Source organism: Halomonas sp. H33-56, assembly GCF_040147035.1.
Lineage (GTDB): Bacteria > Pseudomonadota > Gammaproteobacteria > Pseudomonadales > Halomonadaceae > Halomonas > Halomonas litopenaei.
Genome location: NZ_JAMSHP010000001.1, coordinates 2,578,861 through 2,687,649 on the forward strand (window position 1 = coordinate 2,578,861; position 108,789 = coordinate 2,687,649).

Genomic DNA, 108,789 nt, shown 5'->3' on the forward strand with positions numbered 1-108,789 from the left:
CGGCTGGACCCCACCGACATCGTCATCCCCAATTCACGCACCGAGCTCGATGACATCGCCATGCTGTCGGAGCTGATGATGGAGTCACACGGCTTCGACGGCCGTGACCGCTTCTGGCTGCAGCGCGCCCAGCAGGTGCTCAATGGTCTGCTGCTCTACCTGATCCGCAGCCAGCCGGAACAGCGCAAGGGGCTGCTCGGCAAGCTACGCAAGATGGTCAGCCAGGATACCGAAGAGCTGGCCAAGCTGGCCGAGCGCATGCGCCAGATGCAGGATCCGGACCTGGAAGCCACCGCCGCCAGTCTGACTCTGCCGGCCGAGACCACCCTGGCCGGCTACATGGCCTTCGCCCAGAACAGTCTCGGCTTCCTGCGCGGTGAAGCGGTACTGGAGGCTACCCAGGACTCCACCTTTTCGCTGGACGACGTCACCCGCGGGGAACTGTTATCGATCTACCTGGTGATTCCCCCCGAGAAGCTCGAATCCCACGGCCGCCTGCTGAGACTGTGGATCGGCGTACTGATCGCGGCGGTGGTGCGCCGACGCCGGGCGCCAGCGCTGCGTACCCTGTTCCTGCTCGACGAGGCACCCCAGCTCGGTCCTCTGCCGCAGCTGCGACAGGCCATCACCCTGCTGCGCGGCTACGGCCTGCAGACCTGGAGCTTCTGGCAGGACATGAGCCAGTTGCGACAGCTGTATCCCCAGGACTGGCAGACCATGCTCAACAACTGTCGGGTGGTGCAGTCCTTTGGCGTACCCAACATGAACGCGGCGATGGACCTGGCGACCCTGACCGGCTTCCCGCGCCCGGAGGAGCTGCTCGACCTGGATTTCGACGAGATGCTTTTGCTGATCGCCGGCGACGAGGCACGCCTGGCCAGGCGACCGGAATACCGCAGCGACCCGCTGTTTCGTGGCCAGTTCGACCGCAACCCCTTGCACGACAGCAGCCGAGAGATCATGCCCCAGGCGCTGCGTCCGCAACGTCGTCTGCGCAGAGTCAGTCCGGCACGGCCCAAGCCTACGCCACCACCGGTGGTCGATCCTGCCTTCCTGGATCGACTGCTGGCGCAGTGGGCCTGACGCCCGGGACAGGACCCAGCCCATGAGCGACGTCTCCCGCGAGCCCCCGAACGCCACAGCGACCGACCTCCCCCCTCCCGGGACAGCCGGTTCATCCGGTTCATCTGGAAACACCTTTCCGTCGCTGGAACACCCCAGCATCTTTCTTGCGTCACCCGGTGACGTGGCCTACCTGCGCCGCGCCTGCAGGGACGAGATCGAGACGCTGCATCACCAGGCCGCCGACGATCACGGCCTTCGGCTCTACGCCTGGGAGGTCGATACCGCCGAAGACGGTTTCGATGATGCGGTGCCGGCCCAGCAGCAGATTCCCCACCCCTCGGATCCCCTCTGCAGAGGGGTGATCTGCCTTTTCGGTGAAAAGGTCGGTAGCCCTCTGGCAAGCCATCACCCCATCGATGACCTGCGGGTCCTCGATCCCATGAAGCCCGACGACGGCGGCGATATCCCAGGCTTGGTGATTCCCTGGGACAACGCCTGGGCCGACCGTGGTGGATTCGCCCTTACCGGTTCCACCTTTGAACTGCTGGCCACCCTGGCCTACCGCGAGCGACAGCGTCAGGAGGCATCGGCCGGATCTCGCCCACTGCCACTGCTGCTGTGTCTGGTCGGGCCGAGGGACCTGCTGGACACCACCGAGCCACTGAAAGCCGCCTGGGGCAACTATCGTCACTTTCATGAATGCCAGGACAAGTGCGGAACGGATTCGGCCTGCATCACCAGGCGACTGGAAGACCGCACCCAGCAGCTCAAGCAACTGATCAATCTGGTGGCCTTCGTGCAACGTCGCGGCCACGTCATTCGTGTCATCGATTCTCAGGACGCCTTTATCGGTGAATTGCGACGTTTCATGGAGCGGGACCTGAACCTGGCCCTGACGGCGTCGGACCGAGACCCCTTCAAGGGTCTGGAGTCCTACGACGTCGGGGACCACGCGCTTTTCTGCGGGCGATCCGACCAGCGAAGCACCTTGAGAGAGGAACTCAAGCAGCGCTGGAACCAGCAGGACCGGGTCCCCGTGGTCTGGGTCGAGGGCGGAAGCGGCTCGGGCAAGTCGTCGTTCCTGCGTGCCGGCATCATCGGAGCCCTGGTAGCGGACAGCGCCGATCATCGCTGCCTTGACGGCATATTGCGCCCTTCCGACCTGGCCCCGGATAGCCGAGCCACGGACGCAGCAAGCGGCGACAGATGCGTGCTGACGATGCTCTTCGACGCCATCGTGAAACGCCTGGAAGGCGCCGGCTGGTGCGATGAACCAACTGCCAGTAGAGCTCGCCGTCTGCTGGGAAGGACGTCAACGGACCTGCGTATCGAAGCCCTGAACGAGGAGTTGTGTCTACTGCTGGACGCCGCCGCCACGCGCCTGGCTCGACCTCCTCGTCTACTGCTGGGCTTCGACCAGTTCGAGGAGATCGTCGACGCTCTGTATGGCGAACAGCAGGAAGCCGAGTTCTGGGATCCGCTGGTGCAGTGGCTCCACGCGGCCCATTCATGCCGCGCCCTGGCCCCGCGTCTGGGCATCTTTGTCACCCTCCAGGGAAACCGTCAGGAGCTGGTGGAGCGCGACAGTCTGCTCAACGAACTCCATGCCACTGGCCAGGTAACGAGGATGTCGTTTCCTCCTGACAACAGTCTCGACGAAATTATTCGCAAGCCCTTTCGGCTGACCGGACGCCTGGCCATCAGCGACGCACTGGTGGCCCGGCTCAAGGACAATATCCAGCGGATTCGCGGCCATCATGGTCGAGGCGACGCCCAGGACAGCCTGCTGCCGCTGTTGTCACTGGCGCTGCGCAATCTCTACGAGCACGGCCTGCGGCTCGCCGAAGAAGCCACCATCGCTGACTCGGCGTCCCTGGGTGACGCTATCACCACGAGCTTTGGCCGCAGTGGGGACCGCCAGGCCGACGACGACACCCAAGAGCTCGGCACCAGCGCCAGAGCAGGTTTCACCGAGAGCGCGTCTGGCTCCGAGGCCTTCCAGACCACCGGTCACCTTCGTACCCCCGACGGGGGCGACCGCCAGCGGGAGCCCCCCCTGTGGGTACTGGACACCGCCAACGCCGAGGGCCACGACAGTATCGAAGGCGCCATCACCCAACTCGCCAATGAGGCCTTCGAGCAGGCCAAGGCGGCGTCCGGCGCACTGTGGTCGGATAGCGTCGTCGGTGACCTGCTGCGTCGCCTGGTGGATTGGCGCCAGGTCGGCGAAAAGCATTTTACGCTACCCGCCACGGTCTTCCCCGCGGCGGATGCCACAGACGCCTTTCAATTGGCCCGGGCGTTGCGCGAGCGGCGCCTGCTGATCGATGAACGCCACGGGCGTGTCCGCCTGGTCCACGAAGCGGTACTCCACCACTGGCCCCAGGCCAGCGAGTGGCTGGAACGGGAGCGCCCGGTACGCGAATGCGTCCGCCAACTGGTGGGGGAAGCCGAGCACTGTCTTGCCAGCCCGCCGGACGCCGCGCGCTGGAACGCCTATCGCCTGCTCTACCTGGATCGCGCGGCCCGGGTGCTGGCGATCTGGCATGATGTGCTCGGCGAAGGCCCGCCAACGACCAAGGAGCTTGCCCGCCTGCGGGAGTTCTGCCTCACCCTGCTGCTGCTGGAAGCCGATCCTGCAGCGGTGGTCACCCAGAGCCCTCGCAAGCCGACACACCTGATCCTGGCCACCTTCTACCAGCGCGCCGATATCATCGCGGCAATGGTGGCCAGAAGGCCCGAGGCGGTCGATCTACCGCGCAAGGATGGCCGCACCGCGACCTTCTGGGCGGTCTGGAAAAACCGCCACGACCTGTTGCAACCGCTGCTGGCGGCCGGTGCCGATCCTGACCACACCGATGAGGACCACTGGCGCCCCGTACACCTGGCGGCACAGGCAGGAGCCGTCGACTGCCTGCAGCGTCTGGTGGAAGCAGGGGCCAGCCTGGACGCACAGCAAGCGCCCCACGGCCAGACACCGATGCACCTGGCCGCGCTCGCCGGCCAGCACAGGGTGCTCGACTACCTGATACAGCAACGCGGCCAGAGCCCCGACCTCACCAACGCCAACCGTCAGACCCCGCTGGAACAGGCGATCGCCAACGATCGAGCCGACACCATCAGCCACCTGATTGCCCTCGGGGCTGACCCGGCAGCCCCCCATCAGACGCACTGGAGCTATCTGCACTTCGCCGCCCGCGGCAATCATGTGAAGGCCGCCGAGGCGCTGGTGGCCCAAGGACTCGAGATCGACGCCAGGTTGGCCAACGACGCCACGCCGTTGCACCTGGCCGCCTACAATGATCATCCGGAAATAGCCCGCTGGCTGATTGAACGCGGCGCCGACCTCGGTGCCCTCGCGCTCGCCGCGGACTGGGGCAAGGAAAGCAGCGCCCGGGAACGGCAGGATGCCTGGCGCAAGGAAGGCGCAAAGGGAGTCCCGTCAGGCAAGCTCGGCGACTTCGAACACACCCCCTTGCACATCGCCGCCGCCCGCGGAGCCACCAGGGTGGCCGAGCTGTTGCTCGAGCACGGGGCCGATCCCGCCGCGGCGATCGGCGACGGCCGCACAGCGCTGCACCTGGCCGCCGAGCACGGCCACCCGGATACCCTGGCCCTGCTCTGCCATACAACTGCCACACTCGACGCCAGAGACCATCGAGAAGACACCAAGGCAGAGCAACCGATCCATCAGACCGCGCTGCAGGCATCGGTGACCGGTGGTCATGTCGCCTGTGCCGAGGTACTGCTACGCGCCGGCAGCGACCCGAACACCCAATTGCACTGGCCTGGTCGCAGCCCCTTTGCCGGCTGGAACCTGGTGCACCTGTGCGCCGATCAGGGACATGCCGAGCCAATCAGGCTGCTGGCTCGCCACGGGGCCGACATGCAGGCCACCACCCCGGATGGCCGCACGGCGCTTCACCTGGCCGCCCTGGCCAATCGAGCCGAGGTCGTCACGGCATTGCTGGATCTCGGCGGCGTATCGGTGGATGTCCTCGACAAGCACGCCATGAGCGCCCTGCAGCTCGCCTGCCTCAAGGGCGCGAGCGAGGCGGCCAAGGTCCTGCTCATCGGGCAGGGGGTCATCGAGCAGGCGGACATCGAGCAGGCAACCGAGCCAGGCGTTGCCACAAGAGAAAGCGCCAAGGCGCCCCTAGCCCCCACTCTGCTCCACCTGGCCTGTGTCGGCGGCGCGCTGGACCTGGTCGAGACGCTTATCATGGCGGGGGCAGACTGTGACGCCAGCGACGCCGAGGGCTGGCACCCTCTGCACCTGGCCGTACAGTTCAATCACCAAACCCTGGTCGAACGGCTTGTAGCCGCCGGCGCAGAGGTCGATGCCTGCGCAGAACAGCCAGGCGTCACCGCCTTGCAACTGGCCGCCGAAGGCGGTTACAAGGACATCGCTATCGTGCTGGCAGACGCCGGAGCCGATATTGACATGGCCACTCGTGACCGCGATGCACCGGTGCTGATCGCGCTGTCACTAGGCCAGTTTCCACTGGCGCTGGCCTTGATTCAGCGAAACGCCGATGCGGCCATGCGAACTCGCGACGGACGCAGCGTCGCCCAGGTATACGCTGAACGTCTGACCCGGACATGCACTCGCGACGACGCTGGACGCGCCCTCGAGGACGGCCCGGTGGCCGACCCCAGGATACTTGCCTGGCTCGAAGGCGCGGGTCAGTCCACCGCGGTTATCGAGAAAGCGGTGGCGGCCTTGCGCGCCCCTGCGGCGGATGGGGACCAGGAACAGTGCGCAGGCACCTCGCCCAACGACATGGACCCCGATCCAGCGATTGCCCGCGGCGCTCTCGCCCCGACCCTGGAAGGCAACCCCTGGCAGTACCCCTGGCGGCGCTGCAGGCCGGCATTTGTCGAGTCCCACTGGCCCTGCGGCAGCCGTATTGATGGAAAGCATCTCGCCGACAACAGACTGGTGGCCGACGCCTGCCGACTGCCCTGGTACCCCGACGCCACCCTGATACGCCTGCAACATCCCGACTGGATGCAGGGCCTGGCGCTGTACTTCGTCGAGGAAGGTGCGGCTGGGGTCCACGCGCCGCGCCCGCTGACCCGGCTGACCGGTACTGCACCGCCGATCCACGAGTTGAACGCTCGCCAGCCGATCCAGCTTTGCGCCGCCAATGCGCTCGGCTACCTGCGCTTCTTCTGCTTCTTCGTCAGGGGGCCGGACGGTCCCTTCTATATTGTCGATTCGCTCGAGGATCCGCTGCTCCCGGTCCATCCCGATATTCAGGCCATCGTCGCCGGAAGCTGTCACGCGCCGCGCCAGGACCCGGCCGATGACGAAGACGTCTATCGCTACCTGGCGACGCTCTACTATGCCGACGCCTTTTTTCTCGCCCGCTTCATGCTGAGCGACAGCGGCAACATCGAGATGCTCGATGACGAACCCATCGCTGCCGGATTGCCCGAGCGCATCCACGCGCCGCTGGACTGACCAAGCTACGGACGTCAGGACGACGGAACCGAAGAGGCGGTGGCATCTGAACCGCCCCCGGCCATCAGCCGCGATTCGCTCATCGCCAGCGCTTCGGCGATTCGCTCGCCCCCTAGCGGGCCCTTCCTCGAGCGCCAGTACGCCAGAATCTGCGGGAACTGATTGAAGCAAAGCCCCTGTTGACTGACGACCCGCCGATCCAGCGGAAAAAGGCGCAAGCCTTGCTGCATCAGGCCGTCCGCTCGCCCCTCTCCCCTCGCTCTCAGCAACTCGACCAGGGTCAGTGGATCGTCGCTACCGAAGCGTTCTCTGGCGGCGGCTCGCGCCTCCATCACACGCTCCAGCAGGACGCGTGCTCGCAGTTGCAGCCGCCTGTCGAGGCGCGCAGCAAAAATGACGGGGGCCAGCCGATTGAGGTCCGCCTGGGTCACGCCGGGCAGCCACACCAGTACACCGGAACGCATGGAAGGCACCAGATCCAGGCGATTCACCTGATCACAGAACAGACAGGCCGTCACGATATCATCGACATTGCGACTGTCAGTCCCCAGGGTCACCGCCTGCTGATACTTGGCGCTGCGAAAGCCACAAAAGCGACAACGGTAGTCGTCCCTGGCCCAGACCGCTTCGCGCGCGCCTGGCGGGGTGCAAGGTATCCCCGTGCAACGATAGCCAAGGACGTCATAGGCGCTGGTGGGACGCGCCAGGCGAAAACGCAACTTGTCGGCGAGCAGGGAGTCTTGTTCAGACAGGGGACAGGACATGGCGCAACCTTGGCCAGACTGGCCATCCAGAGGACTCGATCGGGACACGGGGCCGCACTACGCAGCCAGTGCGCACCAGATCAAGGCGTGTCGTGGACGCAATCGTGCTTTCATTGACGCCGGTCAAGTTCAGCATAGCCTGCCGGCGCGTCCGCATGACGGTTTCGCCCGTCCATCGCCATGGTCTCGCCTTGGCGGCGCCCGGTTCACGCCTACGACACTGCACACCCGCCCTGCGGCTGGTAACATGAAATGACGCGACAGGCGGCATCACATCAAGCCAACCTAGACGTTGGGGCTCATGCAGCAGTCCCGGGCGACAAGCGCCCGATACCGCGGCGCGCCGCTATCAGAGATATAGCACACTATCAATGCAGCTATGCTGAAAACGCCGTCGCCCCCCGGAGACCCAATTCCCCTTAGGATCAATTTGTGACAGTCTACTGCGAATCATCATGAGAAGACCCCGCAATGAGCATTGGCTCGCCTCGGTCAAATCCATGATCCCAGTTTTCACCTTTTCCAGGAGTATCGGCATTGATCAGGGTTCTTGTCGCTGACGATCATCACCTGGTACGCACCAGCATCGTTCATCTGCTCAATGCAGAGAAGGACATCAATGTCGTCGGGGAAGCCGCGGACGGAGAAGAGGCCATTGCTCAGACTCGCCGCCTCAATCCCGACGTGGTGGTGATGGACATTCGCATGCCGGGCATCGGCGGGCTCGAGGCCACTCGCAAGATCCGCCGACTGACCTCGGACATCCGTATTCTTGTGCTGACGGCCTTTATCGAGGAAGCCTTTGCCCAGCGGCTGCTGGAGGCCGGTGCCCACGGCTTCATCAGCAAGGGTTCCCAGCACGACGAGATGGTCAAGGCCATCCGCGCGGTGTTCGCCGGACAGCGCTTCGTCAGCCCGGAGATCGCTCAACGGCTGGTACTGTCGCGCATCGACCACGAGGAAAATCCGTTCGATCAGTTGTCCCAGCGCGAGCTTCAGGTCGCGATGATGATCGTCAACGCCCAACGCGTCGCCGACATCGCCGATCGCATGTTCCTGAGCCCGAAGACGGTCAACACCTACCGCTATCGCATCTTCGAAAAGCTCGGCGTCAATTCCGATGTCGCCCTGACCCACCTGGGGCTGCGGCATGGGCTTGTCGAAGGCTTCAAGGAAGACTAGAAGCCAGCCTGAGGCTCTTACCCAATGTGCCGTCGGGGACGATACGTCCCCCGCCAGGCTCTGGTAGCATGAGCTCCCTGACGTGATGTGACAGGGTGAGCCTTACCAGACCATGACCTTCGATGCCCGACGCTTTCTCGAGACCGTCAGCGAATCACCCGGTATCTACCGGATGTTCGATGACCAGTCCAATACCCTCTATATCGGCAAGGCTCGTCGCCTGAAGGCTCGCCTGGCGAGCTATTTCCGCGGCGCACTCAATACCAAGACTCAGGCGCTGGTCGCTCGCATCCACGACATCCAGGTCACGGTGACCAACAGCGAGACCGAGGCGCTGCTGCTCGAACAGACCCTGATAAAGCAGCTCAGACCGCCCTACAACATCCTGTTGCGTGACGACAAGTCCTACCCCTTCGTGTTTGTCACCGACCGTCATCCCTTCCCGGCTCTGGAACACAAGCGCGCACGGACCCGCCACGATGACGGCCGCTATTTCGGGCCCTATCCCTCCAGCGGCGCCGTGCGCGAAACGCTATCACTGATGCAGAAGGTGTTCCGTATCCGCAACTGCGAGGACGGCGTCTTCGCACACCGCACCCGGCCCTGCCTGCAGTATCAGATTCAGCGCTGCAGCGCCCCCTGCGTGGGCTACATCAGCGAAGAAGACTACCGCCGCGATATCGAACACGCCATCCAGTGCCTGGAAGGACGCAGCGAATCGGTCAGCCAGGAGCTGACCCGCGACATGGAGGCCGCAAGCCAGGCCCTCGACTTCGAGGAAGCGGCACGTCTGCGCGACCAGTTGCAGGATCTGCGCCGTCTGCAGCAGCGCCAGGTGGTGGATACCGGCAGCGGAGACGCCGACGCCTTTGCCCTGGCCTCCCAGCCGGGTGCCCTGTGCATCTCGGTGCTGTCGATTCGTCAGGGGCGTCTGCTGGGGGCGCGGCACTACAGCCCCGCCAACAGCCTCGATCTCGGGGAGCCGGAACTGCTGGGTGACTTCGTCAGCCAGTACTACCTCGGACAGGCCCGGGAGATCCCCACTGAAGTGCTGACCAGCCACGCCGTACCCGACGCCGAACTGATCGCCCGGGCGCTGAGCGAGCATGCCGGACGCCGGGTACGCATGACCGACAAGGTCCGCGGTCACCGCGCCCAGTGGCGTGAACTCGCCCGCACCAACGCCGAGCAGCAACTGGCCGGCCAACTGGCCAACCAGACCCAGCTCGCCAAACGTTTCGAAGATCTTCGCCAGGCACTCGAGCTCGACGAGACGCCGCAACGGCTCGAATGCTTCGATATCAGTCACAGCCACGGCGAGGCCACGGTGGCATCCTGCGTCGTGTTCGACCAGGACGGCCCGCGCAAGAGCGACTATCGGCGTTTCAACATCAAGGGAGTCGCCGCCGGCGATGACTACGCAGCGATGCAGCAGGCGCTGACTCGTCGCTTCAAGCGCTTCAACGAAGGGGAAGGCGTGTTACCCGACATCCTGGTCGTGGACGGCGGCAAGGGCCAGTTGAACATGGCGCGGGAGGTGCTCGCCGAGCTCGCCATCAACGGCGTGATCCTGCTCGGGGTGGCCAAGGGCACCACCCGCAAGGCTGGCCTAGAGACCCTCTTTGTCGAGACCGTGGATCGCTCTCTGGCGCTGCCACCGACCTCGCCGGGTCTTCACCTTATCCAGCACATCCGCGACGAATCGCACCGATTCGCTATCGCTGGCCACCGTGCCAAGCGAGACAAGGCCAGGCGCACCTCGACGCTTCAGGATATCCCCGGCGTCGGCCCCAAACGCCGACGTGAACTGCTGCGCTTCTTCGGCGGACTCCAGGGCATCAAGCAGGCCACCCGCGATGAACTGGCTCGGGTTCCCGGCATCAGCGCCACCATGGCAGACACAATTCATCGTGCCCTGCATGGATGAGTTGAGGTATCACGGATAGAATGAACCACTTTGACGGGCGCCAACGTCGTCCGTCGCTTCTTGTCGCCCCCCTCCAGCAAGGACAGCGGTATCGATGAACATTCCCAACATTCTGACCCTGGCACGCATCGTCTTCATCCCCCTGCTGGTGGTGCTGTTCTACCTGCCCTTCGAATACAGCATGCTGACCGCCGCCGCCCTGTTCGGCCTGGCCTCCATCACCGACTGGCTGGATGGCTATCTGGCGCGCAGGTGGGACCAGTCGACGCCATTTGGCGCCTTCCTCGACCCGGTGGCGGACAAGCTGATGGTGGCAGTGGCGCTGGCACTGCTGATCGAGCGCTACGACGCCGCCTGGCTGACGTTGCCGGCGCTGGTGATCATCGGCCGCGAGATCGTCATCTCGGCACTGCGCGAGTGGATGGCGGAGATGGGCAAGCGCGGTTCGGTCGCGGTGTCCTGGATCGGCAAGGTAAAGACCACCCTGCAGATGGTCGCCCTGCTGCTGCTGCTGGCCTTCCCTCCCGGCCACCTGATCGCCGAACTGGGCGTTGTCACCCTGTACGCCGCCGCCATACTGACGCTGTGGTCGATGATCCAGTACCTGCGGGCCGCCTGGCCGCACCTGAGCCGCTCGCTGTAGGCAGTGCTCTGGCGATCCGGGGCCTATTCGAAAATTCAGGGAAAAGCGTTTGACAGTCACCGACTTATCCGTATAATACGTCCTCGAGTCAGGCGGGAATAGCTCAGTGGTAGAGCACAACCTTGCCAAGGTTGGGGTCGCGAGTTCGAATCTCGTTTCCCGCTCCATCATCAGACGATGGATGACTCATGAGGCTGGATGGCAGAGTGGTTATGCAGCGGACTGCAACTCCGTGTACGCCGGTTCGATTCCGACTCCAGCCTCCATTTTTCCTTTCAGGTGTGCCCCGCTTCCCAGAAGCCGTGTCCGATCCCTTCGGACCCTATCGCCTTACCTCTGGCGACGTTCCTGCCCGGATGGCGAAATTGGTAGACGCAAGGGACTTAAAATCCCTCGGTGGCAACACCGTGCCGGTTCGAGCCCGGCTCCGGGCACCAATAGTTTCAATGCCTTACGCTACCTAGTCCCTCGACGCCCTCCTCTCTGGTCGCAATTTGGTCGCAAAGCTTCGGCAGCCTGCCAGCCACTTGATCCAGACGCGAGTCGAACATATGCGCGTACCGGCTGGTCACCACCAAGCTGCTGTGGCCAAGTAGCGCCTGCACCGTCGTCATCACCTCCCCCGCCTCAGCCAGCAGGCTGGCGTAGGTGTGGCGAAGGTCATGAAAGCGCAGATCATCACGCTTTATAGCCCGCCGGGCAGCTTCAAACGCCTTGCGCAATTGATGAGCGTCAGATGCAAACGGCAGGTTGGCCACCAATGCCGCACCATCCTCCGGCAGCGGCACGACCCTGGCCTTGCCACTCTTGGTCTGCCCTGGTCGCAACACGATGCGACCACCCTGGATGTTGCCATGGTCAAGCGACAGGAGTTCGCCGCGGCGTAGTCCCGTCAAAGCAGCCAGCGTGATGATTCGCCGCTCCTCCGGATACTCTTCCGGCACAGCCTCAACCAAACGCCGAATATCCCCTGCGGTCAGGTAGACGTGGCGCTCGTTTTTCGGGGTGGGCTTGCGCAGCTTGCCGTCCAGCGGCTGATCCAGCCAATCCCACTCCCGATACGCCAGGCTCAGCACTCGCTTGACCACCTGGGTCCGGTTATTGATTGTGCTTTGGCTGAGCCGCTTCCTACGCATATCCTTCTGCATCGACCGGGCTGCATCCAACACCTCTTGACCAAGAAGCACGTCTTGCGCGTTCTCGTCGAACCAGCGGGCAACTGCACGAATGCTCGCGCCCTGGCTGTTCGTGTCGTACTCGTCGACCCAGCGCAGAAGACCCTCCATGAAGGTCCTCCGCTCCTGCCGGCCCATGAGGCCATTGAACTGAGCCTCGTTTAGTTCAGCCTCTCGCTTCGTGGCGAACTGCCTTGCTTCCTTTTCCGTGATAAACGTTCGCTGATATCTGCCGCGCTCACCCGACTCGGTGACGACCCACCTGCTCCGAGATGCGCGGTATCGAACCGTGATACCCATTTTTGTTGCTCCCCTCGTGAGGGGCCGCGCTTGCAGCTCTCAATGTAAGCGTCGACCGCCTCTCGCTCAAACCGTACGTTGCCGCCCAGGGCGACATAGCCAATCAGGTGCTTGATCGCGTAGACCTTGCGCTCACTGATGGCCAAGAGTTCCGCCACCTCGCTCGGCGGCATCAGGGGTGTCATGATCAAGCTCTCCTTCAGGGCAAAAGAAAGCCGCCTCGGTGGGCGGCATGATGATCGGCAGTTCACTGGCGGTATCGTCGCCGCCATTCAAGGAAGTCGCGTAAACAAGGTTCATCTGCAAGGCGGTAGTACACGGTACGGCCTGACCGATCCGCCTTTACAAGACCTGCTTCGCGCATTTTGGTGAGATGCTTGCTGGTCTGATTCTGGGTCAGAGATAGCACCTCAGAAATCCTAGACACACAGATCGGATCGAATTTTTGGACTACATTAAGAATTTCGGCACGAGTAGGGAAAGCGGCTAGATACAGTAGCTCGTCGACATCGAAGGACATGAATGGCTTCCAGTTTTTGCGTTTCACCTACTATACCCCGCAACCCTTGCTCGGGTGGGCACAATGATGCTCACCAGGCTCACTCTGTTTTCCACGGGCGCCGCTGAATCTATACCTGGCATACCAGGAACCGCACCAGCCAAGGTTCATCCCTCACCTCCCGGCTTCGGCGCCGCTGCGAGCATGTCAGGCCAAGCCGCCCAGGCGTCCGCCATGATCTGTACACTTCCTGTCTTCTTGTAAACCGCGTCCCTCATATCTCGCGTCGCCTCTACCGGTACGCACTGCCACGGCTCGTCCGGCGACGGGATGCGGGGGCCGATCTCGAGCACGTCGTCATCAAAATCAACGCCTGCTGCGCACAGCCAAGCGGCCTCGCCTTCATCTTCCGTGCACCAGTAGAGGCAGTCCCATTCCACTCTCGGCTCTCGACCGAGACAGTCCGTCTTCACCCAGTACCACCCGGCCTGCCTACTCATCGCCACCTCCCTCGGCCTGTTGGCGGTATTCGGCGGCCTTTTCTAAAATGCCGTTTTTGCTGATAATATTTCTGTCAAAGCTTAGGTTTAGGCTGTTCGCCAGTGCCTCCAGCGCCTCCGCCTTCACCCTGGCATCGCGGCGGGCGAGGCTGGTGGCGGGAGTGTCCTCCAGGGACTGGGTAAGACATGCCAGGCATTCGTCATGGGCCTCTCTGCCGCACTCGTGCATCTTCTGCCGCGTGGAGATGAAGACCCTTGCGTGATCAAGGCAAAGCCGCGCCTCTTTCGAGTAGCGGGTAAGCCGCTCCACATGCGCCGCCAGCGCGCCCCTCTCGGCTTCCACCTGCTCCAGCCGCTGCTGTAGCGCTTCAATCGAACTGCTCATACCCTTCTCCTCTGCTCTCTGTAAGCCCGCCTCGCCTCTCTCAGGACCAGCGCCCCGCCGGCCATGATCAGCAGGCCGAGAATGATGGCCGCGGTCATCCCGCCTTCCTCCATGCCGGTATCCCGTCGAGCGTGCCGTCGCGCTGAATCCGCCCGTGCTCGTGCCACTGCCGGATCGCCTCTTGGGCTGCCTCGGGCGCTTTCACCAACCGGTACTGGCCCATCACGGCGCCGAGGCCCGCCGCCACGTGCCGGGCGCTGAACCGCACCGGCAGTCCTTCCCGCACCCTGATCTCCTGCTGCACGGACACCAGGCCGCGCAGCCTGTCTACTCGCTGCATACCCACCCCCTCCACATCTGATCGGCCAGCGCCTGCTCGACAGCTCTGGCGCCGACCTCGCCCCAGACCTCGATGTCTTCGACCCACTCGGCTGGTGTCATGCGGCACCCTGCCTCAGCAAGTCATCCTTATGGCCTGCGCCATACTGCTGGGCTTCGCCGCCCATCCACCCCACGACGCGCTCCACGCTTTCGCCCAGGGCCTTCGCCATCAGCAGGAAGTCGGTCTCGAGGCGGGCTACCGCGTCATCGCCGTCATCTGCCTCGCTCGCCTCGTCAATCAGCGTGTCATCGAAGCGAATTGCCTTGATGGCCAGGTCGTCGTGAAGCACGAAGGTCATACGCCCCTCGAGCCCCAGGGCGAGCTTGCTTGCCTGGCGCCCGCTCTCCAGCAGGTGCTGCATGTCATCGCTATCCAAGTCCACCTGGCGGACGCGCACGACTCCGTCATCACCTATTGCCTTGAGCTCGACCTGACCCCCGATCTGCATGTCGGCCGGCCGGCTGCCGGGGTCCGTAAGCCAAGTCGTCATGGCGTGCATCGGAAGGGTCTGCGTAGCAAGCGGCGTGACCTTGAGGCTGCCCAGCGTCTCGCGCATCAGGTCCAGTGCTTCCTCTGCACGCTTGCGGCTCGAGGTGGCCACGCCGATCAGGTTGCGGCTCACGTCCCACCACACGTCGATTCGCTGCGTCCGCACGAATGCCCGCGGCAGCAGCTCCTCGTAAACCTGCTCCTTGATTGCCCGCTTCTCTTGGCGCCGCAGCTTTCTGCACTCCTCCGCCTCAATCGCCTCGACGCGCTCTTCGACCTCCTCTCGCACTACTGAGACGGGAAGGATTCGCTCTTGCCGGCACATGCTCATGAGGTGATGCCCCTGAAGCTCATGCAGGTAGTGGTCACCGCCGCGCCCGGCCGGCGGCACCCAGCCAACGCGACGTGCTTCGCTGCCACTGAGGGGGCGCAACGCCTGCTCGCCCAGCGCTTGCTCGAGCCACTCCAGGCTTGAGATATGGGCGCTGTGAACGCGGTAGAGATGGAGATTTTTGAACCACATGATCGTGCTCCCATGAAAAAGCCCCGGCGCGTGCCGAGGCTGGAAAGAAATTGCCGCTTCACGTGCGGCACCCGGCCCGCCCTGCCGCCTACTGCTGTGCAGTGAACTCGCCCGCGCTCAGCACGGGTGGAGCTGAGGAGACGGCGGCCAGCGGGCTGACTCCGTTTTGAGACACGGTGGCCTGGCCTCGGCTCCGGTCATTGGCGCCACCGGGCACGGCGCGTTTATTCATGCCGCCCTGCGGCGACCTTTGATCCGTGAGCAGACAGCAGCGCGACGCCGGCTGCCATTGCGCTTGGCTCGGTTCTGTACCTCTGTTGGCATGCTGGCGATTCGCCGGTACACGCTTTGAACCGAGACCCTTTTCCCGATGCGGGCCAAGTGCTCAGCGACTTGAGGCACCGTCATCAAGCTGGCCTCGAGACAATCGACGATGATGGTGTCGATCTCTGGCCAGTCGTCTCGCCGGTTCCAGAAGCTGGCAGGCCGGGCTTTGGATAGGCCAATGCGCTGAATGGCGCCGCGCACAGACAACAGTTCCCGCTGCATCTCGTCAGCGATGTCTTCGTCATGCCAGCCTGCCAGCACCAGGCGCTCGAGCATGTCGAGATCCTCGCGAGGCCAGCGGTGGTATTTGCGTGGCATACCGCCTCCCACAAAAAAGGCCCCGGTGTGGAGCCTGTTTACTCAAGCGGCGCGAAGATGCTCCATGGCATCGTCATACCCGCTCCAATGGGCGACGCCGGCATCTTCAAGTGCCTCGAGCTTCTCCCGGGCGGCCAGCAGCGCCTCGTACTCCTTACGGGAGATGGTCACTGTGTCAGGCTGCTCGACTTCGCGGGCTGGCTTGAGTGCGGCACCACGTTCGGCAGCGGCAGCGATCTTGCTGGTGTCGAGGGGGCGGCGCTCCTCGGTAGCGGGCTCGTCCTTGCCGGCGGCGATGGGCTTTTCGGTGGCTTCCTTGTCGGCCGCCTGTACCTTCGCCTTGGCTTCTTCCTCCTGCCGGATCTTCTCCCGCTCCGCCTCGAGCCGCTTCTGCTCCTCCTGCTTGTGGTGCGCGATGCGGTTCTCGACCTGAAGCTTGATGAACTCGGCATCCCGCTGGATCAGGTCGCGCCAGTCGCTAAACAGGAAGCCGTAGTCGCCCTGGTGCTTCTCGATCAGCGCCTTGTTCTCGCTGATCTGGTTGGCGAGCTGCTGGCACTCGACCTTGGCTCGGGCCACCTCGTCATCGGCCGCGGACTGCAGGGTGGCGATGGTCTTCTTGCCCTTCATGGCGCCGGCTACGTTGAGGCTGTGCCGGGGCTCAACCGGGCAATCCAGCTTGGCCAAGAAGTCGTCAAAGGCCTGGTGCGCCTTCTGCTGGATCTCTAGTCGGCGGTTCTCTTTCTCGGCCTTCACCAGCTTGTCGAGATGCAGGCGCTTCTGTCGCATGGTCTCGCGCAACTCGTCGATGGTGCTGAACAGCTCAGAGATGCTTGCCGTCTGTTCCAGAGCGGCCTGCTTGCTGGCCTCAAGCTGCTTCTCGCCCTTCTGCAAAAACTTCACAGTCTCGGCGGCATCGGCGAAGTGCTGATCGGTAGTCAGCTCGGTGCGGATACCTTCGATCATGCCCATGGCACGGGCCTTGAAGTCGGGCAAGTTGCTCGCCTGAACTGCCCCGGTGAGGTTGATCTTGAGCGTCGGCAGTGCTTCGGGCGCCTCGCCCTGGGCGGCGACCTGCTGTGCCTGGGGCTGGTAGTCGGCGAGGTCCTGTCGGAACTGCTCCCAGCCGGCGAGCAGGGAGTCGAAGCGCTTCTGGTCCGCCTCGTACCAGCACCAAGCGGAGTTCTCGCGGGTGCCGTCGCTGCACATGAACAGGCAGCGCTCGGCGCCGCTGACCAGCAGCTGCTGATCCATCTGCACCTTGTAGTGCTCGGGCAGGTCGTCGGCCTGCACTGCAGCCACCAGGCTCTCGTTCCAGAGCTTGTGCTCGAAGATGACGTCCTCAAGCATGGTGCAGCCGTCGAGACTGGCCAGCAGGTGCGGATGCTCCTCGCTGACGCCAGTGACGGGATACAGCTCCTCTCCGACAATTTCCTCGGCGATTGGGCGGGCCGCGGCCTCGGCGGCGTGGCCGCGGTCGAACAGCCGCTGCTGGGCCGGGGTCACTTCCTCGGCAACACCGGTGTACTTCTGCTTGAGCAGTGCGGCGCGGCTGGTGTACTTGCTGACGCCGGCCATCGCCGGCGCCTCGCTTGCGGTGAAATGACGGGCACGGATGTCGTGCCACTCCTGGGTGCCTTGAACAACGTCGAGGATCTTCATGCTGCGGCCTCCGCGGTGATGCTCCGGATCTGTTGCTTTTGCTCGTCAGTCAGCGGCGCCTTGCTGCTGACCATATTGATGACCTGCTCGGGGGTGCGTTTGCCGGCATCAATCCAGTCCTTCCATGCCGGGAAATTCTTCTCGAAGTCGGCGTCCGGGTAGTGTTCGAGCGCTGCCTGTGCCGGCCGCTCCGGCTGCTGCTGGGCAGGGTTAATTTCCCGCTCGGTAGGAATGTCCTGAGCCTCCTCGACGGTGATCAGGCCGCCCAGGGCGTCGGCGAACTTGTCTCGCAACGCATAGCCGCGGGCGCGCCACATGAGCATCCGCTTGGGGTAGGTCTGCCAGGGACCGGCTTTACCCCACAGCTTGGCGCGCTCGGCGTCTGCCTGGCTGAAGGTGACCGTGTGCGGCTTGGCGTCACCCTTGCGCCAAACGGTGCAGGTGGCGGCCATGCTGGCATCGTCGAATGACTCCTCGTGCCCACCGAAAGCTGGATGGCTCTGAACCAGAGCGAGCAGTGCGTCCCCGTAGATCGCCGGCTTGCCGTTGATGACTGCGATGTTCTGCAGCGCCTGAATCGGGTTTAGGCCCAACTCCGACCCCATCATCATGGCCACCAAAGTGTCCTGCGGCTTCTGCTGGTAGGGCTGCGGGACCATCTGGCTGCTAGCCAGCATCTGAGCCATCTCCATGGCCTCGCTCATACTGTTTGGCTGCAGGGCAAAGCCGCCGCCCTTGGGTCGTGTAATTGCATTCATGCTGCTACCCTCTCCTCGATACTGTTGGTATCCGCCCCAGTCCGACCGCCATCGGCTGGGGCTTCTCGTCAGTCAACCCCGTGATGGATCGTTCCGGTGGACTGGATCATCGACCGCATGGCGTCGTAGCCGTGGCGATGTCCGAATTCCCGGTCGATCGGCTGGCTGCTACAGCCGGCCAAGGCCAGGGCGGTGATCAAGATCAGTGCTCGCATGCTTTCCTCCTCATGCCGCCCAGGCGCCCCGCTCTCTGCGGTGCTGCTCGAGCAGCCGGTCGTAGTCGTCGTCGGTCAATTTCCGCTCGAGCCATGCCGCCGGAAAACCGCGGCGGTCGAGGATGTCGAACTCGAACTCCTCCGACTCGTCGGGATCGCAATCGCCGTATCCCCAGCCGGTGGTGCGCATCGGCGCCCCAGGGCTGTAGAACGTCACCCGGCACCGGCACGGAATACCGGCAACTGTGGTCATGAACGTCATGCCGCCGCCCTCCTCCGGTAGTGCTGGTCCAGGGCGATCTCGATCGCTCTATTGACCTCCGAGCCGCCCCGATAACCGTTGCTAAGAAACACCTCGGCAACGGCCATGATCAAACCGTCCATCGATAGCTGGTCAGCCATCAGAGCCTCTTTGATCGCGTCATCGACCGGGTACGCTCCAGGCTCTTTGCCAGCTTCCCGCAAGGCTTCGATGTCGCGGCTGTGCTTGCTCCATCCGCTCGTGCACATACCTACCTCCTGCTGCTTATCACAGCGCCGATGAATGCCAGGGAGTAGAGAAGGGCCGCCACCGCGACCCAGCAGTGATCAGGGCTCATACCGCCCTCCAAATCTCGATCGGCGGCGTCACACTCTGGGCCACCATGGCCTTGCGACGCTGCCAGCGCTCTTTGCGCAACCACCGCTTGCGGTGCTCGCTCGTGATGATCTTGTCGGCCCATTGCTCGCCGATGAGAGGCCGCAGCCCGAGGCGACGGCGTGCTGTGTCTGCGGTCATGCGACCTCCTGGAATTAAAAAGCCCGCACGGTGGCGGGCAAATGCAGGGAACAGATGGTGATGCGGGTGCATCGAGCTGGCGGCTGCCCTTTCAGGGACGGCTGGGCGCTCCCGGCCTTCTCAACCGCCACTTCGATGGCCCCGTACTCTGGCCCGGGGCGGGGCGCTGGGCCTCTCTATCGCGGTGGATCGCGGCATGATGGCCTCATGCGGGGCTGGTTCTCATTCGGTGTAGATCACCCTTACTCCTCTCCTTAGCGCATCTATCTCCTGATCCTTCCTTTCCAGCACTAGGCGCACAAGTTCGGCGGGCGGAGTTCCCAGTGGGCCGTGCTTCTCAATCATGCTGTCAGATAGATAAAGCTCGTTTACGACATCCTCGAGCATGTTTTCCAACTCAGGTTTCGACCAGCAACTCATCACTCCCCCTCGCCCGTAGGCTCCGTTGTCACGCCCTGCGGCGCAGCTCGCTGTAGATGTCCTGCATGAACTCCCGGCCCTGCATTCCAGCCAGCGTCTCGACGCCCGCCTTCTGATCTTCCTTGTGGGCATACAGCGCTTCGAAGGTCTTGCACGCCATGTGCTCGACGACCCGCTGCGCATCTTGAGCCACTTCCCGACCCATCCGGGCCATTTCCGCATCGGTCTCCGGCATGCCGTTCTCGCTGATCCAGCGCTCGGCGGCGAGCAGGTGGTGCGGGGTGATCATGTCTTCGGTGATGTGCATCTCATCTCTCCCGTTGTCATCCATCAGCCCTCTCGGCGAGAAGGCTGGTGGATGACGCCCCGCTGTGCAGGGCGTCGGAATCCTCGGCACTTTCGTAGCCTTCACGCACTCCCCGGCGGCCTCTCGCGCTCTCCACGCTACGGACGGACGGGGCTTCGATTGTTAAAGAGCGTGGCCAGGTGGCCGGTGGTGGGCTGCTGCCCTGTCCACGCCTCCAAATATAGGCATACCTATTTATTACGTCAACAGCTTTTCCTATATTTGATCGCACTCACCTATATCTTATTGTTTTCCCTATGCGGAATGCGCAAAGAAAAACCGCCTCAAGGGCGGCTATCGAGCGGGAGCGCTACAGGCGGGCACAAAAAACCCGCCTCGCGGGCGGGTTGACTGAGAGATGCAGCCCTTTCTATTTGCTTCGAGGCAGATTTATGGATAGCTGTACGATGTCGTGGCCGTAGTGCTGAGCGACCTTCTCTCGTAGCTCTCGGATGTCTGAGCAGCTCTTAGCAAGCCCCACCACTTCCCAGCACCGTGATACCAGAGCCCTAACCCCGACATTTTCAGTGAGCTGACGATGCCAGTGAATACCTTTCTCGGGTCTGTTCTCACGGAGGTATTGGGCCACGTCGGGGTCTAGCGTATCGTAAATAAGTTCTATGACGAGCTTGCCCCACCACTGCGGGCGGCTATGCAAAGGCCCCGTCCACCCCGTCAGCCTACCAAACTCTTGCCACAGCTCATCGGGAAAGGTCTTCTCCCACGCTCTCAACTCATCTGCGATAAATGCTTTTAGCTTAAGCTGAAGCGCGTCATGTTCGCGCTCGTATTGATACCCTGTTGCCTCGTCTACCAGTGCGTCAAGACCAACGCGCGTCAAGCCTGAGCTGATAACGGCACAATTGATGGCAATCGACCTCTGCCGCTCTGTCATCTCGACATTTTGATAAAGCGCCTGAACATATCCTCGAATGATTAGTTCGAAGTTTGAGGTGGACAAGCCGTAACCTTTGAACTGCGTCCCTGGGATGGTAAATTCTAATAGCTCGGCCAGGATTAAGTCTTTGTTTATAAAGGGCTTGAGTGGCGAAACGCCTATGAATTTGGCCAGGTCACCGCTATCTGCATTGGCGATCGCCTTGACCACTGCTCGCAGGTTTATAACACGCTCTCCAGTATCAAGCACATAGCAGTCGACAGAGGACTCTCCTAAAGTCAACTCGCCTCTGAACTTGGCAAATGGTGAAGCAGGTTGCTGGGGCTCAGTTCCTGACATAAATTCCTCTGCGCCTTTTTATTTAGTATCAGTCGAAGTTCTCCCACCAAAAGACCCTGCCGAGGATCTTCGGGGCGTCCGGATCGGCAAGGCTGTAGACCTCCTCCGGGTACTCCTCGCTGTTCTCGCTGACCACGCGCACGCGGTTCAGAGGCATGCGGTAGAGACGCTTCACGCGCAGCATACCGTCATGGTCGAGGGCATAGATCTTTCCATCAACAACGCTCCGGCTTCCCTTGTCGATGCCGATAGTGGCGCCGTCATTGATGGCCGGGCACATTGAGTCACCCTTGACGATAGCGAGAGCGGCGTTCTCGGGCTGCACTCCAGCCCTAGATAGGCGCGGCAGGCTAAAGCGCTCCTCCGCCCCGTGGTTCTCGATGACCTGGGTGGCACAGCCATCGCCAGCGGCAAACTCCACCTCTCTGAACACTGGCAACATCACCTCATCAGGACGCAGCGGCTCGCTACCCTCGATGATCTCGTGATCAATCAGCTCGGCATTGCCTTCTGCTGGGCGGCGCGGGCGCAAGGTCGAGACGTTGCTGGCACCGAGCATTTCCCCTTTACCCGTCGCCAGCCATTCTGCGCTGACAGAGCACACGTCAGCGATCTGGACGAGGTATGCGCTTGAGCGGGATTCACCCTTCTCAAGATCAGAGATAGTGGCCTGCCGAACCCCTACCGCGTCCCCAAGCTGTTTCTGCGTTAAGCCTGCGTTTTTCCGGGCGCGGCGAACCCGATCTCCGATGTTCATACCAGAGAAAGATATAGGCGAACCTATACCGTTGCAAAAAGGAGTTCCTGTATCTACTATATAGGCATTCCTTTTTTCCAGGGCCGGCATGATGGAAACTCCTATTTCTCGACTCATCAAGCACTTCGGTACCCAAGAGCGAACCGCTGAGGCGCTCGGGGTCAGTCAGGCAAGCGTTTCCGGCTGGTCCAGTGGAAAGCACGGCATTTCCGAGCTTCACGCATTGAAGGCTGAGCGACTCACTGGCGGGGCCGTTACGGCTGTCGAGCTTTGCCCCCGCCTGGCGTCCGCCGCCTAACCACACCGAAAGCTTAACCAACCACGCCCGCGAGCGGCACGGTATCGATCAGGAGAATTTCCCCATGGATAAACAACCAGTACGCGACATGGACGCCTTCATCGATCCGGTGCACGACGCGGCGTTCAACAACTGCATCAAGGCCCTTGCCGTAAACGTCGGCATGTCTGCCAAGAGCCTTTATCGCCGCCTGGACGACAACGACGCGATGCCGCTGCGCTTCGTGGACTTCGTGTCGATCTTCTGGAGCGTCGACGACGAGTCGCGCAAGGAAATGATCCAGCCGTTCCTGGATGACATGGGGATGATCGCTGTGAAGCGCACAGAGGAAGGCGTAGGCCGTGGCGACGTGCTGGGTTCGGTTCTGGACAGCCAGACAGAATCCGGCCGCCTGGCCGGCCTGATCCACCAAGTTATCGCCGATGGCGAGGTGGACGAAGACGAAGCTGCAAGCCTGGATGCGCAGTTCCGCGCTATCGAGGCAGCGACAGCCAAGTTGAAAGCCGACCTGGCGTCGATGAAGAGACCTGCCCTGCGTTCAGTCGGGCAGTAAACGCAACGAAGCCCGGCGAGCTGGGGAGCAAAGACCGGGCTTCATCACAACACTAGGTGTAGGTGAATCATGACAGATACCGCTCAGATATTCCAGTTCCCAAGCGCGCCCGAGGCGCCCAGGGAAAAGAGAGGTGCGCAGTTGGAAGACGGATATGTCCGTACTGCCAACGCTATCGTCGAGGCGCTTTGCAAGGCCCCTCTGACGAGCAGAGAGGCCCGTGTCGTCCGTGCGGTAGAGCGAGCCACCTTCGGGTGGGATCGCTCCTCAGCACGCCTCTCGCAAAGCGTACTGGCCAAGATGACGGGCCTGACGACCAAACGTTGCAGCGAAGCCGTGAACGGCCTGTTGGCCAAGAAGGTTCTTCGTCGCGATGGCGGCTCGCAGGCACCGATCGGTATCAATACCCGCATCAGCGAGTGGAATTTCTCGGCTCAAAAGTCCCGGGTGTCCCCAAAACGGAAGCATGATCCAACTTGGGGACTCCGACCCCAAAATGGGGACGAAAAACGTCCCCAAGATGGGGACACAAATACAGACACTACAGACACTCTAGAACCTAAAGGTTCTAGAAAGTCCTCGAAGAAGTCCTCGCCGAAGAAATGGGGTGAGCCCGTTGATCACGAGATGGCCGAGCAAATGTTCGCCGCCATCAGTGCCGACCTGACCAACCCCAAGCGTCCGAACATGAGCTCCTGGGCAAACGAGTTCCGCCTGATGCGAACCCGTGACGAGCGCACCGTCGAACAAATCCGCTTCCTGATCACCTGGACTGCCCAACACCAGTTCTGGTCAAGCGTCATCCTCAGCCCCGCCAAGCTGCGCGCCAAGTGGGATCAGCTCGAAATCCAGGTCAAGAAGCTCAAGGAGTCTCGCCATGAAAACCGTATCTCAGCTGGCAACCGTCGCGCAGAGCAGGATCGTGTCGCAGCGAGCCTCGCAGACCCCTACGACACCTCCTGGGCGGACGGCCTGTTCGACGAAGGAGGAGCGCAAGCAGGAGATCCAGGGGCTGGTGAACCGGGCGTTTACTCGGCTGGAGGCGATTTTTCCGAGGACCTGGCGGATGTCGTTCTCGACGAACGAAATGCTCCAGCTGGCCAAGCGGGAGCTCGCACTTTCGATGGCGAGGTGGTCATCACTGCCGACGATGGAATCGCTCGACATGGCCATTGAAGAAATCAAGCTCGAGGGCGGGAACTGGCCGCCATCCATCGCTGAGCTCTGCCGAATCTTCAAACCGAGCCTGAAAGACTTCGGGCTGCCGGAACCCGAGATCGCCTTCCGCGAGGCTTGCACCTACGCAGGCCGGATTATGGAGCACCACTGGAGTCACCAGGCCGTCATGGACGCCACCACTGCCACCGGCTCCTGGGATCTTCGCCACTGCTCCAGCGAAGGCGAGCGATACCGGCTGCGCAAGGTGTTCTTTGCCGAGTACGAGGCGCTGTGCAATCGACTCCTCGAGGGCGGCGCGCTGGATGACCGGGTAGCCCTTCTCGAAAGCGATGAGATGAAAAGCGATATCCGCAAGGCCCAAGAGGCCAGTGAGCGAAAGGCTCAGCAGGAGGCGGAGGATTTCTGGCGAACCCGTGGCGAAGAGCCGCCGAAGAGCACCGAAGAAACCATCGCTCGAATCAAAGGGATTCTCGCCGAAGGGGGTGATGCATGAGCGGGCGCATCTGGACCGAGGCCGAGTTGACCACCCTTCGCCAGCGCCTGGCCGAAGGCGTTACCCACCGAGCCATCGCCGAGGAGCTTGGCCGGACCAAGAGCTCTGTCAACCACAAGGCGTGGGACTTGGGCCTGACTCGCCAGGCCGGCCCCCGCCAACCCTGGACACGCCAGGAGCTGGACAGGCTCGAGCAGATCATTGCCAGCGGTGCCACCTACCAACAGGCAGCCGACAAGCTGGGGCGCTCCCGCATTTCGGTGCGGGGCAAGGCCGCAGACATGGGGCTGTGCAACCCGGAGCGGGTCGGGGCCTTTCGCCGGAAAGACGTAGCCCTGGTGGCCGAGATCCACGACATCCTGGGCGACTGCATCGACTTCAAGGGCATGAACTGCTCCGAGTGCACTGCCTACCTCAATGCCATCGGCTACAAGGTCAGCAATTCGTGGGTCCACAAGCAGATCGGCGTGCTGGGCCCTAACTACCGCCGTTGGGCCAGGGAGAATGCCAAGCGTCGCCGCTCCCTGATCATGAGCATGCGCAGGAGGGCCGCCGCATGAACGCCGCCATCAAGTGCAACTACCGATCAACCATGACTGACTGCCCAGCGCACGCCGTGCACATGGCTGTGAACCGTGCCGAGATCAGCGGGAGGCGATACGGCGTTTTCTCATGCGGAGAGGGCAAGTTTCGTGTCCGCCGCGTCAAGGGACGCCCTCAAAGCGCCCTGGAGATCATCACGCCCTCCTGGAGCTACGACAAAGCGTACCGCGAGGAGGTGGTATGACCCTATTTCTGATCGGCCTGTTCATTGGGGCCTCCCTGGGCGTTCTCACCCTGGCAGTGATCGCGGGAGGCAAGGGATGAGCAAGGCCAAGGCATACATCAACACCGCTGCCACCCTGCAGGAGTCCATGGCCGCCATCGCCCGGCTGCCCGGCATCGTCACTCGAGCGATTCAAGACTGGGGGCGCGTCGACATCGTTGTCCGCCCTCACGAGGAAAAGCGCTCACTCGACCAGAACCGGCTCCAGCGCCTGTGGTGCCGTGAAGCCGGCGAGCAGGGTGACATGACCGCCGAGGAGTACCGGGGCCAGATGAAGCTCCACCACGGCGTGCCGATCATGCGCCGGGACAGTGAAGAATTCGCCGAGAAGTATGACCGGCTCATTAAGTGGCGCCCCTACGAGGAGAAGCTCGAGTTCATGCAATCGCCATTCGACTTCCCCGTGACGCGCGGGATGAACAAGCAGCAGAAGACCGAATACCTGAACGCTGTCTACGTGGATCTGACGGGGCGCGGGTTCCGCCTGACCGATCCCGGCCTCAAAGGCATCGGTCCAGATCAATACCGGGAGGCCGCATGAGGAGCTACGGATGGCTGGTTTTGATGTGCGCGTCGACCGGCGGGTTCTGTGCTGGCCTGGCACTGTCGCACACTTCGGAGTTTCAGAGAGAGGAGGCATTTCTGCTGGTCGCGGGCCTGCTAAACGTTGCCTGGAGTGCCTACTGCTGCATCTGGAGGGGGCGCCCATGAACCCGACATTCGCCCTATTCGCCTTCGCCATCGTGTCCTGCCTCGGCGCCTGTGCCGCCCTGGCATGGGCGCAGCGCGAGGAGAAGCGCCGGGCCCGCGAGGAGATGCGCAGCTTTCTCGAGCAGATCGACAGGAGGGATTCATGAAGCGCTCAGCCCTCCAGCGGAAGACACCGCTCCGCAACCGGGCGCCGATGGCCCGCAAGCCTATGCAGAAGCGCCGCAAGACAGCACAGAAGGCGTCGAGCGACACACGGTGGCGTAGTGAGCGTTACCTGGCTTTCGTTCGGTCCCTGCCCTGCTGTGCGTGCGGCGGCCCTGCCACGGACGCGCATCACTGTATTGGCCTGCATTGGGGCCTGTCTGGCATGGGCACCACAGCGCCGGACAGCTTCGCCATGCCCGCCTGCCGGGAGTGCCATCAAGCGATCCATGCCAGCCCCGAGATGCAGGCCCGACAGCCAGGGTGGCTGATCGACATCATCAACCGCGGCCTCGACCACTTCACAGACGAGCCCATCGTCGGCGCCCTGGCCGACGCCCTCGAGTTCATCGCCGCCAAGGAGGATGCCAAGTGAGCAAGCAGCGCGAAGTTGAGAGAGGCATGGATTACCTGTCGTGGCTTTACGCTCAGTACGGGCGAAAGGCCATCAAGCCATCAGTCCTTCGGCTCATCAAAGATGCTGCGAAGGCGGCCGCCAAGGAGGATGCCCATGGCTGACCACATCGACAACGCCCTGCTCCGTCATGAGGAGACGCTCGTCAGCGTCAGGGATCTGGCCCGGCCAATCCGCATGGGTGATGAGGAGCCGCGCAACAAGTACCACCGCGAGATCAAGCCTGGCGTGTGGGTTGATGTCTACGACGTCCTCGCCGCCTGGGCCGTCGACAATCCAGCGCTGCAACACCTGATCAAGAAGGCATTGCAGCCCGGCGAGCGGGGCCACAAGACCCGCGAGCAGGATCTGGCCGACATCGTGGCGAGCGCCAAGCGCGCCCAGGAGCTGGAGCAATGAGCGATCTAGCCTTGGGCCGCATGAAGGCCGGAAGGATGAACCAGACAGAGGCGGCCTATGCCGCCCTGCTCGAACAGCAGCGCGTCGCCGGCGAGATTGCCTGGTACCGCTTCGAAGGGCTCAAGCTGCGCCTCGCAGACAACACCTTCTACTCACCAGACTTCGCGGTAATGCGAGCTGATGGGCTGATGGAGTGTCACGAGGTTAAGGGCTTCTGGCGGGACGATGCCCGGGCAAAGATCAAGATCGCCGCCGACCTCTACCCCTTCCGGTTCATCGCGGTCATGAAGCGGCGCAAGAAGGATGGCGGCGGTTGGTCAGAGGAGGTTTTCGAGTGAGCGAAAAGCTAAGAGCAATACTCGCCAATCTTCCGCCGGTTGAACCTCCGACAGAAGAAGAAGAGCGTGAGGCGCGGCTGATGTTCCAGCAGGAGCCAAGCGTGGTGACGCTTTGCCGGACCTGCGAGCAGGTTAGTTTTGGGATGCGGCTCGGGTGCGCGAACAGTGGCTGCCCTGACCAACCGTGGGCTGTAAACGTCAGTTACATGTACGACAACCACCAAGGGCAGTTGCTACGCCCCGGGCGCGACTGGATGCCTCTCGGGGCTAGGCCTCTGACGGAGTGGACATGAGCGACAAGCAATCCGAGAAGCCGCCCGACCGGCGCTACGTGAACAATCCGAGGAGGGCGTGATGGGCAAGCCGAGTTGGAGCGCGGCCCCATATTGGGCTGGATCACTGGTGCAGCGCGACGATGGCCGCTGGGTGTTCTTCGAGGGCGAGGCCTTCATCTACGACGGCATGCCGGGCGGCGAATGGGTCAGCGAGACGAACCGGCATGAGCCGATGGGGCTCTCTGAGCCGCCGCCTGGCGTTGGGTGGCGCGACACCCTGGAGCGCCGGTCGTGAAGTGGTCACGGAAAAGCGCCTACTCGATCCAGAGCGGCGAATTCGTGATCTGCAAGACAACTCACAGCGGCGTCGACCGCTACACCCTCTGGCGAGGATTTCAAGGCGTCAGCGAGCACAGCACGGCGAGCGAAGCCAAGGCACGAGCAAAACGGGAGAGCGCGGCATGATTACGACTGATCCGAAACTGGCATGGGCCATGGCACTCGACACCGGTGTTCGCTCTCAGATGGGCCCCATCCTCGAGGAGCTGGAAAGCGGTGGCGGCGTTCAGTTCACCAAGAAAGGCGGCACCGGCGCTGCCCACGGCATTGAGTACGGGCCGGTCTACGCCCGCATCTGCCGTCTGGAGCGTGAGCAGCCCACCCTGGCCGCCATGGGGCATGTGCTGTGCCATCCCTCGACCGAGCAGGCAAACGCCTATCTGGATGACGCTGTAGAAGCCGTCGAGGCTAAGGTGATCGCCAGCATCCCTAACTGGGGTGATGGTCGAGCCTGGCGCCCCGCGAAGAAAGAGCGCGTGCACTACCTGATCCACGTCGCCCTACTGGAGCGGCAGCGCAATCTGTCGAACGAGCAGCCGGCATGGGGCCCTGAGCGTATCGGCGCCACTATGGCCGAGTGGTACGGCGTGGCGATCACCACCCGGGACTGGGCGCGCGACTGGCTGCCTGTCTGGGCTGCCATTCAGGCGGCAATCAACCACTGGGAGGGTGAAGCCATGGAGCCAATCAGCGAGACAATTGGCGACCTGGTGCGAAATATCAGGAAGGCTGCATAAAGTGCTTGCTTTCTCGCGCCCGCTCAGATAGCTTATCTTTAAGCTGGACGGCGTACGCCCAAACAGCTACCACATATCAAAGCCTCGCCCTCACCGGCGGGGCTTTTTCGTTCCTGCGCCCTGGCCTCTCGCCGGGGCGTAGTTCGTTATGCCGTCCCGCGAGCCCTGTCCCTCGCCATCGAGTGGGCGGCACCCTTTCCCGTGATGACGCCGCCACCTGGTGTCTTTGCCCGTATCTGCGGGCTGTTTTATTCCCCGAGGTGTCGCCATGAAGACCAGCCAGCGCGGACTGAACCTGGTCGCCGAGTTCGAGGGTCTCGAGCTTGAGGCGTACCCCGACCCCGGTACCGGCGGCCATCCCTGGACCATCGGCCTGGGCACGACCCGGTACCCCGATGGCTCCCGCGTACAGCCCGGAGACACGATCACCGAGGATGAGGCGTTCGCCCTACTCCGCCATGACGTTGCCCGGTTCGAGGACGACGTCGAGCGCCTGGTGGCCGTGCCGCTCAACCAGAACCAGTTCGACGCTCTGGTCTCGTTCACCTACAACGTCGGCCCCGGTGCCCTGGGGCGCTCTACCCTGCTGCGCAAGCTGAACACCTGCGACTACCGTGGCGCCGCTGACGAGCTTCCCCGCTGGAACAAAGCCGGCGGCCGCGTACTGGCTGGCCTGACCCGACGCCGAGCGGCAGAGCGCGATCTATTCCTGACGCCTGAGAGCGTCCAGTTCCATTGGCTTGACGAGACCGTCAGAGTCTCGCGGCCCTGATCCCTATTCCCATACGCAGGCCCACCCAGGAGGCGGGATGTCTGAAACGAGTCCCGATACTGCCTTGAAGGCCAAGCCTATCCTCGAGAGGCACGTTCAAACCGTGCTCTTAGCCCTCGTCGTCGGCCTGCTCGCCTGGTCAGGCAACACCACCCTGACCCTGATCGAGACATCAGCTCGCCAGGACGAGCGCATCAGTCAACTGATCGCCCTGACGGAACAGCTTCGTGCTGATCTGCGAGAGGTCGGCAACGACTACATGACGATCAACGACGCGGCCATGTACCGCGATCAGATCAACAGCCGCATCGATGCCCTGGGTGCCCGGGTGTCGCGCCTGGAGAACCGGTGATGAACTGGAGATCAGCCGTTGAAGAAGTCGCCAAGTACGCGCCTGCCGTGGCTACTGCGCTTGGCGGTCCTGCTGTGGGCGGCGCCGCAGCTGGTGCGTCTCTCATGGTTACTTCTGCGCTGGGCATCGAGAACGATCCTGCTGCACTGGTGGCAGCGACTCAGGATCCTGCCAAGCGTGCTGAGCTGGTCCGCCTCAACAACGAGCATCGCCAGGCACTGGAGGCTATGCGCCTCGAGGCTGAGAAGGCCGCTGCCGCCGAGCAGACGGCTCGACTGACCGAGACACAGCGCACCATGCGTGCCGAACTGGAGCACGAGGGCTGGTTTAAGAGCGGGTGGCGCCCTGCCCTGGGCTGGGTGTTCGCCTTCTCCCTGGGCTCACTGTCCGCCGTTATGGCCTACACCATAGTGATCGACCCCACGGTCGTGGGTGATCCCGAGTTCACCGGCATGCTGATCTGGCTGTTCGTGACCATGGGTGCCGCCCTGGGCATCAACGTCCGCCAGCGCACCGTAAACAAGGCGCTCGAGCGTGGGCAGCAGCCCCGCACGTTCATGGATGCAATCAGAACAAAGTGAGCCCGACAGCTATTCAGTCAGCCTCGCTATCGCGGTTGAGTTTTTCGGCTTCTCGTTCAGCTGCTTCGCAGTCGTGGTAAGAAGCAATGACGTCGTCGTTTAAGTGCGTATCGACCACCTGCCAGTAATCGACCTTAGTGCTGTCGGGGTCAGTGAGCACTGAGCGAACCTGAAATCTAGCAGGCATTGTGGAGCTACCTCGCAATCACAAGGGTCACCCCTAGCATAGCCTAGGTGGCAGGCTCCACATTGAACGATAGAGCTGCCGCTTCGGCACGGGCTTCTGCCTCGCGGGAATGTCGCGAGACGATCACCCTGGATTCTTCATTGTAGTGCCGGCTCAACTTGACCACCGCCCACCTGACCTGACGACGTTTGGATGTCAGGTAGCTCTCAACCAAATACTTGTTCACCTCGACCACTCCTAGTGGTTGACAAAAGCGGTCGCAGAATATTCTCAGAACGAGCTGCTGGCAACAGGCTAATCATCGATCTATCAACGCTTTCTAATTTATGCCTGCGACTAGGAGCGAGTCACTACGCTCGAGATCGGTGAGGGGGCCGCAGGTTCACACGTGATCGTGACGAGGTAAGAGATGCAATGTGCCGAATGCCCGAGAGGACGAGACGACTGCATGCCGCTATCCAGCCAGATGGCTGATGATGGCAGTTCGTTTCTCTGCGTTGGCTACAACCGACCGCAGGATCGGGTGGTGCCTGGTGATAGGTTCACCCACTGCTGGAAGAACAGCGCAGTGGATGAGCGAGGCCACTGGGATCGCCGCGACCTGCTCGACACAGTGATGGTCATGACGCATGCCCTTAGCCAGGACGAGAACATCCGTGTAGCCGAAGGCATGACTGACGAGCAGATGAACGAAGTCGTGTTCACGCCTGACTGAACACCCTGCAGCACCCGGAGGTGGTCCCCACCTACCAAGGGCGGACGCTGTGAAGCACTGCACTCCGTAGCCGCCGACGACTCTCAGGCGGCCTCTATGCGATGGTGACGAAATCGGAGCATCGCTCCTCATCTCGTTCGAAACACAAGGTATGGAATTCCTTCTCGCCCGAAGTAAAAAGAGCCCATCAACTCTTCACCGACCATAGATGCTTTGCTATCTGCCCGTCTCACGACGAAGGAATAAAGCTGTTTAGCCGAGTCATCGATGTACCGGTAGTGGATATAGCCAGCTGTAGAACCTACGTCGTACGTAAAGCCGAGTATCTCCGCGACGGGGAGAGAAAAATTTTGCGGAATATCAGGCGCTTGTTCGTTTGGCAATTTTATTTGCTTAAAAGCTAGCTGGGCCATTTTCCCTCCTGCCTAATAAAATGTTGGATATCAATAATGGCCAGACCCACCAAGTACAAAGCGGAGTTCGCCGAGCAGGCCCGCAAGCTGTGCTTGCTGGGCGCCACAGACGCCGAACTCGCTGACTTTTTTGGAGTGGCAGAATCCACTATCAATAAGTGGAAGCTCAATCACAAGGGGTTTTCGGAGTCCATAAAAAGCGGAAAGGTGATGGCAGATGCGGAGGTAGCCACTCGCCTCTATGAGAGAGCTCTCGGCTATAGCCACCCCGAGGAGAAAGTGTTCAACAACCAGGGCGAGATCGTCACCCACCAGACGACTAAGCACTACCCGCCTGACACTACCGCCGCCGCCATATGGCTGAACAACCGCAAGCCAGACAGGTGGCGCAACAAACCCGAACCAGACGGACAGGACGACGCACCTCAACCGGTCAACGTCGTCTTCAAGGTGCAGGATGCCAGCGACCCCGATCGAAACCGAGGCGACGCTTAATCGCCCGCAAGGTCAGTTCCTGGCGATGCAGCAGAAGTTCCGGGCCTATGTTGCCGGCTTTGGCTCTGGAAAGACCTGGGTCGGCTGTAGCGGGATCGGCGCCCATGCTTGGCAGCACCCGCGCATCAACATGGGGTACTTCGCCCCGACCTATCCTCAGATCCGGGACATCTTCTACCCGACCATCGAGGAGGTCGCACACTCGCTTGCCTTGCGCGCGGAGGTGCGAGAGGCAAACCGCGAGGTCCACCTGTATAGCGGCCGGCAGTACCGCGCCACGGTGATATGCCGCTCGATGGATAAGCCGGGCAGCATCGTCGGCTTTAAGATCGGGCATGCCCTGGTTGACGAACTCGACCTGATGGCTACTGCCAAGGCCGAAATGGCCTGGCGTAAGATCATGGCGCGGATGCGCTACAAGGTCGACGGGCTCAAGAACGGAATCGACGTGACGACGACGCCCGAGGGGTTCAAGTTCGTCCACCAGCAGTTCGTCAAAGCGTTGCGTGACAAGCCGTCCATGGCTCAGCGCTACGGTCTGGTTCAGGCATCGACCTATGACAACGAGGCGAACCTGCCAGATGACTACATCGACGCTCTGCTGGAGGCCTATCCGCCACAGCTGATCGATGCCTACCTGCGTGGCCTATTCGTCAACCTGACCACTGGCACGGTCTACCGTCAGTTCGATCGGGCGCTGAATGCTTGCATGGACACCGTGCAGCAGGGCGAACCGCTGTTTATCGGCATGGACTTCAACGTCGGCAAGATGGCGGCAGTGACCCATGTGAAGCGTGACGGCGATCCTCGCGCGGTGGACGAAATCATGGGGGGGCACGACACCCCCGACATGATCCGCCGCATCAAAGAGCGCTATTGGCGCTATGACGGCGACGATTACATCAAGACCTGCGAAATCCACGTATACCCCGACGCCTCGGGCGACTCGCGCCGGTCAGTGAATGCGTCGACAACGGACATTGCTCAATTGCGTGACGCCGGCTTTCGGGTGGTGGTGAACGCCAGTAACCCACCCGTCAAGGACCGCGTCAACTCGATGAATGCGGCGTTTTGCAACGCCAAGGGCGAGCGCCGCTACAAGGTAAACCCCTATGCATGCCCAGCTTATACCGACGCGTTAGAGCAGCAGGCATGGAACAAACAAGGCGAACCTGACAAAGAGAACGACAAGGATCACCCCAACGACGCTGCCGGGTACTTCATTGTGAAGGATTACTTGGTCAACAAGCCGAAGGTCGGCATGAAACGCATTCGAGGACTCGCCTGATATGCCTGTCACCACGACACACCCCCAATACGACGACAAGCTCACCGATTGGGAGCTGATGCGCGACAGCATCGAAGGGGAAGGCGCTATCAAGGGTGCTGGCATCGGCTACCTGCCGAAGACCAGCGGTCAGCTGGCCCTCGAGCACCAGGCGAAAACCGACGAAAGCGCGATGCTGTCGCTCGACGAGGCCCGGGAGATCTACCAGTCCTATAAGCGGCGCGCCCAATACCCGCTGTGGGTGAAGGACTCACTGCGCACGATGATGGGGCTTGTGTCTCGCCAGGAACCCGAGATAAACCTACCGACCTCCCTAGCCTCCCTTCAGGACGAGGCCACGGCCGACGGCTTCCCGCTCAAGACACTGTTCCTGCGCGCCGTGCGGGACTTGCTGGCCTACGGCCGGCAGCCGCTGCTCGCAGACTGGGATGGCGGCGGCCGCCCCTACGTAGCCGCCTACGGCGCTCTCGACGCCATCAACTGGCGCGAGGCTGATGTCGACGGACGCCGCGACCTGGTGCTGAGCGTGCTGCGCGAGGCCGTGCACCAGGGTGACGAGTTCAGTCACGACAGTGAGGCCCGCTACCGAGTGCTCGACCTCAACGAGGGTCGATACCGGGTGCGTCTGCTGGATGAGCATGGCGAAGCAGTCGGCGAGGAAGACATGCCGGGCACTAACCAGGCGCCGCTCGACTTCATCCCCCTGGTCTTCTTGGGCAGCACCGACAACAACGCCGACACCGACGAGATTCCTCTGCTGACCATGGCGAAGGCGGCGCTCAAGAGCTACCAACTCTCGGCAGACTACTACACCAGCCTCCACTACACCTCGCATCCCCAACCGTGGATCGCCGCGGACCTGGGCGAGGACGAGCAATTCAGTGTCAGCGGCCCCATGGCCGCCTGGAATGTGGGCAAGGACGGCAAGGTCGGGTATCTGGAATTCCAGGGTGCTGGCATCGAGGCCAACCGCACAGCGATGCAGGACCAGCGAAACACCGCGTTGGAGGCTGGGGCCAGAGTGATTGATGCAGGGGCCGAAGAGTCCGGCGAGGCCCGCAAGGCCCGCCAGAGCGATCAACACACCAGCCTGTACAGCGTCGTGGTTACCGCGGCCGAGGGCATTGAGCAGCTGCTTCGCTACTTCGGCCGCTGGCTGAACCTGCCGCAGGCCGACATCGATGCCATCGCGTTCAAGGTCGAGCCCGAATTCACCAAGGCCGAGATCGATGCCGCAATGATGGGCATCGTTCGCGATCTGCGCCTGGCCGACGAGGTGCCGCAGGCGGTGCTGTTCGAGTCGTTGCGCAAGGCCGGGGTCACCAATCTCGCCGACCAGGACCTGTTGGCCCTGCTCGATGGTCAGGTAACCGACGATGAGTGATCGTGAGGACGCACAGCGCCGGATCGTCACCGCTCTGGCGCAGCATGTCTCATACCTGCACCGCACCGGCACAGCGCACGTCAATAAGGCGCTGGCGATCATCGACGAAATGAGCGCCGAGCTTCCTCGGGAGATCGGCGAGCGCCTCGACAACCTGACGCCTGCCGAGCTCCAGGCGTTCGCCCGGGGCCGCTACCACACGACTCGGCTCAAGGGGTTGCGCGACGCAATCGACCGCTGGGTCTCGACGCTTGGCGAGCGCATCAAGTCCATGAGTCTCAAGGAGCTGGCGGCCCTAGCCGATCAGGAGGCGGGATACGTCCGCGACCTCATCGCCCAGGCGGTAGAGGGCGAGATCCCGCCGGCTCCTGCTGTGGCATCGGCCGCTCTCTCCCGACCGGTGATGGGGGAGTTCGTCGAGGACATGCTGGCCGACATCGGGCCGGCCACCCGCAACCGGGTCTACAGCACCATCCGCCAAGGCGTCAGCGAGGGCCAGAGCAACAGCCAGATCATCCGGGCCCTGCGCGGGACACCGGCGCTCAAGTACCGCGACGGCGTGCTGCAGACGACGCGCAACAACGTCGACAACGTGGTTCGCACGGCCCGGCAGCACATGAGCAACGAGGCCTACCGGGAGACCTACAACGCCCTGGGCGTCACGCATGTGGTCTGGGTGGCTCAGCTTGAGGGCCGGACCTGTCGCCGCTGTGCCCCGCTGGACGGTCGGCGCTGGAAGATCGACGAGCCGCACCCGGAACCGCCGCTTCATCACCGATGCCGATGCAGCCTGGCGCCCTCCCTCGACGGCGACATCATGGGCCAGCGGCCCTACGTGCGCGCCCTTAAGGTCAAGGGGCGCGACGACCAGGCCAAGTTCCGCAGCATCGGCAACATGACCAAGAAGCAGCGCGAAGCTGCCGGCCTTGAGGTTGGTCAGGTTAGCGCAGGCACCACATACGCCGACTGGTTCGCGAGCCAGAGCGCCCGGTATCAGCGCGAATGGCTGGGAGACCGGCGCTACCGCCTCTACAAAGAGGGCGGCTACAGCCTGGACCGATTCACCGATCCTCGGCAACGCGAGTACACGCTGGACGAGTTGAGAGCACGCGACCGCGAGACATTCGCCGAGGTGTTTGGCGAGGCGGCATGAGGTAGGCTGACAGCATGACCCCAGCCGATCCCGATTTCATCACCTGGTGGCGACTGTGGCGCCTGCTGCAGTCCGGCAGCGGAACGCTCGCCGACCAACTCCAGGCCCGCCTCTGCTGGAACCTCTCTTTCGAGGTTCGACGCCGCCTAGGCGATTTCGAAGACTGACCAACAATTTTATTCAACGCCCCGCCATTGAGCGGGGTTTTTTAATGGCTGCTCGCCAGGCGGGCGGCCTCAACGCGCTCAAGGAGCACAACACCATGCCACTGGAAATCGACTTCTCTGAACTCGGCATCGAGCTGGAAGAAGACAAGGCCAAGGCTCTCAAGGAGGCGCTGGACGCCAAACATGAGGAAGCGCTCAACAGCGAGGTCAGCGGCCTCAAGTCAAAGCGCGACCAACTGCTCGAATCACAGAAAACGCTCAAGTCTCAGCTCAAGCAATTCGAGGGGCTGGACCCCGAGCGGGCCCGCAGGCTCGAGCAGCAGCTGGCCGAGAACGAGGAGGCCCAGCTGATCGCCGACGGCAAGCTCGACGAGGTGCTGAACAAGCGCACAGAGCGGATGCGGGAAGGCTATGACCGCCAGCTGAGCGAGGCTCAGCAGACCGCAGAGAGCGCCAAGGCGTTCGCCGACAAGTTCCGCGGCCGGGTCATGAGCGACGAGATCCGAACTGCGGCCGCCGAAGTCGGCATCGTGGACTCGGCTGTTCAAGACGCAGTCTACCGCGCAAGTTCGCTGTTCGAAGTCGATGACGAGGGCAACGTTGTGCCCCGAGAGGAGGCCGGTCTGGATGCAGACGGCAAGCCTCTCACCCCTTCCGCATGGCTTGAGTCCATGCGAGAGAAAGCTCCGCACTGGTTCCCGCAGCCCAAGGGGTCAGGGGCGCCGGGTGGCGGAGGTGGTTCCTCAGCGCCAAGGGCGTGGAAGGACGCGAAGTCTACCGCCGAAAAGGTGGAAATCCTGAAACGCAAGCAAAACCAATGAGGTAGCGCCCTATGGCACTCTCTGATATGAAAGTCTTCAACGACTTCCTGTACTCGGCAGCCACCGAGACCATCCGACAGCAGATCGAACTGTTCAACGCCGCCACCGGCGGTGCTCTGCAGCTCCAGCAGGCGGGCAACGTGGGCGATTTCGCTCACGAGGCCTCCTACAAGGCCATCGCCAACCTGATGCGTCGTCGCAACGCCTACGGCACCGGCGCCGTCACCCCGACCACTCTGGCCCAGATGGACCATGTGGCGGTGAAGATCGCCGGCGGCACCTCCCCGGTGGAGTTCCAGCCGCAGCAGTTTCAGTGGATCCAGCGTCAGCCCGAAGAGGCCGGTGTGGTGATCGGCGAGCAGGTCGCTCGAGGCGTCATCGCCGATGAGGTGAACACCGCTATTCTGGCCCTGCAGACCGCGATGATCGGCAACTCCGCCGTGGCGCACGACGCCACCGCTGGCACTCTGAATCTGAACGCCCTCAACAAGGGCGCCGGCAAGTTCGGCGATCGCATGATGGACATCATGGTCTGGGTGCTCCACTCCAAGCCGATGACCGACCTGTTCGATGGCGCCCTGACCAACGGCAATCAGCTGTTCGAATTCGGCACCGTGCGCGTCACCCAGGATGGGTTCGGCCGCCGGTTCGTGATGACCGACTCTCCTGCGCTGTACGAGGCCGATGGTGGCGGTGCTGGCACCGACCACTACCACACCCTTGGTCTGGCCGAAGGCGCCGCGGTTGTCGAGGACAACAACGACTACTACGCCACCGTCGAGGAGAAGACCGGCGACGAGAACATCCGCCGGATCTTCCAGGCCGAGTACACCTACAACCTCGGCCTCAAGGGCTACTCCTATGGCGGCACCAAGTCGCCCGACGACGCCACCATCGGCACCGGCGGGAACTGGTCGCAGATCGCCAGCGATGTTAAGGACACCGCCGGCGTCATCGTGACCTCTCTGTGATCCCTGGCGGGCGGCCTACGGGTCGCCCGCTGGCCAGCTGATAGGAGTCAGCCATGCACCTGATCTACACCACGCGCCGCCGCGGCTTCGAGCCCGGGCGGCAGTACCGCAATCCCCGCTTCTTCGCCGGCGCCGACAAGGCCGCCACCAGCGTCACCGTCGAGGGCCATCACCCCGACGTGGTCGCCGCCTACGAGGCCGCCGGCATCGAGGTCGAGGTGATCGGCGCCGAAGAACCGCGTCCGGACGATGCCGAGTCCGACGAGCGGGCCCGCCGCGCCGAACTGATGGACGCAATCGAGCACGCCACCGGCAAGCGCCCCGGCGCCAACACCAAGACCGAGACCCTGGAGCAGCGGGTGGCCGAGATCCAGGCCGACAGCCAGGGCAACGACGGGCAGGAGTAACCCATGGCCACCTACGTCACCGTTGACGATGTCGACACCAAACTGGGCGCGGGCTGGGAAGGCACGGGCGACAAGACGCGCGCCGTGCTGGATGCTAACACCTGGCTGACCGCCAAGCGGGTCCGGCTCTCCGATCCTGTCGACGATGACGTGGTCATGGCCGGCGCCCTGCTGGCCCAGGAGGCAGCGAATGGCCGGCTCTACGCCGACACCGACGGCGCCGTGAAGCACGAGCGGGTAAGGGCCGACACCGTCGAGGTGGAGACCGAGTACCAGGACGGCGCCCAGGCGCAGACCGGCGCGCTGTCGATGATCTCCGACCTGCTGGCCCCGTACCTGCCGAAGACCAACGGGGTCACCATCCTCAAGAGGTTGTAATGGGCTACATCCAGGACAAGATCAACGCCAAGGTGCCCAAGGCGTTCGACGGCAAGCTGAGTGACGCCGTGCGGCCCTTCACTGGCTCCCGCGAGATAGCCGGCGAGTACGATCCAGTGACTGGCAGCAGTACGACAACGGTAGCCTACTCTGGCCGAGGGGTATTCAGCGGATACTCGGTCCAAGAGGTCGACGATCAGCACATCAGGCGTACCGACGTGAAACTCTCCGGCGTACTCCAGAACGAACTGATCTTGGACGCTGACCAGGCCCCGGCCACGCCCAAGGTCGACGACACCATCGACGGCATGCTGGTGGTTAACGTTGGGCAGGATCCGGCCAAAGCCACTTGGACTCTGCAGCTCAGGAGACCGTAAACTGAGTTGGAACAAGCGGCTACAATAGCTACACCTCCCAAACCCGACGGTTACAGAATGGGCAATGACAACGAATTACTGGATCAATTCGCCGTTGAGGCGATGAAGTCTCTGGTCACGGCCGAGGGCGTAGAGCTTCTCAACACCGACACCCGGCATCGGGCAGCGATCGCAAGAACCGCGTACAGCATCGCGGCGGAGATGTTGAAAGAGCGAGAATTGGCTCACAAAGAGCAGGAATGGTCTGCAGTCAATGTTCACGACCTCGTCAAACGCGCAAAGACAAAGTCTTTCCTGCGTCACTTTGGCATATCCACCGTTGCTCAAGCCATGAAGCTATCCCTTCAGGAGCTGCGCAGAACGGAAGGGGTTGGTCCAGCCCTCATTGAAGATTTGCAGCAAGCTTTGAAACCCTACGGTGGCCTACGATCACGATAGGGCCTGCCGCTACTTGCCCAGCCGACGTGCTGGGTTTTTTACGCCTGGAGAAAAAATGACGACGCGCAAGGGGTGGTCCAAATCACTTTCCGGCTTTGCGCGAGAAGTGGAGTACGCCCTGGACAAACAGCAGGGTGAAATGGTGCTGTTCGCTTTGCAGCAGCTCATTCTTCACTCACCTGTCGATACAGGGGCCTACAAGGGGAGTCATCTGGTTACCGTGAATGGCAGTGACAACTCAGCGGTGCCCGAGCCGGACAAGTCAGGCGCCCGAGTCCGGCGAGATGCCGAGGCTGTTTTGTCAGCCGCCCGGGGCAAGCCCTTCAAAGCTGTGATCCTTCAGTCAAACATAATCTACGGCGAGAGCCTGGAACATGGGCATTCACAGCAGGCGCCTCTAGGCGTCTATTCCATTGCCTTCGAATCCTTGCGTGCGAGGTATATCAATTGACCTTCGACGAGATCCGCATCGCTATCGAGTCGCGCATGGTGGCGTGGGATGGCGTGCCCGTGGCCTATGACGGCGCCCCCAGCGGACCGAACGTAGATGCGGCCATCGCCAACCAAGAGCCCTGGGTGAGGCTGACCATCCAGCACGGCGACAGCTTCGTCGCTGGTCTCGGCTCCGAACCCTGCGTTCGCCGCCCCGGGCTGATCATGTGCCAGGTGTTCACCAAGGACAATCAAGGCAGCCGGCAGGCGTACCAGATCGCCGACTCCCTGGCCGCGCATCTACAATTCTGGCGCACCGGGCACCTTGAGACGCTCGCCTCCTCAGTGCAGCGCGCAGGCCCCTCTGACGGCTGGTATCAACTGAACGTATCGACGCCCTTCCGCGTCGGCTAAACCGCCCCACCGCCCACCTCCGAGCCGCCTTGAGCGGCTTTTTTCATGCCTGGAGAAAATCATGAGCTCAGGTTCTCAGATCGCAACCTACCTCGCTCCCGAGTCCACGCCCGGGGAAACGCCCGATCCGGCGACCTGGGACACTCTGCGCCTCACCGGCAATACCCTGACGCCCAACGTCTCCACCGAGGTCTCTGCCGAGAAACGTGAGACGCGCATGCAGGGCGGCGGCATCATCACCAGCCTCGACTACTCCGGCGACCTGGCTGGCGAGATGAGCGCGGGCACGTTCGACAAGCTGCTCGAGGCAGCCTTCTACGGCACCTGGGCGACTGATGTGCTGGAGATTGGTGCTGACCGCCACACCTTCACCATCGTGAAGGCATTCAAGGACATCGGCGTCTACTCAACCTTCAAGGGCGTGCACATCGGTGCCATGCAGCTCGACATCCCCGAAGAAGGCAAGGTGACCTGCAGCTTCACCGGCATGGGCCTCGGCTATGAGGACGGCGAGACCGACCCGACTGCAGCAGGCACCGTGAATCCTCAAACAACCACCGTGGCGATGGGCTCGGCCACCAGTGTTGGCGACATTCTGGTCGACGGCGCCACCTTGGCCGGCGAGGCCTGTATCAGCGCCCTGTCCATGTCGATCGACAGCACGATGAAAACCCAGCGCTGCCTCGGCAAGACCGGTCCCGGCGCCCTGATTGCCACATCGGCCAACGTCTCCGGGTCGCTCACCATGGCCTGGAGTAAGGCGGCCTGGAACCAGTGGAAGAAGATGCTGACCCGCGAAGCTATAGCTGTGTCCTTCCCTCTGACCGATGCCGCTGGCAACAGCTACACCTTCGAGCTGCCCGAGATCGAGATCGATGGCGAGCTGCCGGATGGTGGTAACGAGGACATCGTGCAGGTGTCGCTCAACTACACCGCCAAGAACACCCCAATCAAAGTCACCCGCGTGCTGGTATAAGGAATCTACGATGGCTTTCAATGCAGAGCAGAACGACCCCGCCAAGATCGATGGCGGCGCCTGGGTAGAATTGCGCGGAGCCAAGTGGCTGATTGCCCGCTCAGGCAACGCCGCATACCGCGAGGAGCTTGAGGCCCTGCGCACCAACCTGCCCGAGTCACAAGCGGAGCGCATGGAGGCTGAGGCGCGGGCTCTGGCGAAGGGCATCCTTCGAGGCTGGGAAGATGTCGTCGATCGCAATGGCGACCCTATCCCCTTCACGGTGGCCAATGCTACGCGCGTGCTGCTCGACAACGATGATCTGGCCATTGAGCTGGCCCAAGAATCGCGCCGACGTGAGCACTTCCGCAGGGAGGACATTGCCGAGCAGGGAAAAAAGCCGCGGCAGCGCTCAAGTACCGCCTGACAGCAGCCGGGCGAGAAACCAAGCTCGCCACGATCGCAAAGGCGCTCAATCTCTCTAGACAGGTTGAGCCGCCAGAGATCGACGAGCGCTGCGCCTTCTGGCTGCATCTGTTTGACCTTCTCTCCCCTTCAAGGCCTGCCGGCTTCGGCACCATCCAACCCATACCGTTGTCTGAGATGGCTGCCTTGCGCCAGATGTTGGTGCTACCCTGCTCAGCGGATGAATTCATCTCTGTCATTCGGGAGATGGACTGGGCATACATGGAAAGCAGGAGTTAGCCCCGCCGCAACGGGGCTAATTAACGCGGAAAAGGCTCAGTGGATGGGAAGCAGCCCGTAATTCATTCCGAGACGGCGGCGGGAGACCTCCATCAACTCCCCTTTCGCCCGAGCGAGCCGATTGGTGAAGGTCTGCGCCATATCCAGGTGCTCACACATCCGCGATGCGACGGGCGACTCCAGGATGCGCATGGCTTCTTCAATCCGGCTCCCCTTCCACTTAGCGTGTAGGTGGTAGACGTGGCACAGAAGAATGTAGAGGTCGCTCAAGTCTTCGTCGGTGAACGTGGCTGCTCCTGGCTCGCGATCAGCCTCAAGCCAATCGCCCTCTAGCTCGAAGGACTGCACGGCGCCGAGCGCCTCCGTGTAGCGGCTGTCGTCGATGTCCTTGTAACTGCCGACCTCGAAGCGGTCCTTGAGGTGGCCATAGAGGCGACTGTATGCGGAACGGCGAGCCGGCTCGGGCAGCGCCTGGCAGCGGCGAGCCACAGCCTTCTGAATGCCACGCTGGTGACGAGGGCTGAGCGGGTTGGGTAAGGCCTTCTGCTGCTCGGCGGCTTGCAGCTTGCCCATCCGGTAGTCGAGGAACACCTGGTTCACTTGGAGCTGGAACTTCGGGCTGATCCATCCGGCGTAGCTTATAGCCAGAAGCTCGTGGGCGTAGGTGCCGGGTGTCTTGCCGCCCCGGATGGTCTTAATCGGGCTGACGGGCTCGCCATCTTCAATCCAAGAATTCTTGGATTGGGCCTCGGCCTCAGCGATCAGCTCCTTTGCCTGCTTGGTGACAGTCCAATACGACGGCTCCTTCCCGCGACCTTCACCGCTGGCACGAAAGATGGCGGAGAGGCTGAATCGACCATGCTGATCAACGACGATCTCGTGGCCAGCGATGACGGGGGGCTGCGAATATTGCTGTTGGTTGCTAGTATCCATGGGGTCTGCACCTTTCGTGAGAGTTTGGGCTGACTTCGAAACCTCTGGCGTTGCCGCGCCGGGGGTTTCCTCGTTTCTAGGCTGGCCTTTGTTGTTCACGCTGCATCGCCTCTTTGAACATCTGGACCATTTGGGAGTTGAGCGACCGCCCTTCATCCTTCGCGCGCTCCTTCAGCCAGTCCGCGATTTGCGGCGGCATCCTGACTTGGGTGCGGTACTGGTCTTTCATCTTGACACCTCTATGGGATCACCGTGGTTCCATTTTAGTATAGACCACCGTGGTCCCATTGTGTCAACACCACCGTGGTGTAAAAATCGGCTCATGACTAGAGCAGACCCCCAGTTCAAGCTTCGCGTGCCGTCCGACCTGAAAGAAAGGATCGAGAAGTCGGCAGCCGAGAACCATCGCTCCATGAACGCTGAAATCGTGGCGCGCCTATCCGAGAGCTTTAGAGGCGCCCCTGGAGGAGAGCAGGAAGGCGACCCCACGCTTTTTGGTGCGTGGGAGAGACTTGAGCGCCTAAGACTCGAGCTTGACCAAGCCATGAGCGACTACAAGAAGTTGATGTTGAGCCGGGGGGAGGAAGACGCATAGCCCGCCAAGCCACGACGGCGCCTCGCGCAAGCTGTCCGGGGTGTAAGGACCGCAGCTCAGGGCTGTCCAGTTCTGGCCACATCAGTTACGCTTAACAGGCATAGCCAAGCCCTGCAGGAACGACCATGGAAACCCCAGCAGACAAATACACGCTGAAGATCGAGAGAACGTCGCCAGAAGCTGCGCCTATGCAATGGGTGGCTGACTGTATCTCCGAGTTCGCCAAGATGCTGGGGCACAAGGCCGACGTCCACCTTCAGGGCATCCGTGACAACTGTATCGCGCTCGATGCCCTCGTCGACCCGAAGGGAGCCCGAGGGGTGCGGCACAATATCGCCAGCTACCGCGCCGATCACCGCAGAGCTTACGACAGATTCGACGACCTGCTTCGCAAGCAAGGCACATACGCTGTGCTTTATGATCAGGATGAGCGAGTCAGGCTAGAGATTCCTGGCGCCAAAATCGCTTACCAGAAACCAATGTCGGTTCGCCAAAGCACCACTATCAAAGGCGACCTGGAGTGGATCGGCGGCGGTGGGCTAGATGAGCCGAGCATAGCCCACTTTGTCGCTGGCGACGGCACCTCCTACAAGTGTCGTCTGCCAAGGGATAAGGCTAAAGAGGTAAGCGGGCAGCTTTATGAAACCTTCGTGGTTACAGGGGACGCCCACTGGGCTCGCGATAAAAATGGTCACTGGTCTGTGCAGGACTACATCAGCGTGAAGGAGATCGAGCGGCTTGAGGCTCAAAGCCTAGCTGACACGCTGGTGGCCCTCCGGGGAACGATGGGCGAATGGACAGAAGTTGAAGACATTGAAGATCTGATTGCTCGCATAAGGAAAGATGCTTGATGGTGGCTCTGGATGCTAACTTTCTGATTCGCTTCATTCTTGGTTCAGACGAAGATGAAGCAAGCAGCATGGATGTGAATGTATCCAGAGCGCTCTACAATATAGAGACAAAGCGCTTTCTAATCCCGACCCCGGCTCTATCAGAAGTCATGGTCCAGATGGATCATGAACAGATGGCAAGCTTTATCCGATACCTGCACGGCTCCAAGCACTTTATCGTGCAGCCGTTTGACCAAAGAGCCTCCATCGAAGCCGCGCTGGCTGTACGAAAGGCAAAAGGCGAGGGTAATAAAAGAGCAGGGTCACAAGAACCCTGGCAGAAGGTGAAGGTCGATTACCAAATTGCCGCCATCGCCAAAGCCAACAAGGCAAGCCGGATTTATACCAGCGACTCAGATATTGACAAGGTGGCGGAGAAATTTGGGCTTGATGTCGTCAGTTTGGACGACATAGAGCCTCTTCCATCAGAGCGTCAGATCAGATTGGAGCTGCCGGCCGATGGTAGCTCGCCGGGGCTTCACTGAGAGCGAATCGCACGGAGCCATCATGAAAAAGAAGCATGCGCCCTACTTCGGCGCCCCCGCCTTTGCGCCCTGCTGCCCCAAGCGCTAATCTCATTTCTCTAATGCAGCCGACTTAGAGCGGCGCCAGATACGCAAGGGGGACGGCATGAAGGGATATAGCGCGGCTATGGCTGTGGCAGCACTTACGCTGGCCGGGAATACGCAAGCAGGCGATCACGAAGCTTGCAGTATGCGATCACAGCTTGCTGAGGAGGTCATGTGGCATCGTCAGGCAGGCACCCCGATCCGCGAAGTGGTAGACCTGACCTCTCAGGACGGCCCTAACTCTCCGTACATAACGGCGATGATCAACATGGCTTATGAGCGGCAAGCGGCAAGGTCCGAGGAATACCAAAAGATCCAGAGAACCGAGTTCGGGAACGTGTTTTATCTCCACTGTATGCAGCAGGAGTAAGTCCTCCCGCATTGATTCTCACCGATACCTCCCCTCACTTGTAATCACCCGCCGTTGAGCGGGTTTTTTTATGCCTGGAGATTGTGATGCCCTATTCCAGCCGCCTTGAGTTAGTGATCGACAGCCGAAACGGGGAGCGCTCCTTGTCGCGCATCGAGCGCAAGCTGGAGAGCGTCGATCGCCAAGGGCAAAAGAGCCAGCGCTCCCTCTACAACATCGGCAAGGCTGTCAGGCTGGCCAGTGGCGCAGCTGTAGGCCTTGGCGCAATAGGCGGGGCCATGGGCGCCATGGCGAACTACGCCTCGAATGCCGCCGTCGAGATCGAGCGCATGGCCGGCCTGGCCAACACCAGCGTAGAGAGTTTCCAGCGCATGACCTATGCCGCTGGTCAGCACAACATCGAACAGGAAAAGGTCTCAGACATCCTCAAGGATGTGAATGATCGGGTAGGCGAGTTCCTGCAAAGCGGCTCTGGTGAGATGGCCGACTTCTTCGACAACATTGCCCCCAAGATAGGCGTCACCGCTGAGCAGTTTCGCAACCTGTCTGGCCCTCAGGCGCTCCAGCTCTACTACGACAGCCTGGAGAAAGCGGGGCTGAACCAGCAAGAGATGACGTTCTACATGGAGAGCATGGCCGACGAAGCTACCTCTCTGATCCCTTTGCTGCGCAATGGCGGCGAGGAGTTCCAGCGCCTTGGCGACGAAGCGCAGAAAAGCGGCCGCATCCTCTCGAGACTGGAGATCGACCGGCTCAAGGACATCAAATCGGAGTTCTCCGACCTTGGGGCGCTGCTGACGACCGAAACATCTCGCGCGGTGTCCCAGTTCGACAACCTGATGAAGTCCTCCCTTGAGGGGATTGCCGGCGGCGTCGAGTACCTGGCGCAGCGCTTCAACGTCCTCATGGATACGTTTCGCAATGCTGACGAGATGCGCAGCCTGGTAGCGATCAATGAGCAAATCGCTGAGATTGAAAACCGAGTCAATCGTGGCATCGGCGCTGGCGGCGGCGCCTTGGGCACCGGCACCCTGGGCGCCGAGATCCGAGCAGCGGCAGGGCAAACCGAGGATGACCTCGCCGAACTCATCGCCCTGCGCGCGAGGCGCGAGGAGTTGATGTCGGAGGCGGGGAGCGACAATCGCCCCGACCCCGAGGAGCTTGTTCTTCCCCGCCTCAACAGCAAAGAGCGGGCCGAAGCGGAGCGAGACCTGGCCAAGGCAGAGCGTGAGCGTATCCGTGAAGAGGAGCGACTGGCTCAGTCTCAGCAAACGCTGCTCGACCGACTCTATCCGCTGGAGGCCGCACACCGCCTGTATCGCGAAGAACTCGATCTGCTCGACCTCAAGGCCGCAGCCGACGACACACTGAACCTCGCAGACGCCCAGGAGCGACTACGCACACAGTATTCGGTAGAGCTGACCGGCGGCTTCATGGAGCAGATCGCCACCGGCGGGCTGGCGGAGACGGTCAAGGAGACTGACGACCTCACTCGGGATCTCGGCCTGACCTTCTCCAGCGCGTTTGAGGACGCCATCGTGGGCGGAGAGGGTTTCCGGGACGTCCTGGCTGGCATTGCCGAGGACATTGCTCGCCTTGCGGTTCGCAAGAGCATCACCGAACCAGCGGTGGACTGGCTTGGAACTGCCGTTTCTGCAGGCATGGCGGCCTACGGCGGCGGCTCAGCCGGTACGTACAGCGGTGGCACTGTTGGCGGCTTGTACGCTGACGGCGGCTACACCGGGCCGGGCGGCAAGAACGACCCGGCGGGCATCGTGCATGCCGGCGAGTACGTGGTGAAAAAGTCGGTGGTCGATCAGCCAGGCGTCCTGCCTATGCTTGAGCGCCTCAACAGCATGCCCGGCTACGCCAATGGCGGCCTGGTGGGCGGTAGTGCATCGTCCTCGATGGCCCCGCAGATCACCTACGCCCCGCAGATCACAGTTGAAGCCCAGCCAGGCGCCACACAGCAAGATGCAGAACGCCAGGCTGATGCCTTCAAGCGCGCCAACAAGGCCCAGTTCGCTCAGTTCATCATCGAACAGCAGCGCCCCGGCGGGCTGCTCGCCAAGAGGTAACCCATGGAGATCGACTTCCTCCCCGATATTGGCCGGGAGCCTGACTATGGGCTGACCGGCGGCGGCTCGTTTGCTGTGGATGCGGTGAGCTTTGGTGACGGGTACGAGCAGCGTCGCCCCGCCGGTATCAACTCGTCCAGGCGAGAGTGGACCGTGACGTGGAGCCTCATCACCCAAGAGCAGATGGAGCGCTTGCGGGACTTTCTGCTGGAGCGCCGGGGCGTTTACGCCTTCCTGTGGCAGGTCTCCGGAGAGCCCGAGGCATGGCGCGTGGCCTGCAAAGAGCATCCAAAGGTCACCGAGGACACCTTTAAGCGGCACACCCTGACAGCCACTTTTATCGAGGACTTCGGGCTATGAGCCAGGTCATCGCTTCCGACACCCAGCGCCTGGAGCAGGACGCGATCGTCACCATGTTCGAACTTGATGCTCGCAACTATGGCGACGGCATTCTGCGCTTCGCGCCCTACCCGGTCGACGGCGGCCCAGTTCGGTTCAATGGCTACGAGTACCAGCCGGTGCCGATTAAGGCAGAGGGCTTCGAGTGGAACGGCCAGGGCACCCTTCCCCGGCCGACACTCACGGTCACCGCCATGGAGCTCGCGTTTCTGTCGCTGGTGATCAGTGCCGACGACCTGGTCGGCGCCCCGGTCAAGCGCCTGCGCACCTACCGTCGGCACCTGGATGACGGCACAGCGCCCGACCCCGAGGCATTGTTCCCGATCGACTACTACGTGATCGAGCGCAAGGCCTCACAGAACCGCCGGCAGATCCAGTTTGAGCTGTCGGTACAGATGGATCAGGAAGGCCGGATGATTCCCCACCGGCAGATCCTGCGGGACTCATGCACGCACCGTTACCGCTGGTGGGATGGCACCCAGTACCGCTACGAGGGCGTGACCTGCCCCTATTCTGGATCCGGCGAGTGGGAGGCTGATGGGTCAGATGCCCTGCCCGGTATGGGGCGCGACGTGTGCGGCAAGCGGTTGAGCGACTGCCGCTTAAGGTTCGGACAAGCCGGCGTCCTTCCGACGCGGGCATTCCCGGGCGTAGGCCGGGTGAGATGATTCAAAAGTTGCCAGGCTTGGCCCCTGCATCAGAGAGAAGACGCTCTCGCTCTAACTCCACAAAATCAATCAGTTCGGAAATGCTCATCTCAACGCCATCCTCTGGAAAAGACACGGTGAACGCCCAGTGGACACCAGCATCATTGAGGTAATTAGCCTCGACGATGCCCCCTCTACCAGGCTCAACAATGCAAACCTTCTTTAACTCCCACTTGCTCATGCCGAATCCTTCATTTGGTTGTGAGTGTTCCCTATCTTTAGCATCGGGTGATGACGCAACCAATGCCATTAGTCGACTGTCTGAGTTCGAATCATAATGAGGCGCTAATACGCGCCGAAGCCCTGGCCGCCTATCCAGATGAGGCTGTGTGGTTGATCACCGACCACGGCTGCCGGCAGGTAGCCAATGTGGCAGACGACCCCCGATCCACCTTCGCCATTGCCAAGCGCGATATGGCAGCGGCCACCGCCCAGGGCCTGCGGGCCATTGTTCACTCACACCCGGACTACCCGGACTGCCCCAGCGAGGCCGACATGCGCGGCCAGATTGCCTCGGGCGTTCCGTGGGGGATTGTGGCCACCGATGGCAACACCACGACACCCATTCGCTGGTGGGGCGGCGGCGACCGGCCTGACCTGGTCGGCAGGGGCTTCGTCCACGGCGTGACCGACTGCTACGCCCTGATTCGCGACTACTACGCGATGGAACTGGGCGTCGACCTCCCCGAGTTTCCTCGCTCATGGGAATGGTGGCTCAAGGGGCAAGACCTCTACCGCCAGGGCTTTGAACAGGCGGGGTTCCGCGTCATCGAGGCAGACGAGGCCATGCCCGGAGATATGTGGTTCGCTCAACTTCGCAGCGACGTGCCCAACCATGGCGGCGTCCTGGTGGAGAACGGGCTATGCCTGCACCACCCGTCTGGCCGGCAGCCTGTCGACCCCACCCGGCTCTCGCGCCGAGACCCGGCCGCCCGCTGGCTCCCCTACATCACCCACTGGCTCCGTCACACGTCGAGGGACTGATGAAAACACTCCATCTGCATGGCTTTCTTGGGGCTCGCTTCGGCGAGTCCTTTTCGTTGGACGTCCGTGATCCTGCTGAGGCCATCCGTGCGCTGCTGATCCAGATTCCCGGGCTCGAGGCTGTCATCCGTGATGGCGACTGGCATGTCGTGCGCGGCCCCCTCGATGACGGCGTTTCGCTCGACGAAGAAGGTCTGATGGTCGGTATGGATGATGACGCCGAGATTCACCTGCTCCCAGCGGTCGCCGGAGCTGGGGGCGATGGTATCTGGCAGACCATTGCGGGCGCCGTCCTGATGGTTGCCAGCTTCTGGGCTGGCCCCGTTTTCGGGCCCGGGATGTTCAATGCGGGCCTAGCTCTTGCCTTGGGTGGTGTCGCACAGATGCTGTCGCCCACTCCGCAGACAGGCGACTACGGCGAGCGAGAGCGACCCGACGAGCGCCCTTCTTTCCTGTTCGATGGGCCCACCAACACCAGCACCCAGGGCCTGCCGGTGCCGGTGATCTACGGCCGCGTGAAGGTTGGCAGCGTAGTGGCATCTGCCGGCATGACTGCTGAGGAGCTGGACGAATGACCGATCTGGTTGTCTATGGCGCGAAGGGCGGCAAGGGCGGCGGCGATGAAGCCCGCACTCCCCGCGAGGCGCCCAACACCCTTCGCTCCACCTCCAAGGCCAGGATCATCGACGTGCTGGGCGAGGGGCCGATTGTCGGCCTGACCAATGGCCTCAAGAGCATCTATCTGGATGAGACGCCGTTGCAGGACGAGGGCGGCGACTTCAACTTCCAAGGCGTGACCGTTCACACCCGCACTGGTGAGCCTGATCAGTCGCACATCGCCGGCTTTCCCGCTGTGGAGACGGCCTACGACGTGTCGACCGAGGTGACCAACGCCACGCCAGTCGTTCGCACCGTCTCCAACCCTGAGGCCGATGCCGCTCGCGTTACCGTCCAGGTGCAGGCGCTAAGCTATCGGAGCCTCGAGAACGGCGATTTGCTGCCCACGGAGGTGGCGGTGGCCGTAGATGTTCGCCCCAATGGAGGCAACTGGTCCGAGAAGCGCTACAACATCATCCCGGGCAAGACTACCAGCCCCTACCAGCGGTCTTATCGTGTGCCGCTCACCGGCGATGGCCCATGGGATATCCGCGTGCGCCGCGTGACGCCCGACAATAGTAGCTCCACTCTACAAAACGAGACGTACTGGGCCTCCTACACCGAGATCATCGACGCCAAGTTGCAGTATCCCGATACCGCGCTGGTCGGGCTCGAGGTCGATGCTCAAGATTTTGGCAGCCAGATCCCCTCGCGGAGCTACGACGTCAAGGGCCTGATCGTCCGGGTGCCGACCAACTACAACCCCGAGACTCGCGAATACACCGGCCTGTGGAACGGCTCGTTCAAACTGGCGTGGACCGACAACCCCGCGTGGTGCTTCCTTGACCTGGCCACCAGCGAGCGGTACGGCGCCGGGCTGGAGAACGTCGACAAGTGGGGCCTCTACCAGATCGCCCAATACTGCGATGAGCTGATCCCTGATGGCTTCGGCGGCCAAGAGCCGCGCTTCACCTTCAACACCGTGCTGTCGAGCCGAGAGGAAGCCATCAAGGCGCTCGACACCTTGGCGACTGCGTTCCGCGGCATGACCTACTGGGGCGCCAATACCGTCATGGCGACAGCCGACATGCCGGCCGATCCGGTCAAGCTGGTGTCACCGGCCAATGTCGTCGACGGTGAATTCGAGTACAGCGGCACCGCGCTCAAGGCCCGGCACTCGGTCGCTCTGGTGAGCTGGAACGACCCTGGCGATAACTATCGCCTCCAGGTCGAGGTCGTTGAGGATGCCGATGCCGTCCAGCAATTCGGCTGGAAGCAGATCGACGTCACCGCCGTAGGCTGCACCAGTCGCGGCCAGGCACACCGCCTTGGCAAATGGATGCTCTACAGCGAGCGCGCTGAAACCGAGACGATCACCTACCAGGCAAGCGTCGACCATGCCGACCTGCGCCCGGGCGACATCATCGCAGTCAACGACCCGACCACGGCCGGCGCCCGGCTTTCTGGCCGGATCGTTCGCCCGGGGCTCTCTGCCCTGGTGCTTGACCAGGTGCCCGAGCAGGTCAGCGGCAGCGACTGGTACCTGGACGTGCTGTTGCCCACCGGGGGGATTGAGCGCAGGCAGGTCGACCGGTTCGCCGGTGATCATGTCGAGCTGGTCAGCCCGCTCTCAGCTGAGCCGATCCGTGGCGCCATTTGGATGCTGTCGAGCCAGGACGTAGAGCCGCGCAAATTCCGGGTGCTGTCCGTCGCTGAGCAGGAGACAGCGATCTACCAGATCACCGCCGTTGAGCATGACCCGACGAAGTACGATCGCGTCGAGCAGGGCCTCAACCTGCCGGATGAGGATTACACGCTGATCCCGACCGGCCCGGTGGCGGCGCCCTACTCCATTACCGTCGAGGCGTCCAAGTACCTAGCCGGCGGTACCGAGCACCAGAAGATCACCGTCAGTTGGACGCCCAGCGATGACGCTCGAGTCGTCCGTTACATTGCCGAGGTGCAGGGGCCGAATGACGTGTCATGGGGTGAGGCCTTCACAGGCCCGGGCACGTCGTTCGACATCCTCGATGCAGAGCCGGGTGAATGGCAGATCCGTGTCCGCGGCATCACCGGTACCGGCTCCGCGTCGCCCTGGGCGTACCGGACCACCAACGTGGCCGGCCTGCTGCAGCCGACGCCGCCGGATAGCGTGGACATCGACGTTGGCACCTTCACCATTACCCTGATCCCGAATGGTCTCTACCCAGGACAGATGTGGGAATTCTGGCGATCCAACGTCGCACTCGACACAGGACTGATCGAGTCGAATGCAGTGCGCGTCGGTGTGGCGCCTACCCTGACCGACACCGACCTCGAGCCCGACACCACCTATTACTACTACGTGCGCGGCATCAACGCCTACGGCGTCTCGAGTTGGTACCCGGTGCAGGCCACCACTGATAACGACCCCGACAAGATCATGTCGGTGATCAGCGGCCAGATCAAACAGACGGATCTGTTCACGGACCTGAGCCAGAACATCGACGGGCTCAACTCCAGCTATGTGCTGAACGTGACTGGCGGCGGTCGAGTGGCGGGCTTCGGCACGGCCTACGACGAAGATCAGGACGTCTTCGACTTCGGTGTGCTGGCGGACCGGTTCTACATCGCCCAGCCAGGTGACGGCGCCGCCGAGGTGATCCCGTTCATCTTCACCGACGGCACGCTGTACCTGAAAGAAGCGCTGATCCAATACCTGACATTCACAAAGCTCAAGGCGTCCGATGGCTCGTTCATTGTGGAGAACGGCAAGGTCAAGGCCAGCTACATCCAGGCCGATGAGCTCCATGTGGATTACGGCAAGCTGTTCAACATCGACGTCCAGAACGCCCATATTCGCAACGGCGCCATCACCAACGCCAAGATCGGCAATGCAGCGATCACCAGCGCCAAGATTGGTAATGCACAGGTCGACACGCTGCAGATTGCCGGGCAGGCGGTGACCATCCCAGTCGGCACGTCACGAACCTCTGGCACTGCAAGCAACGGAAACTGGGTCAACTGGCTGTCGGTTTACCTCAATGCCGAGGGAGGCCGAGTTTTCGCCAACTTCGCAGCAACGAATGCGACAGGCGGCGGCGGCCGGCCCTATTTCCGCTGGGTGGTAGACGGTGGCGTTTGGTTCGAAATCCCTACGGGCTCCGGCGAGCTCAACCACGCCTGCACCCTCGATGTCGGCAACCGGAATGGTGTTACTGTCGCCATCCAGTGCCGCGGTGCCAGCACCGTCAACTCCACGCAATCCACTCTGACTGCAGAGGGCAAGAAACGATGATCGTCGCGATCTACTGCGAAATGACCGGCGCCATCCTGCGCGTCACAGACTGCCCCGAAGACCATGTCGAGATGCAGTATGGTGAGCACGAAGGCTATGTCGAGGTCGAGCCAGGCTTTGACGATGCCGCCCACTACGTGGACCTGGCGGACGGCCAAATCAAGTCGAAGCAGCGCCGGGATGCCCAGGTTGCCGTCGAGGGCTTAACGGCCACCATCACTGGGCTGGAGCCTGGCACCCTGCTGGCAATGGACGACCACCAGATGGTCACCACCGGCGACAGCGCCCAGGTCGATGTCGACGTGCCGGGCACCTACCCGATCCAACTGGTCGGCCCCGCCTGGCGCCTCGATGAAACCCTGGAGGTGGCGATCGATGGATAGGTTGAGCATTCGCCGGTTCTCCTCCCGGGATGAGGCCGAGCGGCACTATCTGGCACTGGTGGACAGCGAGGCCGAGGCGGCCCGCTACGTCTCGCCCGCCCAAGAGGCCGTCTACCGGCTCAAGCTGGCCGAGGCGGCCCAAGGCTCGGGGCCCATGGTCGAAGCCGAGGCGGACGTTACGAACGCTGACGTGACCACCGTATGTCAGCGCATCAAGCGCGCTCGCACCCGATGGGAAAAGCGTGCCGGCACCATCGAGGAGGCGCGTATCGCGGCCAAGGTCGACATTCGAAGATCCGACACACCCGCCGACATGCACCGGGCACTGGCCCGCTTTCGCAACGCACTCTAACAGCCCGCCAAGCGCGGGCTTTTTTGTGGGAGACACACCATGGCAGTGACGCTTACCGGCGTACTGAAAGACCCCTACGGCCATCCGCTGCCCGGGGCAACCATTCGCTTTGACGCCGTCAGGACATCCGCCACCGTCCTGAACCACATTCGTGCCGAGGCGATCACCGACGCCCAGGGCGACTACTCCATCTCCGTCGAGGTGGGTCGCTACGACGTGCGTGTGATGCAGGGCCGGTCATTCCTCGAGCTCGCCAAGAATCTGGAGGTGCGAGCCGACTCCACCGCCACCGATCTCAACGAGCTGGTGGTCGAGTGGCAAGGTGAGCAAGACCTGACGCCTGGCATCGTGATCGAGTTCCGGGCATTGGTGGACGAAGCCCGCGGGTACCGGGATGAGGCCGTGGCCTCTGCCGGCGAGGCGGCCGCAAGCGAATCCAACGCTGCCGACAGTGCGTCGGCGGCCAGCGAATCAGCCTCAAACGCGGCCACGAGTGAGCAGAATGCCGCTAGCTCGGCCAGCGCTGCCAGCGCATCGGAATCCAGCGCCACCGACAGTGCCGACGCTGCGTCGACCAGCGAGGCGAATGCCGCCAGTTCAGCCAGTGCAGCAGCAGCGAGCGAGGGCAGTGCGGCCACCTCTGCCTCGAACGCGGCGGACTCTGCGAGCGCCGCTGCGGCCAGCGAGTCAAACGCTGCGGGGTCAGAAAGCGCCGCAGATGACTCCGCCCTAGAAGCCCAACACTGGGCCCAATACCCGAACGATACACCGGTGCCAGAGGGTGACGGCTCGCAGTTCTCCGCCGCTCACTGGGCGGAAGTTTCCCGGCAGCGTGCTGTTAACGCCATGGTCGCCCAAGGCGCTTGGGATGCGAGCACCGGCTCCCTGCCACCCGAGCCGACCGGGGCCAGCTACTGGCTGGTCACTGGCGCGGCGAATGGCGAGACCATCGGCGGTGTCGAGTACCGTAACAAGGACATGCTGCTCTGGACACCCAACGAGAGCGGTGGCGGTGGCACCTGGTCGAAGATCGATAACACAGACAGCGTCGCCAGTGTTGCCGGCAAAACTGGCGCCGTCACGCTCGTACCGGGCGACGTTGGCGCAGACCCCGCTGGAACAGCCTCATCTGCCGTCGCGACACACGAGGCCAAAAGCTCTGCTCATACTCCCGCACAGGTCGGCGCCGACCCTGCGGGCTCAGCCGCAAGTGCCGAGCAAGCCGCCAAAGACCACGCTGACACCAAGGCCAGCGAGGCTCAGGCCTACGCAGTACAGCGCGCCAACCACACCGGCATGCAGCCGCTGAGCACTATCTCAGATGCTGGGACGGCAGCAGCGGCAAGCGCGGAGTGTCTCTCCAACTCGCCATATTGCACCGACACCGGAACGGCAGATGCCTATGCGCTTAGCGTCAACTACTTAAATGCGACCCCTACGGCCTATAACGACGGCGACCAGTACCGCTTCCGCGCAGGTGCGTCGAACGCCGGGGCAAGCACCGTTAATATCAACGGTCTTGGGGCAAAGCCCCTTGTGACGGTGACAGGGGTAGCTCTTCCGGCGGGGTATATCCGCACCGACGTTGACACCAAGATTACCTATGACGCAGCGAATGAACGCTTCATTACTGATCGCGCTCCCGAAAATGGAGAAAATGCGAACGGATGGTTCACTCGATGGGCTAACGGAAGAGCTAGCGCTCATCGGAGAGAGGTGCAGGTGGTAAATACAGACGTATCTTCAGGAGCATTGTATGCCGGAGGGGTCTCCTCGAGGTTATTCCCGTGTGTGTTCACGTCCATCTGGACCATCGATATATTCTGCGATTCAGAAACAAGTGAGGCCAACCTTAGGTGGGTTGCTGGAAACTTCGGCGAGGACTTAACCCTCACGCGATGGCCGTCGGTATTTATATGCGATTCATCGTCTTCCAATGCCTCAACTGAAATTTCATATAATGTCGAGGGGCTTTGGTATGAAAGTTAAGTATTTTTCTCAATCCGGGTTTATCAATTACCAATACTCGGCAGATGGAGAAGAGATAACCGCCACCATTAACGGCCAAACAGATACGTTTGACTTCTCCAAAATGCGCAATGGAACTGCTACTCAATTCGAAACTGTCTTGCCCTATTGCCCAGTTATCAAGGCGGAGCGTGTTGATGGAGAACTTACAGTTCATTTGATTACGTGGTACTGGGGCGCGGCTAACTACGAGAACCGACTTGAGGGGGAGGCTGAGCTCTAATGGGTACCATCACGAAGTTCGTGCCGGCAAAGACTAAAGCTGAGAAGCTAGCGGAGGCTCAGCAGGCTGCAATGCGCCGCGTCAATGCGGGGTACGAGGCCGAGCTGGCCAGCATCCGCAGCGAGTATCCCGAGTCGGAGCAGATGACCTGGGATAAGCAGGAGCGAGAGGCACGGGCATTCCTGGCTGACTCAAGCACTGCCACGCCCCTACTGGATGCCATGGCCACGGGCAGGGGCATGGACAAGGTCGAGCTAGCGACGCGGATCATCGCCAAAGCCGATGCCTGGATGCAGGCGAGCGGCCTGGCAACAGGGAAGCGCCAGGCTCTTGAGGACCAGGTGAAAGCCGCCGAGACGGTGGAAGCGGTTGAGGCGATAGGCTGGGAGTGAGGCAAAGGGGGCCAGGGAAGGCATGCCGCTAAGATAAAGTATCACCTATAAATTATAGCACCTGTAAAAAACCTATTTATTCTATTTTTTAAAATCTTCAAACGGACTACAATTCTACTTTGCAAAGGAATTGTGGAATCTATCATTATAAATATTTTGTCACGACTTGATGTTACAGCAAATGCACCTCGCACGACGTAATCGGGTTCGCCATTAAATCCTGCCTCAAAAAAATCCGAGGGCTGTTCCATCACCGTTGAGCCACTAGATACTATTGTATCGCCTGTCATGTCATCTAGCTCATCTATGACAACCATTGAGTGCAGATAACCATCTACATCAATGAAACCGTAATCAACAACAACTGTTTTGTGTCCTCTCCTGTTTATTATATGAAGAAATTTCTCTGTTCTAACCTCAAATCTTCTAGTCCATAAAGATACTCGTATATTATCTTTATGCATAGAGATTGATTGATAATAATTCATTAAACTAACAATAGCCGCAATGGTCGCTGCTATCCCAGCAAAATAATTTTCCATCTATCTGCCCCCCTTCACTTTACATCTTCCGCCTCACCTGCCCTACCTCGGCACCCTGATCCTTCGCCAGCCGCCACACGCCATCGCTGATGCCGTGCTTGCGGGACAGCAGGTACAGCGGCGTGCCTGGCTCCCACCGGTCACTCGTGGGCTCGTCGCCCAGTCGGCACCGCCCGCTGATCAGCCAGCCCTGCCACACAACGTGGTACTCGACAAGCCTGTCGATCGGCGGCGATGACCGGCTCAGGCCGAGCCAACCCTTGCGCTCGAGGGGTTTGCGCCACTGGATGATCTCGTACTCGCTCATTGGCACCACTAGATCATGCTGGGCACTGGCCGGAATGGCCGTGCAAGACAATCAGTACGGGCACGAGTCAGCCCTACGAAGGGGTGGCGCTCAATCCGGTTGCAGTGAGTTCCGGAGAGCCTCGTGGCCACATGAATGGCATTTTATGATGTAGCACCTCCCATGCGGGGCGCCCGGCCGGATCTCGAACTGTCTCCACGGTGAGCGATCAGTGACGTTGAACTCGGCAGAGTGGCATTTCAGGCAGTACATTTCCCAGCCGCCTTCCACGGTCGCAAAATTGATCATCGGCATGTCCAAAATGACTATCCTACGTCTAGCCTCCTAGTGCTTAGCGTAGAACATAATGTCAGCTTCTGTGCCGAAGCGGTACTAGCCGAGTAAGTCTGTGCAGGCTCAGCCGTCTGCCTGCAGACTACCAAAGACACCAGCCTCATGAGCCCCGTGGGTCATTGAGATGGCGTCACAGCGTGATGTCGTAGTTGACTGCCCACCTCAGCCATACCAGTCAGGCTGCATAGAGGCGCGCAGGTTCTTGTGGCCACAGGCCCTGCACGTAATGATGAAGCATCTGCCCCAAGGACCGTCTGGCACCACTTCGAAAAGCCTCCAGCCTTGCCGCCCTGTCTCCTGAAATTCGACGGCTTGGCAAACCAAGCACCGCATTTCCAGCCCGCTCTCCACAACCTGGTAACTGATCATCTGCGTGAGCATCCCTGTCTCCTGAAAACAAAGTGCTTGGCTCAGCGTAGATCAGAGCGGTACGAGGTGCGATCCACAATCTACGATCTGCTATAACCTTTCCGCCATCGCCACTACCTTGCTCGCAACCCGAATCTAAGATGGTCGAAGACTATCCGGATGCAGCGATTTTCGTCGCGATACATGGCGGCATACGCGGCACCTGACGGTGTATCGTCCCCCATTTTTTGTTTCAGGCTGAATTTCGAATTGGAGCCACGGAGAATCTGAGTAGTGGTTAAACTCTAGCGTGTAACAGTTTCTACAGAACAGCTCCCATCCACCATCTACAGCTGTAAAGCTTATTATTTCTTCTCTCATGAGCCCTGCCCCTGCGAGCCAAAATTCACTGACCTGTGCTCGAACACGCCGCAACCAGGCCTTAAAACTATCTTTTTTCACTTCTCTATGCTGGTCCGAGCGTGAGCATCCCAATGCCTCAAAATACTGTTACACTCAGGAACATAGAGGACTTGGAGAGACGCTATGAATGTCACAACATCCATCAAGGTAGAAGCGCATTACAGCGAGATTGGATCAGAAATCGAGTGGGACATTGTGGAGTACAAGCCGGGTGCCCAACGACATGTACTTGATACACTCGAAAGTGAGGTTGATGCTCGCTGCAAAGCAGCCTGCATTGCCTTTGAGACTTATATGAAATCAGTGGGAATTTCTACCCAAAAATAGGCAATACATTATCTTTAACTATCTCCATTCCCTGCGTCATCATTGTTGATGACCATCACGCCGCCTCTGTGACGTGAAGTCTTCTATAACATCGATGAGAAGCATGCCAGTATGAGACAATCGCCCAATTCTCACCCTGTTTCTATCATCTCGCCAACCGGTAGACTTAGATATAATTTCTATAGAAGACAGTATCTCCCTGAGCAGCTCTAACTTTTCCTTAAGCTCATCTTGCTCGCAACCATCAGTTTCTTCTAACAAAAGCGTTCCTGTTTCAGCAATTCATATAGTATATGCTGACATAGCAAAGCTCGTAGGACCACAACGTTGCTCACACCTGCACAATTCCGGAAAATCACTCCGTAAAAGTAATAAAAATCAACTAGACAACTCATAAAAGAAGCTAAGCAATGACTAGATTTCTAGTACATTGCTTGTAAAAATACCAGTCAGATGCTTTGCTAGATGCCTTTGTCCCGTTCCTAAGTAAAAGTCGTTGTCACCAAGAAATCTCACCGTACCTTGATATGGTCGCAATTTGGTCGCACAGTTAATGCCTGAGAGGCAGCTATGTCCAGCATTACGCAACTTTAAGTGACTGATTTTCATAAAAACCGCATTGCAAGCGCGGCCGCCAATTAGATCAGATCGAACTTAAAATCCCTCGGTGGCAACACCGTGCCGGTTCGAGCCCGGCTCCGGGCACCAACCCTATCGATGTCTTACGTGACCCACTCCCTCGACGACCTGCCTTGTGGTGGTGTTCTGGTCGCGTTCTGGTCGCCCTCTTGTCGCTTTCGCATCGCCTTCTCATCGTTCCCCACATCCTTGCTCATCGCTTGCGCCGAAATATCAATAATGGCGAATAAAGAAATACCTCCTATAGTGAATTGTGCCGGTTCAGTTCACGGACGGCAGAGCGCCATATCGCCTCGATGGAGTGAGCGCGGGCCTTCACAGGGTTCAGGGACGACTTCCAGGAGATGCCACATGAAACGCACGCTAGTCGGATCGACCATGATCGCCGCATTTGTGATGGCGGGCAGCACCTTCGCCATGGATTCGGAAGCCCTGCAGGAGCACATGCAGGAAATCGAGGAAAAAGCTCAGCAGAACAGCGAAGAGGACCGGGTGGAAGCCCTCGAGCAACAGGTCGAGGACCTCAAGGAGCTCATTCACAAGATGATGGAAGAGGACGCTGCCGCCTGAGCCTTTGGCGCTGAGTCCTGCCAAGTCATGACGTGCGGCCATAACGTGCGACCATGACCCACCACGATGACTCACCATGATGAAAGGGGCCCCAGGGACGGGGCCCCTTTCCGTTGTCAGCCACCTGGACACCGCCCCTCGAGACATCATTTGGCTCGGGACGGCACGCGAGCCTGCGTGGTAAACTTCACCCCCATTTTCATCAGCACTGCACGGTCTTCAGCATCTTGAGCGACAATGCTTCTCTACCCCGAGATCCCCTGCCCGACGATCTCGGACAGCGTATGACGGCGCCTCCCACCGCCCACCCTCAACCGGCTCGAGAGCCGGCCCCAGGCCGACAGAGAGGCTGAACCATGCTGCTCGGACGCCTGCGCGACCCTTTCATCAATCACCGCCATCGCCGCCTCTTCCACGTACTCCGGGTCAGTCTGGCACTGATCGTGACCTTTGCCATCGTCCAGACGTTCCCCTTCCAGCACAGTGGCTGGGCGCTGGTGAGCACGGTCATGGTGATGGGCAACCTTCCCCATATCGGGGGCGTACTGGACAAGGGGCGCCAGCGCCTGGCCGGCACCCTGATCGGCGCAGCCCTCGGCCTGGCGCTGATCATCCTCCCGCTGCCAGGCTGGGGCGTACAACTCGGCGCGCTGATCGGCATCGCCATCGCCACCTGGGTGGTCTTCGGCGGTCGCCAGGCCTACAGCGGACTGATGTTCGCCATCAGCCTGCTGCTGGTGATCGGCGACGGCTCGCAACAGCTCAGCGTGGCACTCTGGCGAAGCGCCGACGTACTGCTCGGCACCCTGGTCGGCATCGGCGCCACCCTGGTCTTCCTGCCACACAAGGCCACCGACATGCTGCGCTTCCTGCTGGCCGACTGTCTGGATCGCATGGCGCGGTTGTATCACACCCACACCAGTGCCACATCGGCACCGGGCATCGATACCCAGGCACTGTTCAAGGCCGCCAGCCAATTGCTGGTCAAGCAGCGCGGACTGACCGACGCGGTCCACCGCGAAGGACGCCTGACCCGCGGCGAGGTCGACGAGCTGATCTCCTACCAGCGACGCATGCTGTCCACCCTGGAGCTATTGCTCGAGACCCACTGGACCACGCGCGCCGGTCACGAACAGATCGATGCCATGGCAGGGCTGCGCGATCAGCAGCACGCCCTGGCGCGGGATCTCGGCACCCTCGCCTTCGAGGTGCGCACCGGACGCCCGGTCACGCTCGAGGTCACGCCCTTCGCGCTGGACGATTTCGCCGACCTCGCCTCCACGGCACGCGCCGAGGATGGCAGAATGCTGTTCAGCCCCAGCGGCTATCTCTGGCTGAACCGGGAGCTGGCCCGCCTGACCGAAGCGACCGCCCGCCGCCTGGGCGGACTCGAGCGGCTACCCAGCAGGCGCCTGCGCCGCCGCGCCCCCCGACACGGGCTCCACCGAGCCCCCTCTTTCGACCGCAAGGAAGGAACCACGCATGGCAAACGCCCCTCTTGACGTCCTCATCATCGGTGGCGGCGTCGCCGGTCTGGCGATGGCCCTGGAGATCGCCGATCGCCGGCCGGTCACCCTGCTGCGCCCCGGTGTCGAGGCGCAAGGTGCCAGTCGCTGGGCCCAGGGTGGTATTGCCGCGGTGCTGTCGCCTCAGGACGACATCGAGGCCCACATCCAGGATACCCTGATTGCCGGGGACGGGCTGTGCGATGAAGCGGCGGTGCGCTTCACCGTGGAAAACGGCCCCGACGCCATCGCCTGGCTGTTGAGTCTTGGCGTGCCCTTCACACCGGATCCCGAGGCGGCCAGTGGCTACCCCTACCACCTCACGCGGGAGGGCGGCCACAACGCTCGCCGAATCATCCACGCCGACGACGCCACCGGCCGGGCCGTGACCGACACCCTGCTGGCCCGAGTGCGCGCCCATCCGCAGATCGCGCTGCGCGACGACCTGATCGCGGTCGAACTGCTCACCGATGACCTGGGTGCCTGCTGCGGTGCTCGTTGCCTGGACGCCCACCAGCGTCCTCACGACCTTGTCGCCCAGGACACCGTCCTGGCTACCGGCGGCGCCAGCGGGCTCTACCTGCATACCACCAGCCCCGCCCCGGCCAGTGGCGAGGGCATGGTCATGGCCTGGGAGATCGGCGCCGAACTGATGAACCTGGAGTTCCAGCAGTTCCACCCCACCTGCCTGTTCGATCCACAGGGACCGCCCTTTCTGGTCAGCGAGGCGGTAAGAGGCGAAGGCGGCCTGCTGCTGAACGTGCGTGGCGAGCGGTTCATGCCCGCCATCGATGAGCGCGCCGAACTGGCCCCGCGAGACGTGGTCGCCCGCGCCATCGACGCCGAGATGCAGCGCACCTCGAGCGACCATGTGCTGCTGGACATCCGCCACCTCGGCGACGCCGCCATACGTCACCACTTCCCCACCATCCACGCCCACTGCCTCGCGCGCGGCCTGGATATCACCACCCAGGCCATCCCGGTGGTGCCGGCGGCCCACTATAGCTGCGGCGGCGTCGCCACCGACCATCGGGGAGCCACGCGCGTGGTGGGGCTCTACGCCATCGGCGAAGTCGCCTGCACCGGACTGCACGGAGCCAATCGCATGGCCAGCAACTCCTTGCTCGAGTGCCTGGTCTACGCCAGATCCGCCGCTCGCCACCTGAGTGAGCCGGCGCCGGGACGCACCTTGACACCACGGCCGAGCGCAACAACCGGAGATCGACAGGTTTCCAGCGAGAGACTCGCCTCGTTGCGCCAGCGCGTCCGCCAGATCATGAGCGCGAGGGTCGCCATCGTGCGCCAGGACGAAGGGCTGGCCGAGGCACGCACGACCCTCGAGCAACTGGAATCGGAGTTTCATGACCTGACTCGGAGCGGCGCCGCGAGTGTCGAGCTGCACGCCTGTCGCCAGGCGCTCACTCTGGCCAGTCTGACGGTCGCCAGCGCCTGCACAAGGCGAGAATCCCGGGGGCTGCACTACAATCCGGACTGCGCCCGCCACGCGGACCCGACACCGCAACCGTCACGCCAGATCAAACCCGCCTGAGGCAAGGTCGCCGGCCCTGCTCAGCTCACGGGCCCCGGCCGCCGCGACCATCGTCGTCCAGGTAACGGCTGTCGTTGAAGGTGGCGACCCAGTGTGGGTGGTAGAACATCAGAATGCTCAGCAGCATGCCGCTGATAAAGGCCTCCGACGGCATCAGCAGCGGCAGGAAACGCGCGTACTCACTGGCCTGGAATAACGCTGACGGGTCACTGGCGCCGAGCCGCGTCAACCCCAGCACCGCGAGCCCCGAAGCCAGTGCCGACAACGCCGCGCACCAGAACCCGCCGATAAACAGGAAAACCATGGGATGAGATGGCAGCCGTCGATCGACCAGGCGCCAGATCAGCACCGTCACCAGCATCGGCACCAGGCCGGTGACCACCAGATTGACGCCCAGCAGTGGCCAGGCGACGCGCCCGGTCAGCACCAGTGACAGATTGACCAGCAGACAGCTCAAGAGCGCCAGGGGGCCTCGAAAGACCAGCGTCATCAGAGTGGTGAACAGCAGATGCAGACTGAGCCAATCGACCGCCTGGGCCCTTAGTTGCCACAGCATCGCCACCATCAGCGTTGCCGCCAGCCAGCGATGCTGCAGGCCAGTATCTTGAAAGAGGGCGCGCCAGGGACGCTGGAAAAGGGCAAGCACCAGGGCCGACAGCGCCACCCCCGCGCAAACCCAGATCAGCCAGGGGGCAAGGATCACCTGAGCAAAGGACATGACCCCTCCTCTTCCTGCTGCCTACCTGTACGGGCGATTCCGGCTCGGTTGGCATGCCTGGGTGAGTGACCGGACCAGGCTTTCGACACCCCCTCGATCACCCATTCCCGCGCTCACCCACTCCCGCCCAGGCGCCGGGCGTCGAAAGAACGGCCGGCGCCCTTGATGCCGACTCAGGCAAAGACGACGGTCTTGTTGTCGTGGATCAGCACCCGATCTTCGAGGTGCCAACGCAGCCCCCGTGCCAGCACGGTCTTTTCTACATCGCGCCCGAAACGCACCAGATCATCCGGCGTATGACAGTGACTGACCCTGTGAATATCCTGCTCGATGATCGGCCCGGCGTCGAGTTCCTCGGTGACGTAGTGGCAGGTCGCACCAATCAGCTTGACGCCGCGCTGGTAAGCCTGGTGATAAGGCTTGGCCCCGGCAAAGGATGGCAGGAAGCTATGGTGAATGTTGATGACTCGCCCACTGTAGCGCTCGCACAGATCAGGTGGAAGAATCTGCATATAGCGCGCCAGCACGATACTGTCGGCCTCGGACGCCTCGACCAGACGCTCGACCTCGGCGAAGGCGGCACTCTTGTCGTCTGCCGAAACCGGCACATGATGGTAGGGAATACCGTGCCACTCGACCATCTTGCGCATGTCGTCATGGTTCGAAATCACCGCCGCGATCTCGCAATCGAGCTCTCCAGCGGTCCATCGATACAACAGATCCACCAGGCAATGAGATTCCCTGGAAACCATCAGCACGACGCGCCGCTTCTGACGAGTGTCGCGCAGCGCCCAGTCCATCTCGAATTCACGCGCTACCGGCGCAAAGGCCTCGCACAGGGCTTCCTTCGACATGCCGATGGAGTCGGCCAGGATTTCGTAGCGCATGAAGAAGCGACCAGAGGCCAGGTCCGAGTGCTGATTGGCCTCGGTGATGGAACCACCGTGGCCAGCAATGAAGTTCGACACCCTGGCGACAATACCCAGTCGATCGGGACACGACACGACCAGACGATAGAAATGGGACATAACACCTGTATCCTTGGACCAACTCTCGGTGACCAACCTTGCACCACCATGGGGAGGGGCGATGAGCACGCCCATTCGGGGCATGCATTGTAGCGAAAAGTGAGATGGCGAACGACCGCTGCACGGGTCCTTTGACCTCTCGCGTTGAGTCGTGCGCGGTCGATCCCGTATAGTGAAATGAACACCGTCCACGATGCCGAGCATGATGCCGATTCCGCGAGCCCAGATTCGACCACGACGCCGCCCACCGGTGCATTTTCTGCCCCTGGGAGGCTGTGGCGAGATCGGCATGAATCTAAGCCTGTACGGCTATCAGGACGCCTGGATTGCCGTCGACTGTGGCATGCTTATTCGCCAGGACCTTCCAGGTGAGCCGCTCCAGGTGCCAGACACCTCGATACTGGATACCCGCGGCATCCGTCCGCAGGCGCTGCTCATTACCCATGGCCACGAAGATCATATCGGTGCCGCCGCCTGGCTATGGCCACGCTGGGCCTGCCCTATTCTGGCGACCCCTCTGGTCGCCGCCATGTTGCGCGTCAAGTTCAGCGAACGGGGACTTCCCACCGACGCGATAGACGTCATCGAACCCGGGGACGCCAGGGACATCGCAGGGTTTTCCCTTCGTTTCCTGCCGCTGACCCATTCCATCCCGGAAAGCTGCGCTCTGCTCATTCAGGCAGGCAACTCGCGCATCCTGCATACCGGCGACTGGAAACTGGACCCAGAGCCGCTGATCGGCCAACCGGTGAACGAAGATCTGTTTCGCGCCCTCGCGCCGGTCGATCTGGTGGTGGGTGATTCCACCAATGCCAACGTGGCCGGCCATTCACGAAGTGAAGGCGAGGTCGCAAGGGCCATGGTGTCTACCATCTCCCGCTGCCAGGGCCGCGTTGTCGTTTCCTGCTTCGCCAGCAATCTGGCACGGGTCCTGGCCATCGGCCGCGCCGCTGCTCGTTGCGGACGCCGGGTCAGCCTGCTCGGGCGCTCCATGGAGCGCATGGTGGGCCATGCCAGGCAACTGGGCTATCTCGACGACTTTCCTGCGCTGGTGCCCGTCAGCGACCTGGGCTATCTACCACCCGAGGAAGTGCTGGTCATTGCCACGGGGAGCCAGGGCGAACCCCGCGCCGCGCTGTCGCGCCTTGCCCAGGGAAGGCATCCTCACTTCGAGCTGACCACTGGCGACACCGTCATCTTCTCGGCCAAGGCCATTCCCGGCAACGAGCACCTTATCGAGCGGCTCAAGCGCGGCCTGGCGCGCTTTCAGGTCACCATCATCGATGATGCCAGCCACCCCGAACTGCATGCCTCCGGGCACCCCGCACAGCAGGAACTGGAACGCTTCTATCGCTGGCTCCAGCCGACCAGACTGCTGCCGGTCCATGGCGAGGAAAACCATCAGTCAGCTCATCAGGAACTGGCCTGTCGCCTGGGCATCGAGGCTCCGCTGGCACCTCGCAACGGCGATCTGATCCGGTTCGACCAGGGCGGCCTGACCCGCGAGGAAAGCTTCCCTCTGTCTCAGTGCATCATCGAACGCGGGGGCATCGACCGGCGTCAATCTCCGGCACATGCGCGCAATCGCCACGGCGTACTCTTCCTCGCCATCAGCCTGGTAGCGACCGACACCGGCTGGGCCAGAATTGGCCGGCTGATGATCGACTCAAGCCAGACCAGCCCCCTGGACGAGGACAATTTCATCGACTGGCTCGACGAACAACTCGACGACCTGGCCGTCGATACCCTGTCGGCGCTCCGTCGTGGCCTCTACCCTCGTATTCAGGCCTGGCTGGGCGAACACTTACAGCGTCTGCCACAGGTCGAACTCCAGTTGATGGCGAGCGATATCGAAGGCATCGCCGGCGACGTCTGAGCCTCCCCCCTATAAACAAAACAACCGGCCCTGGACGTTTCCAGGGCCGGTCGCGGCTCGACGTTCGCCGTACTTGTGGCCGTGCCGTCACCATTCACGCGCTTTGCGTCATGCACGCGCCTTGGTGACACAGCGGCCAAGCTGCACTGGCGACGCGACACGTCCGTGCAAGGTCAGGTCAACCGAACTCGCGTGACCACACCTGCGCCAGCAGAATCACTTGGCGTTCTTGGGCGGACGTCCACGCTTGCGCTTGGGCTGCTCCGATACGAGATCATCCAGCGACAGGCCGGCTTCGGTGATCTGCTCACGGATCTCCGCCAGCTTCTGGGCCTTCTGCATCTCTTCTTCCTGGCGCTGGCGCTCCTCGTCGCGCTTCTGATCGATGACCTCCTCGACCACTTCCGCCAGTTTTTGCAGCTGTTCCATGCTCAGTTGACGAGCCGCTGCCCGTGCCACGTTCTTGTTTCTCGCAATACGTTCCAATGATTCGCTGGACATAGCTCACTCCATAGCTTTGACACCAAGCGGCGCACGCCGCAATTCACTTGAAGAAAAGTATATGCAACCGGCCACTCTTGGCAAGAAATGCTGGAGATTTTTCCTTGTCAATTACCGAAATATTGGCGGTCTTTATACGTCAACAGCGAGCTCATTGGACGAGCCCAGTCACCCCTTGACCGGTCAATATTGGTTGAAACGCTGACACCTCGAGGAAAAAAGACAGCGGCCAGGATACAAAGAGCGGGCGCCCAAGGCGCCCGCGCAGGTAAGGAGACAAGCGGTCACTTGGCGAAAGCGCTGTCAGCCACCGGTCATGTTCATGAAGCGAACCACCTGAACATCCCCATCGGTGGTGAAATGGTGCCGCTCAGGCTTTAGCGGCATCGCCTCCACGATGGCGGCCTTGAGCTTCTCCGTGTCACCGGGGTAGCGCCTCAATACCGCCCTGAGATCCACCGAATGCTCGTTGCCAAGGCACAGCAGCAGACGCCCTTCCACCGTGACCCGAACACGATTGCAGGAAGCACAGAAGTTATGGCTATGGGGCGAGATGAATCCGACCCGCGTCTCGCTATCCTCCATACGGTAGTAGCGAGAAGGCCCTGCGGTGGCTTCCGTCGTGGCCATCAGGGGGTAGCGCTGCTCGATCCTTTCGCGCACCTCGTCACTTGAACAATAGGTCTCGGCACGGGAATGGTCGGACACATCGCCCAGCGGCATCTCCTCGATAAAGCTGATATCCAGCCCCTCTGCCCTGGAGAACTCGACAAGATCCAGCACCTCGTCTTCGTTGCGCCCCTTGAGCACCACCGCATTGAGCTTGATGCGCTCAAAGCCGGCCTGCCGAGCGGCGCTGATGCCGTCCAGCACCTTGTCGAGGTCACCGGTACGTGTCAGCCGTCGAAAGCGCTCGGGATCCAGCGAATCCAGGCTGATGTTGAGACGCTTCATGCCGCCCTGGCGCAGCGCCTCGGCATGCCGCCTCAGGCCCGCCCCGTTGGTGGTCATGGCAAAGTCCCGAAGCCCCGGCAAGGCCCCTATACTGGACACCAGTTGCTCGATATTGCGACGGACCAGCGGCTCCCCCCCGGTCAAACGAATCTTTTCCACGCCGAGCTCGGTGAAGGCTTGCGCCACCTGAGCGATTTCCTCCAGCGTCAGCACCTGGGCACGTGGCAGGAAGGTCATCTCCTCGCTCATGCAGTAGACGCAGCGAAAGTCGCAGCGGTCGGTGACAGACAATCGGACGTAGGTCACCCGGCGACCGAAACTATCGATCAACTGTTGTGTCATTGCGAAGCGACCTCCCAGCGCTTGGCGTCATCATGATCCTGACGACGTTCAGATACCCAGTAATCGCCGCTTTCGGTGTGCTCCTTCTTCCAGAATGGCGCCCGGGTCTTCAGATGGTCCATCAAGAATTCGCAGGCTTCGAAGGCGGCACGCCGATGGGCGCTGGCCACCACCACCAGTACGATGGGATCACCGGGCTCCAGACGACCGATCCGGTGGATCAGGGTTACCTCATCGAGCGGCCAGCGCTGTCGCGCCTCAGCTTCGATCTCGGCCAGCGACGCTTCGGTCATGCCGGGATAATGCTCAAGCGTCAGCGCCGTGACGTCCGGGCGTTCATTGAAGTCCCTGACCAGTCCGGTGAAGCTGACCACCGCTCCGATGTCGGTGCGATGTTCGAGCATCCGGCGCTGTTCATGACCTGCATCGAAGGTCTCATGCTGCACGCGTATCATCGATCAGCCTCCTGTCACCGGCGGGAAGAAGGCCACCTCGTCCTCACAGGTCAGACGGGTACCGTCACTCGCCATCACCTGATTGACGGCGCACAGCACGCGCCCTTCATCCAGCCCCTTGAAGCGATCATCCAGGGTCTTCAGTGCCTGCTTGAGACCGGCAACATCGGCACTGGGCAACCTGTCCAGTGGCACCGATGCTTCACCGACGCCAAGCCTTTCGCGCAGTTCAGCCAGGCACTTCACCCTGACACACTGCTCCGCGGCGGACGCAAGCCCCAGGGTCAACGCCGGGCTGTTCTCGGGGCTGGTCACGATCGGCGTTGCCGTCGCAGCGGTCGCGCTCCGACGCAGATAGTCACCGGACTTGCCACCCTGTTTTGCATCCACGTGGATTTCGCCGATCTCCATCTCCTTGTCCACCGCCTTGCACATGTCGTAAAGGGTGAGACAGGCCACCGATACGGCCGTCAGGGCTTCCATCTCGACCCCGGTCCGTCCGGTCAGACGGCAGGTGGCGGACACCCTGACACAACTGGATTCGGCGTCGATCTCGAAGTCGACGCTGACCTTGGACAACGCCAGCTGGTGGCAAAGCGGGATCAGCTCGTGGGTGCGTTTCGCGGCCTGAATACCGGCAATCCTGGCGGTCGCCAGCACGTCGCCCTTGGGCAACTTGCCATCGCTCAACAGCGCCAGAGTCTCCGGCGCCATGGAGATGCTTCCGGTCGCCGTCGCCTCCCGTCGGGTCGCTGCCTTGTCGCCGACATCGACCATGTTGGCTTCGCCGCGTGCGTTGAGATGGGAAAGCGTCATGTTCAAGCCTCAGGAAAATCGAAAGAGAGGGAGTACCATCACGATATCATCGATGGACGCCGAGTCCGTATCCTCGGGAATCTCGACCAAGCAATTGGCCGAGACCATGGACGACAGAATACCGGAACCCTGATTGCCTGTATTGACCACCCGCAAGGTCCCGTCCGCATCACAGTGAAAGACACCGCGACTGTAGTCCGTACGTCCGACCCTGCTGCGAAAGGCGCTACCGGCCACGGCCTTCCAGCGTGGCTGAGTGGGTGAGCGCCCTTCCAGAGCCGCCAGCATCGGCACCACAAACACCAGACAGGTCATCATGCAGGCCACCGGGTTACCCGGAAGTCCCAGCAAGGGTGTCTCGTCGGGGCCAATCACCCCACATGCCATGGGCCGGCCTGGCCGCATGGCGATCCGCCACAGGGTCAACCTGCCAAGACGCTCCACCGCATCCCGGGTGTGGTCGGCCTGCCCCACCGACACTCCGCCACTGGAGACCACCAGATCCGCGGTCCGGGCGGCGTCAGCGAGCTGTTCGACCAGGGCGTCGGTGTCATCGGCGACGATGCCGAGATCGATTACCTCGGCGCCATGCTCCTGCAACAACCCCATCAGAGAATAGCGGTTGGCATCATAGATCGCCGCCTGGGCGCGTGCCTCACCGGGTGCCGTGACCTCATCGCCGGTGGAGAACACGGCTACCCGAGGACGTCGCCGCACCCGGACCTCGGCCTGCCCGAGAGACGCCAACAGGCCAAGCGCGGCGGCTTCGAGGCGCCTGCCTGCTGCAATGGCCACCTGGCCGGCACGCAGATCCTCGCCCGCCTGGCGCACGTTCTGCCCCTGCTTGACGCGGTCGGCGCGTGTCACCCTCACACGATCGCCATCTCGCTCGAGCTGTTCGAGCATGACCACGGTGTCGGCCCCTGGCGGCAAGGGCGCCCCCGTGGTGATGGCAATACACTCACCTTCGCCCAGGCGACCCTGAAAAGGCTGCCCCGCCAGGGCTTCTCCCACCTGGAGAAAGACCTCGCCGGGGTCCTCGGTCGACCAGTTGAGCGCCACCCCATCCATCGCGGAGTTGGTATGCCCGGGCACATCGAAAGGCGCTTCTACCGCCTCGGCCAGCACTCGGCCGTGGGCCCTGGCCAGGGGCACCTTTTCCGCCGCCAGGCGACCAGCTACCAGCGTCAACAGGGCATCGCGCGCCTCCTCGACGCCGAGCATGCGCTCACCAAGATCGAAACAGGAGAGCGTTGTCATGACGGTTCTCCTCCCTGGTGCGCGACAATCCACTCGGGCCAACGCCTCACCCAGGCCTGGACCCAGGCGGCGATGGCGTCATGATCATTGAGATCGAGCACATCGCCCCTTGTCGCCAGGGGCGCGTCACTGGCGACGGCCTGAATCCATGGATCGTCTTCCACCATCAGCGGCTTTTCCAGCGCCGGCCGATGGAGCTCCAGCTTGGGCAAAGGCCAGTCCTTGAAGCCCTCGACCAGCACCAGTTGCGGTTCCAGCGGCGCGACCATGGCCAGCAGGGTTGCCAGATCGGCCTCTTCGCCCCCCGGCGTCTCCATCATCAATGCCAGCCGGGCGCGGGAGGCGATCAGGATAGGTTCGGCCCCCGCCATACGCAGGCGATGACTGTCCTTGCCAGGCTGGTCTACCTCGAAGCGGTGGTGGGCGTGCTTGATCACCGCCACCTTGAGCCCGGCACCCTTCAACATCGGTACCAGACGTTCCAGCAGGGTGGTCTTGCCGGTCCCGCTCCAGGCGGCGATGCCCAACAGCGGCTGATCGGGGCGCAAGCTCAGCGCCTGCGTCATGAGTCACGCTCCTGGCGACACGCCTCCAGCCGTCGTCTTTCCTCTTCGGTGTTGAGATTGGCGAAGGCGGCAGCGCAGTCGCTGACGTCGACCCGATCCCAGCGGTGGCGATCGTACCAGCGGTCGATCTTGCGTTCGCCCTGCTCCAGTACCGCCGCCAGATCCTCATGCAGGTGACGGGACAGCAACGCCACCACGGGGTGCAGCCGCTCGCCGTCATGGGCGACGACAATATCCAGCCCATCGCGCCAGCCAGCCACCAGCCGGGGCACCAGATCGGCGGGCAGCGCCGGGCTGTCACAGGGCACCACCACCACCCAGGGCGTAGAGGACGCGACCAGACCACTGTAGATGCCCATCAAGGGTCCGTGGTAGCCCGCCTGGTGATCCTCGACCACTCGATCGGCAAGAGCCGCGTACTCGTCCAGATGGCGATTGGCATTGATCATCACGCTAGCCACATGGGGCTTCAGACAGGCAACGGCGTGCGCCGCCAGCGGCTTGCCGTCGAACGGCACCAGCCCCTTGTCGACTCCCCCCATGCGTCGCCCCTGGCCTCCCGCCAGAACCACGCCGCTTATCTCCTTCGCGTCCAGCCTCGCCACCATTGCACCTCTTTTATTGGTCGTCGACAGCATCCTCCATGATGCCTTAGCCACCCGCAGGCTGCCATGAGCGTATCGGGGTAGACAGTAGACGCCAGGGATGTCGGACAGCGGCGTTAGCGGGTATCATGTGTCCATCATTATGCACAACATCGGCTTTGCCGAGACGGGAAACAGGATGGAAGACAGTTTCGACGTCGGCGCCAGATTGCGCCAACTACGACAGGAAAAGCAGCTTTCTCAACGCGAACTGGCGAAAAGAGCCGGTGTGACCAACAGCACCATTTCGCTGATTGAGCTTAACAATGTGAGCCCATCGGTCAGCTCGCTTAAGAAGATTCTTGACGCCTTGCCGGTATCGATCAGCGCTTTCTTCGCGGGTGACGAACCGAACCACCCCAGCCCCTTCTATCGCGCCGCGGAGCTCACCGAGATCGGTGATGGCCATCTGTCCTGGCGGCTTGTCGCGGCCAGACGCCCGGACCGACGCATGTCGGTGCTCCACGAGCGCTATCCGCCCGGAGCCGATACCGGCGAAGAGATGCTTGAACACGACGGCGAGGAAGGCGGCGTCATCATCGCCGGCGAGATCGAGATCACCGTCAACGGCGAGACAGGTCTGCTCGGCCCCGGCGACGCCTACTACTTCGACTCACGCCTGCCCCATCGGTTTCGCAACCTGGGGGATCAGGAATGCGTGATTGTCAGTGCGAACACTCCCCCCACCTTTTCCGATGGCGGAGAGCAACTGCACCATTGATTGCCCCCCACCGTCTCCGATGGCGGAGAGCAACTGCACCATTGATTGCCCCCACCTTTTCCGGTGGTGGCGAGAAGTTGCACCATTAATTCCCCCCACCTTTTCCGATGGCGGAGAGCAGCTACATCATTGATCAAAGACGACGACAGGGCATGATCGTCAGTGCCCGGTCGCCAACAGCCGATGGCCCGGCTGTCACGCCGGGCCATGGTAATAGCAGGGTTCATTCGTCCTCGCTGGCCCGGGGCAACACCAGGTTGAGGGCGATGCCGATCAAGGCGGCGAGGCTGACCCCCTGCAGGGCGAACTGGCCATCGCCGAACTGCATACCACCGATGCCGAACACCAGGATCAGCGAGACCACCACCAGGTTACGCGGGGCGGTCAGGGGTTTGCCGGCGCGCACCAGGGTATTCATGCCGACCACCGCGATGGAGCCGAACAGCAGGGTCATGATCCCGCCCATCACCGGGGTAGGAATGGTCTGCAATACTGCCCCCAGCTTGGCGACGAAGGCCAAGGTGATGGCTACCAGTGCGGCGGACACCATGAACATCGGATTGAAGGCGCGGGTCAGGGTGACCGCCCCGGTGACCTCCGAGTAAGTGGTGTTGGGCGGCCCACCGAACAGCGCCGCCGCAATGGTCGCCAGGCCGTCGCCCAACAGGGTGCGGTGAAGGCCTGGTTTCTCCAGGTAGTTGCGTCGGGTCACCGAGCCGATCGCCACCATATCACCGATATGCTCCACCGCCGGCGCGATGGCGACGGGGATCATGAACAGGACCGCCGCCCAGTGAAAGCTCGGCGCGGTGAAGGATGGCAACGCCAGCCAGGCCGCCTCACGTACCGGGCTGAAGTCGACCACTCCCATCAGCAATGCCATCAGATAGCCGGTGACGATCCCCCCCATGATCGGCACCAGGCGCAACAGACCGCGCCCGAAGACCGCCAGGATCAGCGTCACCAGCAGGCTCGACATGGACAGCACCATGGCCTGGGTGTAACCGATGGTCTCGCTGTTCTCGCCGGTGGCCATGCTCACCGCGACTGGTGCCAGGGCAAGACCGATGACCATGATCACCGGTCCTACCACCACCGGCGGCAGCAGCCGATGCAGCCACCCCGTCCCCTTCAGCCGAACCGCCTGGGAGATCGCCACGTAGACGAAACCGGCAGCGATCAGCCCGCCCAGGGTGGCGGAGACACCAAAGTGGGCGATGGAGCCCTGAATAGGGGCAATAAAGGCAAAGGACGACGCCAGAAACACCGGAACCGTCAGACGCGTGGTCAGATGGAACACCAGGGTGCCGATACCGGCGGTGAACATGGCGACGTTGGGATCGAGGCCGGTCAGCAATGGCACCAGCACCAGGGCGCCGAACGCCACGAACAGCATCTGGGCACCGACCAGCACCAGCCGAGGCAAAGAATCCGTCGTTGCTTCGACGGGCGAGGAAGAGGACGAGGGGTCTGACATGGAGGGCTCCGCGGTGGACAAACGCCGGCTATGGTACCAACGCACGCGCAACGTTTCGGCAAAATTTTGCGCGTCTTTCGACGCCACCGCCAACGCTTGGCAGACGCTCCTCTCATCCAGACTGTGCTATCCACCCGGCGCCATGTATTGCCCACAAGGCACCGGGCCCCCGCTGTCTCCAGCGAGGGCCCGGCGTCCTGCACATCAGGGGCCATGCACGAAAGGCGACCTGCGAAGCGCCGTCACCTGCGCACAAGTCCCCGTCCTACTCACGGGTACCGGCCGACATCCATTCCTCCATCATCTGCTCGTAGGGCACTGTGGTGCCCTGGGGCATCTCGTTGTCCAGCTTGGCCTTGGGCGCGCCGGGCTGGCTCAACCATTCTTCGGGATCCTTGGGTTCATTGAGCACCGGCGCGTAGGTGGCAAACACCTTGGCCCGCGCCAGACGCGCCATGATGTTGTCGAGGTCACCGGCCAGATTATCCAGCGCCTCCTGGGCCGAGATGTCGCCATTGACCGCAGGGGCCAGATTCTGCCACCACAGCGGCGCCATGCGCGGATAGTCAGGCACGTTGGTGCCGGTAGGCGTCCAGTTGGACTCGTTGGGACTGCGGTAGAATTCCACCAGGCCACCCAGCTTCGGCGCCATCTCGGTCATCTGGTCGGAGAAGATGTCGGACCGGCGGATCGGCGTCAGCCCCGCCATCAGCTTCTCCAGCGAGACGGTCTTGGACACGGTGAACTGGGCAAACAGCCAGGCTGCGCTGCGCCGATCCTCCGGCGTCGAATCGAAGAAGGTCCAGGCCCCCACGTCCTGATAGCCGACTTTCATCCCCTCTTCCCAGTACGGGCCGGTGGGAGACGGCGCCATGCGCCACTTGGGATTGCCCTCATCGTCGGTCACCGCCACATCGGGACTGACCATGTCGGCGGTAAAGGCGGTGTACCAGAACATCTGCTGGGCCACGTTGCCCTGGGCCGGCACCGGCCCGGCCTCGCCGAAGGTCATGCCCTGGGCTTCGGGCGGCGCATAGTCTCGAAGCCACTCCACCATCTTGGTGACGGCGAACACCGAGGCCGGTGAATTGGTGGCGCCGCCACGGCTGACGCTGGCCCCCACCGGGTGGCTCTCTTCATCGACCCGAATGCCCCAGTCGTCTACCGGGTTGCCGAACGGCACCCCGGGACTGCCCATGCCGGCCATGGACAGCCAGGAGTCATGGAAGCGCCACCCCAGCGACGGATCCCGACGGCCGTAGTCCATGTGGCCGTAGACCTTCTGACCGTCGATCTCGCCGACGTGCTCGCTGAAGAACTCGGCGATGTCCTGATAGGCGGTCCAGTTGGTGGGCACACCCAGATCATAGCCGTAGATGTCCTTGAACTCTGCCTTCAGATCATCGCGCTGGAACCAGTCATAGCGGAACCAGTAGAGGTTGGCGAACTGCTGGTCGGGCAGCTGGTAGATGCTACCGTCGGGCCCGGTGGTGTACTGAATGCCGATAAAGTCGTCCAGATCGAGGGTCGGCAGCGTCAGGTCCTTCCACTCGTTGGCCATGGCCTCGCTCAGGTTGATGGTCGAGCCGTAGCGAATGTGGGTACCGATGGCGTCCGAGTCGTTGACGTAGGCGTCATAGATATTGCGCCCCGACTGCATCTGGGTCTGCATGTTCTGCACCACATCACCTTCGCCGATGATGTTGTGGGTTACCTCGATACCGGTCAGCTCGGTAAAGGCCGGCGCCAGCACGTCACGCTCCCAGGTGTGGGTGGTCAGGCCCTCGGCGACGGTGTTGATCTCCATGCCTTCAAACGGCTCGGCAGCCTTGGCAAACCATTCCAGTTCAGCGATGCGTTCCTCGCGGCTCAGGGTCGAGTCCTTGAACACCTCGTCGGCCAAGCGCTCGATCACCGCCGTTCGATCGTCCTGGGCCAGGGCGCCGCCGCTGAGCAGCAATAGCCCCACAGCACCTAGTCTGGTCAGCTTGAGTCTAGCGTTCATGGTCACCTCTATTGTTGTCGTCGACCGTCAGGTCGATCGTTGTCGTCGAAGGGAGCCTGGCCCCCGCTAGCCCCATCGCAGCAGGACCAGCATCCACACCACCGATACGCCCAGCGCCAGCCACAGACTCAGGCTGGTGAAGCCCACGACCGCCAGATGGATGTAGGCCGCCGACAGCATGCCGATGAAGAAACGGTCCCCCCGGGTGGTGCTGATCGGCAGAAAACCGCGCCGTTCCCGCGTCGGCGATACCAGCTCCCAGGTCGTCATGACCACCAGCAACAGCGCAATGACACCAAAGAAGATCGCCGTGGGCAGGGTCCATACCATCCAGTCCATGTCGGTGCTCCTCAGGTCCGGCCCAGGGCAAAGCCCTTGGCGATGTGATGGCGCACGAAGAACACCACCACGATGCCTGGCACGATGGTCAGTACCCCGGCCGCCGCCAGGGTGCCCCAGTCGATGCCCGAGGCGGTCGAGGTTCGCGTCATCACCGAGGCGATGGGCTGGGCCTCGGTGGAGGTCAGAGTGCGTGCCAGCAACAGCTCGACCCAGGAGAACATGAACAGGAAGAACAGCGTCACGCCGATGCCGGAGCGAATCATCGGAATGAACACCTGGACGAAGAAGCGCGGGAAGCTGTAACCATCAATAAAGGCGGTCTCGTCGATCTCCTTGGGCACGCTGGACATGAAGCCTTCGAGGATCCATACCGCCAGCGGAATATTGAACAGACAGTGGGCCAGCGCCACGGCGATGTGGGTATCGAACAGGCCCACCGTGTAGTAGAGCTGAAAGTACGGCAGCAGGAACACCGCCGGTGGCGCCATCATGTTGGTCAACAGCCAGAAGAACAGGTGCTTGTCACCGATGAAACGGTAGCGACTGAAGGCATAGGCCGCCGGCAGCGCCACGCTCATGCTGATCGCCATGTTCATCAACACATAGGTGATCGAGTTGACGTAACCCATGTACCAGCTCGGGTCGGTGAATATTTTGGCGTAGTTGGCCAAGGTCAGCGATTGCGGCCATAGGGTCAGCTCGCCGAGGATCTCGCTATTGGTCTGCAGCGACATGTTGACCAGCCAGTAGATCGGCAGCAGTACAAACACGATGTAGGCCAGCATCAAGAAGCCACTGCGAAAGCGTCGTCCTGTCGAACGGCCCTGTCGACGGCGGCGGGCCGCCTCCTTTTCCGCGCGCTTTCGCACCTGGTCGGGACTGGATGGCGTGGAATCAGTCATGGCGAGCCCCTCCCTGCCGGTCCTTCTGCAGATTCATGATGGCGGTATAGAACACCCAGCAGACCAGCAGGATGATCAGGAAGTAGATCAGCGAAAAGGCCGCCGAAGGCCCTACATCGAACTGGGCGGTGGCCATGATCGCCAGCGATTGACTGAGGAAGGTGGTCGCGCTTCCCGGCCCGCCGCCGGTCAACACGAAGGGTTCGGCGTAGATCATGAAGGAGTGCATGAAACGCAGCAGCACCCCGATCACCAGTACGTTGGTGAGCTTGGGTAGCTGGATATAGCGAAACACCGCCCAGCGTGAAGCGCGATCGATGCGCGCCGCCTGATAGTAGGCCTCGGGAATCGCCTGCAGACCGCTGTAGCAGAGCAGTGCGATCAGCGAGGTCCAGTGCCAGACATCCATCAGCACGATGGTTACCCAGGCGTCCAGCGGACTCGAGGTGATGTTGTAGGGATAGCCGATCTGGCGCAGGCTCCAGCCCATCAGACCGATGTCGCCACGGGTGAATATCTGCCAGATGCTGCCCACCACGTTCCACGGGATCAACAAGGGCAAGGTCACCAGGATCAACACCAGCGACGCCCGCCAGCCACGCTTGGGCATCAACAGCGCGATTCCCACCCCCAGCGGCACCTGAATCGCCAGAATGGTCAGCGAAAACGCAAACTGCCGGGCCAGCGCCGCCTGCAGCGCCGGATCGTTGAGCATCTTGACGAACCATTCGGTGCCGGTGAAGAACCGGGTATTGGCGTCGAAGACGTCCTGCACCGAGTAGTTGACCACCGTCATCAGCGGCACGATGGCGGAAAAGGCGACCAGCGCCAGCATCGGCAGCACCAGCCACCAGGCGCGATTGTTGGGGACCTTGTTCATGACGCCACCTCTACACGGGATTCATCTACGTACAAAGTCAGCCATCTTTCTGGGAAACGCACCGACACGCGCCCGGAAAGCGCGAGCCCGCCCTCCTCCACGCGCACCTTGAAGCGCGCCTGGTCTAGCGCCAGCGTCAAGATCGAGTAGGTCCCGAGATCCTGGCAGTGGTCCACCACGGCGCTGAGGGTCCCGCTCGTGCCGTCCTCGGCAAGCTCGATGAATTCCGGACGAATGCCCAGCTTGAGGTTGTCGCTGCGTTCACGAGCATCAAGCAGCGAGCGGTGCATCGCGGCGGACAGTTCGAGGCGCTGGCCGTCGATCAGGATGTTGTCGCCATCGATGCATGGCGTGAAGAAGTTCATGCCGGGACTACCGATGAAGTAGCCGACGAAGGTGTGGGCGGGGCTTTCGAACAGCTCGCGCGGGGTACCGAACTGGACGATTCGACCGTCGTACATCACCGCAATCTTGTCGGCAAAGGTCGAGGCTTCGAGTTGATCGTGGGTCACGTAGATCATGGTGATGGCGAAGCGCTGATGGATCTCCTTCAGCTTGCGCCGCAGCTTCCACTTGAGCTGCGGGTCGATCACCGTCAGTGGCTCGTCGAACAGGATGGCCGCCACATCATCACGGACCAGGCCACGCCCCATGGACACCTTCTGTTTCTCGTCGGCACTGAGGTTGCGCGCCTTGCTGGCCAGGCGGTCGGTCAGGTCGAGGATGTCCGCGACCTCCTCGACCCTCTCGCGAACCCGCTCCTCCGGGGTCTTCACGTTGCGCAGCGGGAAGGCCAGGTTGTCGTAGACCGTCATGGTGTCGTAGACCACCGGGAACTGAAACACCTGAGCGATGTTGCGCTCTTCCGGCGGCAGCTCGTTGACCATGACCCCGTCGAAGCGCACCTCGCCCTGGGAAGGTACCAGCAGCCCGGAGATGATATTGAGCAGGGTCGACTTGCCGCAGCCGGATGGCCCCAGCAGGGCATAGGCACCACCCTGCTCCCACACGTGCTCCATCTGTTCGATGGCGTAGTCGCTGCGCTTCGAAGGCGACGCCGAATAGCTGTGCGCCAACTGTGAAAGGCGAATCTCGGCCATGCTAGCGCTCCTCCCCTGACGCCGACGCCGGCGGTGCCTGCCGTGAAGACGGAAGCGGCGGACGCACCCCTCCGTCACCGGCTTCCGGCGGCACGTGCAGGGTCTTGCCATCCATGTCGAACACGAACAGGCGATGCACCGGTACATAGAGTGTGATCGGCTCATCCACACGAAAGCTGTGAACACCGGAAAGATGCGCCACCAGCGACATCCTCTCGTTGCCCACGTGCAGGAAGGTCTCGGAGCCACTGATCTCGGCCAGCTCGACCTTGACGTCAAGCGCCAGGTCATCGTCTGCCCGGGGCTGCATGGCCAGATGAGCCGGCCGCACACCGAAGCGGTAGCCGCCCTCGTCAAGCGCCGCCAGAGCTTCATCGAGCGGGAAGTGCACCTCGTCGTCGAAGCTGACCTCACCGTCGCGGATGCGCCCTTCCAGCACATTGATGGGGGGTTCGGAGAACATCTCCGCCGCGGTCAGGGAGGCCGGCTGGCGGAACACCGTAGCGGTCGGGCCATGCTGAACCAGGCGCCCCTCGTGCAGAATTGCCGTATTGCCACCCAGCGCCAGCGCTTCCGCCGGTTCGGTGGTGGCGTAGACCGCGATGCAGTCACGCCGGGCGAACAAGGCACTCAACTCCTCGCGAAACTCCTCGCGCAGCTTGTAGTCGAGGTTGACCAGAGGCTCATCGAACAGCACCAGGTCCGCGTCCTTGACCAGCGCCCGTGCCATGGCGGTGCGCTGCTGCTGGCCACCGGACAGGTCCAGTGGCTGGCGGTCGAGCAGGCCTTCGATGTGCAGCAGCTCAGCGATCTCGTGGACACGTCGCTGGATCTCGCTCTTGGCGACACGGGCCAGCTTCAGCGGAGAGGCAATATTGTCGAAGACACTCTGGTGGGGGTAGTTGATGAACTGCTGGTAGACCATCGCCACGTTGCGTTGGCGAACCCCCTTGCCGGTCACGTCTTCACCCTGCATCAGGATGCGCCCGCGGGTCGGCTGGTCCAGCCCGGCCATCAGGCGCATCAGGCTGGTCTTGCCGGCCAGGGTGCGGCCCAGCAGGACATTGAAGGAACCCGGCTCCAGGGTCAGGCTGATGTCATCGATGTGGGTCTCGCTCGCCACCTTGCGGGTGACGCCGTCGAGGATCAGGGACATGGGCGTACTCTTTCGCGCAGAGGTTCCCCTCGTCTCCGAGGGGCGTCATCTGTACGGTAGTAGAGAATCTCTACTCGCCCGTGATGTTTTTAAACGAAAGGGCCCACCACGCGCCAGAAGACACCCTTTTTATTTCCCATCTTTCTGTTTTTGCTTTACTTCTCCCATGTCATCAACTTTTGTCTAATGCGAAAAGCCACCGCCCTGATAGCTGAGCCTCGGTGCAGATGTTGTTTCCAGAAAAAAAAAGCGCCCAATGTTCGCAAAGGAACATTGGGCGCACGACGGAGGCGGGAGAACCCGCTGACGTCAGTTCAACAGCGTACGCACTGGCTTATCCAGCGCATCATCGACCTTCCCGCCCGCTCGCTCGACGCTGTCGTGTGCAGCATCCACCCGATCGGAAACCCCACCCCGAGCATCGTCGACGTGATCCGCGACCCCGTCCCGGGCGTCATCGACACGATCATTGACGTTGTCCTTGGCGTTTTCCACGGCGCGATCTGCGGTGCAACGACCAGACACCCCCACCGTGGCCTCGAGTGCCGCATTCTTGGCGACCTTTTCAGCATCGCAGTCGGGGCGTATCACCCCAGCTTGAACGCTTGCCGCCAGACTCAGAATTACTGCAGCACTAGCTGCCACACGCAACAACTTCATCCATGCCTCCTTGATTCTTGAATCAACCACCGACAGCCACAACGAGAGCGCGGCGTCTGTCCAGACGGACAATGGCTGAACTGCGTTCCCGCCCAACTGACTTGCGGACACAGCAAAGCAGACATTTCACCTGAAATGTCTGCTTTCGATCATAGGCATGAAACCACTGGGTAAAATGCCACCGCTGGATAGTCTGGCCGTGGCATTGGCGGGATATCGCGTGCTTAGCGGGTACCGAAGATCTTGTCCCCGGCGTCGCCCAGTCCCGGCACGATATAACCGTTTTCGTCGAGGCGCTCGTCCACCGAGGCGGTGTAGATCTCGATATCCGGGTAGGCTTCCTGAACGCGGCGGATGCCTTCGGGAGCTGCCACCAGCACGATCACTCGCATCAACTGGCAGCCACGGTCGCGCAGCATGTCCAGGGTGGCCACCATGGAACCTCCGGTGGCCAGCATCGGATCGATGACCACCGCCATGCGCTCGTCCAGGTCGTTGGCGAACTTGGAGAAATAGGGCACTGGCTCGAGGGTCTCTTCATCGCGGTAGAGACCGACCACGCTGACCCGTGCACTGGGAATCAGGTCGGTGACACCTTCCAGCATGCCTAGTCCCGCTCGCAGGATCGGTACGATGGTGACCTTCTTGCCCTTGAGCTGCTTGACGGTGATGGTCTCGCCACTCCAGCCATCGATGTCATAGTCCTGCAACTCCAGGTCCTGGGTCGCCTCGTAGGTGAGCAGTTTTGCCACCTCGCCGGCCAGTTCACGGAAGCTCTTGGTGCTGATGCCGGCTTCACGCATCAGACCGAGTTTGTGCTGGACCAGGGGGTGATCGATGGCATGGACGCTCATTGGCGAGTCCTCTTTAATAACGGGAGGTGGTGCTTGGACGACCTTCGTCGCATGGACGCGGGCGACAAATTGCGCGCCATTCTACCTGCAACGCCGCGTCAGGTTAACCCGCTGCGTGCACCGAAAGCCGGCGGACGTCCAGGCCGTCCGCCCAACACGTTCAGGGAGTCGGCGGCAGCTGCCAATCCACCGTGGATCTCCCGTGCTCGGCGAGAAAGGCGTTGGCCCGAGAGAAATGGTGATTGCCGAAAAAGCCGCGGTGGGCCGACAACGGCGACGGGTGCGGCGACTCCAGCACCAGATGACGCTCCTGATCCACCAGCGCCTTCTTCTGGCGGGCGTGGCTGCCCCACAGCAGAAAGACACAGGGCGGCGCCTCGGCGTTGACGGTCTCGATGGCGCGGTCGGTGAAGGTCTCCCATCCCTTGCCCCGGTGGGAGCCGGCGTTGCCCTCCTCCACCGTCAAGGAGGTGTTGAGCAGCAACACCCCCTGGCGCGCCCAGGCCTCGAGGTGGCCGTGGTTGACCGGCGTCACCCCCAGGTCCTGGGCCAGCTCCTTGTAGATATTGACCAGTGACGGCGGCGGCTTGATGCCCTCGCGCACCGAAAAGCACAACCCATGAGCCTGGCCAGGACCGTGGTAGGGATCTTGCCCCAGGATCACCACTCGTACCTCGTCCAGCGGCGTCAGCTCGAAGGCCCGAAACCAGTCCGACGAGTGCGGATAGATGGTCTTCCTGGCGGCCTTCTCTGCCGCCAGAAACGCCTTGAGCTGCTGCATGTAGGGCGCCTGGAACTCGGCTCCGAGCCAGCGCTCCCAGCTGTCGGGCAATACCTGAACCATGTCGCTCACCGCCGCTGGTCCGCCAGGGGCTCGACGTAGGCCACGCCCATGTCCCAGGGGAACTGGATCCAGCAGTCCTGGGCGACCTCGGTGAGGTACTGATCCACCAGCGGACGACCCTCGGGCTTGGCGTAGATGGTCACAAAGTGCGCCTTGGGCAGCATCTCGCGCACCTTGCGCGCGGTCTTGCCGGTGTCCACCAGATCATCGACCAGCAGCCATCCTTCGCCGTCGTGATCCACGCCCTTGAGCACCTCGAGGCTGTCCTGCTCCATATGGTCGTAGCTCTTGATGCAGACGGTGTCGATCAGGCGAACATTGAGCTCCCGAGCGATCAGCGCGGCGGGAATCAGCCCGCCCCGGGTGATCGCAATGATGCCCTTGGTATCGCGCTCGATCAGGCGATGACACAGCTCGCGCACGTCGCGATGAAGCTGGTCCCAGGACACCACGAAATGGCGATGGTAGCGTTGACTGCTCATGGGTCACTCGTCCTCGGTGAAGGAACACACGGCGAACACGCTGTGGCCAGCGTCACGGATTCTCTGGGAGCCGCCAAGATCCGGCAGATCGACGATGGCAGACGTCTCCACCACATGTCCCCCGCTGCGGCTGATCAGTTCGGCCGCGGCCAGCATGGTGCCACCGGTGGCAATCAGGTCGTCCACCACCAGGATACGGTCGCCATCACGGAAGGCATCGGAGTGCAGCTCTACCTCGGCCTGGCCGTATTCCAGGGTGTAGGTCTGACTGATGGTCTTGAACGGCAGTTTGCCCTTCTTGCGTACCGGCACAAAACTGCAGCCCAGCTCGTAGGCCACCGGCGCGCCGACGATGAAACCGCGGGCGTCGATGGCGGCGATGGCGTCCAGATCCATCTCCTGATAGCGGTGCACGAAGCTGTCGATCAGCTTGCGAAAGGCCGCACTGTTCTGCAGCAGCGGGGTGATGTCACGAAAGTTGACACCCGGCTGGGGCCAGTCGGGAACGGTGCGAATGACGGACTTGATGTAGTCGCCGTAGATACTCATGGCGGTTCTCGCTAGGGGTCGAAAGAAGAATGCATGACACATGCGGCGCCTTGTCTCGGCGCCGCACGGCGGGGCTGGCCAACCTGCCGGCTCAGCCGGTCCTGGCCAGCCAGCCCCGGTCAGCCCGATGGGCTCAATCGAGGTAGATCATCTTGATCGCGAACAGCACACCGAGGATCACCACGGCGGCGTTCAGGTCCTTGAAGCGACCGGACAGGGCCTTGATCGCCACGTAGCTGACGAAGCCGAAGGCGATACCTTCGGCGATGGAGAAGGTCAGCGGCATGGCCAGGGCGGCGATCAATACCGGCGCCGCCTCGGTGGCGTCGTCCCAGTCGGCATGGGCAAGGCTTCCCGCCATCAGCGACGCCACGTACAGGAGCGCCCCCGCGGTGGCATAGGCCGGAATGGAGCCCGCCAGCGGAGCGAAGAAAAGGCTGGCCAGAAACAGTACCGCGACCACCACGGCGGTCAGACCGGTACGCCCACCGGCGGCGATGCCGGCGGTGCTTTCCACATAGCTGGTGGTGGTCGAGGTGCCGAGGGCAGCACCGGCCATGGAGGCGGTGGAGTCCGCCATCAACGCACGACCCAGGCGCGGCAGCTTGCCGTCCTTGTCGAGCAGGCCACCGCGATGGGCAACGCCCACCAGGGTACCGGAGGTGTCGAACAGATCTACGAACAGGAAGGCAAAGACCACGCTGATCATGGCCACATCGAAGGCACCGGCCAGGTCCATGGACATCAAGGTCGGCGCGATCGACGGCGGCATCGACACCACCCCGCTGAATTCATTGTGGCCCAGCAGCATGGCCACCAGGGTCACCCCCAGAATACCGATCATCACCGCCCCGGTGACGCGCAGATGGGCCAGCGCGGTAATCACGAAGAACCCGGCCAGGGCGTACAGCGGGGCCGGCTCGGACAGATCGCCCACCGACACCAGGGTGGCCGGGTTGTCGACGATGATGCCGGCATTCTTCATCGCGACCATGGCCAGAAACAGACCGATACCCGCCGCGATGCCGAGTCTCAAGGTGATCGGAATCGAGTTGATGATCCACTCGCGGATGCGAAAGATGCTGAGCAGAAAGAAGGTAACACCGGACAGGAAGACCGCTCCCAGCGCTGCCTCCCAGGTGTAGCCCATGCCCAGCACCACACCGTAGGTAAAGAAGGCGTTCAGACCCATGCCTGGCGCCAGGGCGATGGGATAGTTGGCCCACAGCCCCATTACCAGACAGCCCACCGCGGCGGCGACACAGGTCGCCACGAAGACCGCCCCGTAGTCCATGCCCGCCTCGGACAGGATGCTCGGGTTGACAAAGATGATGTACGCCATGGTCAGGAAGGTGGTGATCCCGGCGATCACCTCCGTCTTGACGGTGGTGCGGTGCTCACTGAGCTTGAAGAAGCGATCGAGCGGGCTCTTGCCGGAGCTCGGTTCAGGCTGCTGGTTGGACATGCGCTGGGTCCTGCACGTGGAGTCAATAGGGGAGTGTCCAGGACGAGAGTTCGCCGAACGCGCCCTGCCACCCTGCGACTAGTGACACCATATAGCAGGCCGTCCAGGGAATCACGACGATCCTGCACAACCTGGCCAACGCACAGGGAGCACGCAGGGTCGTCCGCGCGACCTCCAGCGCCACCACGTCAAGCAAGGCTGCCCGCCCCATAAAGCGGCATCCCAGCCCTCGACGATCGGCCGGGGCCAAACGCACATCGGGCGCGGTACGGCGAGTCCGCCGTACCGCGCCCGATGTCGGCGACTCTCGAAGGCGCGCTACTCTACCAGAATCGGATAGGCTTCGGTATAGATCCAGTCCTTGTCCTGGGCCGGGACATGACAGCCAAGACAGTCGGCCTTGTAGTCGGCCGAAACGTTGGTGGAAGGATCATCGGTCTTGAACAGCGCCCAACCCCAGCCATCGCCCCAACTGCCATTGCTGTCGGCAAAGCGGTCGGTGGAGTCCTTGACCATCACGAACCATTGCTTGATGGTCTCGTTCTCGTAGCTCACCCCGGCGCCGGTGGTGTAGTCGCCGGTGCTGTGTGCCCGCAACTCCTTGACCAGCACGGCGCCGTCGGGGAAGACCCCGTTCTCGCGGAAGGACGCGACGCTCTCGGGCTCGGTATAGACGTTATGGAAGCCACTGGCGTCCCCTTCGGGTACGAACCAGGAGCCCAGATGCGCCATCTCGGTGCGGAAGTTGTCCGGCAAGGAGATGGTGCCCTCGCTGTCCACCCAGGGAGACAGATCCTGGGCCACGGCAGCCGTGGCAATTCCCAACGCCGCTGCGGCGCACACGCCTGTCGCCAATGCCTTGGCTGTCATTTTCATGGTAGTCCCTCGCTGATCACGGTCGGTGCACTTAAAGGAATGTTACATCCGGTTAAGTTAGCAGCTTCTCAAGCGAGGGAGACCACCGCCGACGCCCGTCCGGGCGCTGCGGCACAAAGCTACAGCACTTGGCTGCAAAGGTACTTGTCGACGCTCAGCCCCTGGCCGCCATGACCCGCTCTACCGTCTCGACGATGGCCTGGGTCTGGGGATCGATCTCGAGATTGACCCTGTCTCCCGGGCGACGGTCGGCCAGTGTGGTACGGGCCAGCGTTTCGGGGATCAGGTCGACGCAAAAGGCCGGCCCCCGGGTATCGTTGCGCAACTCACCAATGGTCAGGCTGATGCCGTCCACGCCGATGTAGCCCTTGGCAAAGACAAAGCGCTCGAGCCCTTGCGGCAACAGGAACCACAGGCGACGGTTGTTGGGTGCCTCGTCGAGCTCCACCAGCTCCGCCTGCCCCATGACGTGACCGGACATGGCGTGCCCGCCGATCTCGTCACCGAAGCGCGCCGCCCGCTCGACGTTGACGCGATCACCGACGCTCAGACCGCCGAGATTGGTGACCCGCAGGGTTTCGCGCATCAGGTCGAAGCTGACCAGATCCCCATCGATATCGGTGACGGTCAGACAGACCCCGTTGTGGGCCACCGATGCGCCCAGCTCCAAGCCTTCACACAGGTGACGCGGCATCCGCACCAGATGGCTGCGAAAGGCCTCCGCTTCCTTGATCTCGACCACCTCGGCGGTGCCCTGAACGATACCGGTGAACATCTTTGTCTCCTTGCCATCACGGGGCCTTCCCCGAACCGGCCCAGTCTAGAAGCCGCGCCTCCAAAGGTCCACGCTTGCGCTATTGTTCAGAAAACCTATCGCCAGTCACGGCGTCCGGAGGGCGGTTCCACTACGACGTGGCGCCTACCTCGAAAGACCTTGCCAGTGGCTATGCGTAAACGATTGACAGGGTCCTTCGCTCGCCCTATCCTTGCCCGCTACATTTTTAGGCGCCGATTTGTACCCGGATTGCGGGCGCCCGTGCCGCGACGCTCACAAGGCGTCGGTGCATGAAGTGCAGCTAAAAGGGTGTGTCCAGCGTTGATGGCCACCCGTCAGGGTGGCCTTTTTTTATGCCTGCCCATTGCCGTTCTCTTGCCCGCCCAGGTCCCTCGGTGCCCACCCGGTAGCTGAGATGATACGACTGACCAACCTTTCCAAGACCTTTGGTGCCGGCTCACGCGCCGTCAAGGCGCTAGCCGACGTCGACCTGCACGTACCCCAGGGGCAGATTCACGGCGTCATCGGCCTGTCCGGCGCCGGCAAGTCGACGCTGATTCGCTGCGTCAACCTGCTCGAGCGGCCTACCTCCGGCACCGTGGAGGTGGATGGCCAGACGTTGACCAGCCTCTCCGGCCCCGCCCTCAATCAGGCGCGCCACCGTATCGGCATGATCTTCCAGCACTTCAACCTGCTGACCTCGCGCACGGTATTCGCCAACGTCGCCCTGCCGCTGGAACTGATGGGCGTCAAGCGCGACGAGATCACCAAGCGCGTCACGCCTCTGCTGGAGCTTGTCGGCCTGGCCGACAAGGCCCAGCAGTATCCGGCACAGCTGTCCGGCGGTCAGAAGCAGCGCGTGGCCATCGCCCGCGCCCTGGCCAGCCGTCCTCAGGTACTGCTGTGCGACGAGGCCACCTCGGCGCTGGACCCCCACACCACCGCCTCGATCCTCGAACTGCTCAAGGACATCAACCAGAAGCTCGGGTTGACCATTCTGCTGATCACCCACGAGATGGAGGTGGTCAAGTCGATCTGCCATCGCGTCAGCCTGATCTCCGGTGGCAGGCTGGTCGAGGAAGCCGATGTCGGTGACTTCTTCACCGCCCCGCGCACTCAGCTCGGCCGCGACTTCCTCAACGAATTCCTCGAACTCGAACCGCCCAGGGAGCTGATCGACCGCCTCGAGCAGACACCCGGGCCGAATTCGCATCCGGTGGTACGCCTGGCGTTTTCCGGCGACGCCGTGTCCACCCCGCTGATCTCGCGGCTGGCGCGGGAGTGCGGCGTGGACGTCAGCATCCTGCAGGCCAAGGTCGAGTCCATCCAGGAGCGAACCCTGGGCCTGATGATCGCCGAACTGATGGGGGATGCCGAGGACACCCGGCGCGCCCTCGCCTACCTGCAATCTCACGACCTGACAGTGGAGGTGCTTGGCCATGTCCAGCGCGATGTTTAACCTCATCCTCGAAGCCACCCTCGACACTCTCTATATGGTGGCGGTGTCCGGTGTGATCGCGGCCCTGGTCGGCATCCCTCTGGGCGTGCTTCTGTATGTCACTCGCCCGGGCCAGATCCTGGCCCAGCCGGTGCTGCAGTCGGTCCTCGGCATCATCACCAACATCGGCCGCTCGATCCCCTTCATCATCCTGATGGTGGCGATCATTCCGTTCACGCGCATGCTGGTGGGGTCGTCCATCGGCACCAACGCTGCCGCCGTGCCGCTGACCATCGCCGCGATTCCGTTTATCGCACGCCTGGTCGAGGGCGCGCTGAACGAGATTTCTCCCGGGCTGGTGGAAGCCGCCCAGTCCATGGGCGCCACCCCTTGGCAGATCATCACCAAGGTACTGCTGCCGGAGGCCCGTGGGGGCATCTTCACCGCCCTGACCGTCACCGCGGTGACCCTGGTCAGCTACTCGGCCATGGCCGGCGCCGTGGGCGGAGGTGGTCTTGGCGACCTGGGCATTCGCTACGGCTACAACCGCTTCAATCCGACCATCATGCTGATCACCGTTGCCATCCTGGTGGTCATGGTTCAGGCCTTCCAGAGCCTGGGTGACTATCTGGTGCGCAAGAGTGACCACAAGTGACATGCACCCTGCATGGCCTTAATAACCAAATTGCATTAGCGAAAGACGTGTTATTCCATTAACATCGCCACACACGTCACACACCGTTTCGGGAGACACTGAAGATGCGCAAGACACTGCTGGGCGCCCTGGCGCTTTCCACCCTGTCACTGGCGATCAGCCAGGCCAACGCCGATGAGCACAGCCTGAAGGTGGGCACCGTCGCCGGCCCCGAGACCGACGTCATGCAGGTCGCCGCCGATCTGGCCGAGGAGCGCTATGGTCTGGAGATCGAGATCATCGAGTTCACCGACTACGTGACGCCCAACGCCGCCCTGGCCGACGGCAGCCTCGACGCCAACGCCTACCAGCACGAGCCCTACATGAACGCCATGGTCAACGACCGCGGCTACGACTTCGCCATCGCCGGGCGCACCTTCGTCTACCCGATCGGCGCCTACTCCGAGAAGTACGAGAGCATCGAGGACCTGCCCGAGGGCGCCACCATCGCGCTGCCCAACGACCCGTCCAACGAAGGCCGCTCACTGATCCTGCTCCACAACGAGGGCCTGATCACTCTGGACGACCCCGAAAATCTGGAAGCCACGCCGCTGAATATCGTGGAAAACCCCCACGACTTCGACTTCCGCGAGATCGAGGCGGCCCAGCTGCCGCGCGTATTGCCCGACGTGGATATGGCCTTCATCAACAATACCTTCGCCCAGCCGGCCGGCCTGACCCTGGACGACGCCCTGGTCAAGGAAGGCCCCGAGTCGCCCTACGTCAACATCATCGCCGTGCGCGGTGGCGACGAGGATCGCGAGGAGATCCAGCAGCTGGTCGACGCCTACCAGAGCGACGAAGTCGCCGCCAAGGCAGAAGAGCTGTTCAAGGGCGCCGCCGTTCCTGGCTGGAAGTAAGCCTGACGCGCGCTCCCTCTCGAGGCCGGCCCCAGGGCCGGCCTCGCCGTTTTCACCCGCGGACACTGCCACACTCGACATGTCTTCCTACGATCTTCTCGACCGCCAGCTCACCGCCCTGCTCGACTCCGGCGACTGGCTGACCAACGCCGCCCAGACCTCGGCCTTCATCATGCAGGAAGTCCCGCGCCTCAACTGGGTCGGCTTCTATCTGCAGCGCCAGCCGCGCATGCTGTCCCTGGGCCCCTTTCAGGGCAAGCCAGCCTGCCATCCGATCCCCTTCGACAAGGGTGTCTGTGGCGCCGCCGCCCGCAGCCGCCAGACCCAACGCGTCGACGACGTCCACGCGGTCGCGGACCATATCGCCTGCGACAGCGCCTCGCGCTCCGAGCTGGTGGTACCGGTGCTCGACAAGGACGGTGAACTATGGGGCGTGCTCGACCTGGACAGCCCCGACCAGGGGCGCTTCAGCGAAGACGACCAGGCCGGCATCGAGCGCCTGGTGGCCACCTTCCGCCGCTTGAGCGGGCTCGGCGACGCCTGAACCGTCCGAACGGATGAATCGCGCCGCCCCAGAGGCGGCGCACTCACTTCAATGCCCACCCGCGGCTTGGCCACTGCGTTGATCAGGCGATGGCAGCAGTTGCCAAACACCGGCGACGGCGACGACCCTAGAAACGACAAAAGCCCCGAGGCGAGGCCGCGGGGCTTTTGTCTGTAATCTGGTAGGACCAGGCGGATTTGAACCGCCGACCTCCACGATGTCAACGTGGCGCTCTAACCAACTGAGCTATGGTCCTGAAGCAGGAAAGCGAGATGGCACGTCGCAATACGCCTTGCAATGGCACTGCGAGGTAGTGCTGGTAGGACCAGGCGGATTTGAACCGCCGACCTCCACGATGTCAACGTGGCGCTCTAACCAACTGAGCTATGGTCCTGCATCACTCGATGTGCGATCTAGCTGGTAGGACCAGGCGGATTTGAACCGCCGACCTCCACGATGTCAACGTGGCGCTCTAACCAACTGAGCTATGGTCCTACACGGCTGCCGAAACGAGGGAGTCACCACCCTCGCTGCTGACAACGGATGCGAATTCTACGCCTTCGGCAGAATTTTGCAAGCCCTTGAGTTCACCGAATGATTTTTTCCTTCGTGGGTCGCGTTCGGCGTCTCGAACGCCTTCACCGCAGCGCGATTCCACCATCGCCAAATCCGGTCGCGTTCGTTTACGATCATCGGGAATGCGTCTGGTGAAGCGAGATCCACGACAGCCTCATCGGCGTCTCCAAAGCGACGTCCTCGCCTGCAATGTACCAGGACGTTCCATGCACCAGGGCCTGCCTGTTCCAAGGGCATCGATGCACAAGGGCTTTCCATCTATCGAGGCCTTTCATCTACCAGGGCCTTTCAGACACAAGGGCTTTTCTTCTATCGAGGCCTTCCGTCTATCAGGGGCCTTTCAGGCACAAGGGCTTTCCATCTTTCAAGGCCTTCCAAGCACAAGGGCAATCGGGATGAACCAGCAGCAGCGTCAGGACGCCATCATTGCACTGGTCAGTCGCCAGGGATACGCCAGCATCGAGCAGTTGACCGATCACTTCGCGGTGACCCCTCAGACCATCCGCCGCGACCTCAACACACTGGCAAGCGAAGGCCGCTTGCGCCGAGTCCACGGTGGCGCGGGCCTCGAGTCGAGCACCGTCAATACCGCCTACGCCACCCGCAAGACGCTCAACCTCGACGCCAAACGACGCATCGCCGATGCCGTGGCGCGCCAGGTGCCGCACCACGCCTCGCTGTTCATCAATATCGGCACCAGCAACGAACTGGTGGCCGAGGCACTGCTTGAGCATCAGGGCCTGGAGATCATCACCAACAACCTCAATGTGGCGTCCATCCTGCATCACAAGGAAGACTTCAAGGTGATCGTCGCCGGCGGCCAGGTCAGACCCCGTGACGGCGGGATCATCGGCGAGGCGACCATCGACTTCATCCATCAGTTCAAGGTGGACATTGGGCTGATCGGGATCAGCGGCATCGATCAGGACGGCTCCCTGCTGGAGTTCGACTATCAGGAAGTCCGCGTCGCTCAGGCGATTATCGAGAACTCACGTCAGGTGTTTCTGGTCGCCGATCACTCCAAGTTTCACCGCAACCCGGTGGTGCGCCAGGGCAACGTATCCCAACTCGACGCCCTGTTCACCGATCGCGAGCCACCGGAGGCCATCGCACGGCTACTGCAGGACCACGGGGTCGCCCTGCACCTTGCGTGATCCTGCGCCTGGCCTGACCCTGCACCTGGCCTGCCACAGCCGCTCTGTGTCATCTTGCGAAAACGCCAGGCCCTCCCGACTCCTCTTCGGTCCCGTGGACGCCTTGGCGCACCAACCCAGCCGAGGCAACGTTCTTCGCCTGCTCTCCAGACGCCACGACCAAAGTGCTAGCGAAAACTTTCGCGCTCTGGTTGTTCGTTCACGACCTCAACGCTACCTTTATTTTCGATAACGAACTTGTTGTGGCCTCGTACGACCATTGATCACCCGCGGCGGCGACGTTGCATAGGGGCACCCGACGTCGCTGCATCTGGCCATGTCCCTGCCGGCAGCACTAGACGGAAACCGTCTGCTCACCGAAGGTGAAGGTATCGCTCGACCACAACAACCGTCAGGACACCGGAACATGCCAACACGCTATATTCTCGCCTTTGATCAGGGCACCACCAGCTGCCGGGCCATCCTGTTCGACCAGGACACCCGCATCGTCGGCATCGCGCAGAAGGAATTCACCCAGCACTACCCCAAGCCAGGCCAGGTGGAACACGATGCCATGGAGATCTGGGGCAGCCAGATGGGAGTCGCACGAGAAGTGCTGGAAACCCAGGGCGTCAAGCCGTCCCAGGTAGCCGCCATCGGCATCACCAACCAGCGCGAGACCACCCTGATCTGGGACCGGCACACCGGCAAACCGATCCACAACGCCATCGTCTGGCAGGATCGACGCACCGCACCGCTATGCGACGAGCTCAAGGCCCAGGGGCTGGAAACCCATATCCGCGACACCACCGGTCTGGTGGTCGACGCCTACTTCTCCGCCACCAAGATTCGCTGGATCCTCGACCAGGTGGACGGTGCTCAGCAGCGCGCCGAGGCCGGCGATCTGCTGTTTGGCACCATGGACAGCTGGCTGGTGTGGAACCTGACCCGCGGCGAACGCCACCTGACCGATGTCTCCAACGCCTCGCGCACCATGCTGTTCGACATCAAACGGCTCGACTGGGACGACCGACTGCTCGAGGCCCTCGATATTCCCCGGGCGATGCTGCCCGAGGTCAGGCCATCCAGCGAGGTCTACGGCACCACCGCCAAGGAAATGTTCGGTGGCGCCCAGATCCCCATCGCCGGTATCGCCGGTGACCAGCAAGCCGCCCTGTTCGGCCAGGCCTGCTTCGACAAGGGCATGGTCAAGAACACCTACGGTACCGGCTGTTTTCTGCTGATGAATACCGGCGAGACCCCGGTGCCTTCGACCTCGGGCCTGCTGACCACCATCGCCTGGGGGCTCGACGGCAAGGTCACCTATGCGCTGGAAGGATCGATCTTCATCGCCGGCGCGGCGGTGCAGTGGCTGCGCGACGAACTCAAGATGATCGACTCGGCAGAAGACTCCGAATACTACGCCAGCAAGGTCGAGGATGCCGGTGGTGTCTACGTGGTCCCCGCCTTCGCCGGTCTCGGCGCTCCTTACTGGGACATGTACGCCCGTGGTGCGATCTTCGGCCTGACCCGAGGCTCCGGCAAGGAGCATATCACCCGCGCCACCCTGGACGCCCTGGCCTACCAGACGCGAGACATCATCGACGCCATGCAGAAGGACTCGGGGATCACCCTCAAGGCCCTGCGGGTCGACGGCGGCGCCGTCGCCAATAACATCATGATGCAATTCCAGGCTGACATGCTGGCGGTCGACGTCGAACGCCCCAGGGTCATCGAGAGCACCGCCCTGGGGGCGGCCTACCTGGCGGGGATCGCGGTGGGCATGTGGAACCTGCCGGAGCTCGCCACCCGGGGCGACATCGAACGCACCTTTACGCCCGCCATGGAAGACGCCGAACGGGAACGACGCTACAAGGGCTGGAAAAAGGCCGTGCGACGGACCATGAACTGGGAGCGCGACGAAGAGTGAAAAGAAGGCAGTACAACGGCCCATGAACCGGGAGCGCGACGAAGACTGAAAAGAAGGCCGGGCAATTATGGCCCATGAACCGGGAGCGCGACGAAGACTGAAAAGAAGGCCGTGCAATTGTGGCCCATGAACCGGGAGCGCGACGAAGACTGAAAAGAAGGCCGTGCAATTGTGGCCCATGAACCGGGAGCGCGACGAAGACTGAGAAGAAGGCCGTGCAATTATGGCCCAAGAACCGGGAGCGCGACGAAGACTGACCACACCGGGGCCTTGCGTCCCGACTCCTTCAGGAACCGCGGGGGACATGCATGCAACTACGTGACGCCAACCTTCAGCGCCTGAAGGAGGAGCACTTCGATGTACTGATCATCGGCGCCGGCATCAACGGCGCCGCCAGCGCCGCCGCGCTGGCCGGCAAGGGCGCCCGGGTGGCCTTGATCGACCGTGGCGACTTCGCCGGCGAGACCAGTCAGCACTCGTCCAATCTGGTGTGGGGCGGCATCAAGTACATGGAAAGCTATGACTTTTCGCTGGTGCGCAAGCTATGCAAGAGCCGCAACCACCTGATCAGGAGCTTTCCGTCGACGGTCCAGGAAATTCGCTTTCTGACCACCATCGACAGGGGCTTTCGCTATCACCCTCGCATGCTCTGGGCGGGCACCTGGCTGTACTGGCTGATGGGCAACGCCTTCACCCGACTGCCGCGCTACTTGACGCCAAAAGGCATCAACCGACGCGAGCCACTGGTCGATACGCGTGCGGCGATCGGTGGCTTCGAGTACTCCGACGCCTACCTGCATGACAACGATGCCCGCTTCGTCTACAGCTTCGTACGCTCGGCGCTGGACTACGGCGCGGCGGCGGCCAACTACGTCGAGTCGCGGGGTGCACGACGCAGCGACAACGGCTGGGTCGTTGACGCCCGGGACAACCAGAGCGGCGAGACCTTCAGCCTGCGCGCCGGAATCATCATCAATGCCACCGGCCCCTGGGTGGACGACCATAACGCCTTGAGCCGACAGACCACCGATCACCACCACGCCTATTCCAAGGGCATCCACCTGATCGTGCCACGGCTGTCGGAGCGCCAGCGCGTGCTGGCCTTTTTTGCCGACGACGGGCGGCTGTTCTTCGCCATTCCCATGGGGCCGCGCACCTGCATCGGCACCACCGACACCAAGGAAGAGCGCCCGGAGGTCGCGATCAGCGACGCCGACATCGATTTCGTGCTGGACAACATCAACAAGCGCCTGAGTCTGAAACGCCCGCTCGACCGTTCGGACATCATCGCCACCCGCTGCGGCGTGCGCCCGCTGGCGGTCAAGGCCAACGCCGGCAATGGCCGCGACTTTCTCCAGATGTCGCGCAAGCATGCCATCGACATCAACGCCACGGAGCGCCATATCAGCATCTTTGGCGGCAAGCTCACCGACTGCCTCAACGTCGGCGAGGAGATCGTCAGAGAGGTGCAACGATTAGGCCTCGAGCTGCCACAGCCGCGCGCCCGCTGGTACGGCGAACCTTCGGACACGGACAGGCGAGAATTCCTGCACCAGGCAAGCCTGCTGGGCCTCGATGAGCGCACCCCCTCCTCGTCCAGTGAACCTCTGAGCAAGCGCCTGTGGCGTCGCTACGGCCTCAACGCCTTCGACATGCTGGAGCAGATCCGCCAGGACCCGCGACAGGGAGAGCTGTTGATCGAGGGTACCGAATACCTGCGCTGCGAGCTCGAGCACGCCGCCCGGCGAGAGATGATCACACGACTCGAGGACTTCCTGCGCCGCCGCTCCAAGATCGCCCTGGTGGTGGACACTCAGACCCTGCACGGGTCACCTGGCCTCGATGAGGCCGCCCGAATCCTGTTCGGCGACGAGGCCCAAGAACGGCTCGAGGAATACTTTGCGAGTGCCACACCGACATCGCGCGAACGGGCCTGAGGTCCTCAACGGCGCTCCTTGGCTCTATCGTTAAAGGCCGAGGACCGTTAGGCTCGTCATCATCATTGTTGCGCCGAGCCGGTGCGCCGGACCGAAAAGGGACCCCTGCATGCTCTCACTTGTCATCGATACCCTTCTGATCGCGGTGGTGACCATCGTCGCCGGCGCTACCCTGATCGCCAGGATTCCGTCCCACTGGTGGTGGCTCAGGGCCTGTGAGTTCCCCCGTGTCCAGATCGGACTCATCGGGTTGTTCTGTGCTTTGGCAAGCCCGCTGGCGAGCGACTCCCTGACACTCTGGATTGCCACGGCCGGCCTGGTCGTCTTCGCCATCCAGGCTTTCTATGTACTGCCCTGGACACCGCTGTGGCCGGTGCAGGTCATGGCCGCCAAGGGCGACGCCCCGGAGCGTTGCCTGACGCTCTTGATCGCCAATGTACTCACGCCGAACCGGCGCAGCGACGACCTGCTGGAGATCATCGCCGAGCGCGACCCGGACATGGTGCTGACGCTGGAATCCGACCAATGGTGGGGCGACAAGCTCGATGCCGGCCTGGCAGACGGCTACCCCTACGCCGTGCGGGTCCCGCTGGACAACCTCTACGGCATGCACCTGTATTCCCGTCGCCCGCTGATCGACCCCGAGGTCAAGTGGCTGATCCAGGATGACATCCCCTCGATCCACTGTGAGGTGGAACTCGAAAGCGGAGATCACATCCGCTTTCGCGCCCTTCACCCCAGGCCACCGGCACCGAGCGAGAGCGAGGAATCGCTGTGGCGGGACGCGGAGCTTTCGCTGGTCGCCGAAGAGATCCACCAGAACCCGGTACCGACGCTGGTCGCGGGCGACCTCAATGACGTGGCCTGGTCACGCAGCACGCGCCTGTTCTGCCGCGTCAGCGGCATGCTGGACCTGCGGCGCGGCCGCGGCATGTTCTCGAGCTTCCACGCCGGCTATCCGTTCCTGCGCTGGCCGCTGGACCATGTCTTCGTCAGCGAGCACTTCACCCTTGCCAAGATGGATCGGCTGCGGGCCTTTGGCTCAGACCATTTCCCGATCCTTGCCACCGTCTGTTATCGCCCCTCCAGAGCCGACGAGCACGACACCCCGGACGCCGACAACGAAGAGCATCACGACGCCCGTGAAACCGTCGAGGAAGCCAGGGAGCGCGATCAGTCGAGTTGAGTTCCCGCCTTCCAGGCGATGTCCATGTCGTGGTAACAAGTGTGGCGATGGACTCGCAGCAATAGAAAAGACGGGTAGCAGTAGAAAAGAAGAGCCTTGCCGTCGTGGCAAGGCTCTTCTTCTTCAAGGGGCGTTACTCCAAGGGGCGTTATTCCAAGAGGCGCCATGTCGGCCGCGCCCTCGCCACCTCTATTCGGGAATACCGCCACGGGTCAGGGAGGCGGGATCCAGCAGGCGTTCGAGCTCATCGCGTCCGAGGTCGGTCTCCTCCTCGGCCACGTCGATGATCGGCCGGCCGGCCTGGTAGGCCTTCTTGGCGATGGCCGCCGCGGCGTTATAGCCGATCACCGAGTTCAATGCCGTCACCAGGATGGGATTGCGCGCCAGTGGCTCACTCAGGTTGTCCTCGCGCACCTTGAAGGTCGCGATCGCCTTGTCCGCCAGCAGCCGCGATGTCTGGCTCATCAGGGTGATCGACGTCAGCAGGTTGCTTGCCACTAGTGGCAGCATCACGTTGAGCTGGAAGTTGCCGCTCTGTCCGGCGACGGTCACGGTGGTGTCCAGACCGATCACCTGAGCGGCGGCCTGGGCGGCGGATTCGGGTATCACCGGATTGACCTTGCCCGGCATGATCGAACTGCCCGGCTGCAAGGCTTCAAGCTCGATCTCGCCAAGCCCCGCCAGCGGGCCGGAGTTCATCCAGCGCAGATCATTGGCGATCTTCATCACCACACACGCCAGACCCTTGAGCTGACCCGACAGTTCCACCGCTGCGTCCTGGGAGCCAAGGCTGGCAAAGAAGCTGTCATTGGGCGTCAGAGCGAGCCCGGTGCGGGCGGAGAGCTCGGCGGCCATGCGCTCGGCAAACTCCGGATGGGCATTGATACCGGTGCCGACCGCAGTCCCCCCTTGGGCCAGCCGACACAGCCGCACCATGGCGCTGTCGAGACGCTCGATGGCCTGCCCCACCTGGCTCGACCAGCCACCGAGTTCCTGACCAAGACGCAGTGGCATGGCATCCATCAGGTGAGTGCGTCCGGTCTTGACCACCTCGTCCAGCTCTTCTGCCCTGGCGTCGATGACACCTCTGAGGTGCTCGAGCGCCGGGCGTAGCGTACCGGTAACTTCCAGCGCCGCCGACAGGTGCAGGGCGGTGGGAATGACATCGTTGCTCGACTGCCCCATGTTGACGTGGTCGTTGGGTCCGACGCTCAAGTCATCGGAGCTCGCCAGGTGGGCGATCACCTCGTTGACGTTCATGTTGCTCGAGGTGCCGGACCCGGTCTGAAACACATCGATGGGGAACTGATCATCGTGCTGACCCGCGATGATCGCGTCTGCCGCCTCGACGATGGCACGACGACGATCGTCGTCCAGCAATCCCAGGTCGCCGTTGACCACCGCCGCCGCTCGCTTGATGCGAGCAATGGCGTGGATAAAGGCTGACGGCATCTGCTGGCCCGACACCGGGAAGTTGTTGACCGCACGCTGCGTCTGGGCGCCATAGAGCGCATTGGCGGGAACCTCGAGCTCCCCCATGCTGTCGCGTTCGATACGGGTCTGCGTCATGGATCACTCCTGATCGTCAAAGGCAAAGGGTTAAAGGTACGGTCCTTCGTTTTCTCTTGAATACCATGGTGGCGAGACTTCCTGCTTGCAAGGCTTGCAGGGATCACATCGCTGTCATGTCTCCACACTAGGCTGAAGGCGATCCAGGGGCACGGTGAACTTGCACGCCGGTATCCCATCAAAGGGCGAAGAAGGCTAGATAACGGACTTTTCGTCGTTTTTTCGCTGTTTCAAGCATTCTTTGGATCCAAACCCCTTTTCCCCCGATTCTCGACCCAATCCATGTTGCGATGCACAAAACCCTCTGCTATTGTGCACTGCAACAGACGACGCAACGGCATCGACCACTGGGAATGGTCCCACGGTCATCGCCGACAAGTAGTTCGAAACCCCAGGAGGTTCACATGATGCGCACTATCGATACCAAAGCACTGTTCAACAACGAGCAAGTCGAAAACCTGTTCTTCGGCCCGGCCCGCGCTTACGCAAGCCTGACCGTCGACTTCGCCGAGAAGCTGACCAGCGCCCAGCTGGAAGCCGCCCAGGCCTACACCGAGACCGGTCTGGCCCAGGCTCGCGCCTTCACTTCCGTCAAGGACGTCGAAGGTCTGCGCTCCTACATGGAAGGCCAGCAGAAGGTCGCCAAGGACCTGACCGAGCGCCTGAAAGGCGACGCCGAGAAGGTCGTGGCCCTGCAGCAGGACTTCGTCTCCAAGAGCCAGAAGCTGGCCGAAGAGAACGTCAAGCAGGCCACCGACACCGCCACCAAGGCTACCGCCAACGCCAAGTAATCTGGCTACGGCAGACGCCTGAACGACTCAGGTCGTTCACCAAGCGGCCCCCGATTTCAATCGGGGGCCGTTTTGCGTCTGCAGCCAGCGTCAATCAAGGCGCTGCCTTGTGACACCGCCACCAAGGCTAGCGCCAACGCCAAGTCATCATGACTGGCTCGGGCAGACGCCTGTCCGGCCACGCACACGCCACGCGTGGCAATTCCGACGCCGATTCCATAAGCTGACAGCACACAGGGCCCAACGACATTCGTTGCAAGGAGACCGCGCCATGAAGGCACCCTACCCGCTGTTGTCACGCCGATTCCGCCTGGCGGTAATCGCCATCCTCGCCTTGCTGATCACCGGCTGTCAGAGCGTCAGCACCACCGGCACGTCCCGCGCCCCGGAGGTCATCGATATCGGCGAACCCGACACCCCGATCGAACAGCCGGGCCCGAGAGACGACCAGCCCACCGCCGATCAAGCCAGGGTCCCCAGGGAGATCCCCTTCCCCGCCGACGTCTACGCCCAGCTGCCGAAGAGCGGCAGCGCCGTGCTGTCCGGCAGACTCACCCTGAACACCCCCGCAGGCCCGGTCATCGGCGGTGGCGAGACGGTATCGGTCGCACCGATCACCAAGTACTCCGCCGAGGCGGCGGCCCAGGCGCTGGCCGGCCGGGCGGTGGAACGCGCCGACCCACGGGCCCGCGAATACACCCACACCACCCGCACCGACACCAACGGCTACTTTCAGCTACGCGACCTGCCCCCCGGCGACTTCTACGTTTCGGGCACGGTGGTCGATCCGGCCAGTGGCAGCCGCCAGATCGTGATCAAGGAAGTCACGCTAAGAAATGGTGGCCACAGCGAGATTCAGCTCAGCCGCTGATACCGCGTACCGATTCGACCTGGCCCTGACAACAGGACGGCGACCCATTGCGGGTCGCCGTCTTGCTTTCCTGGAGAGCTTTCCTGGAGATGCCCAGACCGCTACCAGTCCAGTGCCTTCTTGACGAAGGGGATGGTCAACTTGCGCTGCGCCGACAGCGAGGCGTTGTCCAGCACCTCGAGCGAGCGAAACAGCTCACTGAGCTCGCGTGCACCACGATGCAGGATGTAGCGTGCCACCTCGTCGGGCAACTCCATGCCACGCAGGTGGGCACGCAGCTTCAACGCTTGCATGCGGTCCTCGTCGGACAGCTGCCTGAGGTGGAAGGTCATGCCCCAGGTCAGCCGTGACGCCAGGTCCGCCAGCTTGATATCGAGCTGCCGGGGCGGGCGATCCGCGGCGATCAACAATCGCTTGCCGCTGTCTCGCAGCCGGTTGAAGGCATGGAACAGCGCCTCCTCCCAGCGCTTGCGCCCCACCACTCGATCCAGATCATCGATGGCCACCAGGTCGAGACGCTCCACATCCTCGAGCATCAACGGCGGGAAGTGGCCCAGCTCCTCCAGTGGTAGATAGAGGGTTCGCAGGTCCCGCGCGGAGGCCTGGTGGCAGGCCGCCTGCAACAGGTGGCTACGACCGACGCCGTCGCCCCCCCACAGGTACAGAAAGGGCTCGCCGTTGTCATCGAACTGATGGCTCAGGCACTCCACCAGGGTGGCGTTGGCTCCCGGATGGTAGTTGTCGAAGGTCGCGTCGTCGCGCAGTCCGACGCCCAGAGGCAACTGCGCGGGGGCTCGACTCATGAGGACTCCTCGTTGGCGGCGGAGGGCTCCTTGTCGGATTCATGCTCCGCGTCATAGAGCGACGAATTCTTATACGTATCATGCAGGTAGCGCAAGATGACCATCACCATGGCCGCCACCGGCAGCGCCAGCAGCACACCGGTGAAGCCGAACAGCTGGCCGCCGGCCAGCACCGCAAAGATGACCGCGACAGGATGCAGGCCAATCTTGTCCCCCAGCAGCTTCGGCTGCAGCAGGGTGCTTTCCACCAGTTGCCCGAAGCCGAACACCAGCCCCACGCCCAGCAGTACCAGCCAGTCGCCGAACTGGAAGAAGGCCACCACACCGGCCACCGAGATCCCCACGATCACGCCCAGATAGGGCACGATGCTGGCAAGTCCTGAGAGCAGCCCGATCAGCAGGCCAAAGCGAACACCCAGCAGCGTCAGTCCGATGGCATAGATGACGCCGAGACACAGCATCACGATCAACTGGCCACGCAGGAAGGCCGCCAGCACCTCGTCGCACTCCTTGGCCAGCCGAACGGCCGTCGGCTCCCACTGACGCGGCAGCAGCCGCCTGACCTTGCCCACCAGCACGTCCCAGTCCAGCAGCAGGTAGAAGGTCACCACCGGAATCAACGCCAGATTGGCCAGCCAGCCGACCAGCGCCATACCCGACCGCGACACCTGGGCCAGTACGCTGGCGGCGACGGTACCGGTTTCTTTCCAGTTTTCCAGTACTGCCTTGCGCAGTGCATCGAAGTCGGTGCTGAGATCGAGCCCGGTCAACGACTGCAGCTCCGGCAACACCGTGCTCTGAATCCAGCTCAGTACCGCCGGCAGCGCTTCCACCAGCTGCCCGATCTGCTGTCCCAGCAGCGGCACCAGCAGCAGCAGCGTCAGCCCTACCAGCAGCGTCAACAGCACAAACACGACGCAGACCGCCCATTGACGCGACAGCCCGCGCTCCTCCAGGCGATCGGCGATAGGGTCACCCAGGTACGCCAGCACCATGCTGACGAAGAAGGGCGCCAACACCGGTTCGATGCTGACGAAGAACCACAGCACAACAGCCGCCACCGCGGCGACAATCCACCACTGCTTGCTCATTCGCTTTTCCCCGAAAGAAACCACCATTCCCTGTGATGCCCGACCGATAGTGTGCCATGGCTGCGATGGCCGAAGCACAGTGCTACAATCTCCGCCCCCAACGTGCCCATTGTCTCACGTTCGTCCGCTGGTGCGCACCACGCCCGCGGCTCGACCGACTCCACAGGATCTGTCATGACCGACTCCTCCTCCTCCCCCGAAAGGGCTTCGCTCAGCTACAAGGACGCCGGTGTCGATATCGACGCCGGCAACGCCCTGGTCGATCGCATCAAGGGCGTCGCCAAACGCACCACCCGCCCCGAGGTAATGGGCGGGCTGGGAGGCTTCGGCGCGCTGTGCCAGCTGCCCAGCGGCTACCGTGAGCCGGTTCTGGTCTCCGGCACCGACGGGGTCGGCACCAAGCTGCGCCTGGCCATGGACCTGGGTCGCCATGACACCATCGGCATCGATCTGGTTGCGATGTGTGTCAACGACCTGGTGGTCGCCGGCGCCGAGCCGCTGCTGTTCCTCGACTACTATGCCACCGGCAAGCTGGACGTCGATATCGCCGCCGACGTGGTCAGCGGCATCGGCGAAGGCTGCGAACGTGCCGGCTGTGCTCTGGTCGGTGGCGAAACCGCCGAGATGCCCGGCATGTACGAAGGTAGCGACTACGATCTGGCCGGCTTCTGTGTCGGCGTGGTGGAGAAGGACGAGATCCTCGACGGCACCAAGGTCGCCGCCGGTGACGTACTGCTGGGCCTGAGCTCATCCGGCCCTCACTCCAATGGCTACTCCCTGATCCGCAAGATCCTCGAGGTGGCTGACGCCGACCTGTCCACCGACATCGACGGCCAGTCACTGGGCGACGCCCTGATGGCGCCGACACGCATCTACGTCAAGCCGCTGCTGGAACTGCTGCGCCACGACGACTATCAGGTCCACGCCCTGTCCCACATCACCGGTGGTGGCCTGCTCGAGAACCTGCCCCGGGTACTTCCCGAGGACCTCACCGCCCACGTCGATACCAGCCTGTGGCAGCGCCCTGCGGTGTTCGACTGGCTCAAGCAGCAGGGCAACGTGGACGAACATGAGATGCACCGCGTGCTCAACTGCGGCATCGGCATGGTGCTGGTGGTATCTGAAGATCAGGCCGACCAGATCCGCGCTCACCTGCAGGCCCAGGGCGAAGGCGTCCATCGCATTGGCCACATCGCCGCGCGCCAGGGCGACGAGGAGCAGGTGCAACTGGAGATGCCGGCGTCATGAGCGAGGGCGTGAACGAGGGCGAGCTCAACGGCTTCACCCCGGAAGAGGCCACCCAGCCACGGGTGGTAGTGCTGATCTCGGGGGGTGGCACCAACCTGCAGGCCCTGATCGACGCCCAGAGCCACGACGAACTGGGTGGCGAGATCGTGGCCGTGGTGTCCAATGTCGCTGACGCCTATGGTCTGAAGCGGGCGCGTGATGCCGGCATCAACGCGGTGGCCCTGCCCCACCGCGAGTACGACAGCCGCGATGCCTTCGACGGCGCCCTGATCAAGGTGATCGAGCGCCACGAGCCTGACCTGGTGGTGCTGGCCGGCTTCATGCGCATCCTGACGCCGCGTTTCGTCCAGCGCTTCATGGGACGGATGATCAACATCCATCCGTCGCTGTTGCCGGCCTATCAGGGCCTGCACACCCACGCCAGGGCACTGGCCGACGGCATCGACGAGCACGGCTGCAGCGTACACTTCGTCACCGAGGAACTCGATGGCGGGCCGGTGGCGATCCAGGCCGTGGTCAAGGTCAACAAGGATGACACCGAAGAGACCCTCAAGGAGCGAGTGCTGAGTCGTGAGCACCTGATCTTCCCGATCGCGGTACGCTGGTTCCTCGAGGGACGTCTGCGCCTGCAGGGCGACATCGCGACCATCGACGGCCAGCCGCTGCCGCCGGGCGGCATGCGACTGTCCCACGAGGACGCCGCCGAGGAACTCGACGAGGACGACGAGTCCCGGTGAAATCTGGCCGCGCTGTCGCCTGAAACAACAAGGCCCGCCGAGCGATCGGCGGGCCTTGTTGTCTGTGGGCCTTGCATGCAGCAGTCGCGTGAGCGGTAAGCCCTCGCCTCTTCGCACTCAGGTGCGCGGCAGAGTCACTCCACGCTGGCCCATGTACTTGCCGCCACGATCGGCGTAGGAAGTGTCACAGATCTCGTCAGATTCCAGAAACAGCATCTGTGCCACGCCCTCGTTGGCGTAGATCTTGGCCGGCAGATTGGTGGTGTTGGAAAACTCGAGGGTCACGTGACCTTCCCACTCCGGCTCCAGCGGCGTCACGTTGACGATGATGCCGCAACGCGCATAGGTGGACTTGCCCAGGCAAATGGTCAGCACGCTGCGCGGGATGCGAAAGTACTCGACGGTCCGCGCCAGCGCGAAGGAGTTGGGCGGAATCACGCAGACATCGCCCTTGATGTCGACAAAACTCTTCTCGTCGAAGGCCTTGGGATCGACCACCGCCGAGTGAATGTTGGTGAACACCTTGAACTCGTCGGCGCAGCGTACGTCATAGCCGTAGCTCGAGGTCCCATAGGAGATGACCCGCCGGTCGTTGACGTAGCGAACCTGATCGGCCTCGAAGGGCTCGATCATGCCCTCGTTCTCGGCCATGCGGCGGATCCATTTGTCGGACTTGATGCTCATGGGACTTCCTGCTGGGTGCTCGAAGAGTGGACGCGTTCGGTGGGGCCACATGATAGCGGCCCCTCGCTGCCACGTCACGATGCAAAGGTGATAGGCGCCTGACAGGCGCTTGATGAGGATCAGCCGGTGACGCCGCCAAGCGTCATCCTCCGCCGGCCCTTACTCGCTGAAGCTGATGCTCGGCCCCTGGTCGCCACCGTCACCGTCGATCTGCTCGGCCACCTGACGCGCCATGGTGCGGAAGGTCGTCGCCACTTCGCCGTCGGGCTCGGCGACCACGCTGGGACGTCCACCGTCCACCTGCTCACGAATGCCCATCGACAGCGGCAGGCGCCCCAGCACCCGGGTATCGTACTCCGCAGCGATGCGCTCTCCTCCCCCCTCGCCGAAGACCGGCTCACTGTGGCCGCACTTCGAACAGGTATGCAGACTCATGTTCTCGACCACGCCCAGCACCGGGACCTTGACCTTGCGGAACATCTCGATGCCCTTGCGCGCGTCCAGCAAGGCGATGTCCTGGGGCGTGGTGACGATCACCGCGCCGTCCACCGGTACCTTCTGGGCCAGGGTGAGCTGGATGTCACCGGTGCCCGGCGGCATGTCCACGAACAGATAGTCCAGGTCGCTCCAGCGTGTCTGGTTGAGCATCTGCTGGAAGGCCCCCGCCACCATCGGGCCACGCCACACCATGGGCTCGCGAACGTCGACCATGAACGCCATGGACATGGCCTGGATGCCGTGGGCCTCCAGCGGCAGGAACTGGTTCTCGCCGCTCGCCTGGGGGCGCACGCCTTCGCCGACTCCCAGCATCTGCGCCTGGCTGGGCCCGTAGATATCGGCGTCGAGAACGCCGACGCGATAGCCTTCGGCGGCCATGGCCAGCGCCAGATTCACGGTCACCGTCGACTTGCCGACACCACCCTTGCCCGATGCCACGGCAACGATATGCTTGACCCCTTCGATCACGTCTCGCTCCTGTTTCCAGATGGGCGCGGTTAATCCGCCGGGCCAGTATAGGGCCCAGGCGGCGCGAGGTTAAGCGAAGCGGGACCGCCAAACGCAGCGGCGGGCCCGAAGGCCCGCCGCTGTTGCTTCCCGCAACCTTGCCGACGTCACCGCCGGCAACCGTCTCGCTGACGCTCAGTTGGTGCTTTCGGTGCTGGCGTCGTCGGTGACCGAGGCTGCCGCATCGCGCACCTTCTCGGCAGCCTGACGGGCCACGTCCTTGACCGTCTCGACGGCCTCGGCGGCACCGGAGGCTACCTCATCGGTCCACTGGGTAGACGACTCCTCGCCCTCGGCGGCCGCATCGGCGGAGCCCTCTTCGCTGGCCGCATCCGCCTGGGAAGCGTCGGCGGAGGAACCTTCCCCGCTCTGGGAGGCGTCGGCAGAAGCCTGATCACCCTCGCTGCCACCCGGGGTCTTCTCCATGGACTCGGACGAGGCCACGTCCTCGTCCTCGGCGGCGCTCTCGTTGGAGCCCTGCTCGCTGGCCGAGGCCGCGCTGTTGCCCGAGGACTGAGAAGAGTCCTGCTCCTGCGACGACTGTTCCTCTGCCGCCGACCGCTTCGCCGATTGAACGGCGATATCGGCCTGGCTCATGCCATCACTGCTCTGGTCGCCGCTGTTTTCGCCGCCACCACTCTGGTCGCCATTGCTCTGGTCGCCCCCCCCGGAGCTGATGACCTCGACGGAGCCGCTGCTGCTTTCGCCCTGGGACGAGGCCTGCTCATCGGCACTACCCTCGCTGTCGCTGCCTTGACCGGAGGATGCGCCATCGGAGAGCTCGGCGGTGGCACGATCGAGGTTCTCGAGCTCGATGCGCCAGGTGTCGAGTTGATTGTTGAGACGAGCCAGACGCTGGCGACGCTCGTCGGCGCGGGCCTCGAGTTCATCGATCCTGGCCTGCAGCTCATCGCGGCGGGCGACCGCTTCCTCGGCACGGGACTCGGCCTGGCGAACACGCGCCTCGGCCTGCTCGCGTTGCTCGGCGGTGCTGGCCAGCGTCTGCTCGAGGCGGGCCTGGGCCTGCTCGGCCTGCTTCTGCGCCTCCTGCTGCTGGCTCTCGAGGCTCGCCACTTCTTCCTCGAGTGAACCGACGGCGCTCTGCTTCTCTTCGATGGAGCTTTCCAGATCACTCAGGCGCTTCTCGGCGTCATCGACCTCACCGGTCAAGGACTCAGCCTCGGACTTGAGCGAATCACGACGCTCCACCAGCTGCTGCTGTTCGTTCTGCGCCTCTTCCAGACGATTGCGCGCCGCCACCAGGTCGGACTGCAAGGATGCCTGGGTGGATTCGAGTTCCTTCAGATCGGCCTGTACCTGGGCGGCCTGCTCTTCGGCTGCCGCCTGGGCGGTACGCGCTTCGGCCTCCTCGGCCTTCAGGGTTTCGAGCTGGGCACGCATTTCCTCAAGCGAGGTCTCGGCCTCTTCCCACTGGGATACCTGGCTCTCGAGCTCGGCACGCTGGGCTTCCAGGGTCGCCTGGCTCTCTTCCAGCCCGGACACCTGCTCGCGCAGGGTCTCGACGCGTGATTCGCTGGCATCGAGTTCCTTGGTCAGGGCAGTGCGTGCCTCGCCGTTGGAACTGGCGCTGAGCTGGGCACCGATGGCCCAGATCAGGCTGACGCCGGCCACCGCCGCCAGGCCCTTGACGCGGTTGTCCTTGAACAGCTCCTTGGCATCCTTGCCGGAGGCTGAAGACTGGGTCGCCTCGGAGGTGTTGCCATCCTTCTCGGTGTTGTTGTCCTTGTCGGGATTGATCTCTTCCATTCGGGGGTCTCCCTTGGGGTGGGACGGGTCCTGAGGTTCGAGGACCAAAGTGATCACAGCATACTGCCT

The 108,789-nt window shown here is 62.4% G+C and carries 125 protein-coding genes and 6 tRNA genes (1 of these 131 only partly in view); 74 read left to right on the plus strand and 57 right to left on the minus strand.

Going from position 1 to position 108,789, the window contains the following annotated elements:
- Window positions 1-1,083 carry the 3' portion of a type IV secretory system conjugative DNA transfer family protein gene (locus tag NFH98_RS10870; RefSeq protein WP_045994186.1) on the plus strand. Its footprint begins 390 nt before the window's first position, so 1,083 of the gene's 1,473 nt are visible here — the last part of the coding sequence; its start codon lies off the left edge, out of view; the stop codon is at window positions 1,081-1,083.
- A 22-nt stretch (window positions 1,084-1,105) separates the two neighbouring features.
- Window positions 1,106-6,532 carry an ankyrin repeat domain-containing protein gene (locus NFH98_RS10875; RefSeq protein ID WP_349622682.1) on the plus strand — a complete coding sequence of 1,809 codons (5,427 nt, stop codon included), beginning with the start codon at window positions 1,106-1,108 and terminating at the stop codon, window positions 6,530-6,532.
- Window positions 6,533-6,546: 14 nt separating this feature from the next.
- On the opposite strand, the gene NFH98_RS10880 is transcribed toward NFH98_RS10875, so the two are convergent.
- On the minus strand, window positions 6,547-7,296 hold the full coding sequence (locus NFH98_RS10880) for a hypothetical protein (protein ID WP_052704470.1): 750 nt from the start codon (window positions 7,294-7,296) through the stop codon (window positions 6,547-6,549).
- 537 nt (window positions 7,297-7,833) lie between these two features.
- Between NFH98_RS10880 and NFH98_RS10885 the strand changes: the two genes are divergently transcribed.
- The 6 genes from NFH98_RS10885 (at window position 7,834) to NFH98_RS10910 (ending at window position 11,485) form a co-directional block, all read left to right on the plus strand.
- The gene (locus NFH98_RS10885) at window positions 7,834-8,478 is read left to right on the plus strand and encodes a response regulator (protein ID WP_045994188.1); all 645 of its coding nucleotides are present in this window, start codon (window positions 7,834-7,836) and stop codon (window positions 8,476-8,478) included.
- 112 nt (window positions 8,479-8,590) lie between these two features.
- Window positions 8,591-10,405, plus strand: coding sequence for an excinuclease ABC subunit UvrC (gene uvrC, locus NFH98_RS10890; protein ID WP_045994189.1), 1,815 nt, complete (start codon window positions 8,591-8,593; stop codon window positions 10,403-10,405).
- Window positions 10,406-10,499: 94 nt separating this feature from the next.
- Window positions 10,500-11,048, plus strand: coding sequence for a CDP-diacylglycerol--glycerol-3-phosphate 3-phosphatidyltransferase (gene pgsA, locus NFH98_RS10895; protein ID WP_045994190.1), 549 nt, complete (start codon window positions 10,500-10,502; stop codon window positions 11,046-11,048).
- A 92-nt stretch (window positions 11,049-11,140) separates the two neighbouring features.
- A tRNA-Gly gene (locus tag NFH98_RS10900) sits at window positions 11,141-11,215 on the plus strand.
- A gap of 25 nt (window positions 11,216-11,240) precedes the next feature.
- Window positions 11,241-11,314: transfer RNA gene (locus NFH98_RS10905), tRNA-Cys, on the plus strand.
- A gap of 84 nt (window positions 11,315-11,398) precedes the next feature.
- Window positions 11,399-11,485: transfer RNA gene (locus NFH98_RS10910), tRNA-Leu, on the plus strand.
- Window positions 11,486-11,491: 6 nt separating this feature from the next.
- On the opposite strand, the gene NFH98_RS10915 is transcribed toward NFH98_RS10910, so the two are convergent.
- From NFH98_RS10915 to NFH98_RS10990, 16 genes are all read right to left on the minus strand, one after another.
- Window positions 11,492-12,334: a tyrosine-type recombinase/integrase gene (locus NFH98_RS10915; protein ID WP_253551644.1), complete on the minus strand. Its 843-nt coding sequence runs from the start codon at window positions 12,332-12,334 to the stop codon at window positions 11,492-11,494.
- A 50-nt stretch (window positions 12,335-12,384) separates the two neighbouring features.
- On the minus strand, window positions 12,385-12,708 hold the full coding sequence (locus tag NFH98_RS10920) for a helix-turn-helix domain-containing protein (protein ID WP_222569929.1): 324 nt from the start codon (window positions 12,706-12,708) through the stop codon (window positions 12,385-12,387).
- 62 nt (window positions 12,709-12,770) lie between these two features.
- Window positions 12,771-13,043, minus strand: coding sequence for an ArsR/SmtB family transcription factor (locus NFH98_RS21000; protein WP_222516441.1), 273 nt, complete (start codon window positions 13,041-13,043; stop codon window positions 12,771-12,773).
- A 471-nt stretch (window positions 13,044-13,514) separates the two neighbouring features.
- Window positions 13,515-13,907 carry a hypothetical protein gene (locus NFH98_RS10930; RefSeq protein WP_253551648.1) on the minus strand — a complete coding sequence of 131 codons (393 nt, stop codon included), beginning with the start codon at window positions 13,905-13,907 and terminating at the stop codon, window positions 13,515-13,517.
- 94 nt (window positions 13,908-14,001) lie between these two features.
- Window positions 14,002-14,247, minus strand: coding sequence for a hypothetical protein (locus NFH98_RS10935; protein ID WP_108133166.1), 246 nt, complete (start codon window positions 14,245-14,247; stop codon window positions 14,002-14,004).
- A 97-nt stretch (window positions 14,248-14,344) separates the two neighbouring features.
- A complete protein-coding gene (locus NFH98_RS10940; RefSeq protein WP_349622684.1) occupies window positions 14,345-15,301 on the minus strand; it encodes a recombination-associated protein RdgC in 957 nt (318 codons plus the stop codon).
- A 228-nt stretch (window positions 15,302-15,529) separates the two neighbouring features.
- Window positions 15,530-15,904, minus strand: coding sequence for a hypothetical protein (locus tag NFH98_RS10945; protein ID WP_045993466.1), 375 nt, complete (start codon window positions 15,902-15,904; stop codon window positions 15,530-15,532).
- A gap of 84 nt (window positions 15,905-15,988) precedes the next feature.
- Complete coding sequence (locus NFH98_RS10950; protein WP_349622685.1) at window positions 15,989-17,608, minus strand: lambda-exonuclease family protein; 1,620 nt, start codon at window positions 17,606-17,608, stop codon at window positions 15,989-15,991.
- Window positions 17,605-18,366, minus strand: a complete 762-nt coding sequence (locus NFH98_RS10955; RefSeq protein WP_349622686.1) for a recombinase RecT — start codon at window positions 18,364-18,366, stop codon at window positions 17,605-17,607. Before NFH98_RS10955 ends, NFH98_RS10950 begins: the two co-directional genes overlap by 4 nt.
- A gap of 68 nt (window positions 18,367-18,434) precedes the next feature.
- Window positions 18,435-18,581 carry a hypothetical protein gene (locus tag NFH98_RS10960; protein WP_289105172.1) on the minus strand — a complete coding sequence of 49 codons (147 nt, stop codon included), beginning with the start codon at window positions 18,579-18,581 and terminating at the stop codon, window positions 18,435-18,437.
- A 10-nt stretch (window positions 18,582-18,591) separates the two neighbouring features.
- Window positions 18,592-18,843 carry a hypothetical protein gene (locus NFH98_RS10965; RefSeq protein ID WP_348814323.1) on the minus strand — a complete coding sequence of 84 codons (252 nt, stop codon included), beginning with the start codon at window positions 18,841-18,843 and terminating at the stop codon, window positions 18,592-18,594.
- A complete protein-coding gene (locus NFH98_RS10970; RefSeq protein WP_348814324.1) occupies window positions 18,840-19,091 on the minus strand; it encodes a hypothetical protein in 252 nt (83 codons plus the stop codon). Before NFH98_RS10970 ends, NFH98_RS10965 begins: the two co-directional genes overlap by 4 nt.
- 85 nt (window positions 19,092-19,176) lie before the next feature.
- On the minus strand, window positions 19,177-19,359 hold the full coding sequence (locus NFH98_RS10975) for a hypothetical protein (protein WP_349622688.1): 183 nt from the start codon (window positions 19,357-19,359) through the stop codon (window positions 19,177-19,179).
- A 448-nt stretch (window positions 19,360-19,807) separates the two neighbouring features.
- Complete coding sequence (locus NFH98_RS10980; protein WP_349622689.1) at window positions 19,808-20,086, minus strand: hypothetical protein; 279 nt, start codon at window positions 20,084-20,086, stop codon at window positions 19,808-19,810.
- 409 nt (window positions 20,087-20,495) lie between these two features.
- Complete coding sequence (locus tag NFH98_RS10985) at window positions 20,496-21,362, minus strand: P63C domain-containing protein (protein ID WP_349622691.1); 867 nt, start codon at window positions 21,360-21,362, stop codon at window positions 20,496-20,498.
- 28 nt (window positions 21,363-21,390) lie between these two features.
- The gene (locus NFH98_RS10990; protein ID WP_349622692.1) at window positions 21,391-22,209 is read right to left on the minus strand and encodes an XRE family transcriptional regulator; all 819 of its coding nucleotides are present in this window, start codon (window positions 22,207-22,209) and stop codon (window positions 21,391-21,393) included.
- A gap of 1 nt (window position 22,210) precedes the next feature.
- Here NFH98_RS10990 and NFH98_RS10995 point away from each other — a divergent pair, with 1 nt between their 5' ends.
- From NFH98_RS10995 to NFH98_RS11075, 17 genes are all read left to right on the plus strand, one after another.
- A complete protein-coding gene (locus NFH98_RS10995; RefSeq protein ID WP_249742708.1) occupies window positions 22,211-22,417 on the plus strand; it encodes a transcriptional regulator in 207 nt (68 codons plus the stop codon).
- 64 nt (window positions 22,418-22,481) lie between these two features.
- Complete coding sequence (locus NFH98_RS11000; protein ID WP_349622693.1) at window positions 22,482-22,970, plus strand: phage regulatory CII family protein; 489 nt, start codon at window positions 22,482-22,484, stop codon at window positions 22,968-22,970.
- 69 nt (window positions 22,971-23,039) lie between these two features.
- Complete coding sequence (locus NFH98_RS11005; RefSeq protein ID WP_349622694.1) at window positions 23,040-24,146, plus strand: replication protein; 1,107 nt, start codon at window positions 23,040-23,042, stop codon at window positions 24,144-24,146.
- Window positions 24,037-24,642 (plus strand): hypothetical protein, encoded by a 606-nt coding sequence (locus NFH98_RS11010; RefSeq protein WP_349622695.1) that lies wholly within the window; start codon window positions 24,037-24,039, stop codon window positions 24,640-24,642. Before NFH98_RS11005 ends, NFH98_RS11010 begins: the two co-directional genes overlap by 110 nt.
- Window positions 24,639-25,202, plus strand: coding sequence for a hypothetical protein (locus tag NFH98_RS11015; protein ID WP_253551674.1), 564 nt, complete (start codon window positions 24,639-24,641; stop codon window positions 25,200-25,202). Before NFH98_RS11010 ends, NFH98_RS11015 begins: the two co-directional genes overlap by 4 nt.
- Window positions 25,199-25,429 carry a hypothetical protein gene (locus NFH98_RS11020; protein WP_108133147.1) on the plus strand — a complete coding sequence of 77 codons (231 nt, stop codon included), beginning with the start codon at window positions 25,199-25,201 and terminating at the stop codon, window positions 25,427-25,429. Before NFH98_RS11015 ends, NFH98_RS11020 begins: the two co-directional genes overlap by 4 nt.
- Window positions 25,430-25,505: 76 nt before the next feature.
- Window positions 25,506-26,009: a hypothetical protein gene (locus NFH98_RS11025; protein ID WP_349622696.1), complete on the plus strand. Its 504-nt coding sequence runs from the start codon at window positions 25,506-25,508 to the stop codon at window positions 26,007-26,009.
- 166 nt (window positions 26,010-26,175) lie between these two features.
- Window positions 26,176-26,325 (plus strand): hypothetical protein, encoded by a 150-nt coding sequence (locus NFH98_RS11030; protein WP_222569950.1) that lies wholly within the window; start codon window positions 26,176-26,178, stop codon window positions 26,323-26,325.
- Window positions 26,322-26,756: a DUF968 domain-containing protein gene (locus NFH98_RS11035; protein ID WP_349622697.1), complete on the plus strand. Its 435-nt coding sequence runs from the start codon at window positions 26,322-26,324 to the stop codon at window positions 26,754-26,756. Before NFH98_RS11030 ends, NFH98_RS11035 begins: the two co-directional genes overlap by 4 nt.
- Window positions 26,753-26,899, plus strand: a complete 147-nt coding sequence (locus NFH98_RS11040) for a hypothetical protein (RefSeq protein ID WP_349622698.1) — start codon at window positions 26,753-26,755, stop codon at window positions 26,897-26,899. Before NFH98_RS11035 ends, NFH98_RS11040 begins: the two co-directional genes overlap by 4 nt.
- Window positions 26,892-27,194 carry a hypothetical protein gene (locus tag NFH98_RS11045; RefSeq protein ID WP_349622699.1) on the plus strand — a complete coding sequence of 101 codons (303 nt, stop codon included), beginning with the start codon at window positions 26,892-26,894 and terminating at the stop codon, window positions 27,192-27,194. Before NFH98_RS11040 ends, NFH98_RS11045 begins: the two co-directional genes overlap by 8 nt.
- Window positions 27,191-27,532 carry a DUF1064 domain-containing protein gene (locus NFH98_RS11050; protein ID WP_108133142.1) on the plus strand — a complete coding sequence of 114 codons (342 nt, stop codon included), beginning with the start codon at window positions 27,191-27,193 and terminating at the stop codon, window positions 27,530-27,532. The genes NFH98_RS11045 and NFH98_RS11050 overlap by 4 nt, the downstream gene beginning before the upstream one ends.
- Window positions 27,533-27,886: 354 nt before the next feature.
- Window positions 27,887-28,102: a hypothetical protein gene (locus NFH98_RS11055; protein ID WP_349622700.1), complete on the plus strand. Its 216-nt coding sequence runs from the start codon at window positions 27,887-27,889 to the stop codon at window positions 28,100-28,102.
- A gap of 166 nt (window positions 28,103-28,268) precedes the next feature.
- The gene (locus NFH98_RS11060) at window positions 28,269-28,883 is read left to right on the plus strand and encodes a hypothetical protein (RefSeq protein WP_349622701.1); all 615 of its coding nucleotides are present in this window, start codon (window positions 28,269-28,271) and stop codon (window positions 28,881-28,883) included.
- A 268-nt stretch (window positions 28,884-29,151) separates the two neighbouring features.
- A complete protein-coding gene (locus NFH98_RS11065) occupies window positions 29,152-29,655 on the plus strand; it encodes a lysozyme (RefSeq protein ID WP_349622702.1) in 504 nt (167 codons plus the stop codon).
- Window positions 29,656-29,758: 103 nt separating this feature from the next.
- A complete protein-coding gene (locus NFH98_RS11070; RefSeq protein WP_306168818.1) occupies window positions 29,759-30,007 on the plus strand; it encodes a hypothetical protein in 249 nt (82 codons plus the stop codon).
- A gap of 104 nt (window positions 30,008-30,111) precedes the next feature.
- Window positions 30,112-30,588: a 3TM-type holin gene (locus NFH98_RS11075; RefSeq protein WP_348826644.1), complete on the plus strand. Its 477-nt coding sequence runs from the start codon at window positions 30,112-30,114 to the stop codon at window positions 30,586-30,588.
- A gap of 13 nt (window positions 30,589-30,601) precedes the next feature.
- Here NFH98_RS11075 and NFH98_RS11080 read toward each other — a convergent pair whose 3' ends face one another.
- Window positions 30,602-30,748 carry a hypothetical protein gene (locus NFH98_RS11080; RefSeq protein WP_222568922.1) on the minus strand — a complete coding sequence of 49 codons (147 nt, stop codon included), beginning with the start codon at window positions 30,746-30,748 and terminating at the stop codon, window positions 30,602-30,604.
- Between the two features lie 475 nt (window positions 30,749-31,223).
- On the opposite strand from NFH98_RS11080, the gene NFH98_RS11085 reads away from it, so the two are divergent.
- Window positions 31,224-31,490 carry a hypothetical protein gene (locus NFH98_RS11085; protein ID WP_253029454.1) on the plus strand — a complete coding sequence of 89 codons (267 nt, stop codon included), beginning with the start codon at window positions 31,224-31,226 and terminating at the stop codon, window positions 31,488-31,490.
- A gap of 128 nt (window positions 31,491-31,618) precedes the next feature.
- On the opposite strand, the gene NFH98_RS11090 is transcribed toward NFH98_RS11085, so the two are convergent.
- Window positions 31,619-31,903 (minus strand): hypothetical protein, encoded by a 285-nt coding sequence (locus tag NFH98_RS11090; protein WP_349622703.1) that lies wholly within the window; start codon window positions 31,901-31,903, stop codon window positions 31,619-31,621.
- A gap of 36 nt (window positions 31,904-31,939) precedes the next feature.
- On the opposite strand from NFH98_RS11090, the gene NFH98_RS11095 reads away from it, so the two are divergent.
- The 15 genes from NFH98_RS11095 to NFH98_RS11165 all read left to right on the plus strand — a co-directional run bounded on the left by NFH98_RS11095 (window position 31,940) and on the right by NFH98_RS11165 (window position 42,010).
- Window positions 31,940-32,398 (plus strand): hypothetical protein, encoded by a 459-nt coding sequence (locus NFH98_RS11095; protein WP_222516476.1) that lies wholly within the window; start codon window positions 31,940-31,942, stop codon window positions 32,396-32,398.
- Entirely contained in the window at window positions 32,361-33,686 is a 1,326-nt protein-coding gene (locus tag NFH98_RS11100; RefSeq protein WP_349622704.1) for a terminase large subunit domain-containing protein, read from the plus strand. Before NFH98_RS11095 ends, NFH98_RS11100 begins: the two co-directional genes overlap by 38 nt.
- Window position 33,687: 1 nt before the next feature.
- On the plus strand, window positions 33,688-35,070 hold the full coding sequence (locus tag NFH98_RS11105; protein WP_349622705.1) for a DUF4055 domain-containing protein: 1,383 nt from the start codon (window positions 33,688-33,690) through the stop codon (window positions 35,068-35,070).
- Entirely contained in the window at window positions 35,063-36,223 is a 1,161-nt protein-coding gene (locus NFH98_RS11110) for a phage minor head protein (protein ID WP_349622706.1), read from the plus strand. Before NFH98_RS11105 ends, NFH98_RS11110 begins: the two co-directional genes overlap by 8 nt.
- A 14-nt stretch (window positions 36,224-36,237) precedes the next feature.
- The gene (locus tag NFH98_RS11115; RefSeq protein ID WP_157033133.1) at window positions 36,238-36,390 is read left to right on the plus strand and encodes a hypothetical protein; all 153 of its coding nucleotides are present in this window, start codon (window positions 36,238-36,240) and stop codon (window positions 36,388-36,390) included.
- Between the two features lie 95 nt (window positions 36,391-36,485).
- The gene (locus tag NFH98_RS11120) at window positions 36,486-37,211 is read left to right on the plus strand and encodes a hypothetical protein (protein WP_045994880.1); all 726 of its coding nucleotides are present in this window, start codon (window positions 36,486-36,488) and stop codon (window positions 37,209-37,211) included.
- Between the two features lie 11 nt (window positions 37,212-37,222).
- Complete coding sequence (locus NFH98_RS11125; protein WP_108448748.1) at window positions 37,223-38,182, plus strand: major capsid protein; 960 nt, start codon at window positions 37,223-37,225, stop codon at window positions 38,180-38,182.
- A gap of 53 nt (window positions 38,183-38,235) precedes the next feature.
- Window positions 38,236-38,589, plus strand: a complete 354-nt coding sequence (locus NFH98_RS11130) for a hypothetical protein (RefSeq protein ID WP_349622707.1) — start codon at window positions 38,236-38,238, stop codon at window positions 38,587-38,589.
- 3 nt (window positions 38,590-38,592) lie between these two features.
- Window positions 38,593-38,967: a DnaT-like ssDNA-binding protein gene (locus NFH98_RS11135; RefSeq protein WP_349622708.1), complete on the plus strand. Its 375-nt coding sequence runs from the start codon at window positions 38,593-38,595 to the stop codon at window positions 38,965-38,967.
- Window positions 38,967-39,344: a hypothetical protein gene (locus NFH98_RS11140; protein ID WP_045994877.1), complete on the plus strand. Its 378-nt coding sequence runs from the start codon at window positions 38,967-38,969 to the stop codon at window positions 39,342-39,344. Before NFH98_RS11135 ends, NFH98_RS11140 begins: the two co-directional genes overlap by 1 nt.
- A gap of 57 nt (window positions 39,345-39,401) precedes the next feature.
- The gene (locus tag NFH98_RS11145) at window positions 39,402-39,782 is read left to right on the plus strand and encodes a helix-hairpin-helix domain-containing protein (protein ID WP_045994878.1); all 381 of its coding nucleotides are present in this window, start codon (window positions 39,402-39,404) and stop codon (window positions 39,780-39,782) included.
- A 55-nt stretch (window positions 39,783-39,837) separates the two neighbouring features.
- Window positions 39,838-40,233, plus strand: a complete 396-nt coding sequence (locus NFH98_RS11150) for a hypothetical protein (RefSeq protein ID WP_052704536.1) — start codon at window positions 39,838-39,840, stop codon at window positions 40,231-40,233.
- Complete coding sequence (locus NFH98_RS11155; RefSeq protein ID WP_349622709.1) at window positions 40,230-40,628, plus strand: phage tail terminator-like protein; 399 nt, start codon at window positions 40,230-40,232, stop codon at window positions 40,626-40,628. The genes NFH98_RS11150 and NFH98_RS11155 overlap by 4 nt, the downstream gene beginning before the upstream one ends.
- 61 nt (window positions 40,629-40,689) lie before the next feature.
- Window positions 40,690-41,604, plus strand: coding sequence for a phage tail tube protein (locus NFH98_RS11160; protein WP_349622710.1), 915 nt, complete (start codon window positions 40,690-40,692; stop codon window positions 41,602-41,604).
- 10 nt (window positions 41,605-41,614) lie between these two features.
- A complete protein-coding gene (locus tag NFH98_RS11165; protein ID WP_108448757.1) occupies window positions 41,615-42,010 on the plus strand; it encodes a phage-derived protein YdaY family protein in 396 nt (131 codons plus the stop codon).
- A 314-nt stretch (window positions 42,011-42,324) separates the two neighbouring features.
- Here NFH98_RS11165 and NFH98_RS11170 read toward each other — a convergent pair whose 3' ends face one another.
- Together NFH98_RS11170 and NFH98_RS11175 are read right to left on the minus strand one after the other, a co-directional pair.
- The gene (locus NFH98_RS11170; protein WP_349622711.1) at window positions 42,325-43,221 is read right to left on the minus strand and encodes a KilA-N domain-containing protein; all 897 of its coding nucleotides are present in this window, start codon (window positions 43,219-43,221) and stop codon (window positions 42,325-42,327) included.
- A 76-nt stretch (window positions 43,222-43,297) separates the two neighbouring features.
- Window positions 43,298-43,450 (minus strand): Arc family DNA-binding protein, encoded by a 153-nt coding sequence (locus NFH98_RS11175; protein ID WP_224907553.1) that lies wholly within the window; start codon window positions 43,448-43,450, stop codon window positions 43,298-43,300.
- Window positions 43,451-43,543: 93 nt separating this feature from the next.
- On the opposite strand from NFH98_RS11175, the gene NFH98_RS21005 reads away from it, so the two are divergent.
- From NFH98_RS21005 to NFH98_RS11205, 7 genes are all read left to right on the plus strand, one after another.
- A complete protein-coding gene (locus NFH98_RS21005) occupies window positions 43,544-43,816 on the plus strand; it encodes an Arc family DNA-binding protein (protein WP_224907552.1) in 273 nt (90 codons plus the stop codon).
- A 125-nt stretch (window positions 43,817-43,941) separates the two neighbouring features.
- Window positions 43,942-44,667, plus strand: a complete 726-nt coding sequence (locus tag NFH98_RS11180; RefSeq protein WP_349622712.1) for a hypothetical protein — start codon at window positions 43,942-43,944, stop codon at window positions 44,665-44,667.
- Window positions 44,667-45,191 carry a PIN domain-containing protein gene (locus NFH98_RS11185; RefSeq protein WP_349623111.1) on the plus strand — a complete coding sequence of 175 codons (525 nt, stop codon included), beginning with the start codon at window positions 44,667-44,669 and terminating at the stop codon, window positions 45,189-45,191. Before NFH98_RS11180 ends, NFH98_RS11185 begins: the two co-directional genes overlap by 1 nt.
- 145 nt (window positions 45,192-45,336) lie before the next feature.
- Window positions 45,337-45,645, plus strand: a complete 309-nt coding sequence (locus NFH98_RS11190; RefSeq protein WP_349622713.1) for a hypothetical protein — start codon at window positions 45,337-45,339, stop codon at window positions 45,643-45,645.
- Between the two features lie 86 nt (window positions 45,646-45,731).
- Window positions 45,732-47,723 (plus strand): phage tail tape measure protein, encoded by a 1,992-nt coding sequence (locus tag NFH98_RS11195; RefSeq protein ID WP_349622714.1) that lies wholly within the window; start codon window positions 45,732-45,734, stop codon window positions 47,721-47,723.
- 3 nt (window positions 47,724-47,726) lie between these two features.
- Window positions 47,727-48,083: a phage tail protein gene (locus NFH98_RS11200; protein WP_222568909.1), complete on the plus strand. Its 357-nt coding sequence runs from the start codon at window positions 47,727-47,729 to the stop codon at window positions 48,081-48,083.
- Complete coding sequence (locus tag NFH98_RS11205) at window positions 48,080-48,790, plus strand: phage minor tail protein L (protein WP_045994111.1); 711 nt, start codon at window positions 48,080-48,082, stop codon at window positions 48,788-48,790. Before NFH98_RS11200 ends, NFH98_RS11205 begins: the two co-directional genes overlap by 4 nt.
- A 1-nt stretch (window position 48,791) precedes the next feature.
- Here the strand turns inward: NFH98_RS11205 and NFH98_RS11210 are convergent, their stop codons facing one another.
- Entirely contained in the window at window positions 48,792-49,010 is a 219-nt protein-coding gene (locus tag NFH98_RS11210; protein ID WP_108448768.1) for a hypothetical protein, read from the minus strand.
- 62 nt (window positions 49,011-49,072) lie between these two features.
- Between NFH98_RS11210 and NFH98_RS11215 the strand changes: the two genes are divergently transcribed.
- The 8 genes from NFH98_RS11215 to NFH98_RS11250 are packed head-to-tail and all read left to right on the plus strand — an operon-like array spanning window position 49,073 to window position 57,065.
- A complete protein-coding gene (locus tag NFH98_RS11215) occupies window positions 49,073-49,813 on the plus strand; it encodes an NlpC/P60 family protein (RefSeq protein WP_349622715.1) in 741 nt (246 codons plus the stop codon).
- The gene (locus NFH98_RS11220) at window positions 49,813-50,388 is read left to right on the plus strand and encodes a tail assembly protein (protein ID WP_349622716.1); all 576 of its coding nucleotides are present in this window, start codon (window positions 49,813-49,815) and stop codon (window positions 50,386-50,388) included. The genes NFH98_RS11215 and NFH98_RS11220 overlap by 1 nt, the downstream gene beginning before the upstream one ends.
- Entirely contained in the window at window positions 50,385-53,687 is a 3,303-nt protein-coding gene (locus NFH98_RS11225) for a TipJ family phage tail tip protein (protein ID WP_349622717.1), read from the plus strand. The genes NFH98_RS11220 and NFH98_RS11225 overlap by 4 nt, the downstream gene beginning before the upstream one ends.
- Complete coding sequence (locus NFH98_RS11230; RefSeq protein WP_349622718.1) at window positions 53,684-54,070, plus strand: hypothetical protein; 387 nt, start codon at window positions 53,684-53,686, stop codon at window positions 54,068-54,070. The genes NFH98_RS11225 and NFH98_RS11230 overlap by 4 nt, the downstream gene beginning before the upstream one ends.
- Complete coding sequence (locus tag NFH98_RS11235; RefSeq protein ID WP_349622719.1) at window positions 54,063-54,422, plus strand: hypothetical protein; 360 nt, start codon at window positions 54,063-54,065, stop codon at window positions 54,420-54,422. Before NFH98_RS11230 ends, NFH98_RS11235 begins: the two co-directional genes overlap by 8 nt.
- A gap of 39 nt (window positions 54,423-54,461) precedes the next feature.
- The gene (locus NFH98_RS11240; protein ID WP_349622720.1) at window positions 54,462-56,411 is read left to right on the plus strand and encodes a prophage tail fiber N-terminal domain-containing protein; all 1,950 of its coding nucleotides are present in this window, start codon (window positions 54,462-54,464) and stop codon (window positions 56,409-56,411) included.
- Complete coding sequence (locus tag NFH98_RS11245) at window positions 56,401-56,673, plus strand: hypothetical protein (RefSeq protein WP_349622721.1); 273 nt, start codon at window positions 56,401-56,403, stop codon at window positions 56,671-56,673. Before NFH98_RS11240 ends, NFH98_RS11245 begins: the two co-directional genes overlap by 11 nt.
- On the plus strand, window positions 56,673-57,065 hold the full coding sequence (locus tag NFH98_RS11250) for an HI_1402-related protein (RefSeq protein WP_349622722.1): 393 nt from the start codon (window positions 56,673-56,675) through the stop codon (window positions 57,063-57,065). Before NFH98_RS11245 ends, NFH98_RS11250 begins: the two co-directional genes overlap by 1 nt.
- A gap of 41 nt (window positions 57,066-57,106) precedes the next feature.
- On the opposite strand, the gene NFH98_RS11255 is transcribed toward NFH98_RS11250, so the two are convergent.
- A complete protein-coding gene (locus tag NFH98_RS11255; protein WP_349622723.1) occupies window positions 57,107-57,607 on the minus strand; it encodes a hypothetical protein in 501 nt (166 codons plus the stop codon).
- A gap of 19 nt (window positions 57,608-57,626) precedes the next feature.
- On the minus strand, window positions 57,627-57,914 hold the full coding sequence (locus tag NFH98_RS11260; RefSeq protein WP_349622725.1) for a hypothetical protein: 288 nt from the start codon (window positions 57,912-57,914) through the stop codon (window positions 57,627-57,629).
- Between the two features lie 1,227 nt (window positions 57,915-59,141).
- Here NFH98_RS11260 and NFH98_RS11265 point away from each other — a divergent pair.
- The 4 genes from NFH98_RS11265 (at window position 59,142) to nadB (ending at window position 63,608) form a co-directional block, all read left to right on the plus strand.
- Entirely contained in the window at window positions 59,142-59,345 is a 204-nt protein-coding gene (locus NFH98_RS11265) for a hypothetical protein (protein WP_213227044.1), read from the plus strand.
- A gap of 990 nt (window positions 59,346-60,335) precedes the next feature.
- Entirely contained in the window at window positions 60,336-60,554 is a 219-nt protein-coding gene (locus NFH98_RS11270; RefSeq protein WP_045994191.1) for a hypothetical protein, read from the plus strand.
- Window positions 60,555-60,910: 356 nt separating this feature from the next.
- Window positions 60,911-62,056 carry an FUSC family protein gene (locus NFH98_RS11275; RefSeq protein WP_045994192.1) on the plus strand — a complete coding sequence of 382 codons (1,146 nt, stop codon included), beginning with the start codon at window positions 60,911-60,913 and terminating at the stop codon, window positions 62,054-62,056.
- Window positions 62,037-63,608, plus strand: coding sequence for an L-aspartate oxidase (gene nadB, locus NFH98_RS11280; RefSeq protein ID WP_213227046.1), 1,572 nt, complete (start codon window positions 62,037-62,039; stop codon window positions 63,606-63,608). Before NFH98_RS11275 ends, nadB begins: the two co-directional genes overlap by 20 nt.
- Window positions 63,609-63,633: 25 nt before the next feature.
- On the opposite strand, the gene NFH98_RS11285 is transcribed toward nadB, so the two are convergent.
- Together NFH98_RS11285 and purU are read right to left on the minus strand one after the other, a co-directional pair.
- A complete protein-coding gene (locus NFH98_RS11285; protein WP_045994194.1) occupies window positions 63,634-64,326 on the minus strand; it encodes an energy-coupling factor ABC transporter permease in 693 nt (230 codons plus the stop codon).
- Between the two features lie 173 nt (window positions 64,327-64,499).
- Window positions 64,500-65,354: a formyltetrahydrofolate deformylase gene (gene purU / locus NFH98_RS11290; RefSeq protein ID WP_045994195.1), complete on the minus strand. Its 855-nt coding sequence runs from the start codon at window positions 65,352-65,354 to the stop codon at window positions 64,500-64,502.
- Between the two features lie 289 nt (window positions 65,355-65,643).
- On the opposite strand from purU, the gene NFH98_RS11295 reads away from it, so the two are divergent.
- The gene (locus NFH98_RS11295; RefSeq protein WP_045994216.1) at window positions 65,644-67,230 is read left to right on the plus strand and encodes a ribonuclease J; all 1,587 of its coding nucleotides are present in this window, start codon (window positions 65,644-65,646) and stop codon (window positions 67,228-67,230) included.
- Between the two features lie 216 nt (window positions 67,231-67,446).
- Here NFH98_RS11295 and NFH98_RS11300 read toward each other — a convergent pair whose 3' ends face one another.
- The 7 genes from NFH98_RS11300 to mobA form a co-directional block, all read right to left on the minus strand.
- A complete protein-coding gene (locus NFH98_RS11300) occupies window positions 67,447-67,731 on the minus strand; it encodes an H-NS family histone-like protein (RefSeq protein WP_045994196.1) in 285 nt (94 codons plus the stop codon).
- Between the two features lie 303 nt (window positions 67,732-68,034).
- Window positions 68,035-69,027, minus strand: a complete 993-nt coding sequence (gene moaA / locus NFH98_RS11305) for a GTP 3',8-cyclase MoaA (RefSeq protein WP_287165591.1) — start codon at window positions 69,025-69,027, stop codon at window positions 68,035-68,037.
- A complete protein-coding gene (gene moaE / locus NFH98_RS11310) occupies window positions 69,024-69,482 on the minus strand; it encodes a molybdopterin synthase catalytic subunit MoaE (RefSeq protein ID WP_108133107.1) in 459 nt (152 codons plus the stop codon). The genes moaA and moaE overlap by 4 nt, the downstream gene beginning before the upstream one ends.
- A 3-nt stretch (window positions 69,483-69,485) precedes the next feature.
- Window positions 69,486-70,298, minus strand: a complete 813-nt coding sequence (gene moaC, locus NFH98_RS11315) for a cyclic pyranopterin monophosphate synthase MoaC (RefSeq protein ID WP_045994199.1) — start codon at window positions 70,296-70,298, stop codon at window positions 69,486-69,488.
- A 9-nt stretch (window positions 70,299-70,307) separates the two neighbouring features.
- Window positions 70,308-71,558 carry a molybdopterin molybdotransferase MoeA gene (gene moeA, locus NFH98_RS11320; protein WP_349622726.1) on the minus strand — a complete coding sequence of 417 codons (1,251 nt, stop codon included), beginning with the start codon at window positions 71,556-71,558 and terminating at the stop codon, window positions 70,308-70,310.
- Window positions 71,555-72,124: a molybdopterin-guanine dinucleotide biosynthesis protein B gene (gene mobB, locus NFH98_RS11325; protein ID WP_108133104.1), complete on the minus strand. Its 570-nt coding sequence runs from the start codon at window positions 72,122-72,124 to the stop codon at window positions 71,555-71,557. The genes moeA and mobB overlap by 4 nt, the downstream gene beginning before the upstream one ends.
- A complete protein-coding gene (gene mobA / locus NFH98_RS11330; RefSeq protein WP_045994202.1) occupies window positions 72,121-72,732 on the minus strand; it encodes a molybdenum cofactor guanylyltransferase MobA in 612 nt (203 codons plus the stop codon). The genes mobB and mobA overlap by 4 nt, the downstream gene beginning before the upstream one ends.
- Window positions 72,733-72,907: 175 nt before the next feature.
- Here mobA and NFH98_RS11335 point away from each other — a divergent pair, with 175 nt between their 5' ends.
- Entirely contained in the window at window positions 72,908-73,489 is a 582-nt protein-coding gene (locus NFH98_RS11335) for a cupin domain-containing protein (protein ID WP_045994203.1), read from the plus strand.
- Window positions 73,490-73,712: 223 nt separating this feature from the next.
- Here NFH98_RS11335 and NFH98_RS11340 read toward each other — a convergent pair whose 3' ends face one another.
- The 15 genes from NFH98_RS11340 to NFH98_RS11410 form a co-directional block, all read right to left on the minus strand.
- Entirely contained in the window at window positions 73,713-74,966 is a 1,254-nt protein-coding gene (locus NFH98_RS11340; RefSeq protein ID WP_349622727.1) for a uracil-xanthine permease family protein, read from the minus strand.
- Between the two features lie 265 nt (window positions 74,967-75,231).
- On the minus strand, window positions 75,232-76,971 hold the full coding sequence (locus NFH98_RS11345) for an ABC transporter substrate-binding protein (protein ID WP_287165595.1): 1,740 nt from the start codon (window positions 76,969-76,971) through the stop codon (window positions 75,232-75,234).
- 66 nt (window positions 76,972-77,037) lie between these two features.
- Window positions 77,038-77,310 carry a DUF2160 domain-containing protein gene (locus NFH98_RS11350; protein WP_108133102.1) on the minus strand — a complete coding sequence of 91 codons (273 nt, stop codon included), beginning with the start codon at window positions 77,308-77,310 and terminating at the stop codon, window positions 77,038-77,040.
- 11 nt (window positions 77,311-77,321) lie between these two features.
- A complete protein-coding gene (locus NFH98_RS11355; protein WP_124804854.1) occupies window positions 77,322-78,215 on the minus strand; it encodes a carbohydrate ABC transporter permease in 894 nt (297 codons plus the stop codon).
- Complete coding sequence (locus NFH98_RS11360) at window positions 78,208-79,095, minus strand: carbohydrate ABC transporter permease (protein ID WP_045994208.1); 888 nt, start codon at window positions 79,093-79,095, stop codon at window positions 78,208-78,210. The genes NFH98_RS11355 and NFH98_RS11360 overlap by 8 nt, the downstream gene beginning before the upstream one ends.
- Window positions 79,092-80,195: an ABC transporter ATP-binding protein gene (locus tag NFH98_RS11365; RefSeq protein WP_124804855.1), complete on the minus strand. Its 1,104-nt coding sequence runs from the start codon at window positions 80,193-80,195 to the stop codon at window positions 79,092-79,094. The genes NFH98_RS11360 and NFH98_RS11365 overlap by 4 nt, the downstream gene beginning before the upstream one ends.
- A gap of 1 nt (window position 80,196) precedes the next feature.
- Window positions 80,197-81,351 carry an ABC transporter ATP-binding protein gene (locus NFH98_RS11370; protein WP_287165598.1) on the minus strand — a complete coding sequence of 385 codons (1,155 nt, stop codon included), beginning with the start codon at window positions 81,349-81,351 and terminating at the stop codon, window positions 80,197-80,199.
- Window positions 81,352-81,660: 309 nt separating this feature from the next.
- Complete coding sequence (locus tag NFH98_RS11375) at window positions 81,661-82,011, minus strand: hypothetical protein (protein WP_222516519.1); 351 nt, start codon at window positions 82,009-82,011, stop codon at window positions 81,661-81,663.
- Window positions 82,012-82,235: 224 nt separating this feature from the next.
- Window positions 82,236-82,865: a uracil phosphoribosyltransferase gene (upp, locus tag NFH98_RS11380; protein ID WP_045994211.1), complete on the minus strand. Its 630-nt coding sequence runs from the start codon at window positions 82,863-82,865 to the stop codon at window positions 82,236-82,238.
- A 160-nt stretch (window positions 82,866-83,025) separates the two neighbouring features.
- Complete coding sequence (gene ung / locus NFH98_RS11385) at window positions 83,026-83,709, minus strand: uracil-DNA glycosylase (RefSeq protein ID WP_108448865.1); 684 nt, start codon at window positions 83,707-83,709, stop codon at window positions 83,026-83,028.
- A 5-nt stretch (window positions 83,710-83,714) separates the two neighbouring features.
- A complete protein-coding gene (gene gpt, locus NFH98_RS11390) occupies window positions 83,715-84,191 on the minus strand; it encodes a xanthine phosphoribosyltransferase (RefSeq protein ID WP_045994212.1) in 477 nt (158 codons plus the stop codon).
- Window positions 84,192-84,194: 3 nt separating this feature from the next.
- Entirely contained in the window at window positions 84,195-84,740 is a 546-nt protein-coding gene (locus NFH98_RS11395) for an adenine phosphoribosyltransferase (protein WP_108133097.1), read from the minus strand.
- A gap of 133 nt (window positions 84,741-84,873) precedes the next feature.
- On the minus strand, window positions 84,874-86,205 hold the full coding sequence (locus tag NFH98_RS11400) for an NCS2 family permease (protein ID WP_045992468.1): 1,332 nt from the start codon (window positions 86,203-86,205) through the stop codon (window positions 84,874-84,876).
- Between the two features lie 318 nt (window positions 86,206-86,523).
- Complete coding sequence (locus NFH98_RS11405; RefSeq protein WP_231498667.1) at window positions 86,524-87,081, minus strand: cytochrome P460 family protein; 558 nt, start codon at window positions 87,079-87,081, stop codon at window positions 86,524-86,526.
- A gap of 154 nt (window positions 87,082-87,235) precedes the next feature.
- Window positions 87,236-87,856, minus strand: coding sequence for a riboflavin synthase subunit alpha (locus NFH98_RS11410; protein WP_108133095.1), 621 nt, complete (start codon window positions 87,854-87,856; stop codon window positions 87,236-87,238).
- Between the two features lie 415 nt (window positions 87,857-88,271).
- Here NFH98_RS11410 and NFH98_RS11415 point away from each other — a divergent pair, with 415 nt between their 5' ends.
- The 4 genes from NFH98_RS11415 (at window position 88,272) to msrC (ending at window position 91,392) form a co-directional block, all read left to right on the plus strand.
- Complete coding sequence (locus NFH98_RS11415; protein WP_045992472.1) at window positions 88,272-89,315, plus strand: methionine ABC transporter ATP-binding protein; 1,044 nt, start codon at window positions 88,272-88,274, stop codon at window positions 89,313-89,315.
- A complete protein-coding gene (locus NFH98_RS11420) occupies window positions 89,296-89,949 on the plus strand; it encodes a methionine ABC transporter permease (RefSeq protein ID WP_045992473.1) in 654 nt (217 codons plus the stop codon). The genes NFH98_RS11415 and NFH98_RS11420 overlap by 20 nt, the downstream gene beginning before the upstream one ends.
- Window positions 89,950-90,053: 104 nt before the next feature.
- Window positions 90,054-90,848, plus strand: a complete 795-nt coding sequence (locus tag NFH98_RS11425; RefSeq protein ID WP_045992474.1) for a MetQ/NlpA family ABC transporter substrate-binding protein — start codon at window positions 90,054-90,056, stop codon at window positions 90,846-90,848.
- Window positions 90,849-90,927: 79 nt separating this feature from the next.
- On the plus strand, window positions 90,928-91,392 hold the full coding sequence (gene msrC / locus NFH98_RS11430; RefSeq protein ID WP_045992475.1) for a free L-methionine (R)-S-oxide reductase MsrC: 465 nt from the start codon (window positions 90,928-90,930) through the stop codon (window positions 91,390-91,392).
- Between the two features lie 179 nt (window positions 91,393-91,571).
- Here msrC and NFH98_RS11435 read toward each other — a convergent pair.
- From NFH98_RS11435 to NFH98_RS11445, 3 genes are all read right to left on the minus strand, one after another.
- Window positions 91,572-91,648 (minus strand) — tRNA-Val (locus NFH98_RS11435).
- A gap of 61 nt (window positions 91,649-91,709) precedes the next feature.
- A tRNA-Val gene (locus NFH98_RS11440) sits at window positions 91,710-91,786 on the minus strand.
- Between the two features lie 24 nt (window positions 91,787-91,810).
- Window positions 91,811-91,887: transfer RNA gene (locus NFH98_RS11445), tRNA-Val, on the minus strand.
- 476 nt (window positions 91,888-92,363) lie between these two features.
- On the opposite strand from NFH98_RS11445, the gene NFH98_RS11450 reads away from it, so the two are divergent.
- From NFH98_RS11450 to NFH98_RS11465, 4 genes are all read left to right on the plus strand, one after another.
- The gene (locus NFH98_RS11450) at window positions 92,364-93,122 is read left to right on the plus strand and encodes a DeoR/GlpR family transcriptional regulator (protein ID WP_045992476.1); all 759 of its coding nucleotides are present in this window, start codon (window positions 92,364-92,366) and stop codon (window positions 93,120-93,122) included.
- Window positions 93,123-93,528: 406 nt separating this feature from the next.
- Window positions 93,529-95,031 carry a glycerol kinase GlpK gene (gene glpK / locus NFH98_RS11455; RefSeq protein WP_108448789.1) on the plus strand — a complete coding sequence of 501 codons (1,503 nt, stop codon included), beginning with the start codon at window positions 93,529-93,531 and terminating at the stop codon, window positions 95,029-95,031.
- A gap of 308 nt (window positions 95,032-95,339) precedes the next feature.
- Window positions 95,340-96,968 (plus strand): glycerol-3-phosphate dehydrogenase/oxidase, encoded by a 1,629-nt coding sequence (locus tag NFH98_RS11460; protein ID WP_286985822.1) that lies wholly within the window; start codon window positions 95,340-95,342, stop codon window positions 96,966-96,968.
- A gap of 109 nt (window positions 96,969-97,077) precedes the next feature.
- Window positions 97,078-98,154 carry an endonuclease/exonuclease/phosphatase family protein gene (locus NFH98_RS11465; RefSeq protein WP_045992479.1) on the plus strand — a complete coding sequence of 359 codons (1,077 nt, stop codon included), beginning with the start codon at window positions 97,078-97,080 and terminating at the stop codon, window positions 98,152-98,154.
- Window positions 98,155-98,343: 189 nt separating this feature from the next.
- Here the strand turns inward: NFH98_RS11465 and NFH98_RS11470 are convergent, their stop codons facing one another.
- Window positions 98,344-99,723: a class II fumarate hydratase gene (locus NFH98_RS11470; RefSeq protein ID WP_349622728.1), complete on the minus strand. Its 1,380-nt coding sequence runs from the start codon at window positions 99,721-99,723 to the stop codon at window positions 98,344-98,346.
- 407 nt (window positions 99,724-100,130) lie between these two features.
- Between NFH98_RS11470 and NFH98_RS11475 the strand changes: the two genes are divergently transcribed.
- A complete protein-coding gene (locus NFH98_RS11475; RefSeq protein ID WP_349623112.1) occupies window positions 100,131-100,514 on the plus strand; it encodes a phasin family protein in 384 nt (127 codons plus the stop codon).
- Window positions 100,515-100,785: 271 nt separating this feature from the next.
- A complete protein-coding gene (locus tag NFH98_RS11480; protein ID WP_108133089.1) occupies window positions 100,786-101,385 on the plus strand; it encodes a carboxypeptidase-like regulatory domain-containing protein in 600 nt (199 codons plus the stop codon).
- A 101-nt stretch (window positions 101,386-101,486) separates the two neighbouring features.
- Here NFH98_RS11480 and hda read toward each other — a convergent pair whose 3' ends face one another.
- Together hda and NFH98_RS11490 are read right to left on the minus strand one after the other, a co-directional pair.
- Window positions 101,487-102,188 (minus strand): DnaA regulatory inactivator Hda, encoded by a 702-nt coding sequence (hda, locus tag NFH98_RS11485; protein WP_045992482.1) that lies wholly within the window; start codon window positions 102,186-102,188, stop codon window positions 101,487-101,489.
- Window positions 102,185-103,279: an AI-2E family transporter gene (locus NFH98_RS11490; RefSeq protein ID WP_045992483.1), complete on the minus strand. Its 1,095-nt coding sequence runs from the start codon at window positions 103,277-103,279 to the stop codon at window positions 102,185-102,187. The genes hda and NFH98_RS11490 overlap by 4 nt, the downstream gene beginning before the upstream one ends.
- 174 nt (window positions 103,280-103,453) lie before the next feature.
- Between NFH98_RS11490 and purM the strand changes: the two genes are divergently transcribed.
- Window positions 103,454-104,527 (plus strand): phosphoribosylformylglycinamidine cyclo-ligase, encoded by a 1,074-nt coding sequence (gene purM / locus NFH98_RS11495; protein WP_349622729.1) that lies wholly within the window; start codon window positions 103,454-103,456, stop codon window positions 104,525-104,527.
- Entirely contained in the window at window positions 104,524-105,264 is a 741-nt protein-coding gene (gene purN / locus NFH98_RS11500; protein ID WP_045992485.1) for a phosphoribosylglycinamide formyltransferase, read from the plus strand. Before purM ends, purN begins: the two co-directional genes overlap by 4 nt.
- Window positions 105,265-105,381: 117 nt before the next feature.
- On the opposite strand, the gene dcd is transcribed toward purN, so the two are convergent.
- From dcd to NFH98_RS11515, 3 genes are all read right to left on the minus strand, one after another.
- A complete protein-coding gene (dcd, locus tag NFH98_RS11505) occupies window positions 105,382-105,948 on the minus strand; it encodes a dCTP deaminase (protein WP_045992486.1) in 567 nt (188 codons plus the stop codon).
- A gap of 159 nt (window positions 105,949-106,107) precedes the next feature.
- The gene (gene apbC / locus NFH98_RS11510) at window positions 106,108-106,911 is read right to left on the minus strand and encodes an iron-sulfur cluster carrier protein ApbC (RefSeq protein ID WP_204248941.1); all 804 of its coding nucleotides are present in this window, start codon (window positions 106,909-106,911) and stop codon (window positions 106,108-106,110) included.
- A 177-nt stretch (window positions 106,912-107,088) separates the two neighbouring features.
- Window positions 107,089-108,720 (minus strand): coiled-coil domain-containing protein, encoded by a 1,632-nt coding sequence (locus NFH98_RS11515; protein WP_045992487.1) that lies wholly within the window; start codon window positions 108,718-108,720, stop codon window positions 107,089-107,091.
- Window positions 108,721-108,789: the final 69 nt, after the last annotated feature.

Excerpts from the sequence above, each read along its gene's own strand:
- NFH98_RS11095 (WP_222516476.1), top strand. The coding sequence starts at position 31,940 with ATGGCCAGACCCACCAAGTACAAAGCGGAGTTCGCCGAGCAGGCCCGC.
- NFH98_RS10875 (WP_349622682.1), top strand. The coding sequence starts at position 1,106 with ATGAGCGACGTCTCCCGCGAGCCCCCGAACGCCACAGCGACCGACCTC.
- NFH98_RS11365 (WP_124804855.1), bottom strand. The coding sequence starts at position 80,195 with ATGGCCGAGATTCGCCTTTCACAGTTGGCGCACAGCTATTCGGCGTCG.
- NFH98_RS11465 (WP_045992479.1), top strand. The coding sequence starts at position 97,078 with ATGCTCTCACTTGTCATCGATACCCTTCTGATCGCGGTGGTGACCATC.
- moeA (WP_349622726.1), bottom strand. The coding sequence starts at position 71,558 with ATGACAACGCTCTCCTGTTTCGATCTTGGTGAGCGCATGCTCGGCGTC.
- NFH98_RS11410 (WP_108133095.1), bottom strand. The coding sequence starts at position 87,856 with ATGTTCACCGGTATCGTTCAGGGCACCGCCGAGGTGGTCGAGATCAAG.
- NFH98_RS11415 (WP_045992472.1), top strand. The coding sequence starts at position 88,272 with ATGATACGACTGACCAACCTTTCCAAGACCTTTGGTGCCGGCTCACGC.
- mobA (WP_045994202.1), bottom strand. The coding sequence starts at position 72,732 with ATGGTGGCGAGGCTGGACGCGAAGGAGATAAGCGGCGTGGTTCTGGCG.
- NFH98_RS11030 (WP_222569950.1), top strand. The coding sequence starts at position 26,176 with ATGAACCCGACATTCGCCCTATTCGCCTTCGCCATCGTGTCCTGCCTC.
- NFH98_RS21005 (WP_224907552.1), top strand. The coding sequence starts at position 43,544 with ATGACTAGAGCAGACCCCCAGTTCAAGCTTCGCGTGCCGTCCGACCTG.
- pgsA (WP_045994190.1), top strand. The coding sequence starts at position 10,500 with ATGAACATTCCCAACATTCTGACCCTGGCACGCATCGTCTTCATCCCC.
- uvrC (WP_045994189.1), top strand. The coding sequence starts at position 8,591 with ATGACCTTCGATGCCCGACGCTTTCTCGAGACCGTCAGCGAATCACCC.
- NFH98_RS11195 (WP_349622714.1), top strand. The coding sequence starts at position 45,732 with ATGCCCTATTCCAGCCGCCTTGAGTTAGTGATCGACAGCCGAAACGGG.
- NFH98_RS11490 (WP_045992483.1), bottom strand. The coding sequence starts at position 103,279 with ATGAGCAAGCAGTGGTGGATTGTCGCCGCGGTGGCGGCTGTTGTGCTG.
- NFH98_RS11395 (WP_108133097.1), bottom strand. The coding sequence starts at position 84,740 with ATGAGTATCTACGGCGACTACATCAAGTCCGTCATTCGCACCGTTCCC.
- NFH98_RS11480 (WP_108133089.1), top strand. The coding sequence starts at position 100,786 with ATGAAGGCACCCTACCCGCTGTTGTCACGCCGATTCCGCCTGGCGGTA.
- NFH98_RS11020 (WP_108133147.1), top strand. The coding sequence starts at position 25,199 with ATGAACGCCGCCATCAAGTGCAACTACCGATCAACCATGACTGACTGC.
- NFH98_RS11220 (WP_349622716.1), top strand. The coding sequence starts at position 49,813 with ATGAAAACACTCCATCTGCATGGCTTTCTTGGGGCTCGCTTCGGCGAG.
- purU (WP_045994195.1), bottom strand. The coding sequence starts at position 65,354 with ATGTCCCATTTCTATCGTCTGGTCGTGTCGTGTCCCGATCGACTGGGT.
- NFH98_RS11190 (WP_349622713.1), top strand. The coding sequence starts at position 45,337 with ATGAAGGGATATAGCGCGGCTATGGCTGTGGCAGCACTTACGCTGGCC.
- NFH98_RS11420 (WP_045992473.1), top strand. The coding sequence starts at position 89,296 with ATGTCCAGCGCGATGTTTAACCTCATCCTCGAAGCCACCCTCGACACT.
- NFH98_RS10970 (WP_348814324.1), bottom strand. The coding sequence starts at position 19,091 with ATGTGCACGAGCGGATGGAGCAAGCACAGCCGCGACATCGAAGCCTTG.
- NFH98_RS11450 (WP_045992476.1), top strand. The coding sequence starts at position 92,364 with ATGAACCAGCAGCAGCGTCAGGACGCCATCATTGCACTGGTCAGTCGC.
- NFH98_RS10945 (WP_045993466.1), bottom strand. The coding sequence starts at position 15,904 with ATGCTCGAGCGCCTGGTGCTGGCAGGCTGGCATGACGAAGACATCGCT.
- dcd (WP_045992486.1), bottom strand. The coding sequence starts at position 105,948 with ATGAGCATCAAGTCCGACAAATGGATCCGCCGCATGGCCGAGAACGAG.
- NFH98_RS11265 (WP_213227044.1), top strand. The coding sequence starts at position 59,142 with ATGAATGTCACAACATCCATCAAGGTAGAAGCGCATTACAGCGAGATT.
- NFH98_RS11060 (WP_349622701.1), top strand. The coding sequence starts at position 28,269 with ATGATTACGACTGATCCGAAACTGGCATGGGCCATGGCACTCGACACC.
- NFH98_RS11260 (WP_349622725.1), bottom strand. The coding sequence starts at position 57,914 with ATGAGCGAGTACGAGATCATCCAGTGGCGCAAACCCCTCGAGCGCAAG.
- NFH98_RS11180 (WP_349622712.1), top strand. The coding sequence starts at position 43,942 with ATGGAAACCCCAGCAGACAAATACACGCTGAAGATCGAGAGAACGTCG.
- NFH98_RS11370 (WP_287165598.1), bottom strand. The coding sequence starts at position 81,351 with ATGTCCCTGATCCTCGACGGCGTCACCCGCAAGGTGGCGAGCGAGACC.
- NFH98_RS11255 (WP_349622723.1), bottom strand. The coding sequence starts at position 57,607 with ATGGAAAATTATTTTGCTGGGATAGCAGCGACCATTGCGGCTATTGTT.
- NFH98_RS11205 (WP_045994111.1), top strand. The coding sequence starts at position 48,080 with ATGAGCCAGGTCATCGCTTCCGACACCCAGCGCCTGGAGCAGGACGCG.
- NFH98_RS10955 (WP_349622686.1), bottom strand. The coding sequence starts at position 18,366 with ATGAATGCAATTACACGACCCAAGGGCGGCGGCTTTGCCCTGCAGCCA.
- NFH98_RS10990 (WP_349622692.1), bottom strand. The coding sequence starts at position 22,209 with ATGCCGGCCCTGGAAAAAAGGAATGCCTATATAGTAGATACAGGAACT.
- NFH98_RS11130 (WP_349622707.1), top strand. The coding sequence starts at position 38,236 with ATGCACCTGATCTACACCACGCGCCGCCGCGGCTTCGAGCCCGGGCGG.
- NFH98_RS11120 (WP_045994880.1), top strand. The coding sequence starts at position 36,486 with ATGCCACTGGAAATCGACTTCTCTGAACTCGGCATCGAGCTGGAAGAA.
- NFH98_RS11245 (WP_349622721.1), top strand. The coding sequence starts at position 56,401 with ATGAAAGTTAAGTATTTTTCTCAATCCGGGTTTATCAATTACCAATAC.
- NFH98_RS11025 (WP_349622696.1), top strand. The coding sequence starts at position 25,506 with ATGAGCAAGGCCAAGGCATACATCAACACCGCTGCCACCCTGCAGGAG.
- NFH98_RS11010 (WP_349622695.1), top strand. The coding sequence starts at position 24,037 with ATGTCGTTCTCGACGAACGAAATGCTCCAGCTGGCCAAGCGGGAGCTC.
- NFH98_RS10930 (WP_253551648.1), bottom strand. The coding sequence starts at position 13,907 with ATGAGCAGTTCGATTGAAGCGCTACAGCAGCGGCTGGAGCAGGTGGAA.
- NFH98_RS11160 (WP_349622710.1), top strand. The coding sequence starts at position 40,690 with ATGAGCTCAGGTTCTCAGATCGCAACCTACCTCGCTCCCGAGTCCACG.
- NFH98_RS11150 (WP_052704536.1), top strand. The coding sequence starts at position 39,838 with ATGACGACGCGCAAGGGGTGGTCCAAATCACTTTCCGGCTTTGCGCGA.
- purN (WP_045992485.1), top strand. The coding sequence starts at position 104,524 with ATGAGCGAGGGCGTGAACGAGGGCGAGCTCAACGGCTTCACCCCGGAA.
- NFH98_RS10965 (WP_348814323.1), bottom strand. The coding sequence starts at position 18,843 with ATGACGTTCATGACCACAGTTGCCGGTATTCCGTGCCGGTGCCGGGTG.
- ung (WP_108448865.1), bottom strand. The coding sequence starts at position 83,709 with ATGGTTCAGGTATTGCCCGACAGCTGGGAGCGCTGGCTCGGAGCCGAG.
- NFH98_RS11425 (WP_045992474.1), top strand. The coding sequence starts at position 90,054 with ATGCGCAAGACACTGCTGGGCGCCCTGGCGCTTTCCACCCTGTCACTG.
- NFH98_RS11400 (WP_045992468.1), bottom strand. The coding sequence starts at position 86,205 with ATGTCCAACCAGCAGCCTGAACCGAGCTCCGGCAAGAGCCCGCTCGAT.
- NFH98_RS11470 (WP_349622728.1), bottom strand. The coding sequence starts at position 99,723 with ATGACGCAGACCCGTATCGAACGCGACAGCATGGGGGAGCTCGAGGTT.
- NFH98_RS10960 (WP_289105172.1), bottom strand. The coding sequence starts at position 18,581 with ATGCGAGCACTGATCTTGATCACCGCCCTGGCCTTGGCCGGCTGTAGC.
- NFH98_RS11405 (WP_231498667.1), bottom strand. The coding sequence starts at position 87,081 with ATGAAAATGACAGCCAAGGCATTGGCGACAGGCGTGTGCGCCGCAGCG.
- NFH98_RS10950 (WP_349622685.1), bottom strand. The coding sequence starts at position 17,608 with ATGAAGATCCTCGACGTTGTTCAAGGCACCCAGGAGTGGCACGACATC.
- NFH98_RS11035 (WP_349622697.1), top strand. The coding sequence starts at position 26,322 with ATGAAGCGCTCAGCCCTCCAGCGGAAGACACCGCTCCGCAACCGGGCG.
- NFH98_RS11300 (WP_045994196.1), bottom strand. The coding sequence starts at position 67,731 with ATGTCCAGCGAATCATTGGAACGTATTGCGAGAAACAAGAACGTGGCA.
- NFH98_RS11055 (WP_349622700.1), top strand. The coding sequence starts at position 27,887 with ATGGGCAAGCCGAGTTGGAGCGCGGCCCCATATTGGGCTGGATCACTG.
- NFH98_RS10995 (WP_249742708.1), top strand. The coding sequence starts at position 22,211 with ATGGAAACTCCTATTTCTCGACTCATCAAGCACTTCGGTACCCAAGAG.
- NFH98_RS11375 (WP_222516519.1), bottom strand. The coding sequence starts at position 82,011 with ATGAAGTTGTTGCGTGTGGCAGCTAGTGCTGCAGTAATTCTGAGTCTG.
- NFH98_RS11115 (WP_157033133.1), top strand. The coding sequence starts at position 36,238 with ATGACCCCAGCCGATCCCGATTTCATCACCTGGTGGCGACTGTGGCGC.
- NFH98_RS11145 (WP_045994878.1), top strand. The coding sequence starts at position 39,402 with ATGGGCAATGACAACGAATTACTGGATCAATTCGCCGTTGAGGCGATG.
- glpK (WP_108448789.1), top strand. The coding sequence starts at position 93,529 with ATGCCAACACGCTATATTCTCGCCTTTGATCAGGGCACCACCAGCTGC.
- moaC (WP_045994199.1), bottom strand. The coding sequence starts at position 70,298 with ATGACGCTTTCCCATCTCAACGCACGCGGCGAAGCCAACATGGTCGAT.
- NFH98_RS10920 (WP_222569929.1), bottom strand. The coding sequence starts at position 12,708 with ATGACACCCCTGATGCCGCCGAGCGAGGTGGCGGAACTCTTGGCCATC.
- upp (WP_045994211.1), bottom strand. The coding sequence starts at position 82,865 with ATGAGCGTCCATGCCATCGATCACCCCCTGGTCCAGCACAAACTCGGT.
- NFH98_RS11185 (WP_349623111.1), top strand. The coding sequence starts at position 44,667 with ATGGTGGCTCTGGATGCTAACTTTCTGATTCGCTTCATTCTTGGTTCA.
- NFH98_RS11110 (WP_349622706.1), top strand. The coding sequence starts at position 35,063 with ATGAGTGATCGTGAGGACGCACAGCGCCGGATCGTCACCGCTCTGGCG.
- NFH98_RS11075 (WP_348826644.1), top strand. The coding sequence starts at position 30,112 with ATGGTTACTTCTGCGCTGGGCATCGAGAACGATCCTGCTGCACTGGTG.
- NFH98_RS11065 (WP_349622702.1), top strand. The coding sequence starts at position 29,152 with ATGAAGACCAGCCAGCGCGGACTGAACCTGGTCGCCGAGTTCGAGGGT.
- NFH98_RS11340 (WP_349622727.1), bottom strand. The coding sequence starts at position 74,966 with ATGTCAGACCCCTCGTCCTCTTCCTCGCCCGTCGAAGCAACGACGGAT.
- NFH98_RS11210 (WP_108448768.1), bottom strand. The coding sequence starts at position 49,010 with ATGAGCAAGTGGGAGTTAAAGAAGGTTTGCATTGTTGAGCCTGGTAGA.
- NFH98_RS11275 (WP_045994192.1), top strand. The coding sequence starts at position 60,911 with ATGCTGCTCGGACGCCTGCGCGACCCTTTCATCAATCACCGCCATCGC.
- NFH98_RS11250 (WP_349622722.1), top strand. The coding sequence starts at position 56,673 with ATGGGTACCATCACGAAGTTCGTGCCGGCAAAGACTAAAGCTGAGAAG.
- NFH98_RS10985 (WP_349622691.1), bottom strand. The coding sequence starts at position 21,362 with ATGTCAGGAACTGAGCCCCAGCAACCTGCTTCACCATTTGCCAAGTTC.
- NFH98_RS11515 (WP_045992487.1), bottom strand. The coding sequence starts at position 108,720 with ATGGAAGAGATCAATCCCGACAAGGACAACAACACCGAGAAGGATGGC.
- NFH98_RS11460 (WP_286985822.1), top strand. The coding sequence starts at position 95,340 with ATGCAACTACGTGACGCCAACCTTCAGCGCCTGAAGGAGGAGCACTTC.
- msrC (WP_045992475.1), top strand. The coding sequence starts at position 90,928 with ATGTCTTCCTACGATCTTCTCGACCGCCAGCTCACCGCCCTGCTCGAC.
- NFH98_RS11005 (WP_349622694.1), top strand. The coding sequence starts at position 23,040 with ATGACAGATACCGCTCAGATATTCCAGTTCCCAAGCGCGCCCGAGGCG.
- NFH98_RS10915 (WP_253551644.1), bottom strand. The coding sequence starts at position 12,334 with ATGGAGGGTCTTCTGCGCTGGGTCGACGAGTACGACACGAACAGCCAG.
- NFH98_RS11135 (WP_349622708.1), top strand. The coding sequence starts at position 38,593 with ATGGCCACCTACGTCACCGTTGACGATGTCGACACCAAACTGGGCGCG.
- NFH98_RS10935 (WP_108133166.1), bottom strand. The coding sequence starts at position 14,247 with ATGCAGCGAGTAGACAGGCTGCGCGGCCTGGTGTCCGTGCAGCAGGAG.
- NFH98_RS11000 (WP_349622693.1), top strand. The coding sequence starts at position 22,482 with ATGGATAAACAACCAGTACGCGACATGGACGCCTTCATCGATCCGGTG.
- NFH98_RS11090 (WP_349622703.1), bottom strand. The coding sequence starts at position 31,903 with ATGGCCCAGCTAGCTTTTAAGCAAATAAAATTGCCAAACGAACAAGCG.
- NFH98_RS11335 (WP_045994203.1), top strand. The coding sequence starts at position 72,908 with ATGGAAGACAGTTTCGACGTCGGCGCCAGATTGCGCCAACTACGACAG.
- mobB (WP_108133104.1), bottom strand. The coding sequence starts at position 72,124 with ATGACGCAGGCGCTGAGCTTGCGCCCCGATCAGCCGCTGTTGGGCATC.
- NFH98_RS10940 (WP_349622684.1), bottom strand. The coding sequence starts at position 15,301 with ATGTGGTTCAAAAATCTCCATCTCTACCGCGTTCACAGCGCCCATATC.
- purM (WP_349622729.1), top strand. The coding sequence starts at position 103,454 with ATGACCGACTCCTCCTCCTCCCCCGAAAGGGCTTCGCTCAGCTACAAG.
- NFH98_RS11085 (WP_253029454.1), top strand. The coding sequence starts at position 31,224 with ATGCCGCTATCCAGCCAGATGGCTGATGATGGCAGTTCGTTTCTCTGC.
- NFH98_RS11140 (WP_045994877.1), top strand. The coding sequence starts at position 38,967 with ATGGGCTACATCCAGGACAAGATCAACGCCAAGGTGCCCAAGGCGTTC.
- nadB (WP_213227046.1), top strand. The coding sequence starts at position 62,037 with ATGGCAAACGCCCCTCTTGACGTCCTCATCATCGGTGGCGGCGTCGCC.
- NFH98_RS11165 (WP_108448757.1), top strand. The coding sequence starts at position 41,615 with ATGGCTTTCAATGCAGAGCAGAACGACCCCGCCAAGATCGATGGCGGC.
- NFH98_RS11475 (WP_349623112.1), top strand. The coding sequence starts at position 100,131 with ATGCGCACTATCGATACCAAAGCACTGTTCAACAACGAGCAAGTCGAA.
- NFH98_RS11105 (WP_349622705.1), top strand. The coding sequence starts at position 33,688 with ATGCCTGTCACCACGACACACCCCCAATACGACGACAAGCTCACCGAT.
- moaA (WP_287165591.1), bottom strand. The coding sequence starts at position 69,027 with ATGACACAACAGTTGATCGATAGTTTCGGTCGCCGGGTGACCTACGTC.
- NFH98_RS11015 (WP_253551674.1), top strand. The coding sequence starts at position 24,639 with ATGAGCGGGCGCATCTGGACCGAGGCCGAGTTGACCACCCTTCGCCAG.
- NFH98_RS11225 (WP_349622717.1), top strand. The coding sequence starts at position 50,385 with ATGACCGATCTGGTTGTCTATGGCGCGAAGGGCGGCAAGGGCGGCGGC.
- NFH98_RS11295 (WP_045994216.1), top strand. The coding sequence starts at position 65,644 with ATGAATCTAAGCCTGTACGGCTATCAGGACGCCTGGATTGCCGTCGAC.
- NFH98_RS11355 (WP_124804854.1), bottom strand. The coding sequence starts at position 78,215 with ATGACTGATTCCACGCCATCCAGTCCCGACCAGGTGCGAAAGCGCGCG.
- moaE (WP_108133107.1), bottom strand. The coding sequence starts at position 69,482 with ATGATACGCGTGCAGCATGAGACCTTCGATGCAGGTCATGAACAGCGC.
- NFH98_RS11235 (WP_349622719.1), top strand. The coding sequence starts at position 54,063 with ATGGATAGGTTGAGCATTCGCCGGTTCTCCTCCCGGGATGAGGCCGAG.
- gpt (WP_045994212.1), bottom strand. The coding sequence starts at position 84,191 with ATGAGCAGTCAACGCTACCATCGCCATTTCGTGGTGTCCTGGGACCAG.
- NFH98_RS11350 (WP_108133102.1), bottom strand. The coding sequence starts at position 77,310 with ATGGACTGGATGGTATGGACCCTGCCCACGGCGATCTTCTTTGGTGTC.
- NFH98_RS11345 (WP_287165595.1), bottom strand. The coding sequence starts at position 76,971 with ATGAACGCTAGACTCAAGCTGACCAGACTAGGTGCTGTGGGGCTATTG.
- NFH98_RS11050 (WP_108133142.1), top strand. The coding sequence starts at position 27,191 with ATGAGCGATCTAGCCTTGGGCCGCATGAAGGCCGGAAGGATGAACCAG.
- NFH98_RS10975 (WP_349622688.1), bottom strand. The coding sequence starts at position 19,359 with ATGACCGCAGACACAGCACGCCGTCGCCTCGGGCTGCGGCCTCTCATC.
- NFH98_RS21000 (WP_222516441.1), bottom strand. The coding sequence starts at position 13,043 with ATGTCCTTCGATGTCGACGAGCTACTGTATCTAGCCGCTTTCCCTACT.
- NFH98_RS11285 (WP_045994194.1), bottom strand. The coding sequence starts at position 64,326 with ATGTCCTTTGCTCAGGTGATCCTTGCCCCCTGGCTGATCTGGGTTTGC.
- NFH98_RS11175 (WP_224907553.1), bottom strand. The coding sequence starts at position 43,450 with ATGAAAGACCAGTACCGCACCCAAGTCAGGATGCCGCCGCAAATCGCG.
- NFH98_RS11125 (WP_108448748.1), top strand. The coding sequence starts at position 37,223 with ATGGCACTCTCTGATATGAAAGTCTTCAACGACTTCCTGTACTCGGCA.
- NFH98_RS11100 (WP_349622704.1), top strand. The coding sequence starts at position 32,361 with ATGCCAGCGACCCCGATCGAAACCGAGGCGACGCTTAATCGCCCGCAA.
- NFH98_RS11215 (WP_349622715.1), top strand. The coding sequence starts at position 49,073 with ATGCCATTAGTCGACTGTCTGAGTTCGAATCATAATGAGGCGCTAATA.
- NFH98_RS11270 (WP_045994191.1), top strand. The coding sequence starts at position 60,336 with ATGAAACGCACGCTAGTCGGATCGACCATGATCGCCGCATTTGTGATG.
- NFH98_RS10880 (WP_052704470.1), bottom strand. The coding sequence starts at position 7,296 with ATGTCCTGTCCCCTGTCTGAACAAGACTCCCTGCTCGCCGACAAGTTG.
- NFH98_RS11200 (WP_222568909.1), top strand. The coding sequence starts at position 47,727 with ATGGAGATCGACTTCCTCCCCGATATTGGCCGGGAGCCTGACTATGGG.
- NFH98_RS11045 (WP_349622699.1), top strand. The coding sequence starts at position 26,892 with ATGGCTGACCACATCGACAACGCCCTGCTCCGTCATGAGGAGACGCTC.
- hda (WP_045992482.1), bottom strand. The coding sequence starts at position 102,188 with ATGAGTCGAGCCCCCGCGCAGTTGCCTCTGGGCGTCGGACTGCGCGAC.
- NFH98_RS11170 (WP_349622711.1), bottom strand. The coding sequence starts at position 43,221 with ATGGATACTAGCAACCAACAGCAATATTCGCAGCCCCCCGTCATCGCT.
- NFH98_RS10980 (WP_349622689.1), bottom strand. The coding sequence starts at position 20,086 with ATGCACATCACCGAAGACATGATCACCCCGCACCACCTGCTCGCCGCC.
- NFH98_RS11360 (WP_045994208.1), bottom strand. The coding sequence starts at position 79,095 with ATGAACAAGGTCCCCAACAATCGCGCCTGGTGGCTGGTGCTGCCGATG.
- NFH98_RS11240 (WP_349622720.1), top strand. The coding sequence starts at position 54,462 with ATGGCAGTGACGCTTACCGGCGTACTGAAAGACCCCTACGGCCATCCG.
- NFH98_RS11230 (WP_349622718.1), top strand. The coding sequence starts at position 53,684 with ATGATCGTCGCGATCTACTGCGAAATGACCGGCGCCATCCTGCGCGTC.